Below are 112,211 nucleotides of genomic sequence, written 5' to 3'. Positions count from 1 at the left end.
TGGGACACGGCTGTCAAGGTCGGCAAGGCCGCATCGACCAAAGGCACGCCCGGCGAGCGCCTCGACGCGGCGCTCAAGGTCGGCCAGGAGCAGGCGGACGACGTCGGAGCCGCCGCCAAGACGACGTCACGTGCGGTGAAGGTGGCGGCGGAAGACGTTGCGGAAGACGTGAAGGACGCCGTCGACGAGGCCAAGAAGGCCCGCCGCAGCACCACCGACGGGAAGTGACATGAGCGAGCCGCGACGCTTTCGCGACCGCGCCGACGACAGCCTGCTGACGCTGCTGGGCGAGGTGCCCGAGCTCGTGCGCAACCTCGTCGTGGCCGAGGTCGACGCCGCGAAGAAGTGGGTCGCGAAGACCGCGAAGGACGGCGGGTGGGGCGCACTGTGGATGATCGCCGCGCTGTTTGTGCTGTTCTGGTCGATCCCCGCGTTCGGAGCCTTCCTCATCGCCGGGCTCTCGTCGTGGTGGCCGGTGTGGGCATCAGCCCTGTTCGTCTTCGGGCTCGCGCTCGTGATCGCGATCGTGCTGGCGCTGCTCGGCGTCCTCCGCTTCCGGCGGCTCGCGAAGCGCGAGACGCCCGTTCAATCGATCGCCCAGGACGTGAGAGAGGTGCGCGATGAGCTCTGACATCACCCGAACGTCCGCCGTGCCCCGGACGGCGGTCGACGTCGGCATCGACGACCCCGTGGAGCGCGCCCGCGCCGAGCTGAAGGCCGCGCTCGCCGCGATCGAGGAGAAGGCGAACGTTCCCCGGCGCGTCGGTCGGGCGGTCGATCGGACGATCGCGAAGGCGCGCGCGTTCCAGCGCAGCAACCCCGGAGTCGCGATGGCGGCGATCGTCGCCGGGGCGGCCGCAGTGGGGGCGATCGTGTGGGCCGGTGTGCGCGCGTACACCCGCTGACGCCCTTCGCGGCGGGGCTCCCACCCCGCGAGGCCACGCGCCGCGCGGGGTATGCTCGAAGGCAGGCAGTGCGATGGTGCGATGCTGCCGATGCGCGAATCCGCAGATCCGAGGCGGATTCGCACGCGCGTCGGCTGCTCGACGTTTGGGGCGGCTGACGGAGTTCCACGACAGCGCCCGGATGACGAGATATGAACGCAGCAATCCGACCGACGCCCGACAAGCCCCTCACCGGCTGGCGCGTCCTCGTGCCCCGCGGGGGCCCGTGGGGCGACGGCGTCGCTGCGACCCTGCGCCGGCAGGGAGCCATCCCCGTCATCGCGCCGCTCATCAACTTCGCACCGACCGATGACATCGAGACGCTCGAGAAGGCCCTCGCCGACCTCGCCGCCGGCGCCTTCGACTGGGTGACGATCACGAGCGCGACCACCGTCGACGTCCTCTACGCCTACCGCGCGACGGTCCCCGCCAAGACCAAGGTCGCGGCGGTGGGCGAGACGACGGCCGCGGCCCTCCAGTCGATGGGCTACCGCGTCGACCTCGTTCCCGAGCGGGACAACTCCGCCGCAGGCATGGCCGAGCAGATGATCGCGCTCGAGCCCGAGCCGCGCGACATCCTCACGCTGCGCAGCGAGATCGCCAAGCCTCTGCTGACGCGGATGCTGCAGCAGGCAGGCCACCGCGTGCGCAGCGTCGTCGCGTACCGCACCGTCGGCGTGCCCGTCACGGAGCGCATCGCGCAGGACGTGCGCAGCGGCCGCATCAACGCGATCCTCGTCACGAGCGGCTCCGTCGCCGAGCAGGTGCACGCCCAGTTCCCTGACGTCCCGAGCACGACGATCATCGCCGCGATCGGGCCCCGCACCGCGAAGGACGCCCGCAAGGCCGGTCTCTCGGTCGACGTCGTCGCCGAGACGCAGACCGTCGACGCACTCATCGAGGCCGTCGCGCAGTTCCCGCTGCCGCACGCCGCCGACGAGTTCGCCCCGCCGACCGGCATGATCCGGCCCATCGAGCAGTAGCCGCAAACGGCGGCCGTCGCGACCGCCGATAGCCTGTGGGGATGCATGACTCCCCCCGCGTCGTCGTGCTCGCCGGTGGTGTCGGCGGGTCGAAGTTCACTCTCGGCGCGAGGGGTGCGCTGCGCGATCGCGGCATCGACGACACCGCCCGCGTGCTCACGGTCGTCGTCAACACGGGCGATGACCTGTGGCTGTCGGGCGTGCGCCTCCAGCCCGACGTGGACTCCATCACGTACGCGCTCGCCGGCGTCAACGACACCCAGCGCGGGTGGGGCCGGGCGGGCGACACCGAGCGCGTCAACCACGAGCTTCGCGAGTGGGGAGCGGGCTGGCCGTGGTTCACGCTCGGCGACCTCGACCTCGGCACGCATCTCGCGCGCACGGGCTGGCTGCGCGAAGGGCTCACACCGACGCAGGTGGTCGAGCGGATGTCCCGCCGCTGGCCCCTCGGAGCACGCCTGCTGCCCATGACCGACGCCGAGGTCGACACGATCGTGACGGTGCGCGACGGCGGCGGCATCCGGTCCCTCCACTTCCAGGAGTGGTGGACGCGCCACCGCGCGACGCTCGAACCGGTCGACTTCGAGAACCCGGGAATCTCGTCTGCGGCACCTGCGCCCGGGGCCGTGGAGGCCATCGCGGATGCCGACGTCGTGCTCATCGCGCCGTCGAACCCCGTCGTGTCGATCGGGCCGATCCTGTCGGTGCCTGGCGTGCGCGATGCGCTGCGCTCGACGAGCGCTCCTGTCGTGGGTGTCTCACCGATCATCGGCGGGCGTGTCGTGCGCGGCATGGCCGACGTGTGCCTCACTGCGATCGGCGTCGAGACGTCGGCGGCCGCCGTCGCCGGGCACTACGGCGCCCGCGCCGACGGCGGTCTGCTCGACGCGTGGCTCATCGCCGAGGAGGACTCGGACCTCGCGGCGGACGTCGAGCGGAGCGGCATCCGGCCCGTCGTCCGGCCGTTGTGGATGACGGATGCCGCGGCCTCCACCGCGCTCGCCGCCGCCGCCCTCGACGCGGTGCACGGCTGACGTGCCCGACCTGTCGGCGCTGGCGTGGGTGCTGCTCGCGGTGACCGCGGCGACGATCGGAATCTCGAAGACCGCGATTCCGGGCACGAACACCGTCGCGGTCGCGGTCTTCGCGGCGGTACTGCCCGCGCGACAGTCGACCGGGACGATCCTGCTGCTGCTCATCCTCGCCGACGTCTTCGCGATGATCTCGTACCGGCGGCACGCGAACTGGAAGGCGCTCCTCGGTCTCGCGCCGGCCGTCGTGGTGGGCCTTCTCCTCGGGTTCGGATTCCTCGCGTTCGCCGACGACACGTGGGTGCGGCGCGTCATCGGGGTGCTGCTGCTCATCGTGATCGCGGTCACGCTGCTGCGCCGGCGGATGGGGCGGCAGATCGCCGAAGGCGGCACGCACCGCGTCGCGGCCGCCGTCTACGGCACGCTCGGCGGCTTCACGACGATGGTCGCGAACGCGGCCGGGCCCGTCATGTCGATGTACTTCCTCGCGTCGCGGTTCCCCGTCAAGGAGTTCCTCGGCACGATCGCGTGGTTCTTCGCGATCGTCAACGTCGCGAAGCTCCCGTTCTCGATCGGGCTCGGGCTCATCACGGTGCCAGGGCTGCTGCTCGACCTCGTGCTCGCACCTGCCGTCATCGCCGGGGCGCTGTTCGGCCGCTGGATCGCGGATCGGATCAACCAGAAGCTCTTCGAACAGCTCGTAATCGTGCTCACGATCGTGGGGGCGGTGTACCTCCTCGTGGCGTGAGGCGGCGCATCCGCTCACATCACGGTTCCACAACCGTTCCGGCATCCGTCTCCTGCCGTCGATACGATCCGAGCGGAGGTGGGCGATGTCGTGGTTCGTGGCGGTGACTGTGTCCCTCGCTCTCGCTGTCTCAGGCGCGACGGCCGCGGTGGACGTCCCCGACGATGTCGTCGAGATCATGGACTGCGCGGCCGCCGACGGCGGCACCATGCTCACCGAGGCGTGCGGCGACGGGAGCTTCAGCGAACCGCGCGCAGTGCACGGCTGGAGTACCGAGTTCCTCGCCGGCGAAGACGGACCCGTTGTCGGAGTGCCGAAGGAATGGATAGCCGTCCGGTTCGACGCCGACGGCGTGGTGCGCGGCACCGCCCTGGCGTGGCAGCCGACCGAGGCTGAGTACGAGCTTGCCGGGTATGACAACGGGGTCGAACTCGGCGAGCTCGTGCTCATGTTCATCGAAGGGGCACCACCGGATGCCCTGCTCGTCCACGATCCCCCGAGCGGCTCGTGGTACATGGTGTCGGGCGACACCGTGACCCCGCTCAACGACTGGGCCACGCAGATCGTGTCGGGCGCGACCCCGCTCGCCGAAGCGCGCTCGCTCATCGCCGCCGAGCACAACGCCTCGGTCGAGGCGTGCCGCGGCGTGGAGGCGTGTGCGGGCGGCGGTGGCGACACCGGTGTCGTGGAGCTCGCGTCCGAGGGGCCGCAGCTGCCGGTGGTCCTGTGGACCGTCGGCGCGATCGTGGGTGCCCTCGTCCTCGCGCTCGGCGTCACGGCCGTCGCGCTGCGCCGGCGGGCGGCTTAGCGCTCGCTCACGCGAACGAGCGCCGCCGTGCGCGGCCCGAGGCCGAGCGCGATCGCGGCGGCGAAATGCTCGGCCGTGTCGACGTCGTGGCGGAGGGTCGAGGCATCCGTCACGTCCAGTGGCACCGCACCCAGCGCGCGATGCTTCGCGAAGGAGTCTTCGCCGAACGCCGACTCCCACGCCACGCCCGGTGCCGCCGTCAGGAGGGTCGTGCCTGCCCCATCCGCGTCGGCGACGACGCCGCGCGCGATCCCGCGCGCCGAGCGCAGGGCTTGCGCGAGGTCATGAGGCCGCAGGGCGGGCAGGTCTCCGAGGAGGGCGGCGCGGGGCATCCGCTCGTTCACGGTCTCGATGCCCGCGGCGATCGCGGCGTTCAATCCGCCGGGTGCCGGCTCGGGCACGAACCGCAGGCCGCTGATCGCGCCGGCTTCGAGCGCCAGCCCGCCGTCGTCGCCCACCACGACGACCCGCTCCACGACGTCGCACGCCGCCACTGCGGCGATCGTGTCGAGCGCGATCGCGCGCGCGAGCGCCACCCGGTCGACGCCCGGCACGTCGAGGCGTGACTTGCCCCGGTCGGCGGGCTTGACCGGCACGACGACCGCCCAGCCCGGCACCGTGCCGTCGGTCACGCGAACCGCGCGCGCAGGCGCGGGAGGATCTCCGCGCCGTACATCCGCAGGAACTCCGCCTGGTCGGCGCCCGGGTCGTGGAACACGAGGTGCCGGAAGCCGAGGCCGATGTACCACGCGATGCGCTCGACGTGCTCGTCGGGGTCGTCCGACACGATGAAACGCGAAGCGGCGCGCTCGATCGGCAGCTCCTCGCCGAGCCGCTGCATCTCGAGCGGGTCGTCGACGCCCATCTTCTCTTCGGGGCTGAGCGCGAGCGGCGCCCAGAAGCGGGTCTTCTCCATCGCGGCGTCGCGCGAGGGGTGGAACGACACTTTGATCTCCATGAGCGTGTCGATCGAGTCCGGCGCGCGGCCGGCCTTGTCGAGCCCCTCGTGCAGGGCGGGCAGCAGCGTGTCGGTGTAGAGCTCGCGCTTCTTGCCGCTCGTCGTGATGAAGCCGTCGGCGATGCGACCCGCCAGACGCGTGGCGGCGGGGCCGGCCGCGCCGATGTAGATCGGCACGGGGTCGTCCATCTTGTCGTAGATGGTGATGTTCTTCGTCGTGTAGAACTCGCCTTCGAAGTTGACCCGGTCCTCCGACCACAGGCGACGGATGAGCCCGATCGCCTCCTTGAGCCTGCGGAACCGCTCGGGCGGGTCGGGCCACTCGATCCCGAGGTTCGCCTCGTTGAGCGCCTCACCGGTGCCGACACCGAGGATCACGCGCCCCGGATACAGCACGCCCAGCGTCGCGAAGTCCTGCGCGACGACCGTCGGGTTGTATCGGAACGTCGGTGTCAGCACCGACGTTCCGATGAGCACGCGACTGGTCTTCGCGCCGAGCGCGCCGAGCCAGGGGACGGATGCGGGGGCGTGACCGCCCTCGTGCAGCCAGGGCTGGAGGTGGTCCGACACGAACACCGAGTCGAAGCCCATCTCTTCGGCGAGGATCGCGTAGTCGAGCAGCTCGGTGGGCCCGAACTGCTCGGCCGACGCCTTGTACCCGAACCGCAGCGGAACGGTCATGTGACTCCCTTCACCGCGCGCGCAGCGCGGACATGCACGAACTCGGAACCGTCGGCGCGCGCGAGCCGCGCGCGGAAGGCGTCCACCGTACCGGGCCACAGCAGCGTGAGCCGGCCGGATCTCTCGTCGACGTACCAGTTGCGGCACCCGCCCGTGAGCCAGGGGGTGGAGGCCGCGGCATCCGCGATCTCGTCCGTATAGGCTGCCTCGGCGCCCGGATCGACCCGCAGCACCCCGCCCGCGCGGTCGCGCTCGACGAGGCCCCGCACCGTGTACGCGGCCTGTTCCTCGATCATGAGGATCGACGACGAGTGCCCGAGCGCCGCGTTCGGCCCGTCGAGGATGAAGAGATTCGGGAACCCCGACACGATGGTCGACCCGAACGAGGTCATGCCCTCGAACCAGTGCACCGCGAGTGACTCGCCGCCCTCGCCGTGCACGAGGTCGGCGTACGGCTGGCGCGTCGTCGCGAACCCGGTCGCGAGCACGAGAGCGTCGGTTTCGTGCCGTGATCCATCGGATGCCACGACCGTCGTGCCCTCGACGGCGGCGAGCGCCGACGGCACGAGCCGGATCGCGCCCGACGACACCGCCGGGTAGAAGTCGTCCGACAGCAGGACGCGCTTGCACCCGAACGCGTAGTCGGGTGTGAGCACCGCGCGCAGCGCGGGGTCGGGCACCTGGGTCTGGAGATGTGCGAGGGCGGTGGCTTTGGCGGTCGCCGATGCCTCGGCATCGCCCGACCTGGACGCGAAGCGCGCCTCGCCCTCGGCGTAGAGCTCCGCGCGCAGCCGTGCGAGCTCCTCGGGGTGGGTTGCGAGGCGGTCGCGATCGGCGTCCGTGTACGGGTGGGCGCCGCGGGGGACGATCCACGCGGGGGTGCGCTGGAAGAGCGTGACGTCGGCGATCTTGGCGAGCTCGGGCGAGAGCTGCACGGCGCTCGCGCCGCTTCCGACGACCGCGACGCGCCGGCCGGCGAGGTCGGCCGAGTGGTCCCACCGCGACGAATGGAACATCGGCCCGGGGAAGGTCTCGAGCCCTGGGATGTCAGGGATGCGCGGCTCGGTCAGCCGCCCGCACGCGAGCACGAGGGTGTTCGCGGTGACGGCTCCGGTGGGGGTCTCGACGCGCCAGAGGTCTTCGTCGTCGTCCCAGCGGGCGCCGGTCATGGGGGTGTTGAAACGGATGCGGTCGCCGAGCCCCTCGCGCTCGGCGACGCCTTCGAGATAACGCCAGATCTCGTCGCCCCGCGCGTAGAGGCCCGACCAGTACGGGTTCGGGTGGCTCGCGAGCCCGTACAGGTGCGCGGGGACGTCGCACGCGACCCCGGGGTATGTGTTGTCGCGCCAGGTTCCGCCGAGCGCGGACGCCCGCTCGAGGATCGTGAAGTGGTCGCGGCCCGCGCGCTGGAGCGCGACCGCCATCGCGATGCCCGCGAAGCCGGCGCCGACGATGACGACATCCACCCCGGTCGCCGAGCGAGCCGTGGGCGAGACGAAGCGCTCGGCCATCTCGGTCATCGCGCGCTCGCATTGCGGTAGTCGGTCGTGCGCCGGCGGAACGGGCGGAACAGGCGTGCGGCGATGGCCGCGGCATCCGCCACCGGCAGCTCGAGGCCGAACTCTATGCCCGCCTCCGGCTTGACCCGGCCGTCGAGGAGGGTTCCGCCGAGGTCGTCACCGCCGGACTGCAGCAGCACGCCGGCGGTGTCGCGGCCGACGCGCGTCCACGGGATCTGGACGTGCGGGATGCTGCCGCTCAGCATGAGCCGCGACACGGCGACCATCGCGCGGTGCTCGTCGAGGGGCATCCGGTCCGCGACGAGCGGAACCCCGCCCGCCGGACCCGGCAGCGGGATCGGAACGAACTCGGTGAACCCGCCGGTGGCGTCCTGGATTCCCCGCAGTGCCCGCAGGTGCGCGATGCGCTCGGTCGCGGTCTCGGCGTGCCCGTAGAAGATCACGGACGTCGAGCGGAAGCCGGCGCGGTGCGCGGCAGTGATCCCCTCGACCCAGCGGTCGATCTCGAGGTCGCCGGGTGCGATCAGCTCACGTACGCGCTCGTTCAGCACCTTCACGCCGGTGCCGGGGACCGTGTCGACACCCGCGTCCCGCATCGCCGCGAGAGCGCCGTCGAGGCCGAGGTTCCCGCGGTCGGCGAGGTCCCACACGTCCTGCGGGCGATACGCGTGCACGTGGATGTCGGGCGTCGCCGCCTTCACCGCGCGGACGATGTCGAGATACGCCTCGGGCGCTTCGGTGTCGGGCAGGCATCCCTGCACGCACAGCTCGCTCGCGCCGAGGTCCCACGCGTCGGCGGCGATCGCCGCGGCGTCGTCGAGGTCGAACTCGTCGGAAGCGCTCGCGCCGCCCGCACGGAAGCCGCTCGACGTGAGGTTGCGGTTCACCACGAGGCTCACGACCTCGCCGACCGTGTACCGCCGCACGTCGTCGGCCGTCGCCGCGAGCGCGTCGAGCCCGGCGCCGGTCGCCGTGAGCAGTGCGGCCCACTCCTCGTCGGCGAGGGCGAGGGGGTCGGATGCCGCGGCCTCCGCCAGACGTCGGATGTCGTCGTCACCGAGCAATGCCGCGGAGCGTGAAAGCGCCGGGCTCGATTGCCATGAACGGTCGTTCGGCGGGCTCACCGGCGGGATCGAGCCCGACGGTTTCACGCCGGCCACCGCCAAACCGGTCGCAGGATCGGCGAGCGCCGCCACGGGCGCGTGCATCGCGGCGTCGAGCCAGGTCGCGGACTCCGTCACATACTCCGGATGCGCCGTCAGGCGCTCCCGCAGCTCGAAGCCGAGGGCGGCGGTGCGCTCGGCGAGGTCGGAGAGGTGCGGCCACGGACGCTCGGGGTTCACGTGGTCTGCCGTGAGGGGCGAGACGCCGCCCCAGTCGTCGGCGCCCGCGCGCACCAGCAGCTCGAACTCGGCGGGGTCGGACAGGTTCGGCGGAACCTGGATGCGCATGCGCGACCCGAACACGAGCCGCGCGACGGCGACAGTCGCGACGTACTCCAGCACGTCGGCGTCGGGGGTCCCCTGTGCGGCGGTGCGGGGCTTCGCGCGGAAGTTCTGCACGATCACCTCCTGCACGTGCCCGTGTCTCTCGTGCGACTCGCGCAGCGCGACGAGCGACTCCGCGCGATCGCGCAGCGTCTCGCCGATGCCGACGAGGATCCCAGTCGTGAACGGGATGTGCTCGCGCCCGGCGTCGTCGATGACGGCGAGGCGCAGCGCCGGATCCTTGTCGGGCGACCCGTAGTGCACCTGCCCGGGTTCCTCGAACAGGCGGCGCGACGTCGTCTCGAGCATCATGCCCATCGAGGGGGCGGTGGGGCGCAGCATCCGCAGCTCATCCGCGCTCATGACGCCGGGGTTCACGTGCGCGAGCATGCCGGTCTCGGCCGTGATGAGCCGCGCGATGTGGGCGACGTAGTCGAGCGTCGACGCGAAGCCGTGCTCGTCGAGCCACGCGCGCGCTTCGGGCCAGCGATCCTCCGGACGGTCGCCGAGTGTCAGCAGCGCCTCTTTGCACCCGAGAGCCTGACCTTGCCGCACGACCGCGAGCACCTGCTCGGCGGACATGTACATCGGCTTGTGCTTCTTGAGCAGCTGGCCCGGTGTGTCGACGAAGATGCAGTAGTGGCAGCGGTCGCGGCACAGGGTCGTGAGCGGCACGAAGACCTTGCGCGAGTACGTGATCACGCCTGGTCGGCCCGCCTGCTCGAGACCGAGATCGCGCACGGATGCGGCCAGCCGCAGCATCCGGTGGAAGTCGTCCTCCTTCGCGGCGAGCAGAGCCAGAGCGTCGTCGACGTCGAGTCGATCGCCGCGCTCGGCGCGCTCGAGGGCGTCCGCGGTCGAGACGCGCGACGGCGCTGGCGCCGGATCGAGCAGGGTCACCGTCCCAGTCTTGCACCGTCGGACGGCAAGAGGATCGTTGCCGGTCTGTCATCAAATGGCCCGCGGACTCCGGCCGGCCGCTGGCAGACTAGTCGCATGGTGACGCTGCTGCTCGACTCGACGCGACTCGAGGTCGCGCTGTCGAAGGTCGAGCGGGCGCTGTCATTCCGCAAGGAGAATGTGCTCATCGAGCGGTCCGCCATCAAGAAGGTGCAGCTCACCGACGACGCGTGGATGTGGCTGCGGGGCGTTCCCGACCCCGGCACGCACCTGTGGGGGGTCGCCGCGATGGGCACGTGGAAGTCGGCGGGCGGCACGGACTTCGCGCTCATCCGCCGCCACCGCGCCGGCGTCGTGATCGACCTCGAGGGGCACGACGAGTTCGAGCGCGTGATCCTCACGACCCGTCACGGGCTCGCGCTCGTGCAGGCGCTGCAGCTGGACGGTGAGGCCGAGCTCGCCGAAGTCACCGAGATCGCTGCGACGGCTCCCGTGCCGGTGCAGCCCGAGCGTCCGGCGGGTTCGAAGCCGGGCGGCAAGAAGAAGCCGCGCACGTCGCCGAGTCCGGCACCGGCCACCTGAGTCGCCCCCGGTCCCTGAGCGAGGAGTGCAGCGACGAGACGAAGGGCGGGTTACGAGACGTCCCGCCGCCAGCTCACGAGGTACCCGAGCACGAGCAGCACCGCCGCGTAGCCGAGCAGCACGAGCCCGCCCACCCACCACTCGAGCGGTTCGGTCGTGTTCGCACCGGGTCCCGCCGCCATGTTGAAGATGCTCGCGCCGACCAACGCGTCGCTCGCCGCACCCGGCAGGTAGCGCACGATCGGCTCTATCTGCGTGACGAACGCCGCCGCCGCGCGCGCCACCGGCTCGAGGAACTGCGTGAACACGAGCACCCCGACGACGGCGCCGACCTGGTTGCGCACGAGCGCGCCCACGCCGATGCCGATAACGACCCACAGCACGTAGGCGATGAGCATGCGCCCGAGCAGGGCCCACGTGTCGCTCGACGCGAAGTCGGTGTCGAGGCCGTAACCCACGAGAAACGCCGCCGCCGGCCCGACCGAGGCGATGACGCCGATCACGCCGAAGAGCGCGCCGACGACGATGCCGACGAGGATCTTCGCCCAGAGCACGGTGCCGCGGCGCGGAGTCGCGAGGAATGTCGGCGTCAGCGTCTTGTGACGGAACTCCGTGGTCACCATGAGCGTGCCGATCAGCAGCGGAAACACGTACCCGACCGACGTGCCGACGCTGTACAGGAGCGGGCTGAGCTGGTCGGCAGGCAGCGAGGGTCCGTCACTGCCGAGCGCGCCCGTGGTCGACGCCGCCAGCGCGAAGGCGAGCACCGCGGCGGTGAACCCGACATACGCCACAAGGACGATCGCGAGGATCCACCACATCGACGTGGAGAACTGCTTCGTGAACTCGGAGCGGCTCGCGGCGACCACGCTCATCGAGGCTCACCTCCTTCGTGCTCGTCGTGGGTCTCTTCGGCGGGTGACGGCGGTTCCCCTTCTCCGCCGCCGGTGTCGTCCGGCGGTATGTCGCCCGTCTCCGAAGACTCTTCCGCGTCGGTCGGCTCGGTACTGCCGTCGAACGCCGCGAAGAATCGATCGGCCTCCAGGTCGGCATCCGTCTTGACGTACTCGCCCCATGGGCGCTGCTCTTCGTCTTCGATGTCGGCTGACGACACGGATGCCTCGCCCTCGGCCTCCTCGTCCTCGATCACGTCGGGCTCCGAGAGCTCTTCGTCGATCTCGCCGATCGCCTCGACGTCGACGTCGGAGTCCTCCGGAAGGTCCGCCTCGTCGGCACCCGCCGACGCGGGCATCGCGAATACGCGCGGCTCGTCCTCGCTCGAGAGCTCTTCGTCGATCTCGCCGACCGCCTCGACGTCGACGTCGGAGTCCTCGTCGGGGACTTCTGCGTCGCCATCGCCGGAGTCGTCGGCGGGCGGCGGGACCACGTCGATGATCCCCGTGCTCGCGACCGCGAACGAGGCGGTGACGGAAGCGGGGGAGTCGGCGGGCTCGGCGTGGGCAGCAGGCAGGTCTTCGCCCGGCGTCGGCTCGGCCTCGATCGTCGGCTCGGCCTCGATCGCGGGCTCGGCCTCGATCGCGGGCTCTGTGTCGCCGGGCGGCTCCTCGTCTGCCGCGGCTTCCTCGCCTGCAGGAGCTTCGTGCTCGATCGCGGCCGCCGCGTCCGCCGCCGGCTCTGCGCCGGCGGCAGGTGCAGCCTCGGATGCCGCGGCCTCCTCGCCGGCAGGCGCCTCGCCCGCCGCATCCGTGGTCTCGTCCGACGCTTCGGCCTGGGCGGGCTCGCTCGATGTCGGCTCGTCATCGCGGTACGCCGCAGCCGCCGCCGCGATCGCGCTGGAGACGTATGCCGCCTGGGGCGTTCCGCCCGTTTCGGTGTCGAAGGTCGCCGCGAGGGTGGACGTCTCGGCGGCCTCGGCGTCGGCCGCTTCCGCCTCGTCGTCGGGTCCGAGCTCGTCGGGCTCGTGAGCGACCGGCACCGGCTCGGCGGCCTCGGCGCCCGCCGGCGCCCCGGCTCCGGGCGCCTCGACCGCGGCCGTTTCATCGACGGCCGTCTCAGTGGTGGCGTCGGGAGTCGCGGCATCCGTCGCTTCTGCTTTCGCAATCCCGACGCCGGCCGCACTCGGGTGCACGCGCGTGCCGTTGACGAGGTCGAGGAAGACCTCTTCGAGGGCGGGGCCGCGCTGCTGCAGCGACGAGAGTGCGACGCCGGCCGCCGCGGCGACCGCTCCGACGCGCGCGGGCTCGAGGCCTCGGACGGTGACGCCCGAGCGGAGGAGCTCGTACGGCACATCGGCCGCGGTCAGCGCGGCGAGGAGCGCAGGACGGTCGAGGGAGTCGACGACTGTTGCGTGCTCGGTGGGGTCGGCGAGGTCATCGAGCGGTCCCTGGAAGACGAGCCGGCCCTGCGAGATGATCAGCAGCGAGTCGACCGTCTGCTGCACCTCGGCGAGCAGGTGCGACGACACGAACACGGTGCGGCCCTCGCGCGCGAGCTGGCGCAGGAGCACGCGCATCCACTTGATGCCCTCGGGATCGAGGCCGTTCGTGGGCTCGTCGAGCACGAGGACGCCGGGATCTCCGAGCAGCGCGTAGGCGAGTCCGAGGCGCTGGCGCATGCCGAGCGAGTAGCCGCCGGCGTTACGGCCCGCGGCATCCGCGAGTCCGACGAGACCGAGCACTTCGTCGACGCGAGATGTCGGAAGTGATGCGGCCTGCGCGTACGCCTTCAAGTGCGCGGCGCCCGAACGCCCGGGGTGGAAGCTCGACGCCTCGAGCACCGCGCCGACCGTCTGGAGGGGCTGCTTGAGCTTGGCGTACGGGAGTCCGCCGATCGACGCCGTCCCGGCGGTCGGCCGCACGAGGCCGAGCAGCACGCGCAGCGTGGTCGTCTTGCCGGCGCCGTTGGGCCCCAGGAATCCGGTCACCACGCCCGGTTCGACTCGAGCGGTGAGGTCCGTGACCGCGGTCAGCGCTCCGAACCGTTTGGTCAAGCCCGAGAATTCCAGCGCAAGTCCTTCGGGCATTCGCCACCCTCTCGCCTAGTGTGCTGTCCCCCTTATCTTGTCGGAAAGTCGGGACGGGCGAAGGGAAATCTCCCCAGGGCGCGGGTCGGCGAGTGCCCATGGCGGATGCGGCATCCGTCACACGCGGGATTCGTGCACGTACTCCTCGACCACGACGCCCGAGTCGAGCGCTTCCTCTGGTGAGCGAGCGGCGGATGCCCCGATGCGCCCCCGGTATCCCGGTAGCCTTTTCCCCGTGATGACCGAGGTCGCTGCATCCGTCGATTCCTCCGTGCTCGTGCGAGCCGAAGGGGGCCTCGGACGGCTCACGCTCAACCGGCCGCGCGCCATCAATGCGCTCGATCTCGGGATGATCCGCGAGCTCACCGCCGCGCTCGACGCGTGGGAGAGCGACCCCGAGGTGCGGGCCGTGCTTCTCGACGGCGAGGGCGAGCGCGGGTTCTGCGCGGGCGGCGACGTGCGCACGCTGTACCAGCAGATCGTGGGCGGCGACCCCGAGGCGACGGGGGAGTTCTTCCGCGCGGAGTATGCGCTCAACGCCCGCATCGCGGAGTACCCGAAGCCCGTCATCGCGCTCGCCGACGGCATCACGATGGGCGGCGGCATCGGGCTCGCGGGGCACGCACAGGCGCGCGTCGTGACGGAGCGCTCCCAGCTCGCGATGCCCGAGACCCGTATCGGGTTCACGCCCGACGTCGGCGGCACGTGGCTGCTGGGCCGCGCTCCGGGACGGCTGGGCGAGTACCTCGGGTTGACGGGTGCGACGATGGGCGGGGCGGATGCCGTGTACGCGGGCTTCGCGGATGCCATCGTGCCGTCGGAGCGACTGGGCGAGCTGCGGGAGGCGCTCGAAGGGGCGGTTCGTGAAGGCCAGGATCTCGATACGGCCCTTCGCGCCTACTCGACCGGCGGGAGACCGCAGTCGTCGCTCCAGAGCGCGCGCCCCTGGATCGACGACTCGTTCTCGGCCGACACCGTCGCCGAGGTCGTCGAGCGGCTGCGCACACGGCCCGAGCCCGAGGCATCCGCCACCGCCGACACCCTCGCCGAGCTCTCCCCCACCGCTCTCGCGGTCACCCTCGCGGCCGTGCGCCGGGCGCGTGAGCTGCCATCGCTGCGCGACGCGCTCGCGCAGGAGTACGGCCTCGTGATGTGGTTCGCCACGACCCAGCCCGACCTCGTGGAGGGCATCCGCGCACAGCTCATCGACAAGGACCGCGACCCGCACTGGCAGCCGGCGACGATCGCGGAGCTCGAACCGGATGCCGCGGCATCCGCCCTCTCGTATCGGCCGACCACTCCCCTGTGGGACGGACCGCCCGTGTGAGCCCGCGATGAGCCAGACCACGGCAACCGAGAAGCAGACCGCGCAGCGGCCTCGGCGGCGCTGGTCGCTCGGAATCGCGGTGGACTGGTTCTTCTTCGTGTTCGCGGGGGTCGCCGCGATCTGGCTCGCGTATCTGAGTCTGACCGAGACGTTCCAGCTCGGGTGGTGGGGGATCCTCGCGGGGATCGTGTTCTGGGCGCTGCTCGCGTACCTCGTGCTGCCGCGGCTGCATCGCATCCTCACGACCATCTATGTGCCGGACTACTTCATCGGCCGCACGCGCACGAGCGACGGCCTCCTCGGCGACCCGGTGAACCTCGCCTTCATGGGCACGGAGCAGGAGATCCAGCGGGCGCTGGAAGCGGCGGGATGGACGAGGGCGGACCCGGTGACGCTCCGCTCGTCGTGGCGCATCGTGATGTCGACGCTCAGGCGCCGCAGCTACGACGAGGCGCCGGTGAGCCCCCTGTTCCTCTTCGGCCGTCAGCAGGACTTCGCGTACCAGCAGGAGGTGGACGGCAGTCCCGGGAAGCGTCACCACGTGCGGTTCTGGCGCTGCCCAGAGGACTGGCTGCTGCCCGGCGGCCGCCGCGTGGACTGGCTCGCCGCCGGCACGTTCGACACCGCCGTCGGGCTCTCGCTGTTCACCCTCCAGATCACGCACCGCATCGACGACGACATCGACGTCGAGCGCGACCACATCGTTCGGACGCTGCTCGAGACTGATCCGAGCATCCAGGTCGACGTCATCGAGGACTTCTCGACGGGCTACCACGCGCGCAACGGCGGCGGCGACACGATCCACACCGACGGCGACCTGCCCATCGTCGATGTCGGCGGCGGTGCTCCGGATGCCGGCCACGCGAGCCATCACGTGTACGACCCGACGGCCAATCCGATCGTCGACCCGGGCAAGCGGCCGGCATTCGAGGGTGCCGAGCGCCTCCTGCAGCGCCCTCGGTTCGACCCCGAGATGCCGCGGCCGAAGTCGATCGTCGCGGGCGCGTGTCTCGTGTTCTTCCGCGTCATCGCGGGGCTCGTCATCCTCGGCGAGATCGCGCTGAACTGGTCGGAGCTCGCCGAGCCGCCCGATACCCAGGTGACCGGCCTCCCGATGGGGCTGGACGCCGTGCTCGGGTCCGTCGTCTTCTACACGATCGTGATGGTCGTGGTCGTCCTGGTCGACGCAGTGCTCGGTGTGCTCATCCTGCACGGCGTGAACTGGACCCGTGTGACCGTCATGGTCGTCAGCACGATCTCGATCACGAGCGCCTTCATCGGCTGGTGGGCGGATGCGCAGGACATCACGATCTCGACGACCTTCCTGCCCCTGGGGCTCGACATCCTCCTGCTGCTCGCCCTGTCGAGCCGCAGCGCGGCCGCGTACGCGCGCCGCAACGAGAGCACCTCCCGGCCCAGGGGTCGCGGAGCGCGTTAGCCTTTACCGCGTGTTCGACAGTCCGCTCTCGGCGTCGGCGTACGAAGTGCTCGGGGTCGACCCGACCGTCGACGAGGAGTCGCTGCGCCGCGCATACCGCCTGCGGCTGCGCCAGACCCACCCCGACACGGGCGGCGACGCCGCGGTGTTCGTGCAGGTGCAGCGCGCGTGGGAGCTCGTCGGCACGCCCGTCGCGCGTGCCGCCTACGACCGCGGTCACGGGTTCGGCGCGGCATCCGCCCCCGAATGGTCGGGCTTCCGCCCGCCGGTGCGGACCCAGACTCGCGACACCCGTCCCCGTGCGCGCTCGTTCGGGCACCCCGGCGGCTGGCGCCGCGAGCGCTACCTCGACCTCATCCGCGAGTGGGCGGGCCGCGGCGTGACGCTCGACGACCCGTACGACCCCGCGCTCGTGCGGTCGGCGCCGCACCACCTCAAGAGGCTCCTCGCGGACGCGCTCGCCGAAGAGGCGACCGCCCGCATCGTGTCGGATCTCGGCATGGGCTACACCGTCTGGCATGACGTCGTCGCAGACGAACGCGACCCCGACGCCAAGCTCGACCACATCGTGCTCGGCCCGAGCGGCCTCTACGGCGTGCTGTCGGAGGACTTCGGCGGGCCCGTGCGCCTGCGCCGTGGCGAGCTCATCGGCGAGGGAGTGAGCGGATCCCCGATCGCCGAGCTCGTGCGGAGCATGCGCGCGGTGGCCCGCGCCGCTCGCGTGCGCTTCGGAGGCGCGATCGTCGTGCTCCCCGACGAGGACCTCGAGCAGGCGATCACCGAGGTCGGGCGGGTCAAGGGGGTCCCGGTCGCCGTCGTCTCCCGCAGCGGGCTGGCGACGGTCATGCGACGCGGGATGACGGGCGCGCGCGAGATCGGCGGCAACGAGGTCTTCGACGTGCGCACTCGCCTGCAGCAGACCGTGCGCTTCGCCTGACCCCGCCCTAGGCTCGCGAAGGTGGATCCCATCATCGCGGTCTTCGTGATCCTCGCGCTGGCGATCGTCGCGTTCGTCTCGGGCAAGGTGCCGATCGGCACGGTGGCGGTCGGCGTCGCGCTCGCGCTGTGGGCGACCGGTGTGCTCACCCTCCCCGAGGCCCTGTCGGGATTCGGCGATCCGACGGTGATCTTCATCGCTTCGCTGTTCGTCGTGAGCGAGTCACTCGATGCGACCGGTGTCACGGTGTGGATCGCGCAGCGGGTCGTCGGTCGCGCCGGCACGGACCGGCTGCGCCTCACGATCGTGATCGGCGTCATCGTTGCCGTGCTCACGGCGTTCATCAGCATCAACGGCGCGGTTGCCGCACTGCTCCCCGTCGTCGTGGTGGTGGCGGTGCGCGCGGGCATCGTTCCGTCGCGCCTGCTCATCCCTCTCGCGTTCGCCGCGAGCGCGGGATCGCTGCTGACACTCACCGGAACCCCGGTCAACGTCCTCGTCTCGGATGCGGCGGCCCACGCCGGCGGCCGCCCGTTCGGGTTCTTCGAGTTCGCGCTCGTCGGGCTCCCCGTGCTGGTCTGCACGATCGCCGTCGTCGCGCTCGGCGGCCGGAGGCTGCTGCCGGACCGGGAGCCCGAGCACCTCGGCGGGGCCGCGGACGCGGGTGAGAAGGCGCGGATGTTGCGCGAGAGCTACGCCGTCGACCTCGACACGCATGCGCTCTTCAGCGCGCAGGAGGGCGTCATCGAGGTGCTCATCGCGCCGCGGTCCACGCTCATCGGCCGCGAGGTGTACCCGGGCATGACGACGCGGGAAGAGGACCTCGTGATCCTTGCCGTCAGGCGAGGGGGCGGGGCGCCGGATGCCGCATCCGCTCCGTCCCGCTCCCTCATACTCGAGGCCGGCGACGCCGTGCTCGTGCAGGGGCCGTGGGGCGCGCTCGAGCGCTACGCCCGCTCGCGCGACGTGATCGCCGTGACCCCGCCGCAGACCCTGCAACGGGCTGTGCCGCTCGGGCGAGGCGCGAGGCGCGCGCTGGTGGTCCTCGGTCTGATGGTCGCGCTCCTCGCGACCGGCATCGTGCCGCCCGCGGTCGCGGGGCTGCTCGCCGCGGGCGCGCTCGTGCTGACGCGGGTGCTCACCGTGCCGCAGGTCTACCGCGCGGTCTCGTGGACGACGATCGTGCTCATCGCCGGCATGATCCCGCTGTCGAGCGCGTTCGTCTCGACCGGGGCCGCGGCACTCGTCGCCGACGGTGTGCTCGCTCTCACCGGCCGCACCTCGCCGCTGCTCGCACTGCTGGTGGTGTGCGTCGTCACGATGGTCCTGGGTCAGTTCATCTCGAACGTCGCGACGGTCCTCGTTGTCATGCCGATCGCCGCGTCACTGGCCCAGACGACGGGAGTAAGCGTCCAGCCGTTCATGATGGCCCTCACCGTCGCGGGCGCCGCGGCGTTCCTCACGCCGATCGCGACGCCGGTGAACCTCATGGTCATGCAGCCCGGAGGGTACCGGTTCGGCGACTATTGGCGACTGGGGCTGCCGCTCATGATCGTCTTCCTGGCGTTCTCCGTGCTGTACGTGCCGCTCGTGTGGCCGTTCTGACGGGTGATCCGAGGCGCCCTTCGTCTCGTCGCTTCGCTCCTCGCTCAGGGTCCGGCTATCCGGTCGCTGAGCGCGCGGAGCGAGACGAAGCGGTCAGCCGCTGAGCCCGAACAGATCGAGCGGATGCGTGAGACGCCACCACGCGCTCGGCCCCTCGACCTCTTCGGCGAGCTCGAGCTCGACCTCGGTCGAGTCGAGTGGACCGGCGACCGACAGCGTTCCGACCTTGTCGCCCTTCTCGCGCGACTCGCCGAGCGAGAACGTCGACTCCACCGTCGCTGCACCGCCGTTCCAGAGGATGACGCTCGCGTCCCCTGCCGTCACGATGTCGACCTGCTCGCCCCACTTCGTCTCGACGATCCCCGCCGTCGTGCCGGCGGCCACCGACGGCCGCGGCTGGAGCTCCTGCTCGACCTGGGCGTACAGGGCGCGCGACGCCTGGAGGCGGGCCCCGTCGTCGGGCTGACCGAGCACCGACGCGGTGACGCGCACCACCGTGTCGCCGATCGTGAGGTTCTTCGCCGAGAGCAGGTTCCACATGTCGAGCGTCCCGGTCTTGATGCCGATCACGCCCGGATCGGCGAGGAGGCCGTTCGTGTTCTCGACGAGCCCGGCACCGGGCAGCTCGACGGACGGCTTGGCGACGATCTCGGCGATCACGGGGTTCGCGAGGGCCTTGTCGGCGAGCACGAGCAGCGAATCCGGACTCGCGGTGTTGCCCGGATCCATGCCGGTGGGCTCGACGACGGTGACGCCGTTGACACCGTGCGCCGTCAGCCACCTCATCGCCGCGTCGGCGAACACCGAGTCGGAGGGCCACAGGTTGCCCGCGAGCCGGTCAGCGTAGTTGTTCGCCGAGCCGATGAGCATGCCCTCGAGCAGCTGGTACTGCGTGAGCGAGCCGCCGACGGGCACGTCGAGCGCGGACTCGCCGTTCGCGCGGTAGTTCCAGTACCGGCTGCGGTCGCCCCATCCGAACCGGAACTCCGGGCCCTGCTCACCGGGGGAGAGAGGCATCTCCTCGAGCACGACGAGCGCCGTGACGACCTTGGTGATGCTGGCCATCGGGACCGCGTCCGCGCTCGACGCCACCGCGCCGACACCGCGCACCGAGACCGCGGCGCCGCCGACGCCGGGCCACGGCAGCGCGGTCGCGGCCGCGGGCACCGACTCGACCTGGATGCTCTCCACCGTCGGCGCGACCGCATGAAGCGGCCACAGGAGCGTCGTCGCGGCGTACGCGGCGAGGAACGCGGCGGTGGCTCCGGCGGGCGCGAGCACTCCGGGGCGGAACGGCGACCGGCGAGGCGGGTTCGCGAGGAGGTCGTTCTCGACCGGCACATACGGGCTGGTCGCGGTCGCAAGGTCGGGGCCGACACGCCAGCCGAGGGCGACGGATGCCTCGTCCACCCACGTGAGTGCGACGCGACTGCGCTCGGCCGGCTCCTCGTCGCCGGACGTCGCGAGGGTCTGCGTCGCCGTGACGGGCGCCACCTCGGCCTCTCGTGCGCGTGGCATTGTGAGCGTGGGCTCCGCCGCGGGCACGGACTCGACCGGCGAGGTGGGCGACACGGGCGCGGCCGAGGCGGTGAAGGCGAACACGGGCTCCGGGGCGCTCGTCCGGGCGTAGTTGGGGCGAGTCACCGTCGAGCGCGCCGGGCGCTCCTCGCCGTCGCCGAGCCCGAACAGGTCTTCCAGCTGCAGGGGACCCGAGTCGGTGCCGACCGGGGACGGCGCGCCGAACACGGACTCCGCGGATGCCGCGGCAGGGGCCGCCGACATGGGCGGTGCGACGAAGGGCTCCGCGGGCGCCGGGGGCGCGGCATCCGGAACGCTCTCGATCGGACCCTCACCGAGACCCGCCGCACCGGCCTCGACGATCGGCTCTTTCGGCGTCTTGTCAGGGCCTTCCGGGCCCGTCGCCGAGCCGGAGGCCTCCATCCGCGCGGCGCGCAGGGCGCGGCGCGAGGGGGGAGGCGTGTCGGCGAGGCTCACCTGATTAAGGTACCCGCTGCGCGGGCTATACTCGTCGCGTCAACCACGGGAGTCCGGTGTGCCGGGCTGAGAGGAAGCGAAAGACGCTTCGACCGTCGAACCTGATCTGGGTCATGCCAGCGCAGGGAGGGAGTAACGATGCACACGTCCACGTCAACGTCCGCGTCGCACGTCGCCCACCGTTTCCGGTGGCGCGTCGTCGACATCGTCGTCGCCAGCGTCATCGGTGTCGCGGCGGGAGTCCTGTTCTGGCTGTGGGGCCTCGCGTGGCCCGGCCTCGACAGCGTGCTCTCGTTCACGCCGGGGCTGTCCGGCCTGCTCGCCGGCGGCTGGCTGTTCGCCGGAGTGCTCGGCGGGCTCATCATCCGCAAGCCCGGCGCGGCCATCTACACCGAGGTCGTCGCGGCCGTGGTGTCGATGGCGCTGGGCACGCAGTGGGCCTTCCTCACACTCGTGTGGGGGCTCGTGCAGGGGGCGGCGGCCGAGCTCGGCTTCGCGATCCTGCTGTACGCCAACTGGCGGCTGCTCGGCGCGCTCACGTCGGGCGCGCTCGCCGGCATCGCGGTGGGCCTCCTCGACACGAGCTTCTCGTCGGTCGCGGCCCTGTCCTTCGAGGCCCGCGTCGCGTACTTCGTGTCGGCCGTCGTCTCGGGCATCGTCATCGCCGGCCTGCTGTCGTGGGTCATCGCGAAGGCGCTCGCGGCGACCGGAGCGCTCGATCGCTTCGCCGCCGGCCGGGAGGCGAGGGCGCGCGAGGCAGAGCCCTCCGACGCTGCGTGACGGGCGTCCACGTCGTCGCTCGGGGGTGGGGCTGGCGCCACGCCGGACGGCGGCGCTGGGCCGTCGCAGGCCTCGACCTCGACATCGCTCCCGGCGAGCGGGTGCTGCTGCTCGGGGCGAGCGGCTCGGGCAAGAGCACGCTCCTGCGGGGCCTGGCGGGCGTGCTCGGCGACGCCGAGGACGGCGAGGTCGCCGGTGAGCTGACGATCGACGGCGTGGCGCCCGCGCACGCGCGCGGCAAGGCGGGGCTCGTGCTGCAGGACCCCGACGCGCAGGTCATCCTCGCGCGGGTGGGCGACGACGTCGCGTTCGCGTGCGAGAACCTCGCCGTTTCCCCCGACGAGATCTGGCGCCGCGTCGACGACGCCCTCGACGCCGTCGGGCTCGATGTCGGGCGGGATCGCTCGACGTCCCAGCTCTCCGGCGGGCAGAAGCAGCGCCTGGCGCTCGCGGGCGTGCTCGCGATGCGTCCCGGCCTCGTGCTGCTCGACGAGCCGACCGCGAACCTCGACCCCGCGGGCACGGTCGAGGTGCGCGACGCCGTGCTCGCGGTCGCCGAGCGCACGGGCGCCACGCTCGTGGTGGTCGAGCACCGCGTCGAACTGTGGGCCGAGCACGTCGACCGGGTGATCGTGCTCGCCGAGCCGGGCAGTGGCGAAGGCGTGCTCGCCGACGGGCAGCCTGCGCAGGTCTTCCGATCGCATGAGCGAGAGCTGACGGATGCCGGGGTCTGGGTGCCGTGCGTGCCGCCGGCGTTCTCGCGGCGGCCGCTCACGGCAGCTCCCGGCGAGACGCTCCTCACCGCGGACGGGCTCGCGGTCGGCCGGAGGCCGTTCGGCGCGAAGGAGGCGCGGGTCGCGGCATCCGGCATCTCCCTCTCCGTCGAGGCCGCTCGCGCGCTCGCGATCACGGGGCCCAACGGCGCGGGGAAGTCCACGCTCGCCGCGACCCTCGCAGGACTGCTGCCGCCGGTCGGCGGGGACGTGCGCGCGACCGAGGTCCTGCGCGCGGGCGCGCGCGGCGCGGCGCCGCATGAGTGGCGCTCGCGCGAGCTGCTCACGCGGATCGGGACGGTGTTCCAGGACCCCGAGCACCAGCTGCTCACGACCCGCGTGCGCGATGAGCTCGCGGTCGGGCCGCGCGCGATGGGGCTCGGGGAGGCCGAGACAGCCGCACGCGTCGAGCCGCTGCTCGAGCGCCTGCGGCTCACGCGCCTCGCGGCGGTGAACCCCTTCACGTTGTCAGGCGGCGAGAAGCGTCGCCTCACGGTCGCCGCCGCGCTCGCGACGAGGCCCCGCGTGCTCGTGCTCGACGAGCCGACGTACGGTCAGGACGCACGCACGTGGCGCGAGCTCGCGGCGCTCGTCGACGAGGTGCGCGCCGAGGGGACCGCCGTCGTGTTCGTGTCGCATGACCGCGCGCTCGTCGACGCGCTCGCCGACGTGGAGCTCGCTCTCGGGGCGGGGGCGGCGCCGTGAGCGTCGTGGTTGCCGGGTTTGGGGCGCGATTCCGACTTTGGGGCGCGCGAAATGCGCCCCAAAGGCGCAAATCCGCCCCAAACCCCGGTCCGAGCGGGGTGGCGCCATGAGCCTCATCGCCGCCGACCTGCGCCACTCCCGCCTCGCGGACGTCAACCCGGTCGCGAAGCTCGCCGCCGCGCTCATCATGTCGGTGACGCTCCTCATGTCGATCGACCCCGTGTCGGCGGGGGTCACGCTCGCGGCGACCCTCGTGCTGCTGCCGTTCGCGGGGCTCACCGCGCGTCAGCTGTGGTACCGCCTGTGGCCGATCGTCGTCGGGGCGGGCATCGCCGCCATCGCGACGGTTCTCTACGGACGACCCTCGGGAACGATGTACGTCGAGTGGGGGATCCTGCGCATCAGCGACGGCTCGATCGATCTCGCGCTCTCGATCTTCCTGCGCGTGCTCGCCATCGCGGTGCCGAGCGTCGTCCTCTTCGCCACGACCGACCCGACCGACCTCGCCGACGGGCTCGCGCAGATCCTCAAGCTTCCGGCGCGGTTCGTGATCGGCGCGCTCGCGGGGCTGCGCCTCGTTGGGCTGCTCATCGAGGACTGGCGGGAACTCTCGCTCGCACGTCGAGCACGAGGGGTCGCGGATGCCGGGCGCCTCCGCCGACTCGCGGGTCAGTCGTTCGCGCTGCTCGTCCTCGCGATCCGCCGCGGCACGAAGCTCGCGACCGCCATGGAGGCGCGCGGGTTCGGGGGGAGCGGGCCCCGAACGTGGGCGCGGCCGTCGAGGCTGCGGTGGCGAGACGCCGGGATCGTCGCGATCGCGATCGCGATCGCCGCGGCATCCGTCATCGCCGCGATCGCCGCGGGCACGTGGCGATTCATCCTCGGACTCTGACGCCCGCGCACCGGGACGGCTCGACTCAGCCCGCCGCCACGAGCTTCTCGTAGTACGGCTGCAGCGCGGGGAAGTAGTCGTCGAACGCGATCGCGCCGACCTCGCTCCCCTCGAACGCGGCGACGAGCCGGTCGAGGTAGTACTCCCAGCCGGGGCCGATCGACCCGACGTCGTCCTCCGGCGCGAGCCGGTGCCCGAACGTCAGCATCGTCGCGGTGTCGCCCTCCCCGGAGTCGTCGAGCTCGAGCCACAGGTGCCACCCGCCGACGTCGCCCGAGGTCTCGAGGATGAGGCGCCGCGGCGGCTCGCACACGTGGATGACGGTGCGGGAGGGCGGGGCATCCGGGCTTTCCGCCGTCATGAAGAAGTCGACCGCACCGGCCGAGGGGTCGCCCTCCCACCGTCCGATCCAGCGCTCCAGTCGCCCGGAGTCGGTGCACATCGCCCATACCTGCGCGATCGGCGCGTCGAACGTGCGCGTCAGCACGAGGTTCGGCTTGCCGTCGATCGCGGTGACGGTGCCGCGTGGCCCAGAGGTCGTCATGTCGCGTTCCAGAGCTCCTTGTAATAGCGGAGGCGCTCGCGATCCGGCGCGATGCCGTACGCGGCGAGGAGCGTCTCCTCCCACCCGGGCCCATAGTTCCACCCGGTGCTCATGGCCGCCACCGCGATGTCGGCCCAGCGGTCCGCGACCCCGAGCGCTCCGAGGTCGACGTGCGCCGTCCACCGGCCGTCGTCGCCGATGAGCGTGTTCGGGCAGCATGCGTCTCCGTGGCAGACGACGAGCCGGTCGACGGGCGGCGCCTCGCGAAGCTCGTCGGGAACACGGATGCCCCGCCCCGCCGCGTTCTCGACGCGGGAGTCCACCATCCAATCGAACGGGCACTCGTCGACCGGCAGCGCCTCGTGCAGTGCGCGAAGCCCTTCCCCGATCGCCCGCACAGCCGTCTCGGGCTCCGCGATCCAGCGCGGATCGACCGCCGAGAGTCCGGGCATCGCCTCGGTCACGAGCCACTCGTGCGTGTCATCGCCGCCGAGCTCGAGCACGCGCGGCACGGGCGTGTACGCCGCGGCCCACGTGAGCCGCTCCGCCTCGCCGGCGAACGACGTCTCCGCGTTGTGCGGCCCGTGCTTGATGAACCGGCCGTCGCCGGTGCGGAACGCCAGCCCGCCGTAGTCGTTGATCCACACCGGCTCGACCGCGGCGCCGCGCGCGAGCTCGGTCACCCGCTCCGGGGTCGCGAGCGGCTCGGGCGGGATCGACATGAGTCCATCGTCGCGGATGTGGCCGCTCTCCGCCCCGGATCAGGACATCCGGCTCACGCAGGACGTTTCGGCGCGGATCGCCCTGTCTCGGCCGGATGTCCTGATCTCGGCGCGGGGTCGTGCGGCGCGGCGCGCGGGGCGGAGGTGCGAGGGTAGGAGATGGCTCGGGAGTAGGAGCATCCGCGCGGAATCGTCCTGAGCACGCACCATCTCCTACGCCCGCGACCGTTCGGGCGGGTGCGCCGCGCGCCTAGGAGCCCGAGGCCGCTTCGAGCTCCTCACGCAGCAGTGCCGCGTGGTTCTGCTCGGGGTCGTGCACGCTGTAGAGCAGGGTGGTGACCGGATGCCGCGCCGCTTCGATGCGCAGCTGGGCGAGCGCCTCGGCGGCGGGGCCGGCGAGCTCCGAGCGATACGCGCCGGCGAACGCGTCCCACGTCATGCCCTCGTTGTGGAACCGCTTGCGCAGCTCCGTCGACGGTGCGACGTCCTTCGCCCACAGGTCGACGGCGGCGCGCTCCTTCGAGACGCCGCGCGGCCACAGCCGGTCCACGAGCACGCGGAATCCGTCGTCGGGCGATGCGTCGTCATAGACGCGCTTGAGTCGGAGGTCCATGGGGTTCAGTCTGGTGCGAGAGGCCTCGGGATGCGAGGGGGAGGGCGCTCGGCAACCGTGACACCGAGTTCCGCGTATGGTGGGATGCGATGTCGTCGAGGCGGCGCCGGAGTCGAGTTCGAAGGAGAGCACATGGATCCGATCCTGTTCCGCGTCGACGACGGCCTCGCCCGCATCACGCTCAACCGACCGCAGCGGCTCAACGCGTTCGACCCCGACCTCGCACACGCGTGGGCCGAGGTCACCGCTGAGGCGACGTCCCGCGACGACGTGGGCGCGATCCTGCTCGAGGGCACGGGCGGCTCGTTCTGCGCCGGAGGCGACGTGCAGGCGATGGCGGCCGGCGGAGTGGCCGCCGGTGAGGACATCAGCCGGCTCGCGGAGGTGATCAGCCGGGGCATCCGTTCTCTCACCGAGTCCTCGGTCCCTATCGTTGCGGCGGCGCACGGCACGACCGCGGGCGGTGGCCTCGGCATCCTCATGACGAGCGACTACGCGATCGTGGGCGCTGACTCGCGGATCGGCAGCCTCTACGCGAACATCGGCCTCACCCCCGACCTGTCCGTCTCTGCGCAGCTCGCACGCGCCATCGGCGAGCGTCGCGCGCTCCAGCTCGTGCTGCAGGCGCGCCTGCTGAGCGCGACCGAGGCGCTCGAGTGGGGCCTCGTCGCCGAGGTCGTCTCGGCCGAAGACCCCGGAGACATCGCCGACCGCGTCAAGGCGCGCGCCGAAGAGGTCGCCCGGTTCTGGCTCGCGGGCGCCTACCGAGCGTACGGCGAGGCTAAGCGCCTCATCCGCTCGCAGCCGTCGAGGTCGTTCGCCGATCACCTCTCCGAAGAGGCGCGCACGATCGGCGCGATGTTCGACACCCCCGACGCTCAGACCCGCATCGCGGCGTTCGCCGCCGCATCCGGGTCTCGTCGCTCTTCCGCACCCGAGTCCCAGGAGAAGGCATGACCGACACGACCACGTCCGGCGCACCGCTCGCCGGCAAGACGATCCTCATGTCGGGCGGCAGCCGCGGCATCGGCCTCGCGATCGCGCTGCGCGCGGCCCGCGACGGCGCGAACATCGCGATCCTCGCGAAGACCGACACCCCGCACCCGAAGCTCGAGGGCACCGTGCACAGCGCCGCCGAGGCCATCCGCGAGGCCGGCGGAACCGCGCTGCCGATCGTGGGCGACGTGCGCAACGACGACGACGTGACCGAGGCCGTGCTTCAGACGCAGGGCGAGTTCGGCGGCATCGACATCGTCGTGAACAACGCGTCGGTCATCGACCTCTCGCGCTCGCTCGACCTGTCGACGAAGAAGTACGACCTCATGCAGGACATCAACGTGCGCGGGACCTTCATGCTCTCGCGCGCCGCGATCCCGATGCTCAAGGAGGCGGAGAACCCGCACATCCTGTCGCTGTCGCCGCCGCTGAATCTCTCGCCTCGCTGGATGGGAGCCCACACCGGGTACACGCTGGCGAAGTACGGCATGACGATGGCGACGCTCGGCTTCGCGGCGGAGTTCGCCGCCGACGGCATCGCCGCGAACACGCTGTGGCCGCGCACGACGATCGCGACCGCCGCCGTGCAGTTCGCGCTCGGCGGCGACCGGATGATGAAGGTCAGCCGCACGCCGGAGGTCTACGCGGATGCCGCGTACGAGGTGCTGACGAAGCCCTCCCGCGAGTTCACGGGGCAGACGCTCATCGTCGAGGACGTGCTGGAGGCCGCCGGTGTGACGGACTTCTCCGGGTACGCGGCCGTGCCTGGCACGCCAGATGAGGAGCTGTTCCCCGACATCTTCCTGGACTGACGTCGCCCGGCGGCGCGCTCGGTCACGAGATCAGGACGGTGTGCCGAGAACAGGACGGATGCCGCGCAACCGGCCTGTGCTCGAGGCATCCGCCTGTTCTCGTGACAAACGCGGTGACAGCGGATGCCGCGCCCTCAGTCCGCCCGCACGAGCAGGTCGCCGACCTCGCAGTCGAGGGCGCGGCAGATCGCCGCCAGCGTCGAGTAGCGGATGGCCCGCGCGCGGTCGTTCTTGAGGATCGAGAGGTTCACCACCGAGACTCCCACGAGCTCCGAGAGGCGCGTGAGGGTCATGCCGCGCTCCTCGAGCAGCTCGTCGAGTCGGCAGTGGATGCCGGACGGGCCGTCGTCGTCGGCGGGGGTCATACCAGCAGCTCCGTGTCGCGTTCGAGCCGAACGCCGTAGCGCAGGAAGACCGAGAATGCGCCGAGCCCGATGGCGACCCACAGTGGCCAGAAGTCCAGGGTGAGGCCGGTGTCGGCGACGAGCCCGGCGGGCGCCATGCCCCCGCGGATCAGCTCGCCCGTGGCCGCCGAACCCCCGAGCTGCACGAGCACCTGCGAGGCGAATCCGGCGACGAGGCACGTCGCCCCGGCGATCAGCGTGAGCCGCGCGAGCTCCGGTGCGAAGGGCCGCCCTCGCAGCAGCCGGAAGCAGGTGAACGCGACCAGGCCCGCGAGCACGACGGTCACGAGTCCCGCCAGCACGTCGCCGGATGCGAGCATCACGCGTGTCGGAAGCGACAGCCCCGACGCGGTCACGCTCGCGGTCGTGAAGCCGCCGGTCTGCAGGCCGAGCCCGTCGACGTCGACGCCGGAGGCGGCGTCCCACGCGGTCCGCGCAGGCCAGTACGGCTCGGACCGGAGGGTGAAGAACGGGTAGGCGTTCGGCGTGAACCAGAACACCGCGATCACGACCGTGCTGATCAGCGCGAGTCCGGCCCACGTCGCCGAGACGATCAGCGCGATGCGCACGATCGGCGTTGCGGTCTCGGTCTTGCGGGCGCGGAAGACCGCGATGATGAGGACCACGGGCAGCACGATCGCCGCGAGCATGATCGCGAGGCTCACATATCCGAACATCGGACACCCACTTATCGATAATCGTTGTTATCGAAAAACGATAAACCGACGGATGCCCCGCGTCAACCCTCCCGTCCACGGCGCGTCGCCGTGCGGCGGCGCCCCCGGGGTAGGAGATGGCCCGAGGGAAGGACCGTTTCCCGGCATCCGCGCCTTCGCCCGGACCATCTCCTACCCCCGGCCCGCGGCAGCAGGGGCCGCGCTATGCCCATGGCGAACAGCGGCGTGCGGCATCCGTGCTCTGGCTACCCTCGATACAAGGCCAGAGGAGTCGACCGACCCTCGCGCCCTCGGAGGAAAGACGATGTTCGAGAGATTCACGGATCGTGCCCGTCGTGTGGTCGTGCTCGCCCAGGAAGAGGCGAAGATGCTCAACCACAACTACATCGGCACGGAGCACATCCTGCTCGGTCTCATCCACGAGGGCGAAGGCGTCGCTGCGAAGGCGCTCGAGTCCCTCGGCATCTCGCTCGACGCCGTGCGCGAGCAGGTGCAGGACATCATCGGGCAGGGTCAGCAGCAGCCGACCGGTCACATCCCGTTCACCCCGCGTGCCAAGAAGGTGCTCGAGCTCTCGCTGCGTGAGGCTCTGCAGCTCGGCCACAACTACATCGGCACGGAGCACATCCTGCTCGGTCTCATCCGCGAGGGTGAGGGTGTTGCGGCCCAGGTGCTCGTCAAGCTCGGCGCAGACCTCAACAAGGTGCGCCAGCAGGTGATCCAGCTGCTCAGCGGCTACCAGGGCAAGGAGCCCGCCGCCGTCTCGGGCGCTGCCCACGACAACCCTGCGCAGGCCCAGGGAGGCTCGCAGGTGCTCGACCAGTTCGGGCGCAACCTCACTCAGGCCGCACGCGAGAACAAGCTCGACCCGGTCATCGGGCGCGAGAAGGAGATCGAGCGCGTCATGCAGATCCTGTCGCGCCGGTCGAAGAACAACCCCGTCCTCATCGGCGAGCCCGGCGTCGGCAAGACCGCCGTCGTGGAGGGTCTCGCCCAGGCGATCGTCAAGAACGACGTCCCCGAGACGTTGAAGGACAAGCAGCTCTACTCGCTCGACCTCGGCTCGCTCATCGCCGGATCCCGCTACCGCGGTGACTTCGAGGAGCGCCTGAAGAAGGTCACGAAGGAGATCCGCACGCGCGGCGACATCATCGTCTTCATCGACGAGATCCACACACTCGTGGGTGCGGGTGCCGCCGAGGGGGCGATCGACGCCGCGTCTATCCTCAAGCCGCTGCTCGCACGCGGCGAGCTGCAGACGATCGGCGCCACGACGCTCGACGAGTACCGCAAGCACTTCGAGAAGGACGCCGCGCTCGAGCGCCGCTTCCAGCCGATCCAGGTGGCCGAGCCGTCGCTCCCGCACGCGATCAACATCCTCAAGGGCCTGCGCGACCGCTACGAGGCGCACCACAAGGTGCAGATCACCGACGGCGCGATCGTCGCGGCGGCGAACCTCGCCGACCGCTACATCTCGGACCGGTTCCTGCCCGACAAGGCGATCGACCTGATCGACGAGGCCGGCGCACGCCTGCGCCTGTCGATCCTGTCGAGCCCGCCCGAGCTGCGCGAGTTCGACGACCGCATCGCGAAGGTGCGCGAGCAGAAGGAGCAGGCCTCCGAGGACCAGGACTTCGAGAAGGCCGCAGCCCTGCGCGACGAGGAGAAGTCGCTGCTCGCCGAGCGACTGCGCCTCGAGAAGCAGTGGCGCTCGGGTGACGTCACGTCGCATGCCGTCGTCGATGAGGGGCTGATCGCCGAGGTGCTCGCCCAGGCGACCGGCATCCCGGTGTTCAAGCTCACGGAGGAGGAGTCGAGCCGTCTGGTCTTCATGGAGAAGGCGCTGCACCAGCGCGTCATCGGCCAGGAAGAGGCGATCGCCGCTCTGTCGAAGACGATCCGCCGCCAGCGTGCGGGTCTGAAGGACCCGAAGCGCCCCTCGGGCTCGTTCATCTTCGCCGGCCCGACCGGCGTCGGAAAGACCGAGCTCGCCAAGGCGCTCGCGGAGTTCCTCTTCGACGACGAGGCCGCGCTCATCTCGCTCGACATGTCGGAGTTCGGTGAGAAGCACACCGTCTCGCGTCTGTTCGGCGCCCCTCCCGGGTTCGTCGGCTTCGAAGAGGGCGGTCAGCTGACCGAGAAGGTCCGCCGCAAGCCGTTCTCGGTCGTGCTGTTCGACGAGATCGAGAAGGCGCACCCCGACATCTTCAACTCGCTCCTGCAGATCCTCGAAGAGGGTCGCCTGACCGACGGTCAGGGGCGTGTGGTCGACTTCAAGAACACGGTCATCATCATGACCACCAACCTGGGTGCGCGTGACATCGCGGGCGGCCCGGTCGGGTTCCAGGTCGAGGGTGACAACTCCACCAGCTACGACCGCATGAAGGGCAAGGTCAACGAGGAGCTCAAGCGCCACTTCAAGCCCGAGTTCCTCAACCGCGTCGACGACATCATCGTCTTCCCGCAGCTGACCAAGCCCGAGCTCATCCAGATCGTGGACCTGTTCACGAAGCGCCTCGGCGAGCGCCTGCTCGACCGCGACATGACGCTCGAGCTGTCGATGCCCGCGAAAGAGAAGCTCATCGAGATCGGGTTCGACCCGGCTCTGGGTGCCCGCCCGCTGCGCCGTGCGATGCAGCGCGAGGTCGAGGACCGCCTGTCCGAGAAGATCCTCCACGGCGAGCTCAACTCGGGCGACCACGTGAAGGTCGACGTGCAGGACGGCGAGTTCGTCTTCGAGAGCGGCCCGCGCGGCGAGAAGGTCGCCGTCGGCGCCGGTGTCCGCGGCGAGATCGCGGCGACGCCCGACATCGCGGCGTCGGCCGGCTGAGCCGACTGACTGAAGAGCGGGGGCGGATGCTGCGGCATCCGCCCCCGCTCTGTGTGTGCCTGTTGCCCCGCGGGCGTGAAAGCGCCGGGATGGATCGGCCCCGGAGAGGCTCCGGGGGCTCGTGTGCTGCGTTTCGGCCCGACGGTTTGACGTGGAGACCGAGTGAGCGCGCCGGTCAGCCCCTCGGCGCGCGGGCTGTGTCGGCCTTCGGCGTGCGGATGATCGCGGGCAGCAGTGCCTTGGCCGACCGGCCCCGCAGCGCGCCCCACCACACACCGCCTCCGTAGGCGACGTCGTCGAGCCGCCGTGCGACGCCGAAGCGCACGGGGTCGAGCTTCGGCTTCAGGCGCAGGAACTCCCACACCACGTCCGCGACGGCCGCGATCGCCGCCGCCCGTCGCATGGTCTTCGAGAAGACGCCCAGCACGACCGTGACCGGCCACCAGTGCCGCAGCAGCAGGGCGAAGCCCTGCCCGAGGGCCGCGATCATCCCGTTGATCGTGAGGCGGGAGGCGATCGGCCACGGCCGTCGCACGTGTCCGAGGCGCTTCACGATGCCGCCGGCGACGATCACGCCGGTGAGCGCGATCGCGGGCAGCGACCACCTCTTCTGCACGAAGAGCAGTGCGAGCACGAGCGCACCCCACGGCGGCAGCACGACGGGGGCGACGTCCTGCGGGTGGCGTACCGCGAGCAGATGTGCGCCCGTGCCGTAGAAGAACTTGCGGCCGAGCCACGTGCGAAGACGCGTGCGGTGCTCGTGACGCACGGTCGCGGCCGGCTCGAACCGCACGCGGTGCCCTTCGTCGACGAGCCGCCACACGAGGTCGACGTCCTCGCCGACGCGCATCGATGCGTCGAAGCCCTCGCCGAGGTGCGCGACGCGCGCCACGAGGCAGGTGCTCGAGACCCACGTCACGGGGCTCCGGGGTCGCACGCTCGCGGACTGACCGCCCAGGTCGAGCGACGATCGCGCGTTCTCGTACCGCGTGATCCAGTTCGGCCGCTCGGTGTCGAGCCCGACGACGCGCGGCGCCGCCATCGCGAGCTCGGGGTCGGCGAAGTGCCGCAGGAGCACCTCGAAGCATCCGTCCTCGAGCACGACGTCGGAGTCGACGAACGCGACGAACGGCGTCTCGACCGCCGCGAGCCCGGCGTTGCGCGCGGCGGCAGCGCCGACGTTGCGGTCGAGAGGGATGAGGTGCGCGCCGTGAGCGGCCACGACGGATGCCACGGCCTCCGCCCGCGTCGACGCGTCGTCGACCACGATGACCCGCGCCACCTCGCGCGGCACGCTCGCGAGCAGGCGCGCGAGTTGCGCGGGACGGTCGTGCACCGGGATGACGACCGTGAGCTCGGAGAGGGGGATCGGCGGGAGAGATCCCGCCACGGGGTCGCCGATGCCCGTCGCGAGGAGATGCTCGGCGAGCGCGCGGGTCGCCGCGTCGCGGACGACGAGCTCTCGCCCCTCGAATGCGGTGATCGCGGCGGGCTTGAGCCGCGCGACGCGCGTGGGGGAGCCGCCGATGAGCACGCGCCCGCCGTCCTCGACGCGGGTGTGCCGGTTGAGGCGCACCGTGAAGCCGTCAGGCAGCGTCATCCGACGGGCCCGGGGGTGAGGCATCCGCTGTCTGCGATCGTTCCGGTCGACAGCCTGCGCCACGCTGCATCGGACAGCCCGGCGAACAGTCGTGCGCCGTGCTCGGCGGAGGCGCCGCTCGGGTCGCCGAGCACCCCGTTCGGCGCGACGCCCTTGACGCCTTCGGTGCGCAGCCGGGGGAGCAGCTCGGCGATAGGCGCCGTCGCGCCGGGCTCGGCGAGGTCGAGGCGGACGTGCGCGGGCCACAGGTGGAGCATGAGAGAAGTCTCGTCGAAACCCGCGTGCGCGTCGGCGCCGCGCTCGAGCGCGCACGGCAGCCATGCGGCGTCGCGGCCCTCCGATCGGAGGGTCGGCACGGCATCGCGGAGCGCCTCGAGGTTGCCTCCGTGCCCGTTGACGAACACGATCCGCTCGGCCCACTCCGACGAGGAGCGTCCGATCTCCAGCAGCGCGAAGGCGAGCGCGGCGGTGCCGAGGGAGACGGTTCCCGCGAAGCCCTGGTGCTCGCCGCTCGCGCCGAACACGAACGGCGGCGCGACGATCACCGCGCGGCCGCGCTCCCGCCAGCGGGTGGCGAGGTCGTCCGCGACGGCCGCCGCGATGAACGTGTCGGTCGAGAGGGGCAGGTGCGGGCCGTGCTGCTCGGTCGAGCCGAGCGGCACGAGGAGGAGGCCACGCGGCACCTCGGGCCACGTGCGCGAGGCGAGGTGCGGCGAGTCGGCCATCACGCGGCTCGTTCGGCAGGGTCGGTCACGCGCTGCCGCCGGCGACCTTCTCCTTCGGCTTCGAGGGATCCCGCGTGACCGCGGGCCGCGGCGAGCGGGGCTTCGGCGCCGTCGGGATCTTGCCCAGCTCGCGCGTGAATCCCTCGGGGACCCAAAGGTCCTCGGGGCGCAGCTCCTGCACCGACGAGCGTCCGAGACCGAGCACCGCGGAGTCGAGTCCGCCGCGCAGGATGTCGAGCACGTTCTCGACTCCGGCCTGGCCGTTCGCGGCGAGGCCCCACAGGTAGGCGCGGCCGATCATGACGGCCTTCGCGCCGAGCGCGAGGGCCTTCGCGACGTCGCCGCCGCGCCGGATGCCGCCGTCGAGCAGCACGTCGATCTGGCCTCCCACGGCGTCGGCGATGCCCGGCAGCATCCGGATCGCCGCCGGTGTCGAGTCGAGGTTGTTGCCGCCGTGGTTCGAGACCGAGATCGCGGTGACACCCGCGTCGACAGCTCGCTTCGCGTCGTCGAGGCGCGAGACGCCCTTGAGCATGAACGGGCCGTCCCACTGTTCGCGCAGCCACGCGACGTCCTCCCACGTGGGAAGCGGCGTCTGCATCCACTCGCCGTACGCGCCGAAGAAGGTCGGAGGCTGCTGGCCGGGAAGCGTGAGGTTCGGCGTCGTGAGGTCGGGCACCCGGCCGGTCTTGGCGAAGCTCCACAGCCACGAGGGCTTCACGATCGCCTGCGGCGCGAAGCGCATCGCGGCCATGAGCGTCAGGCGCTCGGGGATCCAGGGGCTGCCCCAGTCGCGACCGTTCGAGAAGGACCAGTCGAGGGTCGCGATGATGCCCTTCGCACCGGCGGCCTTCGCGCGCTCGAGGCGCTGGAGCATCACGTCGCGCGTGCCCATCCAGTACATCTGGTAGAACGTGTTCGGATTCGCCGCGACGACGTCCTCGACCGGCTTGCTCGCGAACGAGCTGAGGCCCATGATGATGCCCCGGTTGGCGGCGGCGCGTGCGACGGCGACCTCTCCTTCGGGATGCACCGCCTGGACGCCGGTCGGCGAGATCAGCACCGGGAACGAGATGTCGATGCCCATGACGGTCGTCGAGAGCGACCGCTCGCCGGAGAGACCGGCGACGTGCGGCGCGAACCCGAGCTCGGCGAACGCCTTGAGGTTGTCTTCGTACGTCACGCCGCGCTCTGAGCCCGCGAGCAGCGCGCTGTACACCGAGCCGGGCAAGCGCTTCTTCGCGCGTCGCTGCGCCTCGGCGACCGTTTCGAACCAGCCTGTGGCCATGTCGGGACCTCCTCGTCGACATCCGCAAGTCTAATGACACTCAGTGCCAAATCGTAGAGGAATTTCACTGTGTGGCAGAGAGCTTCGTCTCGCTGCGCTCGCTCAGCGTCCGCGAGCAGCGCAACGGCCAGGCCAAGCGCAGCCGTCACTCCGCGAACATCGCGCTGAGAGCCGGCGCGACATCGCGGTGGCTGCGGATGACCCGGCACAGTCCCCGCCCGCGCGCCGCGAGCTCGCGCCCGAGCTCCAGGTCGTTCTCGCCGGACACATCGAGCAGCACATCGAGCCGCGGGAGCCGCGCGGCGAACGGCCGCGGGTCTGGCCCGGCGTTGTGCACGCAGTCCGACAGGAGGATCGCGCGCGCGTCGCGCACGGGCGCGAGCCCGAGCTGCTTCGCGGCGAGCTCGAGCGGGAACGCGACGTTCGTGAGCCCGCGCGCGGGCAGCCGCAGCAACGCGTCGAGCACGCGGTCGGGTGAGATCTCGCTGCCTAGGCTCAGGAGGATCGCGGCATCCGACCAGAACGCGATCACGCCCAGCGCGTCGCGGTGCAGCTCACCCGCCAACGCGCCCACCGTCGCCGCGGCCGTGCGGATCCGCTCGCCGCGCATCGAGCCCGACACGTCGACGAGCAGCACGACCGACCGCTTCGTGCGCACGCGCTCGCGGACGATGATGTCCTCGTCCTCGGGGATCGGCCGCTCGGCGAGCACCTCGATCGTGCGGTCGAGGTCGATGTCGTCGGATGCCCCGCGGTAGGGCACGCTCGCGAGGTCGCCGACGCCGCGGCGCGATGTCACATCGCGTCGCGCGCGCGGCACGGCGAGGCGCGCCGCGATCTGCCGCGCCCGCGCGCGCACCTGCGGATCGACGTCGACAGATTCATCGGGCACCGGCACGATGCGTCCGTGCTCGACGGTCACGGCGCGGGCGCGCCCTCCCGGCAGCGCGCTCGCGGGACGTCGGGTGCCACCAGACCCGATCACCACCGCTCCCGCGGCGCCGCGCGAAAGGTCGAAGGCCTGCGGCGGCTCCTCGAGCTCCTTCGGCCGCCTCCGCAGCGGCGCGCCGCGCGCGGCGGTGCGCCTGCTGCTCCGCCGGCGGATCGGCGAATCCGCCGCGACCTCTCTTCACCCCGGCGCGGCCTGATGCGGATGCAGGATGAACCGGTCCTCCCACAGCTCGCGCAGCACGCGCTCGGGCGTCGTCTCGGCGGCCTCGTCGAGGTGGATGCGCCCCGACAGCGCGACGATCATCGCGTCGAACACCATCTCGGGGTAGTCCGCGTCCTCCGGGTCGTCGAGCCCGCGCAGCGCGGCGAGGCGCTGCGCGACGAGCACCGTGTCGATCGCACCGCGCACGCTCGAGCCCTGGCGGACGTCCTCGTGCTCGCGCGTCGCACGCGTCACGGCGACGGCGTCGCCGACGAGCCTGTCGCCGACGGGATCCGACGCTCCCGTGCGCAGCCTCACGATCTGCTCCTCCGCCTCGGCGCTCTGGTAGTCGACCGCGAGCCGGTTGAGCCGGTCGTGCACGCTCGTCGAGAGCCGGGTCGTGCCGACGTTGTCGTACGGGTTCATCGACGCGATCACGCGGAACGTGGGCAGGGCCCGGATGCGGCCGACCCGGGGCACCGCGATCGAGCGGTCCGCCATCGCGGTGAGCAGTGTGTTGAGCGTGTCCTCGGGGGCGCGGTTGAACTCCTCGATGTAGAGGAACCCGCCCTGCTGCATCGCCTCGACGAGCGGACCCGGCACGAAGTTGTCGGCAGAGTAGTCCTCGCGCAGCACGCGCGCGGGGTTGTGGTGCCCGACGAGCTTCGCGGGGGTGAGGTCGGCGTTGCCTTCGACGAAGAGCAGCGGGATGCCCCACTCCTCGGTGATCGCGGTCAGCATCGTCGTCTTGCTCGTGCCCGGTGGTCCTTCCAGCACGATGTCGCGGCCGGCCGCCACGGCGGCGAGGGTCAACTCGAGCTCGCGCTCGCGGCCCACGATGTGGCGCGCGATGCGCTCGCGGCTCTCGCGCAGCGACGCGGCGTCGCCGCCGGGAAGCGTGTGCTCCCCGGAAGCGACGGTTGCGGCATCCGTTTCGCTCACTTCTGCGTCGACCCTGCGTCGACCGGCAACTGGACGCCCGTGACGTACCGCGACTCGTCCGAGGCGAGCCACAGGACGGCGTTCGAGATGTCGACGGCCTCGACCCACGGCACCGGCAGGGCGTTCATCGTCGCCATCCGTCCGCGGAACTCGTCCTTCGTGCGCTGGTCCTCCGGCAGATCCGGCATGAACAGCGCGTAGAGCGCGTCGTTCTGGATCATGTCGGTGTCGACGCTCGTCGGATGCACCGTGTTGACGCGGATGCTGTCGGGTGCGAGCTCGAGCGCGAGCGTGCGCATGACCCCGACGACTCCGTGCTTCGACGCGACGTAGTGCACGAAGTTCGGGAATCCCTTGATCCCCGCCGTCGAGCTCGTGATGATGATCGACCCGCCCCCGTTCGCCCGAAGGTGCGGGATCGCGGCCTTCGCCGTGTGCCACACGCCCGTGAGGTTGACGGCGATCATGTCGTTCCACGCCTCGTCGGTCAGCTCCTCGGCCGTCGCGTTCGAGAAGATGCCCGCGTTCGCCGAGACGATGTCGAGCTTGCCGAGCTGGGCGACGCCCTCGTCGAGGGCTGCCTTGAGCCCCTCGTAGTCGCGCACGTCGGCCTCGCTCGCCACGATGCGGCGGTCGAGCGCCTCGACCTGGCGCACCGTCTCGGCGAGGTCATCCGGCGTCGCCATGCCGTACGGCACCGTGTCGATCTGCTTCGCGAGGTCGATCGCGATGATGTCGGCGCCCTCCTGCGCCATGCGGATGGCGTGCGAGCGACCCTGCCCGCGGGCCGCGCCCGTGATGAACGCGACCTTTCCGTCCAGTCGTCCCATCTGTCTTCCTCCTTCCGATCTTCCGATCAGGTCACTTCACCGCGGCGCCGGCGTCGACCGGCAGCGGCACGCCCGTGACGTAGCGGGCTTCGTCGGAGGCGAGCCACAGCACCGCGTTCGAGATGTCGACGGCCTCGACCCACGGGATCGGCAGTGCGTTGATGCCGGCCGCGGCCTCCTTGAAGTCCTCGGCCGTCGGGTTCTCGAGGTCGGGGCGGAACAGCCGGTAGGTCGCGTCGTTGTTGACCATCGGCGTGTCCACGACGGTCGGGTGCACGCTGTTGACGCGGATCATGTGCGGAGCGAGCTCCAGCGCCAGCGTGCGCATGAGACCGACGACGCCGTGCTTCGCCGACACGTAGTGGGCGATGTTCGGGAACGCGAACAGGCCCGCGTCCGAGCTCGTGATGATGATCGAGCCGCCGCCCGACGCCTTCAGGTGCGGGATCGCCGCCTTGCACGTGCGCCACACGCCGTTGAGGTTGACGTCGACCATGTCGACCCACATCTCCTCCGACAGCTCTTCGGCCGGAGCCATCGCCGTCGAGATGCCCGCGTTCGCGGCGACGATGTCGAGCCGCCCGAGCTGGGCGACGCCCTCGTCGACGGCGGCCTTGAGCGCGCCGAAGTCGCGCACGTCGGCCTTGGTCGCGACGATGCGGCGGTCGAGCGCCTCGACCTGGCGCACCGTCTCGGCGAGGTCTTCCTGCGTTGCCGGCCCGTACGGCGCCCCCGGCACCTCTTCGAGCACGTCGATCCCGATGATGTCGGCGCCCTCCTGGGCGAGCCGGATCGCGTGGGAGCGACCCTGCCCGCGCGCGACGCCCGTGATGAAGGCGACTTTGCCCTCGACTCTTCCTGCCATGGTGATTCCCTTCTCTCTGGCGAGGTGGGGCGCCGGATGCCGCGCACCGACGTCCGCGGCATCCGGACTTCTCAGTACTGCGTGTTGCCCGCGTCCACCGCCATCGCGAGGCTGGTGACGTAGCGCGCCTCGTCGGACGCGAGGAACAGCACCGCGTTGGAGATGTCGACCGGCTCCGTGATCTCTATAGGCAGCAGGTTCGACATCATCGGCAGCAGACGCGGGTGGGCGCCCATCATCTCCTGCAGCTTCGCGCCAGCCTCGGGGTCGCCGAGCTGCCCCATCGGGGTGTCGACGCCCGTGGGGTGCACGGAGTTGACGCGGATGCTGTGCTCCGAGAGCTCCGTCGCGAACGCCCGCATGAGGCCGACGACGCCGTGCTTGGACGCGACGTAGGCGGTCAGGAAGGGGAGTCCCTTCAATCCCGCGGCCGAGCTCGTCATGATGACGGACCCGCCGCCGGCCTCGACCAGGTGCGGTGCGGCGTGACGAACCGTGTTCCACACGCCCTTGAGGTTCGTGTCGATCGTCTGGTCCCAGACCTCCTCGGATGTCTCGTCCCACGGTGTCAGCACGCAGATGCCCGCGTTCGCCACGACGATGTCGAGCTTGCCGAGCTGTGCGACGCCCTCGTCGACCGCCTTCTTGACGGCCGCACCGTCCCGCACGTCGACCTGGGACGCAACGATGCGCCGGTCGAGCGCTTCGACCTGCCGCACCGTCTCGGCCAGATCCTCAGGCGTCGCGGACGGGTATGCGACGTTCGGGATCGTGTCGCACAGGTCGACCGCGATGATGTCGGCGCCCTCCTGCGCGAGCCGGATCGCGTGCGACCTGCCCTGTCCGCGAGCGGCTCCCGTGATGAAGGCGACCTTGCCTTCGACTCGTCCTGCCATGGTGATTCCTCCCCTTGTCGTGGCTTTCTGATATCGCGCGAGTCAGCGCTTGTTCGTGAACCCGGCGTCGACGGGCAGCGTGACGCCCGTGACGTACCTGCCCGCATCCGAGGCGAGGAACAGGATCGCGTTCGAGATGTCGACCGCCTCGATCATCGGGACCGGCAGCGCGTTGGCCATGCCCTGACCCATCTGCGGGTCCTGCTCGAGGAACTGCTGCATGACCTCGTTGACGATCATGGGCGTGTCGACGCCGGTCGGGTGCACGGTGTTCACGCGGATGCTGTGCGGCGCGAGCGTGTTGGCGTACGAGCGCATGAGGCCGACGACACCGTGCTTCGACGCGGTGTAGCCGAGCCCTCCGGGCGTGTCTCCGCCGATGCCGTTGATGCCCGCGGTCGAGCTCGTGATGACGATCGCGCCGCCGCGGCCGCCCTCGATCATGGACGGCTTCGCGACCTCGACCGTGTTGTAGACGCCTGTGAGGTTGACGTCGAGCACGTCGTACCACTCCTGGGGCGAGGGCTCGAGCGACAGTGGCGCGATGCCCGCGTTGGCGAGCACGATGTCGACCGGGCCGAGCTGCGCCGTGCCCTCGTCGAACGCCTTCTGCAACGTCTCGCGGTCGCGCACGTCTGCCTGCGCCGCGAAGATGCGCCGGTCGAGCGCCTCGACCGCGCTCACGGTCTCCTTCAGATCGTCGGGCGTCGACATCGGATACCCGACCGTCTCGATCTGCGAGCAGATGTCGACGGCGACGATGTCCGCGCCCTCCTGGGCGAGGCGGATCGCGTGCGACCTGCCCTGCCCGCGTGCCGCTCCCGTGATGAAGGCGACCTTGCCTTCGAGAATTCCTGCCATTTCGTTTCCCTTCCCCTTCGAACGGAACTGACGGACGCTGCGGCCGCGCCTACTTGACGGGATCCGGGTTGTAGCCGGGCTGCAGCAGGTGACCCGCATCGACCGGGACGGAGATGCCCGTCACGGCGGACGCGAGATCCGAGTTGAGCCACAGCGCAGCATCCGCGATGCGCTGCGGCGAAAGGAAGCCGGCGCCCTTGAGCGCGTGGAAGGAGTAGCCGGCCTCGAGCATGTCCTCTTCGGTGCCCTCGCCCGCCGGCTTGCCGGACATCATGTCCCACGCGCCCTGCCAGCTCGTCATCGGCGTGAGGATCGCGCCGGGGTGGACGGCGTTGACCCGGATGCCGTGGCGCGCGTACTCCAGTGCCAGTGTCTTCATGACGCCGACGACGCCGAACTTGGCCGCGCAGTAGTGCACGTAGTTAGCGCCCGGCTCGAGGCCGTTGATCGACGACGTCACGACGATCGATCCGCCGCCCTGCTCCATCATGTGCGGCAGCACCGCCTTCGCCGACTTCCAGACCCCGGTGAGGTTCACTGCGATCATGTCGTCCCACATCTCCTCGGTCATCTCGTGCGCGGGCGCGAGCGAGAAGATGCCGGCGTTGGCGATGAGCGCGTCGATCTTGCCGAGCTGCGCGATGCCTTCGGAGACCGCGCGGTCGAGATCGGCCTGGTTGCGAACGTCGCCCTCCACCGCGACGGCGCGCCGGTCCAGCGCCTCGACTTGCTTGACCGTCTCATCGAAGTCGGCCTGCTGCGCCATCGGGTACGCCACCGTCCCGATCTGCTGCAGCGTGTCGACGATGACGACGTCCGCGCCTTCACGTGCGCTCGTCACCGCGTGGGCGCGGCCCTGTCCGCGCGACCCTCCCGTGATGAGCACGACCTTGCCGTCGAGAAGTCCCATCTCGTTCTCCCTCTCTCGATCGAGGGCGAACCGAAGCGGCCCCGCGCGAGACCGCACCCCACCTCGGCGCCAGCCTCGTCGCGCGGCGCCTGCGGTGCTCGGGGTCTTACGCGTTGCTGGAGCGGCTGCCCTCCTGTTGGCGCCCAGCGGCGCCGGTGGTCTGCTTCGGGACGAATCCCGCGAGCGGGTTCTCCTCGCACGCGCTCACGGGCGGGCGGGAGAGGTCGTTCCTACGCTGGATGGTCACGCGCACGGGTCCCGTCCCGGAGCGGGGGCGCGGGGGCGACGTGCGATGCGAATGGTCGCCGGACGGCTTGGGGATGCCGCCGCCGGAGTCCTTCTGCTTCGCGAGGGCCTCCTCGCCGAAGCCTCGGACGCATTCCGGGTCGGGGCCGTCGAGGGGCAGCCCCGTGAAGAACTTCGCGGCCATGCAGCCGCCCTTGCACGTGTCGAAGAACTGGCACGACGAGCACGCGCCGCCCGACTGCGGCTGGCGCAGGCGCGTGAAGAGCTCGGACTCGCGCCACACCCGCTCGAACCCTCCCGGCTGGCGGATGTTGCCCGCGAGGAACTCGTCGTGGATCGCGAACGGGCAGGCGTAGACGTCGCCCACGGGGTCGATGAGGCACACGACGCGGCCCGCGCCGCACAGGTTCAGGCCCGGCAGCGCCTGCCCGTAGGCGGAGAGGTGGAAGAAGGAGTCGCCCGTCAGGACGTTCTCGCCGTTCGCGACGAGCCAGTCGTACAGCTCGCGCTGCTGCTGGGCCGTGGGGTGCAGCTCGTCCCACACATCGGCGCCGCGTCCCGAGGGGCGCAGGCGAGTGAGGCGCAGCTGCGCGCCGTAGCGGTCGGCGATCGCCTTGAACTCGTCGAGCTGGGGGATGTTCGTGCGCGTGCACACGACCGACAGCTTGAAGTTCTTCATGCCGGCATCCGCGAGATTCTGCATCGCCCGCATCGCGGTCTCGTAGGAGCGCGGGCCGCGGATGTAGTCGTTGACCTCGGCCGTGGCGCCGTCGAGCGAGATCTGCACGTCGACGTAGTCGTTCGCGGCGAGCATCGTCGCGACATCCGGCGTGATCTTGACGCCGTTGGTGGAGAACTTCACGCCCACGTGGTGGCTCGTGGCGTACTCGACGAGCTCCCAGAAGTCGGGTCGCACCGTCGGCTCGCCGCCGCCGATGTTGACGTAGAAGACCTGCATGCGCTCGAGCTCGTCGATGACCGCCTTGCACTCCTCGGTCGTCAGCTCGCGCGGATCGCGCCGCCCGGAGCTTGAGAGGCAGTGCACGCACGAGAGGTTGCACGCGTAGGTGAGCTCCCACGTGAGGCAGATGGGCGACTCGAGTCCGAACTCGAACAGGTCGACGAGCCGCGTGCCCGGGGTGGGTCGTGTGGCCGGTGCGTCGAGGGCGATCGTCATGCTGCAGCGCGCTCCAGGATCATGTCGGACTCGGCGAGCGTGTCGAGCGCGCGCAGGTATCGGCCCTGCTGGTCACCGGTCACGCCGGCGGCCTCGCATGCCGAGCGAACGTCGGGTGCGTCGGCGAGGCCCTCGACGATCGCCAGCAGCGTGCGGTCCTTGAGGAACGACAGCTTGCGGGTGCCGAAGTGGTACAGCAGGGCGCCGAACGGCTCAGGCCTCACCGAGACCTGAGGGTGCAGACGCCACGCCGAGTCGGGGTTCATAGGGATCGTGCGGTGGGTCAGTAGACGCCGCACATGCCGTCGATCGATACCTCTTCGACGAGCGTGTCGACCTCGATGACGTCCTGCGCGGTGGTGTCGGCTTCTGCCACAATCTGCTTCGAGTCCATGGGATGCTCCTTCGTTGGGGCTGATCATCTTCTTCGATGCCCCGATGCGGGCGATACTAATGACACCGAGTGCCGATTGGAAGAGTCCCTCGCCGATGGACCTCCCACCTAGCGGAAGCCGCAGCACCCGGCGGCTCCATGAGGAGGACGTATGACGCTCGAAGCGGATCGTCTCGAAGCGGATGCCCGGGCCGCCGCGCCCGACGCGCAACGTGCTCGCATGGGCCGGGCCCCCGTCACGACGCACGGTGAGCTGAGCCATCTCGCGCTGGCGCTCTTCCTCGAGCGCGGGTTCGACAAGACGACGGTCGACGACATCGTGCGGGCCGCGGGGATCGGGCGCCGCACGTTCTTCCGCTATTTCGCGTCGAAGAACGACCTGCCGTGGGGCGACTTCGAGCGGCTGCTCAACGAGATGCGCGAGCACCTCGCGGGGGTGCCCGACGACGTGCCGCTCATGGAGGCGCTGCGCGCGGCGGTCGTCGACTTCAACCGCTTCCCCGGCGAGGAGCTGAGGTTCCACCGCGAGCGCATGTGGCTGCTGCTGAACGTGCCCAGCCTCGTCGCGCACTCGACGCTGCGGTATGCGGCGTGGCGCCGCGTGATCGCCGAGTACGTGGCGGGACGCCTCGATGTCCAGGTCGACTCGCTCGCCCCGCAGGCGATCGCGTGGTCGTGCCTCGGACTCTGCCTCGCAGCGTACGAGCAATGGCTCGCGCACGACGACGTCGATCTGCTCGAGCTGCTCGACGCGTCGTTCCGGCGGCTGGCCGACGCGCACACGAGCGCCGCATGACGCGCGTCGTCGTCGTCGGCGGCGGGGCGGCCGGCGCACCCCTCGCCGCGCGCTTGAGCGAAGACTCCGATCGCGATGTCGTGCTCGTCGAGGCGGGCTCCGCGCCGGAGCGGTTCCCCGCCGATCTGCTGGACGGCACCACCGTCCAGGGGGCGATGCCGGGGCATCCGCACAGCTGGTCGTACCTCGGCCACCTCACTCCCGACCTGCCGTACACGATCGCGCGCGGCCGGGTGCTCGGCGGCTCGAGCGCGATCAACGGCGGGTACTTCGTGCGTGCGCGTCCGGGCGATTTCGAACGATGGGCGGATGCGGCCGGCCCCGCATGGTCGTACAGGCGGGCGCTCCCCGTGCTGAAGGCGCTCGAGAGCGATCGCGACTTCTCCTCGCGCGAGGGGCACGGCTCGTCGGGGCCGATGCCCGTGGCGCGTCCGCGACAGGACGGCGTCGTCACGAGTGCGTTCACGGCGGCGGCGCGCGAGCTGGGCTTCGCGGACGAGCCCGACAAGAACGCGCCGGGTGCACCGGGCGTCGGGCCGGTCCCGGCGAACGTCATCGAGGGCGTGCGCGTCAACACGGCGCTCGCGTACCTCGCTTCGGTGCGCGGGCGATCGAATCTGCGGATCGTCGCCGACACACGGGTGCTTCGCGTTCGTTTCGAGGGCACGCGCGCGGTGGGCGTCGAGACCACGGCGGGTGTGATCGAGGGCGACGAGATCGTGCTGTGCGCGGGCGCGATCGGAACCCCGCACCTGCTGCTCGCGTCGGGCGTCGGCCCGCGTGCCCACCTGGAGTCGGTCGGCGTGCGGGTGGTGAGCGACCTGCCGGTGGGCGAGTCGTTCAGCGACCACCCCGACATCGCGGTCGGATGGAAGGCGCGTCGCCCGGTGTTCGATCCGGGCGAGCGGTTCGCGTTCCCCACGGCGCTCAACTTCGACTCGGGGGTGGCGGGCGCGGAGGCGTCGGACGGCGACCTCGAGGTGCTCCTCTCGGTCAAGCCGCTCGGGTACCTGCTGACCGGGTCCACGCGGACGCTCGCCGGCGGCCTGCGGGCGGTGGCGCGGCATCCGATCCGCACTATTCGCGGAGTCTTGGGAGCTTCGGCCCGCCGCATGGCGGCCCAGCTCGCGCACGCGGACGACCTGCAGCTCATCGTGGGGCTGCAGCGGCCGGAGGGGCGCGGGTCGATCACGCTGCAGTCGGCCGACCCGACGGCGCCGCCGCGGATCGACTACCGGTACCTCCAGGAGGAGTCCGATCTCGCGCGCATGCGCGTCGGCATCCGCACGGCCGCAGCCCTGCTGCACTCCGACGCCTTCGACGGACTGCTCGACCGGCTCACCGAGCTCGACGACGCGACGCTCGACGACAACGCGCGGCTGGACGCGTGGATGCGCACGCACCTCGGCACGGCGATCCACCTGTGCGGGTCGGCACCGATGGGGCCCGTGCTCGACGGGGAGGGGCGCGTGCACGGGATCGAAGGACTGCGGGTCGCAGACACGTCGATGCTGCCGGACGTCCCGTCGCGCGGTCCGTTCGCGACGGCGGTGTTCATCGGCGAGCACGTCGCGCGGCTGATGCGCGGTCGCTGAGCGAGGGAGCGGAGCGACCGAGGCGAAGCGCGCTCTAGGCTGAACGCGTGAGCGACTTCACGGTCCGGCGGGCGCGCACCGCCGACATCCGGGGCATCCAGGCAATGCTCGAACCGTACGTGCAGCGGCGCATCCTCCTCGGCAAGGACCTCGTCGTGCTGTACGAGTCGACGCAGCAATTCGTCGTCGCCGAAGACGCGCACGGCCATCTGATCGGATGCGGCGCGCTGCACGTCATGTGGGAAGACCTCGGCGAGATCCGCACGCTCATCGTCCTCGACGAGTGGCTGCATCGCGGCGTCGGACGAGCCTTGGTCGAGCGGCTCGAAGCGGATGCCCGCGAGATGGGCCTCTCGCGCCTGTTCTGCCTGACGTTCGAGGTCGAGTTCTTCGAACGACGCGGGTTCTCGCCGATGGGCGAGGTCATCGTCGACCCGGACGTCTACTCGCAACTGGTCCGTAGCCCCGACGAGGGCGTCGCGGAGTTCCTCGACCTCGCGCACGTCAAGCCGAATACCCTCGGCAACACGCGGATGCTGAAGGTGCTCGACCCCGGTCGGTGAGCGAGCGCTTCGTCTCGATCGCTGAGCGAGCGCTTCGTCTCGATCGCTGAGCGAGCGCGGCGAGACGAAGCGTCACCGCCCGCGGAACACCGGCTTCCGCTTCTCCTGGAACGCCGCGAACCCCTCGCGGTAGTCGTCCGTGTCGCACAACGCGGCCTGGGCGGCGTTCTCGATCTCGACCGACTCCCACAGGCCGAGGCGCTCGTCGCGCAGTCGCCGCACGAGCTCCTTGCTCGCGAGGAAGGCGCCGGTCGCGCCATCCGCCGCCTTCTTCGCCGCCGTCTCGGTCGCGGCGGCGACCTCGTCCGCCGGGAAGACCTGCGAGAACAGCCCGGATGCCACAGCCTCCGTGCCAGACATGAGGCGTCCCGTATAGATGAGGTCGAGCGTCTTGTGCGCGCCGAGCCGCTCGAAGAACAGGGCGTGCCCGCCGGAGTCGAGCGTGGCGCCCAGCGCGGCGAACGGCGAGCCGACCTTCGCGCTGTCGGCGACGTAGACGACGTCCGTCGCGATGAGGAGTCCGAGTCCCACTCCGAGGCACGCGCCGTGTGCGGCGGCGAAGGTCGGCGCGGGGAACGCCGACATTCGGCGCAGCAGCGGGGTCACGAGTTCACCGAGGTATCCCATGACGTCGTCGTCGCGGGGGTCGACGCCCGAGATGTCGCGGCCCGCGCAGAACGCGCGCCCCTCGCCGCGCAGCACGAGGGCGCGGACACCGGATGCCTCGGCCTCGTCATACGCGGACCCGAGGTCCTTGAGCGCCTGCTCGTCGAGCGCGTTGAGCTTCTCGGGGCTGTTGAGCACGACCGTGGCGACGCCGTCGTCGATGGTGAGGTCGATCATGGGACTCCGTTCATCCGTCGTAGTCGACGACGACGCGCTCGGTCGTCGGGTGGGACTGGCACGTGAGCACGTACCCGCGCTCGAGCTCATCCGGCTCGAGAGCCCAGTTCTCGGTCATCCGCACCGAGCCCGACACGAGCCGCGCGCGGCAGGTGCCGCACACGCCGCCCGTGCACGCGAAGGGCGCGTCGGGCCGCACGCGCAGCGCGGCGTTGAGGATCGTCTCGTGCGCGTCGACGGGGCTCTCGACCGTCGATGAGACGCCGTCGAGCGTGAGCTCGACGGTCACGACGGGTTCGCCGCGGCGCACCTCGACGTTCCGAGGCGCGGCGGGTGCCGGCTGCCCGGGCTCACCCGTCGTGAAGAGCTCGTAGCGCACGTGCGCGCGGTCGACGCCGACATCCGCCAGCACGTCGCGGCACAGCTGCACGAGGTCCAGCGGCCCGCACAGGAACCACTCGTCGACCGTCGCGGGCGGCACGAGCACGTCGAGCATGCGCCGGAGCTTCGGCTCGTCGATGCGCCCCGACAGCAGCGGAGCCGTGCGCTGCTCGCGCGAGAGCACGTGGTGCAGCGCGAGCCGGGCGGGGTAGCGGTCCTTGAGCTCGCCGAGCTCCTCGAGGAACATCACGTCGCTCGTCGACCGGTTGGTGTAGATGAGCGTGAAGCGCGACGTGTCGGAGTGCGCGAGCACGGCCGCGGCCAGCGCCATGAGCGGCGTGATGCCCGAACCCGCGGCGATTCCCGCGACGTGGCGCCCGTCGAGGTCGGCCAGCGCCGAGGTGAACGACCCCTGCGGGCTCATGACGTCGAGGCGGTCGCCGGGCCGGAGATTGCCGTGCGCCCACGTCGAGAAGCGGCCGCCGATGTCGCGCTTGATGGCGATGCTGATCGAACCGGTTCCGGATGCCGCGCCCACCGACGGCGGACGGCACAGCGAGTACGACCGCCGCACCTCCTGCCCGTCGAGATGGGTGCGCAGCGCGACGTGCTGGCCGGCGAGGTAGTCGAACTCGCCGCGCAGCTCGTCGGGCACGGCGAACGTCACCTCGATCGCGTCCTCGGTGAGCGGCCGTACGTCGGCGACTTCGAGCTCGTGGAACCGCGCGCGCCCGCGGCGCGCGCCGCCGACGGCGCTCGCGAGGAACGCCTCCGCGACTTCGGGCGCGTTGTCGAGCGTCGAGTGCTCGTCGGTCGTGGGCGCGTGCGGCAGCCGTGCCTCCATCAGTGCACCTTGAACCAGTCGAACGGCTCGAGGCACGAGCGGCACTCGAAGAGCGCCTTGCACGAGGTGGACCCGAACCGCGAGACCTCGCGCGTGTCGAGCGATCCGCAGCGCGGGCACTTCACACCGAGCGCGACACGGATCGGCCCCCGCGCGGGGGCACGTCCGGTCGGTGGAGCGATGCCGAACTCGCGGAGCTTCTGCTTCGCGGCATCCGTCATCCAGTCCGTCGTCCACGCCGGCGACAGCACCGTGCGCACGTCGACGTGCGCGAAGCCTGCGTCGTTCAAGGCGAGCACGAGGTCGTCGCGGATCGCCTCCATCGCGGGGCAGCCCGAGTACGTCGGCGTGATCGTCACCTCGACTCGGGTGTGGTCATCGGGGTCGAGGCGAACGCCGCGCAGCACTCCGAGGTCGGCGATCGTCAGCACGGGGACCTCGGGGTCGCACACGGATGCCGCGGCCTCGCGCGCGACGGCGAGGCGCGATTCACGCGTGGCGGTCACCATGTCGCCCCCGGATGCTGCCTCGCGAGCACCTGCATCTCGGCCAGCAGGTGCCCGAGCGCCGAGAAGTGGCGCCCGTGGCGCCCGCCGCCCGCAGAGACGAATGCACCCTTCGCGTTCGGGTCGGGCACCTCGAGCCCCGCCTCGGCGAAGATCTCGGCGATCACGTCGTCGAACGCCGGTCGCAGGCTCGACGGCCGCACCGCGATGCCCTGCTCCGCGAGGCCGTCGATGAGGGGGTCGTCGCGGAACAGCTCGTCGACGTACGGCCACACGTCCTCGATCGCGCGGACCATGCGCCGCCGCGACTCATCGGTGCCGCCCGCGAGCCGCAGCGTCCACTGCACGGCGTGGTCGCGGTGGTAGTCGACCTCCTTGACCGCCTTCTCGGCGATCGCGGCGAGTGTCGGATCGGTGGACGCGCGCAGCGCCGAGTACAGCTCGAACCACCACGCGGATGCCGCGAGCTGCCGCACGATCGTGTGGGCGAAGTCCCCGTTGGGCTGCTGGAACAGCCACGCGCACCGGAACTCGCGCTCGTCGCGCCAGTACGCGAGGTCGTCCTCGGTGCGCCCGTCGAACGTGCCCGCGTAGTGCAGGAGCGATCGGGCGTGCCCGAGCAGGTCGAGCGCGATGTTCGCGAGGGCGACGTCCTCCTCGAGCTCGGGCGCACGGGCGATCCAGTACCCGAGCTGCTGCGACAGGATCAGCGCGTCGTCGCCGAGCCACAGGGCGTACTCGGCGACCTCGGCGGATGCCGCGCGCCCGTCCTCCCCCGCGAGCTCGGCTGCGAGGGCGATCTGGTCGACGGTGACCTCGCCGTGCACGTCATCGGTGGGCACAGCATTCGGGGTTTGGGGCGGATTTCCGCGCTTGGGGCGCGTCTCATCCACCCCAAAGTCGGTATTCCGCCCCAAACCGGGGTCAGTGGTGGGGTCAGTGGTGGTGAAGGGCTGCGTCACAGGTGCGGCACCCCCTCCGACGCCGTGTAGTACACGGCGTGCCGGTAGTTCTTTCCGGCCGGACTCTCGAAGAACGCGCCCTTCGCGTCGGGGTCGCTCGTGGTGATGGCATCCGCCGGCACGACCCAGATCGACGTGCCCTCGCCGCGGCGCGTGTAGAGGTCTCGCGCGTTGCGCAGCGCCATCTCGGCGTCGGGCGCGTGCAGCGAACCGGCGTGCACGTGGCTCAGGCCGCGGTTCGCGCGCACGAACACCTCCCACAGGGGCCAGGTCTCGCGGGCGTCGGATCCGGGGGTCGCCATCACGCCACCGCCTTCTGTGCGTTCTCGGACTGCTTGCGGGCGTACTCCGCCGCCGCTTCGCGCACCCACGCACCGTCTTCGTGCGCATCGCGGCGACGCTGAAGCCGCTCGGCGTTGCACGGACCGCGACCGGAGAGCACCTCGCGGAACTCGTCCCAGTCGATCTCGCTCGTGTCCCAGCGGCCGGTGTCCTCGTTCCAGCGCAGGTTCGGGTCGGGGAGCGTCACTCCGAGGATCTCGGCCTGCGGCACGAGCATCCCGATGAAGCGCTGACGCAGCTCGTCGTTCGAGAAGCGCTTGATCTTCCACGCCATGGACTGCGCCGAGTTCGGCGACTGGTCGTCGGGCGGGCCGAACATCATGAGCGACGGCCAGTACCAGCGGTTCACCGCGTCCTGCGCCATCTCGCGCTGTGCCGCGGTGCCTTGCATCAGGGTCAGGAGGATCTCGAAGCCCTGCCGCTGGTGGAAGGACTCCTCCTTGCAGATGCGGATCATCGCGCGCGCGTACGGTCCGTACGACGCGCGGCACAGGGGGACCTGGTTGCAGATCGCGGCGCCGTCCACGAGCCATCCGATCGCACCCATGTCGGCCCAGGTCGGAGTCGGGTAGTTGAAGATCGACGAGTACTTCGCGCGGCCATCGATGAGCTGCTGAGTCATCTCGTCGCGCGTGATGCCGAGCGTCTGCGCCGCGGAGTACAGGTACAGGCCGTGTCCGGCCTCGTCCTGCACCTTGGCCATGAGGATCGCCTTGCGCTTGAGGCTCGGCGCCCGCGTGATCCAGTTGCCCTCCGGCTGCATGCCGATGATCTCGGAGTGGCCGTGCTGCGAGATCTGCCGGATGAGCGTCTTGCGGTACGCGTCGGGCATCCAGTCGCGGGGCTCGACGCGCGAGTCGGCGTCGATGATGGCGTCGAATGCCGCCTCTTCGGGGGAGCGCTCGACCTCTTCGTCGAGGGTGGTGGTGGTCATCGTCGACTCCTGACGGATCCTCGATCCGAATTACAGACCGTTCGTTCAGTTATTATGCCACCACCCTGCCGACGCGTGTCACCCCGAGCCGCTTGCCCGACCGGATCAGCGGAACACGTCGACGCGGCAGCGGGCGCCCGCGGCCTGCGCGATGCGGGCGTCGCCCGTGATGAGCGGAGCGCCGAGATGCTCGGCGAGCGCGACGTACCCGGCGTCGTAGCTCGACAGGTTCGCCCGGAGCTCCCACGCTCTGTCGGTGAGCAGAGCCCACGGCCACAGCTCGATCGGCAGATCGTGGGCGGCGCGTCGTGCCGCCTCGCCCTGTTCGGGAGTGAGGCGTGCGCCGAGGATGAGCCCGCGTACGCCGCTGTCCACCTCGGTCGGAAGCAGGTGGGGTGCGTGCAGGGACGTCTCGGTCAGGCGCTCGGCGAGAGCGGATGCCGCAGCCGACCGCGACGTCACGAGCGCGATCACCGCCGACGCATCGATGACGACCGTCTCGGGCGCCGCGTCAGCGGCGCGCGCCATGCACGGCCTCGACGATCTCGTCCATCGACAGATCGGGGTACGACCTCGCGTTCAGGCGGGCTCGCGTGATCGCCTCAGCGGCGCTCGGGGTCTCGGCGAGGTGCCGCAGCTGGATGCTGAGGTACTCCTGCAGCGAGCGGCCCGACCGGGCGGCGCGCGCTGCGAGCTCGTCCCTCACCTCGTCGGGCACGTTCCGCACGGTGATCGTCACAGCCATGTCGACATTCTATCGGCTGTGCAGGCAATCTGCATGCACCGCCCTGAAGCCGCCCCGTCGCCCACGGCCGCATTAGGCTCGGTCTCAACTCGACCCGGAGACCCTCGATGACGACGGAACCGACCGATCCCGACCGCGCCGACGCGGCATCCGATCGCCTCACTCGCGCCATGATGGAGCGCGATCTCGCCTCGGCCGCCCTCGGCATGGTGGTCGAGCACGACGAGCCGGGGCACTCCGTCGTGAGCATGATCGTGCGCGACGACATGACGAACGGCTTCCGCATCACCCACGGCGGAATCGTGTTCGCGCTCGCTGACACCGCGTTCGCGATCGCGTGCAACGAGGACGAGCGCATCACCGTGGCGCAGGGCGCCGACATCACGTTCCTGAAGTCGACGCAGGCGGGCCAGAAGCTCACCGCGACGGCCCGTCGCCGCGTGCGCAACGGGCGCTCCGGCCTCTATGACGTGACCGTCGTCGACGACGCGGGCGACGTCGTGGCGGAGTTCCGCGGACGGTCGCTGACCACCGATCGCACGCTGCCGAAGTCGTAGCGAGGGATGCCGCGCCACCCCGCGCGCCCCGCCTGACTCGCCCACCGCGGGTATCACCCGCGCCGCCCGGCCCTCCCCTCTTGCAAGAACGCAGCGCCGCCCGTGGCATCCGAGGCTCCGGATCCGGCCTGCCGGTTGTGAGGAGAAGGATCATGACGGTCTGGGGGAACGGGCTGGTCCAACGACCGCTCGTCTCGAACGGGGGACAGTTCGGCGCACCGCGGCCGGGCGGCCGTACCCACGCAGGGGCGGACTTCATCGGATACAACGAGCTGCGGGCGATCGAGCCGGGACGCGTGACGTTCGCCGGCGTGCTCACCCCCGCGGCCGGCGTGTCGGTCGCGATCGACCTGCCGAACAAGATCGACGGGCACACCGTGACGATCGTGCGCATGCACATCAAGGAGAACACGCTCAAGGTCGGCGCGGGCTCTCAGGTCGTCGCGGGCCAGCTCATCGGCATGATGGGCGCGTCCGGCAACGCGCAGGGGGCGTGCGACCACGTCGAGATCCGGTTCTTCCGCAACGGCCAGCTGATCAGGACGGTGGACCCGGTCACGTGGATCGGGAACCGCATCGGCGGTGGTCCGCAGCCGGCGATGCTGGGCTCGCAGCAGCGCGTGTCGAAGGCGTTCGTCAACGGACGCGCGGCTCCGACGCGTCAGGCGGCGATCCGCGGCTCGCTCGCGGCGGGCGTGACGGGCACGTTCAACGCCTTCACGCACGGCGAGAGCGTCGAGGGGAACAACGTCTGGTTCCGCGGCCATTTCACCGGCCTGTGGTTCTGGTCGGGTGCCTTCACGAGCACCTCGACGCAGGGTCTGATCCGGATCTAGCGACGATTCAGGCGGTCGCGACCGCGGCGTGCTCCTTCGCGACGAGGGTGAGCACGTCGTAGGTCGCGACCGTCTCGTCGCGCTGGTTGCGGATGACCGCGTCCCAGCGCACCTCGCCGTAGTCCTCGGTCTCGCGCGGCGTGATCTGCTTCGCCGTCAGCACGACGCGGATCTCGTCGCCCGGCGACACAGGCGTCATGAACCGCAGGTTCTCGAGCCCGTAGTTCGCGAGCACGGGGCCCGGATCGGGGTCGACGAACAGGCCCGCCGCCCACGAGACGAGCAGGTAGCCGTGCGCGACCCGTCCGGGGAAGAACGGGTTGGCGGAGGCCGCGGCCTCGTCCATGTGCGCGTAGAACGTGTCGCCCGTGAAGTGCGCGAAGGTCTCGATGTCGTCGAGGGTGACGGACCGTGGCTCCGACGCGAACTGATCGCCCAGGCGCAGCTCGGCGAGCGACTTGCGGAACGGATGCACGTCGTGGCGCGCGGGCGCGCCCTCATGCCACACGCCGGTGAGCGCGGTCAGCATCTCGGGGGAACCCTGCACCGCCGTGCGCTGCATGTGGTGCAGCACCGCGCGGATGCCACCGAGCTCCTCGCCCCCGCCCGCGCGCCCCGGACCGCCGTGCACGAGGTGCGGCACGGGCGAGCCGTGGCCCGTCGAGGTCCGCGCGTTGTCGCGGTTGAGGAAGAGCACGCGTCCGTTGTAGGCGCCGATGTGCGAGAGCAGCTGGACCGCGACCGCCGGATCGTTCGTCGCGACGCTCGTGACGAGCGAGCCGCCGCCCCGGTCGACGAGGCGCGCCGCCTCGTCGAGCGTCGAGTAGGGGAGCAGGCTCGCGACCGGTCCGAACGCCTCGACCTCGTGCACGGCGTCGGGCGCGTCGTGGCCGAAGCCGACGAGGATCGGGGCCACGAAGGCGCCCTCGGGCGCCGGGGCGACGGTGCCGTCGGCGTGGACGACGGGTGGGGCATCCGTCGACCCCACGAGGACGAGGCCGCCCGCCGACTCGAGCGCGGCGACCTGCCGCAGCACGTCGTCGCGCTGCTCGGTCGACACGAGCGGGCCCATCGTGACGGACTCGTGGTGCGGGTCGCCGATCACGACGCGGCTCTCGATCGCGGAGCGGAGGGCCTCGACGACGGCGTCGACGGATGCCTCGGGCACGATCGCCCGCCGGATCGCGGTGCACTTCTGCCCGGTCTTGCTCGTGAGCTCGACCATCAGCTGCTTCACGTAGGCCTCGAACTCGGGCGTCCCGGGCTCGGCATCGGGGCCGAGCACCGACGCGTTGATCGAGTCCGTCTCGACGGTGAAGCGCACACCCCCCGTCTGGACGCTCGGGTGCGCGCGGAGGCGCTCCGCGGTCGACGCGCTCCCCGTGAACCCGATGAGATCGCCGAGTCGCAGGTGGTCGAGCAGGTCGTGTGCCGAGCCGCTCAGAAGCTGGAGCGATCCGGCCGGGAGCAGCCCCGACTCGACGAGGATGCGCACCCACGCCTCGGCGAGGTACGCCGTCGGCGTCGCGGGCTTCACGAGCGTGGGCACACCCGCGAGGAAGGCCGGTGCGAACTTCTCGAGCGCGCCCCACACGGGGAAGTTGAACGCGTTGATCTGCACCGCGACACCCGGCAGGCGCGTGTAGATATGCCGTCCGAGGAATGAGCCGTCCTTCGAGAGCACCTCGACGGGGCCGTCGACGATCACCGACGCGTTCGGCAGCTCGCGGCGCCCCTTCGACGAGTAGGTGAACAGCACGCCGATGCCGCCGTCGACGTCGATCATCGCGTCGCGCTGCGTCGCTCCGGCGTGCTTCGACAGCTCGTACAGCTCCGCCTTGCGCTCGGTCAGCGCCTGCGCGAACTGCTTGAGCAGGAGGGCCCGCTGATGGAATGTCATCGTGCTGAGGCTGCGCTGCCCGACCGTGCGCGCATGCTCGAGCGCGCCCGCGATGTCGGCGCCCGCCGCGCTGATGCGCGCGACCTCCTCGCCCGTCGACGCGTCTCGCACGACGGCGGCGTCGGTCGCGGCATCCGGTCGCCACCATTCGTCGCTCAGGTAGCTCGCCACGATCTGTGTCATCTGTCATTCCATTCGTAGAAGCCCCGGCCGGACTTGCGGCCGAGGTGCCCGTCGGCGACCATGCGGCGCAGCAGCTCGGGAGGTGTGTAGCGCTCGCCGAGCGTGCGCTCGAGCTCTTCGGCGATCGCGAGGCGCACGTCGAGTCCGACGACATCGGTCGTGCGCAGCGGCCCGATCGGATGCCGGTACCCGAGCTCCATCGCCGCGTCGATGTCCTCCGCGCTCGCGACGCCCTCCTCGAGCATGCGGATCGCCTCGAGCCCGAGCATCACGCCGAGCCTGCTCGACGCGAACCCGGGACTGTCGCGCACGATGATGGGGCGCTTGCCGAGGGCGGACACCCACCCGAACGCGTCGTCGACCACCGCGGAATCGGTGGACGAGCCCACGATGATCTCGACGAGCTGCGACGACGGCACGGGGTTGAAGAAGTGCAGTCCGAGGAAGCGCTCCGGACGCGCGAGGCTCTCGGCGAGGGCCTCGATCGGGATCGACGACGTGTTCGTCGCGAGCACCGCACCGGGCGCGATCGCCGCCTCCGCCCGCGCGAGCTCGGCGGCCTTGAGGGTGCGATCCTCGGGAACCGCCTCGACCACGAGGCCGCACGACGCGAAGAGCGACACGTCGGTCGTGATCGTGAACGCCGACGAGAGCGCGTCGAGCGGTGAGAGCGGCTCGCCCGCGGTGGCAGAGCGCTCGGCCGTGCGACGGAGGGAATCGCGGATGCGGCGCCCCGATGCATCCGCCGACTCGCGGTCCCGCTCGACCACGACCACGCGTGCACCGGCAACGGCGAACGCGTGCGCGATGCCGGAGCCCATGCGGCCGCCGCCGAGCACGCCGACGCGCTCGGGCACGCGCGAGGTCAAGCCGGCGGCGGAGTCCTCGGTCGCCGCGCGGGCGTTGCCGTGGGTCGACGGGCTCACCCCGGGCGAGCGCGCGGCGCCCCACCCCTCGGGCCCGGAGCGAGCGAAGCGAGACGACGGGTCAACGGAGCTCATCGCTTCTTCCTCTCGAGGAAGTCGGTCATGCGGCGGAACTTCTCGGGACTCTCGAACAACTCTGCCTGCAACTCGAGCTCGATGTCAGGGTGTGCCTCTTCCGGTGCGAGGAGCGCGCGCTTCGTGTGCATCGTGGCGAGACGATCGTTCGCGGTGATCCGATCAGCGAGCGCGTGTGCGGCGGGCAGCAGGTCGTCGGGCTCGTGCAGTGACGACACGAGCCCCCAGGCGAGGGCGGCCTCGGCGTCGAGCACCCGACCCGTGAGGAGCAGCTCGCTCGCTCGGGCGTCGCCGACGAGCCGCGGCAGCAGCCAGGTCGCACCGGCGGCCGCGATGATGCCGAGGCCCGTCTCCGGGTTGCCGATGCGCATGCGCGGCGTGCCGATCCGCAGGTCGGCGGCATAGGCGAGCTCGGCGCCGCCGCCCAGCGCCCAGCCGTCGATCGCGGCGATCACGGGCATCGGGAGCGCGCGGATGCGGCGGAAGGCGTGCGCGTTGATGCCGCGGCGCGCGTTCTCGGCGCGCCGGTCGCGCAACTGGGCGATGTCGGCTCCGGATGCGAACACGCCGTCGGCGCCCGTGAGGATGAGCACCGCCGGCGACGCCTCGAGCTCTGCGCACAGGGCATGGAGGGCGTCGATCATCGCCTGGTCGATCGCGTTCCGGGCCTCGGGACGATCGAGGGTCGCGACCACCCGATCAGCCAGGCGCTCGACGCGCAAGCAGGCGCGCGTCGCGGGCTCGGGCATCGTCGTCCTCTCGATCGCCATTACTTACCGATCGTTCAGGAATTATGGCAGAGACGACCCGCATCCGCCACCGGCGGTGACAGACTGGAGCCCGTGACGACCGCCGCCGAGCCTCCCGTCGCCTCGCGCCGAGGCCGCCCGGGCTACGACCAGGACGCGGTGCTCGACGTCGCCGTCGCCGTCTTCAACGAGCACGGCTTCGATGCGACGCCGATCTCGGCCCTCGCCGACCGGCTCGGGCTGTCGAAGTCGGCGCTCTACCACCACTTCGACTCGAAGGAGCAGTTGCTCGGCGTCGCGCTCGAGGAGGCGCTCGGCGCCCTCGAGGGAGTCCTCGTCGAGCCCGGCGCGACCGAGGGCACCGCGACCGAGCGGCTGGCGTTCGTGCTCCGCGGGGCGGTGCGCGTCCTTGTGGCGCGACTTCCGTACGTGACGTTGCTGCTGCGCGTGCGGGGCAACAGCGCGGTGGAGCGCTCGGCGCTCGAACGCCGTCGGGCGTTCGACCACGCGATCACCGCGCTCGTGCGCGAGGCGCAGGCCGAGGGGTCCGTGCGCGCCGACATCGAGGCATCCGTCGCCACCCGTCTCGTGTTCGGCATGGTCAACTCGATCGTCGAGTGGTACCGGCCGACCGGTCCCGAGGGCGCCGACGAGCTCGCGGGCGACGTGCTCGCCGTCGCGCTCGACGGCTTGCGCACGCGCTGATCCCGGGCGTGCCGTCGGGGCGCGGCGAGGGGCGAGACCTACCCTGGACGCATGAGCGGCACGACACGGCGACGGCGGCATCCGCCCGCGGTGTATCGGCGGCGCCGGCTGACGGTGCTGCTGGGGCTCTTGATCGTGATCGCTGCGATCTGGCTCCTCATCGCGCAGCCGTGGCGCAGCTGGGCCGACGCGTTCGCGGCCGGCCCTGCGGCCACTCCGTCGAGCACCGAGACGACGGATGCCACGACCGCCATCCCTGCGCCCGAGATCGGCGGTTCGCAGACCCCTGCCGCGGAGGAGGCGGGCACCGAGGCGCCGCCGGGGACGTCGACGCCACCCGAAGAGGGATCCGCCCCGCCGTCCACGACGCCCGCGATCGATCCCTGCCGCGCGCGGGATGTGACGGTCGAGGCGGTCACCGACCAGGACACGTACGCGTCGGGCCAGAACCCGCAGCTGTCGATCAGGCTCACGAACGTCTCGGCGCAGGACTGCACGATCAACGTCGGCACCGCGACGCAGTCGTTCGTCATCAGCAGCGGCAGCGACACGTGGTGGCGTTCGACGGACTGCCAGTCGGCTCCCAGCGACGTCGTCGTCACGCTCAAGGCCGGCCAGGCCGTCGCCAGCGCGACGCCCATCGTGTGGGATCGCACGCGCTCTTCCATCTCGACGTGCGGTGACGACGAGCGGCCGCGAGCCGGCGCGGGGGGCGCCTCGTATCACCTCAGCGTCGAGATCGGCGGCTTCACTTCGACGCAGTCGAAGCAGTTCCTTCTATACTGATCCGTCGTCGAGTACTGTGAGCCCATTCACTGGGCCTCTCTGCAGGGCCCGATCCCGTTAAATGAGAGTTCTCTCATCGTCTGTCCCCCGAAGAGGGGACAGACGAATGTTTCGAGCTCACCTAGCCTTGAATCAGCTCCCGAGCGGAGATGGCTCGCGCTGACCCCAGACAGCGATACTCGACCCCAGCGAGTTGCGAGCACCGCGGTGAGCAGTCGGCCCTCTCGGGTCGCCCATCCCAAGGCGATCTGAGAGGGCCACGCTCGTCGCTGCCCACCGCCACTACGCTGGACGGATGGCATCGGGCAAGCAGAGTCGTGCGAAGCGCAAGGGCTTACCGCCGCTCGAGTTTCGCAACGCACAGCTCGCCGATGCGCTCCAGACGCAGGACATGGCGGCCGTCGCATTCGCGCTGCGGCACGGCCCGACCGTCGTCCCGTTGCTGCGCGTCGGCGAGCGCGACAATCCGCTCGACGCGGGCGAGGTCTGGACCTATCGCGACCCCCGCACGGGCGACGTCGCGCTGTTGCTGTTCAGCGACGCCGCGAACAAGCCCGAGTCACTGCCGCCGGGGGTCGCCCTGCAGTCGCCGGCTTGGCTCCGGGCCTTCCTCGAGGTGCACGAGGACGAGATCACGACGGTGTTCTTCGACATCGCGGGCCCGCACGCGATGCAGGCCTCTCCGGCCGACCTGATCGCCGCGCTCGACGCGTGACCACCCGGCGGCGCCTCACTCAGTGAGAGTCCGACCTGCGCAACACTCCCACACGGATCTCGACATCACGGTACCCGTTTGGCAGACTCCCGCGAATGGAGTTCGTGATGGTCGCCTTCGTGTGCGCCGCGGGTCTCATCATCCCCGTGGCGCTCGGGTTCGCTCCGAGCCAGCGCCGGCGCGCGCGCGGCCGCTGAGGATCTCACCATGACCGCCCGCGCTCGCCCTTCTCCTCCGGGGCGGCGGTGGGCCGGGGCATCCGTGCTCGTCGTCGCGCTTGCGCTGTCTGCCTGCGCCGGATCGTCGGGCGGAGACGTTCCGTCATCGGGTCCGCTGGCGGTGTATCCGAGACCGGATGCCGGCATGGACGCGCTCCTCGAGGGAACCCTCGTGCTCGACCCTGCGTGCGTGCAGGTCGCGTCACCGGAGGGGCACATCGCGGTGCCGGTCTTCCCCGCGGGCGACGCGACGCTCGAAGCGGATGGCACCGTCCTCGTGTGGGACGGTGAGGAGTACCGCCACGGCGATCGCATCGCCCTCGGCGGCGGGTTCTCCCCCGTGAGCGGCGGCTATGTGCCGGCGGCCTGCGAAGGGCTGGAGCTCTTCGCAGTTGCGCCGGCCTGACGGGCCGGATCGAGTGCTGAGCGGATGTCAGTGTGCGCGAAGTCGCCGCCGACATACAGCAGCGGCTCGCGCCGCTCGGTCGCGAGGGCGTAACTGAAGCAGTCGCCGAAGTTGAGCCGAGCCGGATGCCCCGACCCGCGTCCGTAGTCGCGGTACGCCTCCCGTGCGATGCGCGCCTGCTCGGCGGTAGCGGGAACGATCTCGATGTCGTCGAACAGCTCGTCGAAGAGGCGGCTTGCGACGGGGTTCTGCCGAGCGTCGATCACGACGGATGCCTCAACGTACGTCGCCGCCGACATGAGGCGCCGATTGGCGCTCGCCATGGCATCCGCCAGTTCTTCTGATCCCGGTTCTGCGAGCGCGATCGCGATGAGCGCCGACGTGTCGATGATCACCGGGGAAGTCCCGTGTCGCGGTCGTACAGGCCGTCGGCGTAGGCCCACAGATCGATGGCCGCACCGTCGTCCGCGACGGCAGCCTGCAGCTCCGCCACCGCTTGACGGATCCGCCGCTCGCGCTCGGCGCGGCGCCGCTCAGTGCGCAGCGCGTCGAGCTTGTCGCGGACTGCGGCCTCGACGGCGGACGTCTGACTGACGCCGAGAGCGTCAGCGAGTTCACGCACGGCGGCGTGAACATCCTCATTCTTGATGTTGAGACTCACGGTAGAAGTCTACCTGAATTGTCTACCCTGTCTACCTAGAACGCAGGAACGTCGTCGCCCACCCGCGGCTGCACGTCGACTCGCAGCCGATCGAGCGCCGCCCGCAGCGACGTGCTCGACGAGTCGACGATCGTGCGGTAGCCGAGCCGCTCGGCCTCGGTGCGCCGCTGCGCGGCTTGCGTCACCGGACGGATCTCGCCCGACAACGACAGCTCGCCGATCGCGGCGGTGCTGCGGGGGAGCGAGCGATCGCGCAGGGCGTTCGCGACGGCGACCGCGATCGCGAGGTCGGCCGCGGGCTCGACGAGCCGCACGCCGCCGACCGTCGAGACGTAGACGTCCTGGTCGGACACCCGGATGCCGGCTCGCCTCTCGAGCACCGCGAGCACCATCGCGACGCGCGCCGCATCGACGCCGTTCACGACGCGACGCGGGTTCGGGCCCTTGTTCTCGACGGTGAGGGCCTGTACCTCGACAGGGAGCGCCCGCCGACCCTCGAGCGCGATCGTGACGCACGTGCCTGCGACGGGCGCGCCGTGTCCGAGGAACAGCGCGCTCGGGTCGGGAACCTCGGCGATGCCCGAGCCGGTCATGTCGAAGCATCCGACCTCGTCCGTCGGCCCGAACCGGTTCTTGAGCGCGCGCACGAACCGCAGCGACGTCTGCCGGTCGCCCTCGAAGTGGCACACGACGTCGACGAGGTGCTCGAGCACGCGCGGGCCGGCGATCGACCCGTCCTTCGTGACGTGCCCGACGATCACGACGGGCAGGTCGCGCTGTTTCGCGACGCGGATGAGTGTCGAGGCGACTTCGCGCACTTGAGACGGATGCCCCGCCATCCCCTCGGACAGCGCCGACGACACCGTCTGCACCGAGTCCACGATGAGCAGCTCGGGCTGCACCTCGTCGACGTGCCCGAGGATCGTCGCGAGATCCGTCTCGCTCGCGAGGAACAGCTCGTCGTGGAGCGCGCCGGTGCGTTCGGCGCGCAGGCGCACCTGTGCGGTCGACTCCTCGGCGCTCGCGTAGAGCACACGCTGCCCGTTGCGCGCGGCCTGCACCGCGACGTCGAGCAGCAGCGTCGACTTTCCGACGCCCGGCTCGCCCGACAGCAGGATCGCGGCCCCCGGTACGAGGCCTCCGCCGAGCACCCTGTCGAACTCGCCGACGCCGGTCGTTCGGCGGGGCGAGTCGCGCGTGTCGATCGCCGTGATCGGCCGCGCGGCGCGATCGGCAGCGGGCGCCACGGGCGCGATCGTACGGGTGATGCCGGTCTGCTCGGATGCCTCGACCACCGTTCCCCATTGCTGGCACTCGCCGCAGCGCCCGACCCACTTGATCGTCGTCCACCCGCACTCGGTGCACCGGTAGGGAGCGGTGGCGGTCGGGCGTCGGGAGGCCATGCGGCCAGGCTATTCGCCGCGTGCGACATTGCCGGATCGGGGGCTCGGCGTGGCCCGGTGTCGCGATGTGAGGCGGTGCTCGGGCGGCATCCGTTGCGGCTGTCGCCGCGTCAGCGGAGGGAGTCTGCGACCTTGAGCAAGGCGTCGGCCGAGTGGCGGAACAGCTCCAGTTCCTTGGGTGAGAACGACGTCTCGCGGATGGGCGCCGCGCCCGTCGCGCTCACGATGGACGGCACCGACAGGGCGACGCCGTCGACGCCGTGGAAGTCGTGCAGCACCGTCGAGACGGGCATGACGGCGTGCTCGTCGTTGAGGATCGCCTCGACGATGCGTGCGGACGACAGTCCGATCGCGTAGTTCGTGGCACCCTTGCCCTGGATGACCTTGTAGGCGGCGTCGCGCACGTCGACGGCGATCTCGTCGAGCTCGCCGGGTGTGAAGGGGGCGGAGCCGTCGGCCGGTCGCCAGTCCAGGATCGGCACGGTGCCGATCGTGGCCGCCGACCACAGGGCGAACTCGGTGTCGCCGTGCTCGCCCACGATGTACGCGTGCACGCTCGACGTCGAGACCCCGGCGCGCTGCGCGAGCAGCCACCGCAGGCGTGACGTGTCGAGGACGGTGCCCGAGGCGAAGATGCGCTCGAGCGGCAGGTCGGTCGCCTCCTGCGCGAGCACCGTCAGCACATCGCACGGGTTCGTCACGAGGACGTAGATCGCGTTCGGCGCGACCTCGAGCAGCTGCGGCATCATCGAGCGGATGATCCCGGCGTTGACCTCCGCGAGCTCGATGCGCGTCTGCCCCGGGTTCTGCTTCGCCCCCGCGGTGATGACGACGACGTGCGAGCCCTCGGCGACCGAGACGTCGCTGCCGCCGACGATGTCGCTCGACCCCGTGAACTGCGTGCCGTGCGCGAGGTCGAGCACCTCGGCCTCGACCTTCTCGGTCGCGATGTCGTACAGCGCGACGTGGCGCGCCGACCCCCGGATGAGGCACGCGTACGCAGCGCTCGAGCCGACGCTCCCCGCGCCGACGACGGTGACTTTCGAGTTCTCGATGACGGCCATGGGGTCAGTCTGGCAGGGGGCGAGTGGAGTGGGCCAGGGTGGCGCGGCGGATGCTCGGCGAGGGGCCAGGCGGTGGATGCGGCGCCGATTCGCGGCATCCGTCCGTCTGTCGTAAACTGGACGGCGGTGACGTGTCCGAGCGGCCGAAGGTGCAACTCTCGAAAAGTTGTGTAGGGTAACCCCCTACCGTGGGTTCAAATCCCACCGTCACCGCCAGCCTGAAGGCCCCGAGATCCGCGGAATTCCGCGGGAGTCGGGGCCTTCGCCATTCGCCGCGGACGCGTTTCACCCACATTTCACCCACAAGCGAATCCAGGTGAATCCGGTAGAGCCCTCTGATTGTGGCGGCGGACGAGGCACCCCGGTCGGTATCGAGGCGTGTCGTGGCCCCGTACTCACAGCCAGCGTTCCTCCTGATCCATTCGTACATTCGTCCACGGCTGTTGCGGAGTCAGGCCCAGCGCTACGGCTTCATGGCGGCCACGTGATCGCTGATCGAGGGATTACGCCGCAACCACACGGGAGGGGGGCGTAAGCAGCGCATCCTGGTTGAATACTTGTCGTGGCTTCGAAGTATGCCGGGACGATTGAGTTCAGTGACCTTCTGTTCGACCGGCACGCCCAGATGAGCATGATCTTTCTGCGTGGCCACCTTCTACTCGAACAGGCGCTGACGACGATTATCGAGCTCCGAGGAGAGCGGGCGAAGGTCGTTCTCGATCGCGCCTCCTTCAACGCGAAGTTGAACATCTGTGACGGTTTCGGGCTTGTGGACGAGGATCTTGCAACCGCGGTTCAGCTGGTGAATCGGGAGCGCAATCACCTGGCCCATCGCCTGGACGCGCTTGTAACGTTCGACCGGGTGTCTGCGTTGGTGGCCAAGATGCCCGAGCGGATTCGGACTGCGGTGGACGACGTCGTCTCTCTCACGCCTGACGAACTCACCGCGGAGGTGCAGCGGAGGGTCGCGAAGGCGAGGAAGCGCGGCGCGAACGATGAGCACATTCGTGCTCTCGAGATGGGATTCACGCAGGGGGCGCAGACGACGGAGTTGCTGAAAGGCCTCTTCTTGGTCCTAGCGATGGGGTTAGGCGGAGTCATCCAGCGGTTGCGCTACGAGGCGAACTACGGGGAGAAGCTCGATTCGTTCAAGTGGGCTTGCGCGATCGCAGAGATAGAGGAGACTGGCGCGACGCCTGAAAGCATCCGCGCGCGTCTGGCGCTACCGGATCCGCCTGACCCGCGCGATGCGCTCGGCGAGCTCTTCCGCTCGGCGTAGCTAGAGGCGGCTGGACGCAATCCGGCCGAGTTCGGTTCTGCTCCGAGCTGGGTCTAGAGCCAGCCCCCACCGCGTCCTGGTCGGGGAGCCTGCCGCGCGCTGGCACACTCGGACCGTCTCGCCAATGTCAGGTATAGATTCGAGTGATGTAGCGGCACACGCTCTCCTATGTAGTATAAATGTTCTAGCAATTGGAGCGCCCCGTGGAGGCTGCAACTCGAGAAATCGTCAATGTGTGGATGACGAACGGTGTACCGGCGGCGATGCTGTGGGGCGGACGGCGGTGGCGGGTGATCGACACGCCGACGCGGTTGCATGAAGAGCCTGACTATGTACCGCCTATGGTCACGCAACCGCCGGTGTGGCCGCAGGGCTGGCGGTTCACCGCGTCGACGGCACCGGGGAACTCTCGCGTCTTCGATGTCCGGCTGATCGCGGAGGCGTGGACGATCGTTGTGGTCTACGAATGAGCTCTGCGAGCGCGTTCGGAGCGGTGCTGGACCTGCCCGACTTCGATGCTGCGGGTCGCGATCGGTGGGAGCGCTGCGCGGGCGGCGAGTTGCTCGCGGTGATCGAGGCGCATCAGCTGGGCCGTGCCCGCACGACCTTCTACACCGCGTACGTGCTGGTCGACGGCAAGTGGTGGGATGTCGGCGCGCACCGCGACGCGCACGACGCGGTTGCGCGCGCGGAGGCGACGCTCACAGTTCCAGCGACCGAGAGGACGTGGGCGTTGTCCCCGACAGCGGTGCAGCAGCGTCGCGTTCACCGCCGGGGCCGCTGAACAGCGAGCCACGGCGCTTCGTCCTAGCCTCCACCGCCCGCGCCCTCGGCCGCCGGATGCCGCTGATGCCGGCGTGGGCGCGGTCGAGCGCTTCGGCGACGGCATCGAGGTCGTCGTCGAACAGGTCGCTATAGGTGTCTAAGGTCATGGCAGCACTGGCGTGCCCGAGCATGTGCTGGACCGCCTTAACGTTCGCGCCGGCGCTGATCGCGAGGCTTGCCGCGGTGTGCCGCAGATCGTGCGCGGTGACGTTCTTGAACGACGGGTCGATCTTCCGGGCGCGTTTGACGGCGGCGACGAACCATCCGTCCTGTGACGACGGCTGCCGCACGTGCTCCTCGCCGTCGCCGAATAGCAGACCCTCGTCGCCCTTGTCCGCCACGCAGTCGCGGATGCCCCGTTCGAGGAATCGGGGGAACGGGACGGATCGCTTCTCGTGGTCTTTCGGGGTGCCGACGATTATCTTCCCGCCGACGTCGACGGCGTTCTCTTCGATCCGTACACGCCGCCGGGTGAAGTCGACGTATTTCACTCGTATCCCGGTCGCCTCGCCCCACCGCAGTCCGGTGTAGGCGAGGAAGTAGACCAGTGTCGGGTACAGGGACGTCGCAGCGAGGATGTCGACCTGGGTGTGGGTGAGGTAGGCGTGCGGCTTCTTCTTCTTGCGGGGCATCTTGATCCCGCGCACCGGGTTGGAGGAGAGCCGTCGGTCTTTCACCGCGGTGTCCAGGATGCCGGCGAGGATGCCATACGCGCGGGCGACGGTCGTCGCCGACCGGCGTGTGCTCAGCTCGGAGACCCAGTCCTGTGCCTCGGAGTGCAGAATCGTCGCGATCCGCCGTGCTCCCCACTTCGGCTGGACATGCACCTCCCACGCGGACTGCAACGTCCGTGCATAGGAGGGCTTGACCACGCGCGTGCGGTTGAGCAGCCACGCCGGGCCGAGCTCCTCGATAGTGGCGCGGGCATCCTTCGGGTCGATGTACTCGTTGCGGGACTTGGCGACTTCGACGCGAGCGAGGAACTGCTCTGCGGCCTTGTGGGTTGTGAAGCCGCGCTTGTCGGTCTGGCTGTTGTCGGGCTTGCGATACCGGACCAGGTAGCGGCGGCCCTTCTTCGTCTTGTAGGGCTTGATGCTACCCATCGGCCTTTCGGCCGACGGGGAACGTGATGCCGTCGAGCAGGCCCGCGGCGCGAGCTCTGGTGGTCCAGTACACGGCAGTGCGGTTGGTGATTCCGAGTTCGTCCTGGACTGCCTTGATGGGCATGACGCCGGCGAGGGCGGCGACGCTGTAGATCAGCTGCACGAGTTCGAGGGTGTCGGGCTTGGGTCCGGCCTTGCGGGCTTGTGCGGCGAAGTCTTCGGGGATGAGCCGGCCTTCGGCGGTGGTGAGCTGGTCCACCGTGGCTCGGTGCGCGAAGAACTCGTGCTCGACCGTGATGCAGCGCGGCACCGCGGCGGTGAGCACTTCGCCGACGCGGACGGTGCGCAGCACGTTCGAGGTGACGTTGCCATCGGGGTTCACTGCGCGGGCAGTGACCGCGCTGACCAGATACCGCCCCGCCTCGGGACGGTAGTGGGCCTCGACGGTGGCGTCCACCTCGATGTCCTGCTCGGTGGCGGTCGCGACGAATGCCGGGACGATCTGCAGCGCGGCCCCGATCGGCACGGTGGCATGCCGCCACGTCACTGGCTTGCCGTCGAGGGTTCTCACGTCGACCTTCACCTCCTCAGTATGCCTTTCCGCGTCGCAGATCCGCTATTGCGTACCCTTGACGCGAATATACAGACCATGGTTCACTCTTGTCAATCCACGACGCGAGTAAGCAAGGAGAGTGAGTCATGGCGACACCGACGACATCGCGGGCCAACGAGTTGAGCCACACCTACCTGAGTCCGGAGCAGGTGGCGCGGATGCTTCCGGGCATCACGACCGCCCGGTTGGCGATGTGGCGGTACGAGGGCAAGGGTCCGAAGTTCCGCAAGGCCGGCCGGTCGGTGCTGTATGCGCTGGACGAGGTGGAGGCGTGGATCGAGTCCACCGTCCGGCAGAGTACCAGCGACGACGACTGGTGAGCGGGCCGGCCTCATGGTGGCGCGCAGACGCCGCGGCGAGGGATGGGAACAGCCAGAGCTCGACCTGTGGGGCGACCTCGACGGCACAGACGAAGGAGACGGCGATGGCGGCGCAGCGGATGCCGACGGTGGTGGGGATGATCCTCGTCGCGGCGGCGGTTCTGATCAGACAGGCACGGAGGATGAGGGCGATGAACCAGCACGGACGGCACGTGGAGCGGCACTGGCGGGCGCACCGCCCGGCATCGACCGCGCACCTTCAGGATCGGGAGGCGTTCTTCACCGCGGCCGGGGAGGAGATCCAGAACCGGATCGCGCAGCTGACCCCGCAGCTGGCGGGCCCGGACCTGCCGGGGGAGGACTCGCTGGCGAAGGTGGCGAGGCTGAGCAACGCGCGGGCGCGGGCGACGGAGATGGCGCTGTCCGACTCCGGTCTGTTCACGACGTCGGAGCTGACCCGGGACGAGTGGGAGTGGACGACCCAGGAGCACTCCGAGGGCCTGATCTCCTGGGCGTACCGGATGCAGGAACAAGCGGACGGGTGGGTCGACCACGGCCTGACGGTCGAGGACGCCGCGGACAGGTATCTGCTGCCGGAGACCTTCCTGCGGGAGATGGTCTCCTCGAGTTCCCCGAGACGGTTCCTGGAGACGCACCCGCAGGAGTGGGAGGAGAGCGTGGAGGCCCGCTGGGCTCGCGACTCTCAGACCGGGTAGCTGCCCCGTCGTTCCGGCCTGATCCGGACCGGCCGCTGGTCCCGTCCGGGGCGAAGGCGAGGTTCGCGGCGAACATCGCCGCCATCGACCTTCTGCGCACCCTCGACCGGGAGCACCGCCCCGCCACGGCGCAGGAGCAGGTCGTGCTGGCGGGGTGGTCGAGCTGGGGTGCCATCCCCGATGTGTTTGACGACCACAACACCGACTGGGCCACCGAGCGGGAGCAGTTGCGCACGCTGCTGGACGAGCAGGCGATTGCCGCGGCGCGGCGGACGACGCTCAATGCGCACTTCACGGATCCCGCGCTGGTCGCCGTCATCTGGGACACCGTCACCGCGCTGGGGTTCGACGAGGGGCGGGTGCTGGAGCCGGGGTGCGGGTCGGGCAGTTTCCTGGGCCTCGCCCCCGCGGTCGCGCGCATGGTGGGGGTGGAGTTGGACCCGACGAGCGCGGCGATCGCGCGGGCGCTGTACCCGGGTGCGACGGTGCGGGCGGAGTCGTTCGTGGACACGAAGTTCCCGGGCGGCTGGTTCGACGCCGTGGTGGGGAATGTGCCGTTCGGGAAGGTCGCGTTGCACGACCCCGTCGATAACACGAACCGGCACAGCATTCACAACCATTTCGTCTTGAAGTCGCTCAGGCTGACCCGCCCCGGCGGCATCGTCGCCGTGCTGACCAGCCACTACACCCTGGATGCGGTCAATCCCGGTGTCCGCCGCGAGATTGCGCAGTACGCGGACCTGGTCGTGGCGGTGCGGCTTCCCACCGGGGCGCATCGGCGCACCGCGGGTACCGAGGCGGTCACCGACCTGCTCATCCTGCGCCGCCGAGACCCAGACACCGCACCCGCGGGCCCGAGCTGGGAACAGGTGGTCACGCGAGAGGTCGACGGCGTTCCGATCGGGATCAACACCTACTTCGACGAGCACCCCGACCATGTCCTCGGCGACCTTGCGGTGGATCACGGTCTGCACAACGGCACCCTCGTCGTCCGCTCCGGCGACCTCGACACGGTCCCCGCCTGGCTGCGGGAGGTGCTCGCGCCGCTGCCGGATTACGCGCACCGGCACGGCCTCGACTACCAGCCTCGCCCCGAGCCGAACCCGGATGAGCCCGCCGTTGAGGAGGAGTCGGTGGTGCCGGCGGGGTCGGAGTGGGACGGCACCCTGCACGCCCGTGATGACGGCGGTTTCGAGGTCACCGCCGACAGCATGCGGGTCCCATTCGCAGTCCCCAAGACGGCGCGAGGGGAGTTGCGGCTGCTGCTGCGGCTACGGGACGCGGCGATCACGCAGCTGCACCTCGAGCGCGGCACGCTGGACGATACCGAGGAGATCACCACCGCCCGCAACCGGCTCCAGCTGTTGTGGCGGCAGTACGTGAACCGGTACGGGCCGATCAACCGATACACCACCGCGGGCACCGGCCGGGTGGACGACAACGGCGACCCGATACTGTCCCGCCGCACGCCGACGGCGCCGCGGTTGCTGCGTGAGGACCCGTACGGGCCGCTGGTGTTCGCCCTGGAGGTGTTCGATGACGACACCCAGGAGGCGCAGCCGGCGGCGCTGCTCACCCACCGGGTCATCACCCCGCGCCCGCAACGCCTGGGCGCCGACACCCCCGCCGAGGCGCTGCAGATCACCCTCGACATCCTCGGTCGCCCCGATATCGACCATATCGCCCGCCTCCTCGGCGACACCCCCGACCACGCACGCGAACGGCTCGGGGAGCTCGTGTTCGACGACCCGACCACCGGCGCCCTAGTGCCGGCGCCAGAGTACCTGTCTGGGAACCTCGCACCCAAGATCGCAGCTGCTCGTGCAGCGGCGGACACCGACTCCCGGTTCCAGGTGAACATGGCGGCGCTGGAAGCGGTGCTACCGGACCCGCTGACCCCGGGGGAGATCAGCGCTCGCATCGGAGCGGTGTGGATCAGCGAGGAGGTGCATGAGCAATTTCTGCGGGAGCTGCTCAACGATCCGAGGCTGACGGTGCGGTGCCCGCTGCCGGCGGAGTGGCGGGTGCGCAAGGCGATGCGCTCCACCGTGCGCGCCACCCAGGAGTGGGGCACCGAACGCCGCCCCGCGCCGGATCTGTTCACGGCCCTGGCGAACCAGACCCCGATCCGTGTCGACGACACCATCAAGGATGCCGACGGCACGGAGCGGCTGGTGTTCAACCCGACCGAGACAGCCGCCGCCCAAGACAAGGCCCAAGCCCTGCAAGAACGGTTCGAGGAATGGGTCTGGGAAGACCCCGCCCGCGCGACGGAGCTTTCCGCCGAGTACAACAGGAGGTTCAACTCCCTCGTGCTGCGCGACTACGCCACCGAGGCGGAGTACCTCACCTTCCCGGGCATGTCGGCGACGTTCACGCTGCGCGCGCATCAGAAGGCGGCGGTGGCGCGGATGATCTCCGAACCCGCCGTCGGCCTGTTCCACGAGGTCGGGGCCGGCAAGACCGCGGAGATGGTGGCCGGTGCGATGGAGCTGAAGCGTCTCGGGATGGTGAACAAGCCGGCCATCGTGGTGCCGAATCACATGCTTGAACAGTTCTCCCGAGAATTCATGCAGGTGTACCCGCAGGCGCGGATCCTGGCCGCCGGCACCGACGCCCTCACCGGCGACAAGCGGCGGCTGTTCGTGGCCCGGGTCGCGGCGAACGACTGGGACGCCGTCATCCTCACCCGCACTGCCTTCCAGCGCCTCGGCCTGGACCCGGAAGCGCAGACCGCGTTCGTCAACGACACCCTCGCCGTGCTCCGACGGGCGCTGACGGAGGTGGAGAAGGAGGACCGATTGACGGTGAAGGGGATCGAGAAGCGCATCCAGGCGGAGGAGGAGCGGCAGAAGCGGCTGCTGGACCAGCCCCGCGACCCCGGGATCAGCTTCGAGGCCACCGGGATCGACTACCTCATCGTCGACGAGGCCCACGACTACAAGAACCTGCACACCGCCTCTCATATCCCGGACGCGAACATCGACGGGTCCGCCCGCGCCCTGGACCTCGCCCTCAAGCTCGACTACCTCCGCCGGGTGCACGGGAACCGGGTGGTCACCGTCGCCACCGCCACCCCGATCGCCAACAGCATCACCGAAGCGCACGTCATGTCCCGCTACCTGCGCCCCGACCTGCTGCGCGCGGCGGGCGTGGAGGCGTTCGACAGCTGGGCGGCCACGTTCGGTCAGACGGTCACCGAGGTGGAGATGGCCCCCACCGGCGGCGGCAAGTTCCGGGTCAAGACAAGGTTCGCGCGCTTCCAGAACGTGCCGGAGATGCTGCGGATGTGGCACACCTTCGCCGACGTGAAGTCCGCCGAAGACCTCGACCTCCCCACCCCGCTGCTCACCGAACGGGCCGACGGACGCCGACTGCCCGAGACGGTTGTTATCCCTGCGACCGACGAGGTCCTCGACTACGTGCGGCTGCTCGGGGAACGGGCCGAGGCGGTCGCCGCGCACGCGGTGCCACCCACCGAGGACAACATGCTGAAGATCTCCACCGACGGCCGCAAAGCCGCCCTCGACATCCGCCTCGTCCACCCCACCGCCACCCCGCTCGACGTGCCATTGGATGTGGTCGCGGACCGGATCGCCCGCATCCACCACGACCACGCCGACGACAACTTCCTCGACACCCGCACTGGGGAGCCGTCGCCGCTGCGGGGCGCACTGCAGCTGGTGTTCTGCGACCTGTCCACCCCCACCGAGGACCGGTGGAACGCGTACCAGGACCTCCGGAACCGACTCACCGCCCGCGGTGTCCCGGTGGAGCGGGTGCGGTTCGTGCACGAGGCCCGAAACGACGCCGACAAAGCCCGCCTGTTCGCCGCCGCCCGGGAAGGGCGCATCAGCGTGCTGATCGGGTCCACCCAACGGATGGGGGTCGGCACCAACGTGCAAGCGAGGGCGGTCGCGCTGCACGACGTGGACTGCCCGTGGCGGCCCGCCGACGTCGCCCAACGCCACGGCCGCATCCTCCGCCAAGGCAACCAGAACGCGGAGGTGCGGATCTACCAGTACGTGGTCGAGCACACCTTCGCCGCCTACATGTGGCAGACCATCGAACGCAAAGCCCGGTTCATCGCGCAGATCATGCGCGGGAGGCTCGACGTCCGCGAGATCGACGACATCACCGGCGACACCCTCACCGCCGCCGAAGCCAAAGCCCTCGCCTCCGGCAACCCCCTCCTGCTCGAACGCTCCGTTGCTCTCAACGAGACCGCCCGTCTGGAACGCCTGGAACGCGCCTGGCACCGCGGACAGTCCACGCTGCGCGCCGCCGTCACCCAGGCGGAACGGTCCCTGGACGCTGCTACCGCCGATCTCGCCGCGCTCACCGCGGCGGTCCCGCGGGTGCAAGACCTGTCCGGGGAGAAGTTCCGGATCACGATCGGGGACCGCATCTACACGTCCCGCACAGACGCGGCCACCGCCCTAGCCCGGTGGGCGACCACCGCCGGCATCGCCTATGCCCGCCCCGTCATCGACGACCGGCCCCGCGGCCCCGTCGGACAGATCAGCGGATTCCCCATCCTCGCGCGCACCCGCACCGACCTCGGCCACATCCACCTGGTCCTCGAGCTGGACGGGATCCCCGGCGGCACCATCCGCATCCCCGTGGACAAGGCCCTGGACGCGCAGGACTGGGGCACCATCCGCATGCTGGAGAACCGACTCACCGGCATCGACCAGCTCATCAGCACTGTCCGCACCCGCATCGCCGACGCCACCACGACGCGCGACGACGCCGAGCGGTCTCTGACCGCGCCGTTCAAACACGCCGCGGCCCTCGACACCGCCCGCGCCGAGCTTGCCCGTATCGACGCCGCCCTGCAGAACGACGCGACCACCACCGACCCTGCCGCCGACCCCGTTCCGCAGCGTGACGTCGGTCGCATGGCGGGCGTGGACGCGGCGGCGCCGCACACGGTGCCGGGAATGGTGGCAGCGCCGGGGGGTGCGGGATGGTCACGGTGACCGTGTACTCCACCGGACCGGGCTGCGTGCGCTGCCGGCTCACGCTCCGCAAGCTCGACGAAACCGGCATCCCCTACAGGGTCGTCGACCTCTCCGAGGACTCGAACGCTCCCGCCCACGAGTACCTCACGGTCGATCTCGGGTACTCCGAGGCGCCCGTCGTGATCGTTGACGGGGAACCTGACCACCACTGGTGCGGGTTCCGCCCCGACCTCATCGACCGCCTCCACAAGTGGGCAACTTTGTCATCCGGTGCATCATGACGGTCTTCGCGCAGCACCATCCCAGCCCCGTCGGCCGCTCCTCCCGGCAGGCAGCCGCGGATGCCTTCTTCGCCCGTCCCGCCACCCCCGAGCTCTTGTCGCGGGTGCTGGCGGAGGCTGGCACCCCGGCCGTCCTGCTCGAGGCGTGGCAGCGGGACTGCGACCGCGCCCGCGCAGCCTCGGCTGCGGTCACCGAAGCCCTCGCGGCCAGGCTCGGCGCGGATGCGAGGGCCCGGACGGCGGAACGCGCCGCGGCGGAAGCGGAGGTGCGGGAGCGGAAGGAGGCATACCGGCAGCGGGAGCGGGAACGCAAGGCGCGGTGGATCGCGGCGAACCCGGAAAAGATGCAGAAGCAGCGGCGCCGGTGGCGGGAGGGCCACCGCGACCAGGTGCGCGCGTCCGGCCGCGCCTACTACCACCGCAACCGCGACGAGCTGCTCGCCGCCACGAAACGGCGAAACCAGGACGACCCGGCCACCCGCGCTGCCCAGCAGCGCCGGTACTACGAGAAGAACCAGGAGCACCTCACGCAGCGGCAGCGCGAGTACCGCGCCGACCCCGAGGTCAAGGAGCGCTACAACGCGTACAACAAGGAATGGCGACGACGCGAGCGCGCCCGCATCGCCGCAGGCCTCCCGCCGCGACGGCTGCACCGCGTCACCGCCACCGAGCGGCGGGCCAACCACGACGCGGCTGAAGCGTTCTTCACCCGCCCCCGCACCCCCGCCCAACGAAACCGGACCCGCCAGGAGGAAGAGCCCACCCCGCTCGAGCTGATCGCGGCATGGGAACGTGACAGCGCCCGCGCCCGAGAAGCCTTCGCCTACCCGCAGCGACGCGCCGAGCTCGCACAGCGCCGCGCCCGGGAGCAGGCGCGACAGGAGGCCCATTTGTCCGCGATCCAGGCGGCGCGGGAGGCCGAAGCGTCGCGGATGGATGAGATCGCCCGGGCCATCAACGCCCGACTGCGACTGCCCGCCCGGCGCCGCGACCCGCACCACAACGACCCCGCCGCCCCACACACCCCAGGCGTCTCCCCGCGATCCCGCGGCGGACCATCCCTGTAACCCGCCCGAAGTGCCGTCATACTCAGAACCGGAAGGACACCCACTCATGCTCGACCGTTCCGAAGCCGAATCCCTCCTCTACCGCGTCGCGTCCGCGGCGCTCAGCTACTACCGCGACAAGCCCACACAGGAGCCCGGCTACCACATCGACGAAGACATCGACTGGTGCCTTCGGCCCCTCGGCCACCTCCCCGACCGCCACCTGCAGGCCCTACGGGCTGTGGGGAACCGGCGACCGCACCGTCCTGACCCGGCGGCACCGCACCACGGTGGAAGGATCCCGCGCCGCCACCTCCTACGGCGAACACGTCGCCACCGAACTGACCACGGCACTCGTCGAGCGCGGGCACGCGATCATCACCGGCGCTGCCTACGGCATCGAAGCGGCCGCGACCCGCGCGACCCTGACCGCGCTCGGCACCCCGATCGCCGTGCTCGCCGGAGGCATCGACCGCCCCTACCCCGCCGGGCACACATCCCTGCTGGAACGGGTCGCCGCGACCGGCGCGGTGATCAGCGAAGTGCCCCCGCGACACACGCCGACGAAGTGGCGCTTCCTGGCCCGTGGCCGGATACTCGCCGCGCTTGCCCAACAGATCGTGATCGTCGAAGCCGGATGGCGATCCGGAGCGCTGAACACCGCCACCCACGCCATCGCCCTCGACCGGTTCCTCGGCGCCGTTCCCGGCCCGATCACCAGCGCCGCGTCCGCCGGGTGCCACCGCGTCATCCGCGAACTCGACGCCCACCTCGTCACCAGCGCCGACGACATCCCCACCGTCGACAACACGTAGCAGCCCCGGGGTGGGCGGCGACCCGCACCAGAGCCGCCCACCCCTCAACCTCACGGAGAACTCATGGACGACCTCAGCAGCGCGATCGACGCGCTGATCCACGACGCAGACCTCGACACAGCCGGCCCCTGGTCCGGCGCCGCCCCACTGCGGTTCACCAGCGGCTACCAGAGCCCCGACGACCTCGACACCGCCAACGCCCGCTACCAGTTCGAGCACGGCCGCTTCGCATGTAGCCCCGGCTCGCACATGTGGCACCGCGCCATCTGTGGCGGCACCCTCCGCCTCGACGACCACACCCTCGACACCTTCACCGCCGATCTCCGCTGCCCGCCCGACGCCCACCCGCGCGGCACCGACCGGTGTGCATGCGTAGGCGACCTCATCGAGATGACCGTCTGCGCAACGTGCGCATGGCACGCCATCGGCACCGAGAACGACACCGTCGAAGCCTGGCACGACCACGCCTTCCCCGGCTGGCGCAACCTGCCGATCCTGCCCGCCAAGCTCCGTGGCTCAATGGGCACCCAGAAGATGACCGGCAAGCTCGAAGACTGGCTGGCGGCCCACTACCCGGGCCGGTACCGCGCTCCGGGTGCGCCGATCCGCACCGATCGATCCGGCCTCGGCACCGTCACGTCCCCGCATACAGCCCCTACGGCGGCTACGACCTCGCCGTCGTCTCCACAACCACGCAGTCGTGACCCCGCTGTGCTCGGGGACGCCGGTACGATCAGGGCGAGGAAACCCGATGAACACTCAGATACCGCGGTGGCGAGTCAACGACACCGTCGCATACGACGTGATGCGCGAGACCGCGACCGCCCTGCAGGCCCGCATCCTTCAATCGGCCCGCACCGTCGGTCCCGCCGTGGAGAAGGCACACGCCGAGATCGCCGCCGTGCGCGAGGAGGTGTTCGCCGTCGACGGGTACGACCGCGCCGCCGTCGATGCACAAACGAAACGCCTCGCTGCACGTCTGGCCGAATTGACCGCGGACACCACGTGACCGCACCGCAGCCGGAACCCACCCCCGAGGAGCTCGCCCGGATCTTCGTCGACGAGATCCGCTCCATCCTTTTCCCCGATGATGCCGCCAGCGACTCCCCGGCCCTGATCCTGCTCGGCGGGCAGCCCGGCGCCGGCAAATCGCGCGCCACCCACAGCCTGCTGCGCGAGTACGACTTCGAACCAGTACCGCTCAGCGGCGACGACCTGCGCGCCTTCCACCCCCGCTACCGCGAGCTCATCACCCGAGACCCGATCCACGCGCCGGACGCCTTCGCGCCCGTCACCGCGGCATGGGTCCGCGCTGCCATCGACCACGCCCGCAACACCCAACGATCGCTACTGCTCGAAGGCACCTTCCACACACCTGAGCTCACTCTCGCCACCGCGCGCGCGTTCAGCGACGCAGGCTTCCAAGTACACGTCGTCGCGACCGGAGCGTCCCGCGCCGACAGCCTCCTCTCCGCCACCTCCCGCTACTTCCGATCCCGTCGCGAGAACCTCCCCGCCCGATTCACCTCCCGTACCGCCCACGACCGCGGTTACGACGGGACCACGGCGCTCGTCGCCCAGCTCGAGACCTCACCCCACATCGACCGCGTCACCATCCTCGACCGGGACGGCAAGGCAGGATTCGATGTACGCCGCGCAACCCCGCATCTGCCCGATGGGGAGTTCACCACTGCGACGGCTGCTCTCGAACGGGCACGCACACGACGGGTGGGGACCAGAACCGCGGTCGCGTGGCTCAGCGAACTTCGACGCATGACTCAGTACGCGGAAGCAACCAGACAAGTCACCACGCAGACCGCCGAACTACTGATTCCTCTCCACGAAATCGCCGTCCGCGACATTGTCCCCACCATCCCCCTGCCAGCAGGAAGCGAGCCCGGACGCAAGCTCGAAACACGCGTCGCTCAAGATCTCGCCGCTCTGCGACGCGCCGTCGTCGCACTCGACCCCGACGCCGCCGCGCCACATCGGACACCCGCCCCGGGCACGCCGAGCCCAGACCTCGCGCGCTGAGAGTGTCGGCGGCAGAGCGCCACGCAGCCGACAGCGAGTCGGGTCGCGGAGGTCCGACCCCACCGCTACGGTGGTAAACATGGCGGACCGGAACCCAGCAATTTACCAGTCGACTGATGGACTGGAGCGAGTCGTCGTTGACTTGGTTCGAGTGGGCGCCCGCGGCCATGCAGCGGGTGTGCGTCAGCTTGCCGGCCGTCTTGTTCGTGCGGTGCCGCCGACCGTCGGCGACCCAGGGGCGTTTCGGGTCGCCGTGCACGAGGCGCTCTCGGCGTCGAAGCCGTCCGCGGGGCTGCGGTTCGATAGCGGAGCGATCCCAGCCGACGGTGACGGAACGCACCCGCTCGTCGATGTGAATGCGCTCCCGATCGCGGATGAGCTCGTTGTCGATCAGCGGGTCGCGATCGAACTGAATGAGATCGTGGAGGAACGCAACCGCGCGGATGAGCTCGCAAGAGCCGGTGTTTCGCTGAGTCGAACGGTGCTGTTTTCTGGTCCGCCCGGAGTAGGCAAAACGCTCGCCACCCGCTGGCTGGCGCAGCGGCTGGGTGTACCACTGGTCGCTTTGGACCTTGCCTCAGTGGTCTCCAGCTATCTGGGCAGCTCCGGTCGAAACATCAAGTCGGTCCTGGAATACGCGAAGTCCGGCCCGTGCGTGCTACTCCTGGACGAGTTCGACGCGGTTGCCAAGCGTCGCGACGACGACTCGGACATCGGCGAGCTCAAGCGGGTCGTGAACGTGATCCTCGTCGAGCTTGACAGATGGCCCGACAGCAGCCTCTTAGTGGCTGCCACCAATCACCCCCAACTGTTGGATGAGGCGATCGACCGGCGGTTCGATCGGATCGTCGAGTTCCCTCTCCCCGACCAGACGCAGAGGCGGATGCTGTTGAGCAACGCGAACCATGGAGAGGCGTCTGCACAGCTCGTCGAGCTGACCGCGGCGCTCTGGGCGGGTGCCAGCCACTCCGTCCTGATGCGCTTCTGGGAGATTTGCCGGCGGAAGGCGATCCTGCACCAGCTAGCTCTTGAGGAGGCGCTCGTCTCTGAGCTGATCGCGCGCTTCCCGACGAGCGAGCTACGGGACCAGCTGTGGCGCCACGCGCACCAGACCCTCGAAATGTCCAACCGGCGCATCGCCGCCCTCGCGGGCGTGAGCCACCCCACAGTCGCCAGCGGGATCAGACGGGCAGGAGGCCAGAAGTGACCGACGTCAGTGCCACTGCCGGCACCACCCGGCGCCTGATGGTCAACGGCGAGGCATTGCGCATGGACGTCGAGTTCGCGCCCACCGGCGGCGGACCGAAATTCGAGCCGTACACCCCGGACGAGGCACGAGAGTGGCTGCTGCCACAGATCCGATCCACCCGATCGGCGGTCGCCGCGCTCCCGGACACGCTGCGAGCGGCCGACCGCGTCTACGTCGAAGCGAAGCTGCTTCCCAACTACATCGCCCCCACCTACTTCCCCGACGTCCTGCTCGCCTTCGTCGGCGCAGTTCCCGTCGGCTCACGCGCCGATACAGGCGAACTGCGCACCGCCACGAAGACGCAACACACCGGTACGCGCCGTCTCATCCTCGCCGTCGACGAATCCGCCCTCGAAGACCTCGAGGACCTGATCGACACGCACGGTGCCGGCCGCAGCGCCCAGCAGGCCTTCGCACAGATCCGTCGACTTGAGGAACTCGCACCACCCAAGGTCGGCACGGTGCTGCGAGTGCCCGAGGTCGCGGAAGCCTTGGATGGTGCGGAAGACACCCTCTGGGAGGCCGTCCTGCACCCGCAGACTGTCCGGTCCGGAGAACCGGTGGCGATCGACGATGACGCGCTAAGCCGCTGGACGGCGCTGGTGGCCGCGAATGGTGGGGCTGTCCATCACGAGTACCTTCGCCGCGTCGGCGGCCTCACTTTCGTGCCGGTGCGTGTCGCACCTGATCGTGCCCCCGAACTCGCCCGGTTCAATCCGCTCCGCGTGCTTCGACCGATGCCGGCCATCCGACCCCGACCCAGGTTCGGGCTGCGCAGCGCCAGCCGGGTTCTCCCTCCCGCCACCGCGCGACCGATCGCTGATGTCACCACGGTCGCCGTCTTTGACGGTGGTGTACACGACCCGAGCCACCCTGGTCTGTTCCCAAGCGCTGCCATCGATCTCACCCCTGAACCGGCCGAGTCCGACGAACTCGATCACGGCACCGGCGTCACCGGGGCCACCATGTATGGGCTGCTCGCAGCGGGACATCAGGCGACGCAACCGCCGCTGCCGGTGGAAAGCTTCCGTGTCATGCCGCCTCCGTTCGATCCGGGCGACTTGGACGGCTACTGGGTCCTCGACCAGATCAAGGACACCCTCGCCGACGACCGTCACAAGCTGGTCAATCTGAGCCTTGGGCCCGCGCTCGCCGTCGAGGACGACATGGAACCCAACCGGTGGACGGCCGAACTGGACCAGCTCGCCTGGGAACGAGACGTCGTCTTCGTGGTTGCCGCCGGAAACCACGGCGACCAAGACCGCCAGACCGGGCTCCACCGAGTAGAGGTTCCCGCCGACATGGCCAATGCCGTGTCGGTCGGATCGTGCGACATCCCCGCGCCGCATCGACCGTGGAGCCGCGCCCCCTACTCCTCGATGGGTCCCGGGCGCGCCGGGCGCCGCACGCAACCCCTGGGCGTCCAGTTCGGCGGTGTCGACCAGCGCATGTTCGACGTACTACGCGCCGACGGCACATTCTTGGAAGCCTCAGGCACCAGCTTCTCTGCACCCCTGGTCACCCATGCCCTCGCCGACCTGACCACACGGCTGCCGCGGGTGAACAGCAGTGTGCTGCGCGCGTTCGCTGTGCACTTCGCAGAGCGACACCGTGCGTTTATCGCAAAGCGAGACGAACTCGGCTTCGGTCGTCTTCCGTTGACCTTCGCCGACGCCATGGAATGCACGCCCGACCTGCTGCACGTACTGTACGTGGACCAGATCAGCCGCGGCGACATCCTCGGCTACCAACTGCCATGGCCGCGAACATTCGGCGGCTCGGCCAAGATGTCCGTGACCCTCGCCTACGCCTCACCTGTCGAGCCGACACAGCCCACCGAGTACACCTCGGCGTCCCTGGAGCTCACGCTGCGCCCCAACCGCAACATGTTTCGGTTCTCCCCGCCGAAAGGCTCATCCGAGCCGGCGCGGATCGCAGACCTGACCTCGGTGGAAGCACGCAACCTCCTCACGTCCGGGTGGACCAGCGGTCAAGAACCCGTGACGAAGACGCTGTCCGGCTCCGCAAGCCTGAACGAGGCCGATCTCCGCGACTCCGGGAAGTGGGAGACCCTACGGCATCACCGGGTGAGCTTCGCCGCAGGCGAGGTCAACGACCCCAGACTGGAGATCCGTTACGTCGCCCGTCGTGCCGGAGCCCTGGACGGCTCACCCACCGAGGTGCCGTTCGCGCTGCTGGTCACGATCACCGACCCCGCTAACGGTGGGGTGCTCTACGACGAGGTCGCCGCACAGTTCGCCGCGCTCCGGCCGGTGCAACGCGTCGCCGGCCGCGTGCGGCTGCGCGGCGGTCGCGAGAACAGTTGGTATTAGTGCACGCAGCTACCACGCACATCAAAGACGAGGCACTGTCCCGGGGCAGCCTGGGGCCGGCCGCGCTCGACATGATGACCGATGTCTTCGCTTACGAGCTTCCACGGTTCCCGGGTCTCGCCGCAACAGACGAGGTCGCAGATCTCGTCAACGAGTTCTTTCTCGACAAAGGCTCCGGCTACGCCAACGCGGTCATCGAGGTGCCCGATGACGACGCCGCCCGCCGTCTCACACGAAAGTGGGCAGTGCACTGGCTTGTCGACCGGGCACGGACCCTCCCGTTCGGGGCGCTCCGAAACCGCTTGGAGAAGCGCCTCGAGCGCTCGCCGCTGTTCGAACGCTCCGCCATCGACCACTATTGGCGACTGGCGGATGGTGGCGATGCCGATCGAGGCGTCACAGAGTCGCGGCTACGGCAGCTCGCGTCGAGCACTTTCGTGGAAACGATCCCCACGGCCGACGGGATCCAGCTCGGGCGGCGCGGTGAGCTGGAGGAACTCCTGCGGCGACTTCTGGATGAGGCCGGCCGGCTGCACATCAGCGACATCACCAGGATCTGCGCGGAGCGCTTCCCCTCGACGCTGGAGCCAGGCGACGCGGCATCGGCGACCGTGGATGCGGACTGGGAATACATCGAGGACGTTACACCCGCAGCTGACACGACCGGCACGACGGCGGACAAGCGACGCCAGGAGCGCACAGCCGAGAGCCTGATGCCGCTGCTCAGCGAGCGGGAGCTCGTTGTCATCCGGCACGCCGATGATGCGGTTGCACTGGCGGGGGCGCTGGGTGTCGGGCGCAGCAGCGCGTACACCATGATCGGCCGGCTCCGGGCACGCCTGGTCGAGCTCGCCGGTGACGATAAACAGGGACGAGAGGTGATGGTCGCTCTGGTCAGCTTGGTCTTGGACGATCCTTCGCCTGTCCCGTCTCTACGTGAAGAGGACAGAGAGGACTCCCGTGCCATCTGACGCCGCCGAGCGCTGGCTCGCCATCTCCGCACAATTCCCCATCGGACCCAAGCGCCCCGGCGCGACACTTCGCAGCACCCCACCCGCCGACAAGGTCAGCGCCGGACAACTGCGGCAAGCATCCTGGCAAGACGCCGACGCGGTCGTCCTCATCGAGTCCGTCGACGAGGATGCGGCCAGGGCCCGCATCTTCCCTGTGAGCCTCGAGCCGGGCGTGGGCGATGCCCGCGCCGTCATCATCGAGCCGGAAGCGAGCCCCCTCCACGGCGGCCTGGCCGTCTGGCCCGGACAGGCCGAATGGATCCCCTACGCCGCCCTCGATCAGGTCATCGCGGTGGCGGCCCCCGCCGTGCTCCGCGCCGTCCGCGACGCACCAACCACACCACCGCGTCTTTCCGGCGTGCATACCCGTGAGTCCGACCCGCCCCCCGGCTCCGGCGCCACCCTGGCTATCGACGAAATGTTTGACGCCATCGAGTTTCTCCAGCATGCCCCGACCGTTACCGCCTCAAGCGCAAGCCCACGTCCCCGCCCGCTGGAGATCCCCCTGCAGCAGATCATCGACACCCTTCGCGTACCGCAGCCGCGTGCGATGGCGATACGGCTCGGCAAAGAACCTCTCTCAATCGAGGAAGCCGAACAGTTGGCGTCGGCGGCAAATGTCCCCGCCGAAATGATCTTGGCCGCGCTGTCTCCTTTGCCCTGGGACCTCCTCCGGGAGCTGCACGAGCCACGCTGGCGTGCGATCATCCGGGAACGTGCGACGGACAACGACGAGACGCACGCCCGCACCCGCCTCGGATACGAGGCGTATCAGCTCGCCGCACGCGAGTCGGGCACCGGGCGGGATCTTTGGCGGCAGCGGATCGCCGCTGTTCTTGCCCGCGAGGGCAAACAGTAGCGTGCCGCAGATCTTCGACGCGACACCTGCCCAGGTCGACGACATGATCGCCGCCTGGGCGGGACGCGGCGGCGCGATCGAAGACCTCACCCTCGACGCGTTCACGGCGCTGCAGGATCGCGACGACATCTCGGTCTTGCGGGTGCCCGAGTTCGTCCCCCATGACTCGGATCTCGGCTGCTCCGTCACGGGCGGCTACCGGTGGGACCCACCCACGCTTGTGGTCACCGAATCCATGTCGCCGCGCCGACAGCAGTTCACCGTGCTTCACGAGCTCGGCCACCACCTGCAGAAGACCGACATCGCGTTGGGAACCCGGGTCGTGGACCACCGGCAACCCGAACTGTTTGAGGACGCCTGCTGTGACGCGTTCGCGGCGCGAGTATTGCTCCCTGACGACCTTGTCGACGCACACACCGCCGCCCGCGGCCCGACCGCGCAAGGCGCCATCGATCTGTTCGACGCATCGAACGCCTCCCGCGCAGCGATCAGCGTGCGCCTTGCCGGGCGGCTGCAGTCACCGGGTGTCATTGCCGTGCTTGATCCGGCCGGCGTCGTGACATTCGCCGCAGCGCGAGGCGGTATCTTCCCGCCTGCTCGTGGAAGTGACCAGAGCTCCAACCCGCTCGTGCACGCCGCCCTCGAGCAGACAGACCCCACCAGAATCATCACCCGCGACGACGCGCGAGTCTGGTACCGGACCGGGCACTCCTCCGACCAGCTCTACGGGCAAGTCGGATGGGCAGGCGACCGGCTCTTCGTGGTGATGGTGGAGTACGGCGCCTCCTGGCTGTCGTTCTCCCCGCCGCGCGACGGCACCGCGCACCACACGACGGATCGTTTCGAAGAGTGCGAAACGTGCGCACGCAGCTTCATCGTCGGCTGGATCTGCCCCCGATGCCGTCAGCCTCGATGCCCCGCCGGGCACTGCGGATGCACCGCGACCGCTCAGATCACCTGCGCCGTCTGCTTCCTCGAGAAGCACCGCAGCCAATTCGCACCCGGCGCGGACACCTGTGATGACTGCGCGGGCTGACCCGTCTGGACGATTCGGAAGTTGTCCCGTCTCTAGCCTCCGAGTGGGAAACAGCACCCACCGCGCCAAGAGACAGAGAGGAGCCCACAGTGGCACCCCGAGACAGCATCACCATCTACATCGACAGCGAACCGGTCACCGTCGCGCAGCGGCGCCTCACCGGCAGGCAGCTGCGCGACCTGGTCCAGCCCCCGGCCGAGAACCTGTGGATCGACGTTCCCGACGCGCAGGACCACCCCATCCCGGTCACCGAGACCGTTGCGATCGAGGAAGGTCAGCGCTTCTTCACGGACCGGCCCCGGACGATCTTCATCGACAAGACGCCCTATGTGGTGCGCAGCGCGGTGCTCTCCGAGACGCAGCTGCGGCAGCTTCCCACCCCGCCCGTGCCCGAGGACCACGGCATCTGGAAGGACATCGTCGACGAGCTCGATGACCCCATCGGCATCGGCGAGCTCGTTCCCATCTCCGACGGCGACCGGTTCTTCACCAAGCCGCTGCCGCAGCACGAGATCACCGTCACCGTGAACCGCCGCCAGGTCACCCTCCACGGCGTCCGCCAGACCGGCCGGTCGATCAAGGACGCCGCGATCGCGCAGGGCGTGCCGATCAAGCCCGACTTCCTGCTCTCCCGCAAGGACGGCAAGACCTTTACCCCCGTCGATGACGATGAACACATCCGTGTTCGTCCGCACGACGAGTTCCGCGCCCTCGACGGAGACGACAACTCGTGAGTACCACCACGATCACCGCGGCGATCAGCGACGCGATCGACGAGCTGCGCGAAACGTTCCCCGAGGCGACCGTCACCTTCGAAAGCGACGGCGACGGCGGGGGGTGGGTCCTGATCGATCCCGTCCCCCTCGGACCGGCGTACACGCAGTCGACGTCGTGGATCGCGTTCCAGATCACCTTTCCCTACCCCGAAGCCGATGTGTATCCGCTGTTCGTGCGCCCCGACCTCGACCGCAAGGACGGCGCCGGCCACGGTGAAGGGTTCGCATCGGTCACGTGGGGCCCGCACGCGCAAGCCGGCACCCAGCTGTCGCGGCGCAGCAACCGGCTGGACCCCACCATTGACACCGCCGCCACCAAGGTGCTCAAGGTGCTGCGATGGCTCGCCGAGCAGTGACCGAGCCGTGGTCGGTTGTGATGACCGGGGAACAGTGGGCGACGCTGCGTGCCCATCTGTTCCCCGGCGACCAGGATGAGCACGGCGCCGTTCTGCGCTGCGGTATCGCACGCAGCCCACGGGGCACGCGTCTGCTGGTCCGCGACGTCGTTCTCGCCGAAGATGGCGTCGACTACATTCCCGGGGATCGCGGGTACCGCAAGCTCACCGCCCCATTCGTCGCCGAGAACATCGACGTCTGCGCGGAGCAGGGGCTGGCCTACCTTGCGATCCACAATCACGGCGGCTCCACCAGCGTCGACTTCTCCGACACCGACATCGCCTCGCACGAACGCGGGTACCCCGCCCTGCTCGATATCAACGCCGGCGTCCCCGTGGGCGCCCTGGTCTTCGCCGCGAACGCCGTCGCCGGCGACATCTGGTCCGACACCGGTGAACGTCACCGCATCGCCCACCTCCGCGTCGTCGGGCGACCTCAGCGCACCCTCACCCCGCAGCCCGTCGCCGCGGCGCTTGCGGACCCGAGCTACGACCGGCAGACCCGCATCTTCGGCGACCGTGGACAGCAGATCCTCGCTCGTTCCCGCGTCGCCGTGGTCGGGCTGGGCGGCATCGGCTCGCTCATCGTCGAGTACCTGGCCCGGCTCGGCGTCGGCGAACTCATCCTCATCGACCCGGATCGGCTCGACCCCACTAACTTGCCCAGAGTGGTCGGGTCCCGTCGCCTCGACGCGATGGGATGGTTGCGCCGCGGCAGTGCTCCCCGGTGGATGCGGAAGCTCGGCGAACGCCTCGCCACACCGAAGGTGAAGATCGCCGCACGAGTCGCGCACCAGGCATCCACGACCACCCGCGTCACTAGCATCCCCCAGTCTGTCGTCGACGCGGATGTCGCCGCTCTGCTGACCGACTGCGATCACATCTTCCTCGCGGCGGACTCCGCGCTCGCACGTCGTCTCGTCAATTCGATCACGCACCAGTACTTGGTGCCGCACACGCAGGTCGGATCGAAGGTGTCCATCGTGGACGGCACGCTCGCCGACATCTTCTCCGTGTCGCGAATGAGCAGCCCCGGCAGCGGATGTCTCCAATGCAACGGGCTCATCCCCGCGAGCCGCCTGACGGAGGAGGCGACCAGCGAGAAGCAGCGTCGTCGTCAACGCTACGTGGACGACGACGATGTGCATGCCCCTAGCGTCATTTCCCTCAACGCGGTCGCCGCCGCCCGAGCGGTCGATGACTGGCTCATGACCGTTGGTGAGCTCGTTGACGAGGACGTCCCCCACGACCACTGGGCGTCCTACTTCCCACGAACCGATGAGGTGGTCGAGCACACACCGAAGAGGCGACCCGGATGCCTCCACTGCGGTCCCGGTCGCTTCGCTGCGGGCGACAACGTTCCGCTGCTGGCAAAGCCGGTCTGAACAGACATCGACGCTGGCGCTGATCGGCAAGAGTGACGTTCCGCCGCCACCCGCAACACTGATCCGGGTCGCATTCGACGATGAGCGGGGAGCCCGGAACGACCGACGCGCGTGTCATCAGCTGGGGGAATGCAGCGCCAACAGTCGAGGGAACCACGACCGGTCGGAACGCGACCGCCGTCGCAGGGCTCAACGAACAGCGGTCACTGGTCTTCGACTTGCTCCGATTGGCCTAGACCCAGGAGGAGACCGAAGAGCAAGGTTGTGCCGCTCTGGAATGTCACTTCGTCAAGGTCGCGGTTGTCGAAGTCGGGGTTGGCGCCGATGTGGATCGGACCCCAGAACCGGTCGAGTGCGAGCATGATCTCGTACAGCTGCACGAGCAGATCAGCACGAACATCGTATTGAGGGTCGATCAGGAACCGCGCAAGCTCGTGTGCGATCTCATTTCGGTGGATGCGCACGCTCTCAAACACCTCGACCTGAGAAGTCGACAACGCACCTTCTTGCTGGAGCCAGGTCAGCGAAGCGACCAATGCGTTCGGCTTGCCGTTGTGGCGTTTCGTGTCGAGCCCCAGCACTTCCGATTCATAACGATCTTGAAGATGCCCAGTGTCGAAGCCGACCGTGAAGAAGGCGCGCACATCATCGACGATGGATGTCTTGACCAGCTCGTAGCCTGTCAGCAGTGCGCCAGCGCGGGTGAGGGCGTTGCGCATCGTGGAGCTGCTGAGCTTGGCGCGAATCTGGTTCGCGAAGTCGTCGGTCATTGGCGGGCTCGCTTCCTCGTCGAGCCGATGAACCCGAGGAGAGTGTCGACGGGCCACTCGGAGAAGTCCAGGAACTCTGCCTCGGTTGGGAATGGGCGGGGTCGACGGGGTGGAGTCGGAGGCAACATGCTTGCGAGATCGTCGTCTGGATGAGCGAAGAGAACTTCATCCGCGTTCCACAGCGTGGCCAGGTTGATCGCGTTCGCGTACGCGCGCTCACCGTCGAACTGCCCGTCTCCGGGAGCCAGCGGAAGGACAAGCGCAGCGTGTCGATCGACCGCGACTGTGACATAGGCAGTGTCGCTGAGGCCGAGCGGCAGCCAGGATGGCGAGAAGTACTCGTCGGCCATCCCGATGGGATTGTCCGAGGTGCACAGGGACTGATGGTCGAACTGCACGAGCACCCAGCCACGCGCAAGGAGTGTGGGGACGACCCCGGCCATACTGGCCCTGATGATGTCCAGATGCATCCCGGTCGACACCCGACCCTCGGTGGCGTCGTAGGACTCGACTTCTTCTCGCAGGAGTTCACGCTCGGCGTCGCTGAACTCCCAGCCCAAAGCGGCAAGCTTTGCTTCGAGCCGGCCGAGAGCGCCTTCCTGCTGGAACTGCGCGATGAGCACCGCGGCGATCTTGGCGGAGTACGCGCGCCTCGTCGGAGTTCGCACGTTCTGAAGCGCGATCCACTCCGCCAGCGCCCGACGGGTCTCAGAGGTCGGGGGCCACACGCCGTCGTCAACGATCGACCTGACGGCGTCGGCCGCAGCACCCTCGAACTTGGACGCCCACCCCTCAAACGCGAAGTCACGGTTGCCATCCGGATCTTGCGGAACATAGAAGAACTTGCGCACGGCAGCATCATTCACGGACACCGGAATCGGCTTGCCTTCGCCATCGATCGGCACCCGGTGGAGCAAGGAACCTCGCGCGAAGCGGGCGAGATGAGCCTTGTTGACAGTGTGATTACGGATAGGCAGATTCTGGTTTCCGGGATCGGAAGATGCCGCTTGGTCACCTGGCCGATCCTGGCCGAGCTCGCGTTCCCCGCCCACTGCGCGACCGCGAGCCGCCATCGAACGCCCCCTACTACCTCGTGATCGAGCTGAATAGCCGAAGATTACCGCGGCCGGAACCGACACCTCCGATTCACACAGGCGGCCAGTAGCCGGCTTGAGCAACCACGACGACCCTGGTGGGATGCACGCAGGCACTTTCTGTGCGCTCCGCGCGTTCGGGCGACTTCGGTAGCGTCCGTGCGCGCTCGTTCCGAGTGACTTGCGTATCCACGACGCAGGTCGGCAAAGTTGCTTATGCTTCGCATATGCGTGGCGGACTGGAGCGGTGGAAGCGCGGTCAGGGGTCGCAGGGTGTGCGGCAAGCGGTCGCTTATGCGTTCGATGGCGCGTGTGACGCGCCGCACCCGCGGGCAGCTGGCGTCAGCGCTCTGACCGGCTATGCAGAAGGGTCCCTCGACCGGTTCGTCGTGGTCGATGGTGTGATCGCTCGTGACCGGTTGAACCCGTCTCAGCTGACCCGATGGGTGGACGGGCCGGAACCGACGACCGGGGCCCGGCGGGGACGCGACCTGCGCTCGCCGGAGACGGATCTGGTGCTGGACGGGACGATCAACGCGCCGAAGTCGTTCAGTATCGCGGCGATGCTGCACCCCGAGTTGGCGGTCGAGTTCGAGGCGTTGCAGGATCGGCTGCGGGATTGGATCCTGCTGCTCTGGCAGCGCGAGTTGAATGCGCGCCGCGGGGCTGGCGGGCGGGTTCGGGAGTCGCTGTCGCGGATCGAGGTCGTCGAGCTCCGGCACCGCCGGTCTCGGGCGCTGGACCCGCACGTTCACCGGCACTTGTGGTTGAGCGTGAAGGTGCAGGGCGCGGATGGCCGGTGGTCGAATGTGGACTCCCGGGTGGCGATGAGGCTGCATACGCTCGTCAACGCGGAGGGTGAGCTGCTGGCCCGCACCGATCCGAGGTGGCGGGCGGCCCTGGCCCGATTCGGCTACACGATCGATGCGAACGGCGAGATCGGTGGGCTGGCGCACATGGTGCGTCCGCTGTCGCGCCGGTCGAACCAGATCGAGGCGAATCGGGCTATCAAGCTGGCGCAGTGGCGTGCCGAGCATCGGGGCCAGGAACCGGGGCCGGTCGCGTTGCGGGCGATCGACCGGTGGGCGTGGGCGCATGCGCGGCCGGACAAGCCCGTCGCGTTCGCGGAGGAGGACTGGGCGGCGATGATCCGCGGCGAGCTGGCGACGCTCGGTCCACCGAGGCCGATGGCACCGTCGCCGCCGCCTCGAGTGGGGAGGCTGGATCGGAACCTGCTGGCGGGCATCGCGGTCAACGAGGCCGACCAGCGCGCCGCGTCCACCGGCGGACGGTTCAGCGTCATCGATGTCCGGGCCGGTGCCACCCGCGCGGTCGCTGCGACCGGTGTGATCGCGGACCGTGCCGTTCTGGCGGAGGTGATCGACGATGTCACCGCCCGCGGCCTCGCCCTGACGCTCGACCTGCTGCCCGGCGAGTCCCGCGTGCCTGCCCATCTCAAGCACCGCATGTCGGTCCCCACCGCCACCGTCAAGCGGGAACTGTCGGAACGGTTCCGCACGCTGAGCACGCCGGGAACGCCCCTCGCCAGTGACGATCTCGCTCCGGCGGCGGCACGCATGATGGCGGACCATGCGCTGGACGTCGGCCAGCGGGATGCCGCGGCGGCGATCGCCGGGACGGACCGGCTGGTCACGATCGTTGGGCCTGCAGGTACGGGCAAGACCACGATCCTGCGCGCGGCCGGTAGCGCGTTGGCGGCGCAGGGAAGACAGATGGTCGTCGTCGCTCCGACGAAGAAGGCGGCCGCCGTCGCCGCCCGCGAGGTCGGCACTCAGGCTGGATCTTTGCATGCCCTGCTGGTCGACCATGGCTGGCGGTACGCACCCGACCCCACGGGGCGCACCGCGTGGAGACAACTGCAGGGAGGTGAGCGGGATCCGGTCACTGACGCCACCTTCGGCGGCCCACGCCGATACATGCTGCGGGCGGGAGACCGAATAGTGGTCGATGAGGCTGGGATGGTCGACCTGGACACGGCGCGGGCGCTGGCGATCGTCGCGGAGCAGACCGGTGCGGGGATCGCGATGGTGGGCGACCCGCTGCAGGCCCGCCCCGTCGGTCACTCCGGAGCGATGAGCATCATGCACCGCCACAGCGACCGCACCGTGGAACTCATCGACGTGCACCGCTTCCGCGACCCCGGCTACGCCGCACTCACCCTCCGACTCCGTGATCCTCGCAGCATGAGCGACTCGATCGCAGCGGCCGCCGAACTCGCCGACCGTGGCCTGGTCCACCGCGCCGGTCACACGGATGAGGCGCGCGCGTACATCGTGGACCGGTACTTCCACTTCGCAGCCCGGCGGCAGCGGGTCGCGGTGGTCGTGGGCAGCAACGCCGAGGCGCAACTGATCAACGAGACCATTCAGCAGCGACGGATAGACCACGGCGACCTCGATCCCCGCCGGGTCGTGCTGGGCCGCGACGGGCAGCACCTGCTGGTCGGGGACATCGTGCAGACCCGACGCAACGACCGTCACACCGGCGTCGACAACCGCGCGACCTGGACGATCACCGACATCACCGCCACCGGAGTCCACCTGGCCAGCGTCACCGACCCTCTCGACACCCGCACCGTGTCAGGGGCGTACTGCGCCGAGGATGTGCACCTCTCGTACGCGTCGACGGTGCACGGCATCCAGGGGGACACCACGCATGCCTCGATCGTCGGCCCTGACGTGGACGCGGCGGGCCTGTATGTCGGGATGACACGAGGGCGCGTGCACAACGAGGTCGTCACGATCGCCCGCGACGACGCCGAGTCGACCGCACAGGTCGCGGCGATGATGACCCGCGGCGTTCTGGAACTCACTTTCGGCGACGGCGTCCGCGCCGCCTCGTCCGAGCTCGGCCGCGCCGCCCGCGAACCCGAGGGTAACGAGCGCTCCCACCTGGCAGAGACGGACCCTGGCACGAAGGAACCTTGGCTGGCCCGCGCGGCGTCCACAGCGCTGACCCTGGCTGCGCGGCTCGCTGACCTGGACGCCCGCACTCACGCCCCCCGCCGCACCCTCGAGCAGTGGGACGAGCTCACGGCGCTACGACGCGACGGACAGCGACTGCGCGACGCGCTCGCCGACGCGACAGCAGGCCATCAGAACGCCGGGGACAGGGTTCCGCGAGATCGAGGGCACGCGCGCGGCGTGGATCGTGCTGCGCCGGAGTCTGTGGGGAGCCGTCAACGCTCGGCGACGGGTCCTTCCCTGCAGTGACTGAGGTGGGTACAGAGGTGCGGGCGGGAGTACACTGACTCCCGCCCGCACCCTTCGATGGGGTTCAGCGTGCGATCCCGACACCGGTGGCTGCCGGTTCGGCTACTGGCCCCGTAGCGTAACGCGACGCTTCGGGGCCGTTAGCTTTTGGGACGTGCTGGATCGCGACGGACGCGAACTTCAGCGACGCTCCGACGGTGTCGGCGACGACGTCGCGGGACTCGCGGGTCTTGCCGGTGTCCTGGTCCTCGAACGTGGAGAACCGCAGCTCCCCGTTCACGATCGCCTGGTCGCCCTTCCGTAGCGACGCGACGACGTTGCGGGCTTGCTGGTTGAACACCACGACACGGTGGTAGATCGTGCCGGCGTCCTCCCACTGTCCGGTGGTTTCGTTTCGTCGGCGGTCGTTTACGGCGACGGTGAACCGGGCGTACTCGGTGCCGGCGTCGCTGGTGCCGTGCTCGGGGTCACCGGTGAGGTTTCCCTCGATGGTGAGCGGGATCCTGGTCGACATGATTGCTACCTTCCCTTTCTCTCGTTGACATCCCCGGGCGGGGGTGTCAGGTGCCGTGGGCCTGGCTGGTCCACGCGTCCCATTCGTCCCCATCGGCGGCTCCGGCCCAGGAACGAGGCTTGATCGGCTGGTGACCGCTGCTGCAAGAGCCGCTGTACGCGGCACGCAACCTCGCTGGAGCGAGCGCCCAGCGTTCGTGCCAGCCGACCGGCCCGAATCCAGCATCGGTGCGGTCGAACGACGCGTTCCACGCGGTGTGCAGCGCGGACAGCTCCTCGACGAGCGCGGCGTGCCGCCACCAGCACGGCGGGACGAGCGCGACCGGGACGTCGTAGCGGACGGTCACCCACTGCACCCAGTCCCGCAACGCGATCCAGTGCTCGCGTGCCTGCTCGTCGGGCAGGTCCCGCCACTTGACCGGGGTGGCGCCCAACGGGGCGGAGTCCCCGCCCCGGTCGCCCGGGTCGCCGGTGGCGGCGCCCAGCTCGAGGGCGGCGACGATCTCGTCGACCGACATCTCCTCGTCCTCGTCATCCATGCTCCGCCTCCCCTCCCGGGGTGCGCAGCGCGAGGCGGAGGTGGGTGAGGGCGAGGAGAGTGGCGCTGCGGCGGTCACGGTGCTCGGCGAGCACCCGGTCTCGGTCGATGAGCCGGTGCAGCAGTTCGTGGCAGTACGGGTGCATCGCGACGAGGTCGTCATGCCGCTCCCCGGCCCGCCAGACGCGGCCGGTGCGGGTCACGCGGGTGTAGTCGACGTGGTGCAGCTCCAGCTGTCGGCGGGTGGCGGGGTTTCCGCAGGCGGCGCAGCCGAGACTGCCGCGGCGGCGCTGCTCGCACCCGAACCAGCGGTCGCGGCGACGGAACCACACCACCGACCGCAGATACCCGTCGGTGTACGCGCTGGTCCGGTGTCGGCGGTTTGTCACTCGCCTTCCTCCTCCGGTGGGGCCGGGGGTGGGGCGTAGCGGGCGGCGAACACCGCCTGCTGCTCCCGCTCGGTAGCCGCCTTCCCGCCCCGGATCATTCGGGCATCGCGGCGCTGATCCCACCCGTCCAGGTCGAGGAGCACGCTGCGCCGGTTCCTATAGGCGAGAAGCCCCAGGGTGGGCGGCATCCTCCGCAGCTCGTCGATGCTCAGCAGCGGCACCCGATCCTCCTGCACGGTGGTCGAGGAGCCGCCGTCGCGAGAGGACCAGGACCGTTGCGTGCGGGCGCGGGTACGGGAGCCGAGGAGGGACTCGATGTCCCGCAGGTGCGACACGTTTGACGCGCCGCCGAGGAGGACCTTCGCAGTCGCGGCCGCCCAGATGGTGTCCGCCTCCGCCTTCGACCAGGCCGTCTCTGCCTGAGACAGGGCCTGCAGCACGACGAAGGTGCAGATGCCGCGGCCACCGCCGTCGGCCATCACCCGGGGAAGCGCCGCCCACCGGAACAGGTTCGCGATCTCATCCAGGATCAACCCCAACGGCAGTCCCAGCCGCGCACCCGGTGAGGCGAGCGCGGTGCGCCGGGCGACCTCGACGACGTCGTCCAGCAGCGCGCCGAGGAACCCTCCCATCGCCCCGGCGCCGGCCCCGGATCCGAGCAGGTAGAGCGTGTTCTGGCCGGTGAGGAACTCGGCCGGGTCGAACCGGTCGCCGGGGCCGGGTTGGAGGGCGTCGCGAATCTGGGGGATCGCGAGCGGAGCGACGGCGGCTTGCACCCCGAACCAGGTGGAGGACAGCAGCTTCTCGTCGCCGGCGAGGATCGCGTCCAGTCCGTCGCCCCACCCCGCGGCGCCGTCCGTGCGGAGAATCCCGACGGCAGAGCGAGCCAGGGCGGGGTTCGAGCCCCACTGGTAGAGGTCGCTGACCGTGCGGCCGGAGACGGCGGCGGCGTGCAGCAGCCGGGCCAGGACGGTTGAGGCAACCTGCGCCCATTCCTGGTTGTGGCTGCTGGTGCCCAGCGCCGTCCCGGTCACGATCGCCGTCCCACGCTGGGTGGCCACCAGCGGGTCCTCGCACCCGGCGATCGGGTCGATGCGCAGCGTGTCCCGGATCCCCGAGATCCCTTGCGGGTCGAACACCAGCACATCACCGCGCTGCTGCCGCATCCGCAACGTGGCGGTGAGGTTGTCGTTCGTGGTCGATGTCGTCACCAGGGGGCCGGCCCAGTCGAGGATGGCGGAGATCAGCACCCGGTAGCCCTTGCCGGAGCGGGGCGGGCCGACCACGGCGACGGAGTCCTCGATCGACACGAGCACATTGACGCCTCGCGACCGGCCCACCCGCCACCCCACGTCGGTCGGCTGCGGCCGCTGCAAACCGGGTCGCAACTGCGGGCCGCGGCGCAGCACCGCCTTTCGCGACAAGTGCGCGGTGACCTCTCCGGCGGACGCGAATCCCGCCCTTCGGTGCAGGTCGCGCACGAATGCCCGATCAGATCTCCGGTAGCGGCCCCACCACACGACACCCACCGTCACGCCCCCGATGAGAACCACAAGCAGGACGATCCCGAGCACGCGGAGCGCGGCCACCGGGATCCCGCAGCCCGGTGCCGGGTCGTAGCCGCTGGCGTCACCGGTCAGGATCAACCAGACCCCCGAGAACAGCGAGTCCAAGCTCGGAGGTGCGCCACACGCGACCCGTGTGGCCAACTGGACGAGCACGTTCGTCCCCGCGAGCACGAGCAGCACCGCTGCGGCTGCGGCGAGCCCGACCCGGGGGAGGATGCGGTCGGGGTCCATCAGTCCAGCTGCTTCGTGGTCGCGGCCGCGGCGGCGATCCACGCCCGCTTCGTGTCCTTGCGCAGCGCCGCGAACCGCAGCGGCCCGGACTTCAGGGCCGGGTCGAACGGGATGGTCTCCACCCGCACCCCCAGCTCCCGGAACCCGGCCACCACCCGCTGGATCTGCGCGATCGCGCCCTGCTCGGGGTGGGAGACGATGACGACGGCCTCCTCGGCAAGCTTCGCGGAGTGCGCGTCCCTGCCCTGCAGCTCTTCCAGCAACAGGACGGCGGATTCGGCGGCGTCCGGCGCCGCCGAGGTGGGGATCACCAGCTGGTGGGCGTGGTCGACCATCCGCAGCCAGCGGTCGGCGGACTCGTCGTTGCCCGAGTCGAAGATGACCATCCGGTAGTAGCGGACGGCGACCTGCATCAGCCGGTCGAACTCGGCCGCGCCGATGCGCTGATCCACGGCCAGCAGGTGCGGGTTGGAGCGGAGCACGTCGTACTTGTCATCCCGCTGATGGTGCACGTACTCGGCGATCTGCCCCGCCCCCGCGTCCGGCGCCAGCAGATGGTCGGCGGAGGGCAGCAGGTCTTGCACGGTGCCCTGGTGGGCGCCTTGCTCGGTGCGCCAGCCGAGGGTGCCGCGGGTGTCGTTGTTGTCCCAGGCCAGCACCCCGGCGCCGCCGTGCCGGGCGAACACGGCCGCGAGCATCGCGGTGGTCATCGTCTTGCCCGCGCCGCCCTTCCCGTTGCCTACGGCGACCACCCGGCACCCCGCCCAATGGGAAGACACCGCCTGCACGCTTTCCCAGTGCTCCCGCTCCTGCCGGGACGCGGTCACGGGCAGCCCGGCGGCAGCGAGAAGGCCCCGGATGCCACGGTGCGGGCGCGGCGGTGCCGGTTCGGTGGTCACGAAGGACACTCGACGGCGCAGCGCCGGCGGGGACGGCACATGCTCCGCGGGGACCGCGGCGAACGTCGGTGTCGGCAACGCGAGTACCGGGGTGGGGTTGGTGGGAGGGTCGGGATCGGGAACCTGGCGGACTTGTCCGTCGGGTGTCACGGCGACGCGGTGTTCGCCGCGATCGCCGGAGATGATCACGTCGAGCTCCACCCCGGCGCCGACCGCGTCACTGAGGGCGCGGTCCAGGATCGCCGCGCGGATATCCTGCGTCTCGGTGGGGGTGATGAACTTCATCTGCCCGGACGGTCCCCAGTAGGTCGCCGTGTCGCCGGTGACGGTCACTCGGACGGTATCTCTGGTCATGTCCATTCCTGCTGTTCGGGCCAGACCGCCTCCAGCACCGCCGGGTCGAACACGGGCGGTGCGGGGGCGGCGGTGGGGTCGGTGATGGCGTCGTCGGTGTCGAACAGGGTCCGCTCCCATCCGGTGGAGGTGCAGAACCCGTCCACCAGGTAGGAGAACTGGCCCACGTAGGCGAGGAACCGTCCGGATTGCAGGCCGCGGGCCATCTCGGTGTGATGCGGTGGCAGGTTCAGCCGGGCGGTCAGCGACTGCTGCTCCTGGTGGTTGACGCGGAAGATGAACTTGTTCTCGATGTCCCCGGCGATCGAGTACGCGAGGTGGCGTTCCTGGGATTGGGCGTCGCCGACCGCGTCCAGGTCGGTGAACTTGTGCAGGATGACGATGTTGCTGATCCCGTAGTGGCGGGACAGCTTCAGCCACTGCTGATACATCTGCAGATTTTGAAGCGACCCCATGTCCCGCCAGCCTTCTTCCCGGACCACGTAGCGGGTGCGTTTGGCGGCGCGGTCGGAGATCACCGCCTGCACCCATGCGGTTGTGCACACCTGCGTCAGCTGGGCGACGAACTCGCCGCGCGCGAACAACTCCGATGTGTCGACGACCACCATCGGCGCGTCGGCGTCGAACTCGACCGTGGACTCGTCCTCGAACAGCCCGGACAGGTCGCCGTGCACGAACCGTTGCAGCACGAACCGGGGCCGGCTGGTCGCGACCCGCACCTCGGCATCGGCTGGGTCGGTCGACGCGGCGAGCTCGGCGAGGTGTGCGAGCACCGCCCGCAACGTCGGGTGATCGCCGGTCGTGGTGACCGCGCGGTCCAGGGCGGTGTGCAGGCAGACGTGCTCGACCGGGGTGAGCCGGGCATCGCGGGGCAGGGTCATCTCGACGAGACTGCCGAGCGTGGCCATCCGCCGGTCGCGGACCATTTTCTCGTGCTCGTCGTCACTGGCGCCGGTGCGGCGCGGTCCCCGGTTGAGGGGATTGAGGGTGGCGCGGTGGGTGCCGCCGAGCCGGATCACCTTCCCGCCGACCGCTTCGGCGACCGGTCCCCATTCGCCCTTCGAGTCCGACGGCACCACGGTCTGGTGCCCGAACGCCAGCGAGCGGGTGGTGAGCATCTTCACCACCGCGCTCTTCCCGGACCGGTACGCGCCGAGCACGAGCACGTTGGTGGAGAGAGTGCCGCGGCCGGTGGTGTCGGTGTATGCGTCCCACGGGGAGAAGTGCCACAGGCTGTCGGCGTTCAGGTCCACGCCGAGCACGGGCCCGCGGTGACCGATGCCGGTGTCGGCGACGAACGGATACATGCCGGCGATGTGCTGACTCGTGGCCCGGTGCGCCGGCACACGCACCCGTGCCGGATTCCAGTACCCGCCCCGGGTCAGCCCCACCCCGAGCCGGCTCCCCGGCGGCGCCGGCGGCAGCACCAAGCCGGACGCGCTGGACGTGCCAGGCTCCTGTGCGTGCAGCAGCGCGATGGCCCGTGCCTCGGCGCGCCGCTGCTTGCGGGTGCGGTCGGGCGCGGTGATGGTGATCACGTTGCGGGGCATCTACTTCATCCCCCAGCCCAGCGGGAGGGCGTTGACCAGGAGGGCTTCGGCTTGTTGGCAGTACAGCACCTGCGCCTCCATTCCGACCTGTCCCATGGCGTTGCGGGCACCGGCGACGGACTGCTCCAGCGTGTCTTCGTCGCGGGCAGTGATCGTGAGGTATCCGCCGTAGGTGTATTCGCCGTGACCGGACACCAGCTCCTCTTCCTGTTGGCGCAGGGCGGCGTAGTCGGCGTCGTCGGCCGCGGACCCTTCCCGGCCGCGCTTGGCACGCATTCGCTGATTGGAGCGCCAGACCCGCTTGTCGTCTTGGATGCGTTTGAGCGCCTTCGCGATGGGGCCGGGGGTGAGCACGATGGTGAGGATGTGCGCGACGGCCTGGTTGCTGATCGGCAGCCGGGCGAACACCAGCGGCTCGAGGAACCCGACCGGCGCGTCGGTACGCGGCCATTCGTGGATCCACATCGTGGTGTGTACGCCACTGTCCGTTCTCACGATCCCGTTCCGCCCGCGTGGTTCTTCCAACGCCATCGGCCCGATCGCCGCCAGATCCAACCCGGACAGGTCTCCGGTGCGGTCGTCGAGGGCGGTCAGGAACTCCGGGTCGAATACCGCCCTTGCCAGCCCCGCCCAATCCCGTGGCGACACCCACTTCCGCACTGTCTTGCCCGCCGTGCGCAGTGCTGCGGTCACGTTTCCCGCTTCCATCGCGGCGAGGGCGATCACCGCGTCCTTCCCACCGCCGAGCGCACGCACCTGGGCGGTCAGGTCGATGAGGTCGAAGGTGAGCGTGAGGTAGTTGCGGTGCGACACGGCGAACCGCTCGCCCAGGTCGAGCACCTCCTGGTAGTTGCGAACGACAGCCGAGCCCGGGTCGACCCGGCGGCGCCGCGTGGTGTCGTTGAACGCGTCCCGGGCGGCACGGATCGTGGTGTGATGCGTGCGCTCCTGCAATGCGACCCGCTTCACGCCCGGGCGCTGCGTGAACGGGCCCAGCACGTTGGACCACTGCCGGGCGAGCTCGAGCCGGTCCTGCGCGTCCCGCATCAAGAACCCCTGCACCTCGAGCTCGGCGGTGATCGACACGGTTCGTTCGTGCGGGTGGTACGCGACCGCCATCCCGTCCGCTGACCAAATCTGCACGAACCCGGCCCGCCCCGGCAGGTTCACCGTCCCTTCCAGCCGCTTCGCCTCCGGCCTATAGGTCGCCTTCGTGGTGCCGGTCGCGTGCCGCACGTGCAGCAGAACCCACAGGGTGATCATGGTGGGGCAGGGCAGCCCGTGGATCGTGATCACCCCCGCCACCGCGAGCGGGATCGAGACGGGCGCGGCGATCAGCACCCCGGCCAGGCCGAACCGGTTCACGGCCAGGAACAGGAAGCCGATCGCCGCGCCGATGCACATCAGCTGCCCGCCGTCCAACCCGAGCAGGACGCCCTGCCGGGACCGGCGCGCCAACCGCACCGGGCGCGCTACGGACTCCGGAACGCTCATGACGTCCTCCTCGCTGGACTCGCTGGCGCCGCAGCAGGTGCGGGCGCCGGCAGTGGGGCGGTGGACCCGCCGCTCAAACTCCGCGCTGGGGATGCCGTCGTGGCCGGTGCCGACGCGGTCGCACCGGCGGGCTGGCGCGGGGAGGATGCCCCACCGGCGCTTCCGCCTGCGGGTGCGGGGCCGCGGGAGACGGACTGTCCGGCGGGGCTGGAGGCGAGGCGGGTGGGCATGCGGATGATGGTGTGCGCGGCAGTGGACCCCGCTCGGGCGGTGGTCGCGCCCATGCGGGAGCCGATGGAGTCCACCGCGACACCGCCGAGGAAGCTGAACAGCCCGAAGATCGCGAACGGAGCGACCGCGACCGCGGCAAGCCCCACGACGAGCGGCCACGCTGCTGGGTCCCAGATCGTCTTCACCCCGGCCAGCCCGTGCACGATCAACGACACGAACCCGATGGTCAATGGCCCTGTCAGCAGGAGAGTCAGAAGTGCGGAGATGTAGCGGATGACCCAGTCGGGGCCGATCCGCCGCAGCGGGAACAGCATCCACGCGACCGGTCCGATCGCGACCAGCGCGGCAAGGCCCAGGTTGCGGAACATGAACACGAAGATGAGCAGCACCATGGCTACCAGCAGGAGCCCGTGCATCAGGTACGCGAAGAACCATGCGGCCTGTCCGCCGGCCCACATGACCGACTGCATGGTGCGGAACAGCCCGGTGATCCCGTCGCGGGACAGGATGTACCAAGTCATGTCATCGACCGCGTTCACCAGGTGCCCGGTCACCCACAGCGTGAACGGCACCATCGGGAGTGCCAGGGCGCAGCGCAGCAGAGCCCCGACCAGCTCTTCCCGGTCCTTGTTCACCGCAGCGGCGGTGATCGTCCAGATCATCGCCAGCAGCACGACGAACAGCACCGCCCACCGCCAGAACGCCCACTCCCCGACGGCGGCATCCCACAGCACCGACTCCGTGTTGAACGACACGTTGGTGGCCATCACGTACATCGCCGCGGTCGCCGAGATCGCCATGCCGCGACCGGCTCCCTCGAACGCGGCACACGCGAGGTCCCCGAAGCTGCACCCGTAGTCCACCAGAGTCGGCTTCCCTCCGCGGGCCTCGATCAGGGGCCGGTGATCCTCGAACGTCGTGCACACCAGCGCCGTTCCCGCCGCCGTGACCACGCCGAGGTAGCACTGCTGCGCCACAACGAACGACGGATCGACCGGTGTGCAGGACACCAGATCGCCCTCACGTTTGCACTCCACCGGATACCCCGGCGCCGACCACGGCTCACCAGACACGGGCGCCTCGACCGCCACAACCGCCGCGCGCGGCGACTGACCGACCCCCGTCATCGTCGCATCGGCGTGCGCCGAGGCCGGGAGAGCGACGAGAGCGAGGGCGAGCGCTGTGGTGGTGAGCGCGGGGAGGCGGCGCATGGGTCAGAAACCGAAGTCGTAGTTGAAGAAGAACGCGAAGAGCCCGTTCAGGGACCCGAGCACGAGCAAAGCGATGATGATCCGGAAGAACCAGTTCTCCGCGATCGACCGCATCCGGTCCGGGGTCGACTTCACCCCGAGCGCGATCGCGGCCAGCACCGCGCAGATCAGCAAGACAACCAGCCCGCCTGCGAGCGCCCAGGACGCGAACCGGTGCAGCCCGGTAATGAAGGGCGCGGAGAAGTCCGGCTCTACGGGTGGGATGTCCACCGTCAAGAGGGCGGTGATGAGTCTGCTGATCATGTGTTCGTTTCCTTCCGTTGTGTCACGCTCAGTGGCGTCACTGCAGCGGCAGTCCCCGAGCTGCCATGAACCTCTCTGGCGGCACCGCTGTGCCGTCCACTCGCACCTCAAAATGCAGGTGGCATCCGAACGAGTTGCCGGTGTTGCCCTCGGCCCCCAGGACCGTCCCCGTCTCGACCCGTTGCCCGATATGAACACGGATCGAATCCCACTGCATGTGGCCGTAGAGCGTCTCGATCCCCCTACCGTGGTCGATGATGACGGTGTTGCCCCACCCGTAATGCGCTCCGGCGATCGTGACCCTCCCTGGCCCCGTGGCGAAGATCCGCGCCCCGCAGCCCTGGGCCATGTCGTAGCCCTTGTGATCGCTCGAGCAGAACGAGCAGCCGTGGACCGGGTGATACCCGAACCCCCGCCCCTTCGTATAGCCGCCGGCGAGCGGGTAGCCCCAGTCGCCGGACACCTCGGGCAACCCGGAGCCTTCCCCTGATCCGACGGCGTTCGCGCTGGTTCCGGTCGCCAGGACCGCGATCGGGAGTGCCATTGCGGAGGCTGTGCCGACCAGGAGGGCCATCCCGACGATGGCGAGAAACAAGGCCAGCTTGCGGACCAGGCGGGAGCGTGAGGCGACCACAGCCGCCCCCTTCACGATCACCGGAGCCGGCATCGGCTATCCCACCGGCTCCGTGAAGAACCGCACGACCTTGCAGTCTCCGCTGCGCTGCGCACTGCCCGGTGTCGTGTCGGTCGGCGCCCCGCACATGACCTGCACACTGACTCGTACCCGCTCGTCGTAGGAGACACGATCCGTGCCCTCCGCGTCGGCGTCACGGTTGAACGTCAGGACGACATCCGCCGTGGCGGTGTGGATCCCGAGAGCTTCGAACTCCGCATCATCAAGGAACGTCATGTCCTCGTCGGTGTTCGCGACCACGGTGCCGTTCTCCCGTGCCAGGGCGTCCCACGCCTCCGCGGGGACTACCACGTGCGAGCGCAGCTCGGCGAGGAACCCGCGCTTGGCGTCGTCCTGCTCGGTCGGGTCGGTGTACTGAGTCGGCGTGGTGAACCATGTCGACAGCCACTCCACCCACTCCGCCCGCGTCGATTCCCGGGTGTCGAACGTCGACGCGGCCTCCAACGCCGCACGGGCATACACCTCCGGGTCCTGTGTGATCGGCTCGACCCGCCATCCCCTCTCAGACACCGACTCGTCGACAACCGGACCCTCAGCATCGCCAGACGTGGAAGGCGTCGAGGATGACGACGCCGAAGGATCTGGTGTCCCGGTGGGAGAGGGGTCAGCGGGTCCGGCCAGCCAGACCGAGAGCACGATCGCGAGAATGGCAAAGGCGAGCACGGCGGCGCCGACCAGCGCCCACACCAGACCGCGCCGCCTGCCGATGTTGGATTTCGCCATCTCGAGGTCCTTTCTGAAGGGAACCGTCGACCCGTTGACACCTCACACTATATAGGTACACTCATAAAAGGTGAACCCTTAAGTTTGGCGAATCTGCTCGCCGACCGCACGAAGGGACGGCAAGATAGCGACATGCCACGAATTGTGCGACCAGCCCGCAGCGAGACCGGGGAGGACCCCATCAAAGCTCTCGGCAACATGGTGCGCGCCGGCATCATCGGATACCTCCGCGAAAACGGACCAGCCACCCGCTCCGAAATCGCCCGCGGCATCGACCTGCTCCCCAACACTGTCTCCAACGCGCTCGTGGCCCTCACCGCCAGCGAACTCCTCACCCCCGACCCACCACCCGAACTCGCCCGCCGTGGCGAACACATCCGATACCGCGTCAACGACGAAGCCGTCAGCGAGATGTACCTCCAACTTGGGCAAGCCATCGGCGAGGTTTGAGGGCGACTCGTTGCAGCCCTCACGAACCAGCGCGAACCTATCGGCATGGCCAAGGAGTGCTTCCACCTCTTCCGGACCTCGACCCTGTACGCCGACTCGAGCACAGGGCGACGACGTTCTGGTCAGTCGTTCGCACGTTCGAATGCGCGCGATAGCTCCAGTGCGCGGCACTAGCCATGGGAAGGCTCTTCCGAGAGATTGGCGTGTCCGAGCGGCGATGCAAGATTCCGCAGCGGGCGACCTTCGTGGTGTCGGCGAAGATTGTCTATGAACAGGTCGACAATCCGATCCACTGAGCCGGGGATCAGCGCTGAACTATGCGGACTGATGACCAGATTCGGAGCATCCCACAGGGGGCTGGATGGGCCGAGTGGTTCCTCTTCGTACGCGTCGAGAGCAGCGCCGCCGAGCACGCCGGACGCGAGGGCTCGGCACAGCGCGAGTTCGTCGACTGTGGATCCGCGGCCGATATTGACGAAGTAGGCGCCCGTCCGAAATCGGGAGAACCGTTCCGAATCAAAGATCCACCGTGTATCCGGTGAGGCTGGGAGAACGTCAACAACCCAATCCGCATCACCAAGCAGTCCGTCGAGCTCATCGAGCGAGTGAGTGGACTCCACCTCGTCGCATGCGCGGGGGCGCCGCTGTACGCCGCGCACAACTATGCCAAAGGCAGTTGCGCGGCGCGCGATCGCCTTGCCGATGCTTCCAAGGCCCACGACCAGCATTGTTGTTCCTCGGAGGCGACGACCCTCGGACTCGACCCAAGACCGACGCCGCTTGTTCTGCTCGAGCTCGCCTAGTCGTTTGGCATGGGCAAGGATCGCTGCCAATGTGAAGTCTGCGAGCCCGTCGTCGTGAACGCCGCGAGCCGTGCAGATCGGTATCCCAGCGCGATGGACGCGCTCGTCATGTAGGAGCTCTCCGGCCCCCGCCGCGAGGGATTGAATGAACGCGATTCGCCCATCGGCGGGAAGAAGGTCCACCGCGGATGGATGGAGGTCGAAGAGAACGTCAGTGTCGGGAAGCAGTCGTCGCCAAGCCAACTCGCTGAGTTCAGGGTCGCTGTCCAGCTCCCAAGCACGGTCGCTACTCGCGTACAGCAGGCCAACTCGGCCAGTCGGTGGCAACATTGCGTTAGGTTCGGCGATGATGTCCGCCCACGGACACGAGTTCGTGATGCGCGTGATGAGGCGATCGGGCAGGTAGCGCGATAGGACAACTCTGGGCCGTCGGTCCATGAAACCTCCTAGACGCAACGGACTATCGTTTGTCGCTGGGTACCAAGGCCGTCGACTCCCAACTCGACGACGTCTCCCTCTTGGAGCCAAACTGCTGGCGTGTGCCCCATTCCGACACCTGGAGGTGTACCCGTATTGATGAGGTCACCAGGCTCAAGCACCATGAATTGACTGATGTAGTAGACGATGAAGTAGGGGTCAAAGATCATCGTCGAGGTCGACCCGTTCTGGCGTCTGACACCGTTGACGTCTAGCCACAGGCCTAGATTGCCGACATCCTCAACCTCGTCCGGAGTCACGAGAACGGGGCCCGCGGGGTTGAAGGTCTCGGACGACTTGCCTTTCATCCACTGACCGCCGCGATCCAACTGGAAGGAGCGTTCGCTGACGTCATTCACGACCAACCAGCCCGCGATAGATGCGCCAGCCTCGTTCGGTGCCGATAGGTAACGGGTTCGGCGACCAACTACGATGCCGAGCTCGACCTCCCAGTCGAGCTTGCTGGAGTCTCTCGGGATGCGAACGTCGTCGTAAGGGCCAACGAGAGTATTGGGTGACTTCGTAAAGAGGATCGGTTCGTGCGGCACTGGTTGACCGGTCTCTGCAGCGTGATCTCGATAGTTCAGGCCAACACAGATGATCTGATGCGGCCGGGCAATGGGTGCCCCGACGCGCACCTCCTCCAGACGGCGACGTTCTCCGGATTCGATTCGATCTTCCACTATTGGCTTGATCCGCTGGATCCCGCCTGACGCGAAGAATGACTCGTCGAAATCGTCGACGATATCGGCGAGGTCCACATACTCGTCAGGGGTAGCCAGGGCGGCAGGGCGCTCCGCCCCCGCCGGACCGACACGCAACAGCTTCACTGATAGTCCTCACATTCCTGTCGGGCGGCCCGTGATGCGAGCCTTTGAGTTTCCTTCACCTGGAGCGCGTCATCGTCGGCAACTTGGCGGACGCTAGGCCGGCGGCGAGTCATCGTGTCAGGAGCCGACCTGCCCGAGCACCGGTATGGACTCGTTGGTCGACGGTCAGCACGCCATTGACCAGCACGTATGGAACGACGTCGACATAGGTTCCCTTGTGAGAAGTCGTGTCGAGCGAGCGAAGACCTCGAAGATCAATGACCGCAAGGTCAGCGAAGAGTCCAGTTGCGATGTAGCCGCGATCCTGGATTGCAAAGTGATCAGCGACCCTACCGGACATCTTGTGAATCGCGTCTTCAATGCTCAGGGTTCTGTTGGAGAGGGCGTGATACGCGAGGTAGTGGACGTGCCCGGCGTAGAAGAGGGGGTGCGTTCGCGTGCGTTCTCCCAGAACGCCTTCCGTGACGGTGCTGTATCCATCGACTCCGAGCAAGAAGTGGTCGTGCGAGATGGCCTCCCGCATGTGCTCCGGCGTGAACAAGTCGCCAATGAGTTGCAAGGCGCCGAGGTCGGCACCGGCCGCAGCAACTGCATCGAAGAACACATCCCAAGGGTCAAGGGTCAGATCAGCTGCGAGCTCGTCAATCTGCCGCCCTTCGTACCAAGGCCGACCCGGCGCGACGCTGAACGACACCCGACCCCACTCTCCTCGTTGCAGGAACCTCCAGTAGCGATCTGTATCGTCCTTCAATCGAGCACGTCCCTCGGGGCTACTCAGCAGGTCGCTTCGTTCAGACGCGCTCATGGTGAGGAACCATCCGGGCATGAGTCCCTCTGCGAGCCCAATGCCGTTCGAGAAGGGCGTGAAGTCGGCCAGGACCCTCAACCCTCGTTGTCGCTCATCAACCACCCGCTGAGCAGCGCGCTCCCAAGCTCCATCGGCTGCTCCGGTGCCGGCTCTCACATTCAGATGTGAGAGTTGCACGAGATGGTCGGCGGCATGAGCAATAGAGAAGAACTCATCTACGGCCGCGTCAATACTCGCGTCCCGATTGCGAATGTGGCTAGCGTAGCCAGCGCCCTTCGTATGCAGCGTTTGAGCCAGGGCAAGGAGCTCCTCAGTGCTGGCATCTCGTCCAGATCCATACTCGAGCCCGGTCGACATGCCCAGTGCCCCGGCGTCGAGAGACTCGGCCAACAGGCGCTGCATTCGTCTTGTCTGGGTCGCATCCACGCGAGGGCCGCGAACACCGGCGGCATCGCGTATTGCTGAATGACCGACGAACCAGGCCAGGTTCTGACTCGTTCCTTCGCCGGCGATCTCATCGAACAGATCAGCAAGACTCAGCCATCCGATCGTGCCGGTGTAGCCGAACGACTTGAGTAGCGCCGAGATACTTGTGCTCGACGAGGGGGACACAGGAGCCAAAGTCACGCCACAGTTGCCAACGATCTCAGTCGTGACGCCCTGACGAATGGTGCTTTGCGCGGCGGGGTTGATGAGAACGGTCCAGTCCGTATGGCTGTGAGGATCAATGAATCCCGGCGAGACTAGAAGGTCGCGCGCATCGATCCTTCGATCAGCTGTTGCCCCTGCGAGTGAAGACCGTACGGCGCCGATACGTCCATCCTTGACGCCTACGTCAGCTCGCTCAATTGTTGGAGGGGAACCAATGACGACCTCGCCTCCCTCGATCAAGATGTCGAAGTCCGTCATCGATCTGGTCCAGATGGTGCTGGCCGATCCTGAGGTCCAACGGCTCTCATGGTCAGATCGAATGCTGGATTGTATGGGTCCGTCCGGGGACTACCAACGTCCCGCGTGCTGACGAGGTGCATCCTCGTGATCGAGACAGCTCTGGGTCGGCGCATAGATGGACCCATGACACTCCCTCCTGTCGGATACGCTGAGCCTAGCAGCAGTACACCGTATACTAAACGTGACTTCTAGCCGATTCGGCTCGGTGGAAGCGAATGACAGTAGACGTCTGGAGTGTTTGTAGGCATGAGTGACCTAGAGGGGATGGTTGCCGTCGTCACTGGCGGCTCTAGTGGGATTGGTGCCGCAGTCGTAAGGCAGATGCGTACGAGAGGCGCCCTGGTGGCGATCATCGACCGCGAGGTTGGTGCGCCCGACGATCTCCTGCTTGAGGCGGACGTTACGGACGGTGACTCCGTCAAGGCTGCGATCGACTTCGTCGGTGAGCGATATGGGCGCATTGATGTCGTCGTCAACAATGCGGGGATCGGCGCTTCCGGGGACGTGGAGGCAAACACGATCGAAGAGTGGAATCACGTCTTCGATGTGAACGTGGTTGGGATCGTCCGCGTGACGCGAGCGGCGCTCCCTTGGTTGCGCAACTCGGCGTCTGGCTCAGTGGTCAATACGGCTTCAGTTGCGGGGCTTACTGGGCTCCGAGACCGCGTCCTCTACTCAGCTACTAAAGGAGCTGTTGTTGCGATGACATACGCGATGGCGGCAGATCTCGTCGCAGAGGGTATTCGAGTCAACGCAGTTGCTCCGGGAACAACGGACACTCCTTGGGTAGAGAGGCTGCTCAGCGCCGCCCCAACACCAGAAGCAGCGGCCAAGGCTCTGCGCACTCGTCAGCCGATCGGTCGTCTCGTGACGCCTGACGAGGTTGCATTTGCGATCACGAACCTCAGCTCGCCTCGAGCCGCGTCCACCACGGGAACGGTACAACTCGTGGATGGCGGACTACTAAACCTGCTGGCGTGAGCTGAGGGAGTCGCCCGCCAGGGTGAGTCGACGTTCACATTGTCCTGGCGCGGTAGGGCGCGTCACGAACTATCCTTCCCACCGACGATGAGAGGAACCTTCATGACAGATGGTGACGGGATCCCGTCCTTCTGGCAAACGCGTCTCGGACACATCCCCACCGGGGAACCGATGGCGGTGTTTCCAGTCGACAACGCCTGGGCATTCTCGAGGGCGTTCCGCCCCACGCCGATCATCGTGTTCGTTGGGCGGTGGGAACGCACAGTGCCGGGCCCCTTCCCGAGTTTCCGCTCTTCTGGTGAGTTCGACTCCTTCGAACTCGTCTTTGGCGGTTCGGTTATCCGCTGGTTCGGCAGCCGTGGTCCAGCCCATGGTCGGGCTGAAGTCTACGTCGACGGTGAGTTGCGTGCGGTAGTGGATGCCCATGCCGATGTAGCCGAAGACGAAGTCCTGCTGTACGAGCGAGCGGACCTCGACCCGGGCGTCCCCCACAAGATCCGGGTAGTAGCGCGACGTGCTTCCCAAGGAGAGGGGACGCGCCAGGTAGTGCAGAGGCTCGAGGCCGTCGTTCCGCTCAGCTACCCAGTTGAGATCGCGGATGCTCGGTCGCTCGAGTACTCGACAATTCGTGCTGGCGAGAAGCCAGTTCCAGATCCTCGATCGTGGATCCCCGTGGTGCCGCAGGCGATCGTTCCCAGAACGGGAGTCTTGCTTAGCAGAGGGGTTCTCCGGGACGCGTTCGACCGCAACCTTCGCTATCTCCGTGACTGCCTGGCCAGCCCAACCTGGGCCAATGGCATCGGCTGGACCGAATGGCTGCCTGCATCTAACGAAGGTCGAATGCTTGCTGGTATCGCCAATAGTCTGCGCTGGGAGTCTCATTCCGACTTGAGGGAATCGATGCATTCTATTGTCTCGCACGCGCGCAAGCGCAAGCGGGTGGACGGCTACTACGACTTCTATCCCGAGGATGAGTTCGCACTTGAGTGGGGGCGGTTCAGCGAGAGAAAGAACTACGATCGTGTCTTCTGGACGCGGGGGATGCTAGCGGCGGCTGAAGTAGGTGCGCCTGGCGCGGATGAACTCGTTCGAGAGCTGTATGACTGGTTCAATTCGATCGATTCGCTGCCTTCGATGCTCTTCGGGAGCAACGCGACCAATGGGTTGCCTGGAGGCCCACTCGTCTATCTCTCCAGTGTCGGCCGATCGGAGGATCTGGTGACGACGGTCCGCTTCTACGACCAGGACTACTGGATCGAGGAGTTGGGACGATCGGAGCCGCTTGCCTTCGCCTTCTACCCGGGGGAACGACCGCACTGCTACTTGCTTCTCGGTCTGGAGGCATTCGGGCTGGAGTACCTTGCGACAGGGGACCCCAGGTATCTGGATGCTCTCCTCGGCGGTTGGAAAGCGTATCGCGAGAATTTCCTCCACGTAGGTGGCGTCACCACCCTGATGGAGCGCGATCAGGTCTGTCTTCCAAAGTCGTACGAGATTGGGGGATACCCGCTTGGCGAGCTTTGCGGCGCGGTGTTCTGGGTGTGGGTGAATCAATTGCTTCAAAGCCTGGATCCAACACAGGAGGCGTATGCCAGGGAGATCGAGGAAACGATCCTGGGTGCGGTCCTCGCGGCGCAGGACCGCGAAGGACGCTTGCGCTACTGGGCATCGTTGAGCGGTCACAAGCATCCGACCAACTGTCAGTCGACGTGCTGTGAGGTGTCTGGGTCGCAGCTCATTGCCCGCCTGCCAGAGTTGCTGTTCTCGCTAAGTGGCGACGACATCTTCGTACATCAGTATTTCGCGGGAGTCCTGGAGACAGGGGGCCCGGCTGAAGCCACGCGGCGTATCGCACTCGACTCGACCTTCCCCTACTCCGGCAAGATTCGGCTCACCATTCAAGGCGCGATATCGGCATTCGTGCTCCACATAAGGGTGCCCGCTTGGAGTCCCCATCCGGTCGAGTTCTGGCTCGGTGAAGAGTTGATCGGTGTAGGCATCCCAGGGGAGTACTTCCGAGTCGAGCGAGATTGGCAGGACGGTGACAGCCTTGTATTCGACCTCGCGCCACGTCTTCGTATTGCGCCGTACGAGGGCATCGATCAGGCTCCAGGTTGCGATCGCGCCGCCTTCTTCTTCGGCCCGCTCCTGCTTGCGTTGACTGGTTTCGCCGACGAATCTTCGGCGCTACCTATAAGTATCGACAACGCGATCGAGTCGATTGAGGCGACAAAGGAGCGCGACCTGATTAGCTTCCCGATTCCGGGAATGCCCGGTTTGCGTCTTGTCCCCTACTTCGAGATCGAGGATCATCCGCTGGAAGTGTACCCAATGCTCAGTAGGCACGATCCCGCCTGAAGGGACACACTCGAAGTGAGTAAGTCGGCGACGAGCTGAAGTTGGGTCGCGACAGCACGCTAGAGCTCGACCACGGGGCCGAGGTCCGCGACTGCTGATGTTCTATTCGATCTATCGCATTGGAGAGCAGGCAAGCAAGCGCACTCCCCGGGCAGTCACGATCGCCCCGTCTCGCGCGACTTCCACTGTCGCGGGACGGTGCCAGTCTCCGTTCAGGGCTAGACGGCATGGGGCGCGCACGCTTAGGCCCCGCTCAACGCTTCAACGACGTTCAGCGCGGCCATTCGACGCAGCTCTGGGAGCGCCGTGACCGAGGACCATGCCGCATGCGGAGAGATGAGAGTGTTGGGCGTCCGGCGAACTGGGTGATCGGCAGGAAGCGGCTCGGACTCGAAGACATCCAGCCCGAGCCCGGAAAGTACGCCGTCATTGACGGCTACTGCTGCGGCCAAAGTGTCCACAAGCGCTCCCCTGCTCACATTGACAAGAACAGGTCGCTTCACCGTAGTGCTCAGGAAGGCAGCGTCGACGATGTGGTGGGTCTCCGGGACTAACGGAGCGTGGATCGAAATCAGGTCAGCCTCAGCTGCGATCGTCGAGAGTGCGACGCGTTCATACGCATCGTCTCCGACCAACGGGTCCGCCACGATCACGCGAGCGCCCCAGGCTGCGTACGCGTCCGCCACCAATCTTCCGATTCTCCCCATTCCGATCAATCCGACCGTTGATTCTGATAAGCGCCTAATGTCGTCCGCTGCTCCAACGGCGTTCCAAGTGCCCATACGCAACTCGTGGTCAAGTCTGGGAAGTTGGCGCCAGAGCGCGAGGCCCATCGCGACTGCGTGGGTCGCCACCTCTTCGGTGCAGTAGTGGGGGACGTTCTTCACCAGCACGCCGCGTCGCGCGGCTGCCTCGAGATCGACCATGTCGAGGCCGATCCCGATCCGACTGACGATCCGGCAGCCGGGTGCCTCGGCTAGTACGGCGTCTGTGATCGGCGCCCACTGGACGATGATGCCGTCCGGCCGCACCTCCCGCACTGCTTCCAGAACGTCGTTCTCCGTCCGGCAGTCGCGAGCGACCAGTTCGGCGTCGAGATGCCGGCTTATCAGATCTCTCTCCAGCTCGGGCGTCCCGAGGTCGAGATCAGTGAGCAGAATCCTGTGAGTCATGTCCCCACTCTAGCTAGATATCAGACCTGTAGCAGCACTCCTGCGATGATTTGGCAATTCTTGGGGCCTTCTGCCGAACACTTATCTGATAAGCTGTCCATCGTGATGTATCGAGTCCAGTCTCTACGCATGGGTATAGGTGAGGTTCCCGGCCCCGAGGTCTTCTGGATGGCCAGGTGGGATGAGTGGCTTCCGCTCCACTTCCAGGTTGTGCTAATCCGTGGTGGTGGAGTCACGGCGCTGGTGAATACGGGACCCGCGCGAGATCTTCGCCCGATGAACGAACGTTGGGCTTCCTTCCTTGGGCCTAGAGCTCAGTTCACACGCGGCGAAGGCGAGTTCGTTACAGACCAACTTGAGCGGCTCCACGTTGCACCACAAGACATCACTCACGTCTTCCTGACACCCCTACAGCTCTATACCGTGAGCAACGTCCTGAGTTTCCCAAACGCCCAGATCCTTATCTCCCGAAAGGGCTGGGAGCATTTCCAGACATCTCATGTGCACCCGCATGATGATCGCGACACCAGCATCCCGCCAGACATACTTCGCGAGCTTGTCGGCAGCGCGTGGCCGCGAGTTGTGCTCCTTGAGGAGGAGGAGGAAATCGCCCCAGGGCTGCGCACCTGGTGGGCCGGAAGCCACCATCGCGCCAGCTACGCCGTCGAAGTCGACACGGTGAACGGGTCGGTAGTCATAAGCGATGCCTTCTTCTGGCTCGCGAATGTGGAGCGGGATCACCCGATCGGTATCTGCGAGAACATCTATGAAGCACTAGCGGCGCATGCCAGAGCTCGGAAGTCAGACATAGTGTTGCCGCTCTATGACGGCCGCAACTTCGAGCGATTCCCCGACGGAGTGGTTGCATGAGTCGAACAATGAGCGTTCTCACCATGGTGGCGCCAGGTGTCATGGCGCTGGAGCGGAGGTCGGTCCGGGAGCCGACAAGTAGGGAAGTTCTCATCAAGATTGTCGCGACGGGGATTTGCGGGACCGACCTACACGGCGTTGCAGGCGAGAATGGCCGCCGCACGCCGGGCCAAGTCATGGGGCACGAGACAGCCGGCTACGTCGATCGCGTAGGTGATGGTGTTGATCCCGCGATCGTCGGACGCCCTGTAACGATCGACCCTCTGGTCTCGTGCGGTGACTGCGATGCGTGTCGAAACGGTGCGGCCCAACAGTGTCCTGATCGCTGGGTAATCGGAGTGAGGGCCGACTTCGACGCGGCGTTTGCCGAGTACATCACTGTTCCAATCGACTCTGTCGTGTTGCTACCAGTCGCGA

At 69.3% G+C, this 112,211-nt stretch carries 111 protein-coding genes, 1 tRNA gene, 1 pseudogene and 1 riboswitch (2 of these 114 cut by a window edge); of the genes and pseudogenes, 54 read left to right on the top strand and 59 right to left on the bottom strand.

The annotated features are described in order from the left end of the window. From BJ991_RS01040 to BJ991_RS01010, 7 genes are all read left to right on the top strand, one after another. Positions 1 to 228 carry the 3' portion of a hypothetical protein gene (locus tag BJ991_RS01040; protein WP_179486689.1) on the top strand. It extends 192 nt beyond the left edge of the window, so 228 of the gene's 420 nt are visible here — the last part of the coding sequence; the start codon falls outside the window, past its left edge; its stop codon occupies positions 226 to 228. Position 229: 1 nt separating this feature from the next. Continuing rightward, positions 230 to 631: a phage holin family protein gene (locus tag BJ991_RS01035; protein ID WP_179486687.1), complete on the top strand. Its 402-nt coding sequence runs from the start codon at positions 230 to 232 to the stop codon at positions 629 to 631. Further along, on the top strand, positions 621 to 905 hold the full coding sequence (locus BJ991_RS01030; RefSeq protein ID WP_179486685.1) for a DUF3618 domain-containing protein: 285 nt from the start codon (positions 621 to 623) through the stop codon (positions 903 to 905). Before BJ991_RS01035 ends, BJ991_RS01030 begins: the two co-directional genes overlap by 11 nt. 191 nt (positions 906 to 1,096) lie before the next feature. Further along, the gene (locus BJ991_RS01025) at positions 1,097 to 1,927 is read left to right on the top strand and encodes a uroporphyrinogen-III synthase (protein ID WP_179486683.1); all 831 of its coding nucleotides are present in this window, start codon (positions 1,097 to 1,099) and stop codon (positions 1,925 to 1,927) included. Positions 1,928 to 1,968: 41 nt separating this feature from the next. Further along, positions 1,969 to 2,961 (top strand): 2-phospho-L-lactate transferase, encoded by a 993-nt coding sequence (gene cofD, locus BJ991_RS01020; RefSeq protein WP_179486681.1) that lies wholly within the window; start codon positions 1,969 to 1,971, stop codon positions 2,959 to 2,961. Between the two features lies 1 nt (position 2,962). After that, complete coding sequence (locus BJ991_RS01015) at positions 2,963 to 3,706, top strand: sulfite exporter TauE/SafE family protein (RefSeq protein WP_343048582.1); 744 nt, start codon at positions 2,963 to 2,965, stop codon at positions 3,704 to 3,706. An 85-nt stretch (positions 3,707 to 3,791) separates the two neighbouring features. Next, positions 3,792 to 4,514, top strand: a complete 723-nt coding sequence (locus BJ991_RS01010) for a hypothetical protein (protein WP_179486677.1) — start codon at positions 3,792 to 3,794, stop codon at positions 4,512 to 4,514. On the opposite strand, the gene cofC is transcribed toward BJ991_RS01010, so the two are convergent. From cofC to cofG, 4 genes are read right to left on the bottom strand one after another with little or no spacing between them, the layout of a single operon-like run. Next, entirely contained in the window at positions 4,511 to 5,146 is a 636-nt protein-coding gene (cofC, locus tag BJ991_RS01005) for a 2-phospho-L-lactate guanylyltransferase (RefSeq protein WP_179486675.1), read from the bottom strand. The genes BJ991_RS01010 and cofC overlap by 4 nt on opposite strands. Then, positions 5,143 to 6,153, bottom strand: a complete 1,011-nt coding sequence (gene fgd / locus BJ991_RS01000; protein ID WP_179486673.1) for a glucose-6-phosphate dehydrogenase (coenzyme-F420) — start codon at positions 6,151 to 6,153, stop codon at positions 5,143 to 5,145. Before fgd ends, cofC begins: the two co-directional genes overlap by 4 nt. Further along, entirely contained in the window at positions 6,150 to 7,673 is a 1,524-nt protein-coding gene (locus BJ991_RS00995) for a flavin-containing monooxygenase (protein ID WP_246300995.1), read from the bottom strand. Before BJ991_RS00995 ends, fgd begins: the two co-directional genes overlap by 4 nt. Then, positions 7,670 to 10,060 carry a 7,8-didemethyl-8-hydroxy-5-deazariboflavin synthase CofG gene (gene cofG, locus BJ991_RS00990; RefSeq protein WP_343048581.1) on the bottom strand — a complete coding sequence of 797 codons (2,391 nt, stop codon included), beginning with the start codon at positions 10,058 to 10,060 and terminating at the stop codon, positions 7,670 to 7,672. The genes BJ991_RS00995 and cofG overlap by 4 nt, the downstream gene beginning before the upstream one ends. A gap of 96 nt (positions 10,061 to 10,156) precedes the next feature. Between cofG and BJ991_RS00985 the strand changes: the two genes are divergently transcribed. After that, a complete protein-coding gene (locus BJ991_RS00985; protein ID WP_246300994.1) occupies positions 10,157 to 10,642 on the top strand; it encodes a hypothetical protein in 486 nt (161 codons plus the stop codon). A gap of 50 nt (positions 10,643 to 10,692) precedes the next feature. Here BJ991_RS00985 and BJ991_RS00980 read toward each other — a convergent pair whose 3' ends face one another. Both BJ991_RS00980 and BJ991_RS00975 read right to left on the bottom strand, forming a co-directional pair. Further along, positions 10,693 to 11,517 carry an ABC-2 transporter permease gene (locus BJ991_RS00980; protein WP_179486671.1) on the bottom strand — a complete coding sequence of 275 codons (825 nt, stop codon included), beginning with the start codon at positions 11,515 to 11,517 and terminating at the stop codon, positions 10,693 to 10,695. Further along, complete coding sequence (locus BJ991_RS00975; RefSeq protein ID WP_179486669.1) at positions 11,514 to 13,625, bottom strand: ATP-binding cassette domain-containing protein; 2,112 nt, start codon at positions 13,623 to 13,625, stop codon at positions 11,514 to 11,516. The genes BJ991_RS00980 and BJ991_RS00975 overlap by 4 nt, the downstream gene beginning before the upstream one ends. A 238-nt stretch (positions 13,626 to 13,863) precedes the next feature. Here BJ991_RS00975 and BJ991_RS00970 point away from each other — a divergent pair, with 238 nt between their 5' ends. Genes BJ991_RS00970 through BJ991_RS00955 form a run of 4 tightly spaced genes read left to right on the top strand, consistent with a single transcriptional unit; the run spans position 13,864 to position 18,932 of the window. Beyond that, the gene (locus tag BJ991_RS00970) at positions 13,864 to 14,952 is read left to right on the top strand and encodes an enoyl-CoA hydratase/isomerase family protein (RefSeq protein ID WP_179486667.1); all 1,089 of its coding nucleotides are present in this window, start codon (positions 13,864 to 13,866) and stop codon (positions 14,950 to 14,952) included. A 7-nt stretch (positions 14,953 to 14,959) separates the two neighbouring features. Then, a complete protein-coding gene (locus BJ991_RS00965) occupies positions 14,960 to 16,390 on the top strand; it encodes an LssY C-terminal domain-containing protein (RefSeq protein ID WP_179486665.1) in 1,431 nt (476 codons plus the stop codon). A gap of 10 nt (positions 16,391 to 16,400) precedes the next feature. Then, entirely contained in the window at positions 16,401 to 17,327 is a 927-nt protein-coding gene (locus BJ991_RS00960; RefSeq protein ID WP_179486663.1) for a DnaJ domain-containing protein, read from the top strand. 21 nt (positions 17,328 to 17,348) lie between these two features. Beyond that, entirely contained in the window at positions 17,349 to 18,932 is a 1,584-nt protein-coding gene (locus tag BJ991_RS00955) for an SLC13 family permease (protein ID WP_179486661.1), read from the top strand. A gap of 93 nt (positions 18,933 to 19,025) precedes the next feature. Here BJ991_RS00955 and BJ991_RS00950 read toward each other — a convergent pair whose 3' ends face one another. Beyond that, positions 19,026 to 20,927 carry a D-alanyl-D-alanine carboxypeptidase gene (locus tag BJ991_RS00950; RefSeq protein WP_343048579.1) on the bottom strand — a complete coding sequence of 634 codons (1,902 nt, stop codon included), beginning with the start codon at positions 20,925 to 20,927 and terminating at the stop codon, positions 19,026 to 19,028. A 35-nt stretch (positions 20,928 to 20,962) separates the two neighbouring features. Beyond that, a riboswitch (TPP riboswitch) is annotated at positions 20,963 to 21,072 on the top strand. Between BJ991_RS00950 and BJ991_RS00945 the strand changes: the two genes are divergently transcribed. The 3 genes from BJ991_RS00945 to BJ991_RS00935 all read left to right on the top strand — a co-directional run bounded on the left by BJ991_RS00945 (position 21,066) and on the right by BJ991_RS00935 (position 24,077). Then, positions 21,066 to 21,707 (top strand): ECF transporter S component, encoded by a 642-nt coding sequence (locus tag BJ991_RS00945; protein WP_179486659.1) that lies wholly within the window; start codon positions 21,066 to 21,068, stop codon positions 21,705 to 21,707. It overlaps the preceding riboswitch by 7 nt. Next, positions 21,704 to 23,185 carry an ATP-binding cassette domain-containing protein gene (locus BJ991_RS00940; RefSeq protein ID WP_179486657.1) on the top strand — a complete coding sequence of 494 codons (1,482 nt, stop codon included), beginning with the start codon at positions 21,704 to 21,706 and terminating at the stop codon, positions 23,183 to 23,185. Before BJ991_RS00945 ends, BJ991_RS00940 begins: the two co-directional genes overlap by 4 nt. Positions 23,186 to 23,291: 106 nt before the next feature. Beyond that, positions 23,292 to 24,077, top strand: coding sequence for an energy-coupling factor transporter transmembrane component T family protein (locus BJ991_RS00935; protein WP_179486655.1), 786 nt, complete (start codon positions 23,292 to 23,294; stop codon positions 24,075 to 24,077). 25 nt (positions 24,078 to 24,102) lie between these two features. On the opposite strand, the gene BJ991_RS00930 is transcribed toward BJ991_RS00935, so the two are convergent. From BJ991_RS00930 to BJ991_RS00920, 3 genes are all read right to left on the bottom strand, one after another. Then, a complete protein-coding gene (locus tag BJ991_RS00930; protein WP_179486653.1) occupies positions 24,103 to 24,621 on the bottom strand; it encodes an SRPBCC family protein in 519 nt (172 codons plus the stop codon). Next, complete coding sequence (locus tag BJ991_RS00925; protein ID WP_179486651.1) at positions 24,618 to 25,343, bottom strand: aminoglycoside 3'-phosphotransferase; 726 nt, start codon at positions 25,341 to 25,343, stop codon at positions 24,618 to 24,620. The genes BJ991_RS00930 and BJ991_RS00925 overlap by 4 nt, the downstream gene beginning before the upstream one ends. A gap of 250 nt (positions 25,344 to 25,593) precedes the next feature. Then, on the bottom strand, positions 25,594 to 25,956 hold the full coding sequence (locus BJ991_RS00920) for a DUF488 domain-containing protein (protein ID WP_179486649.1): 363 nt from the start codon (positions 25,954 to 25,956) through the stop codon (positions 25,594 to 25,596). A 132-nt stretch (positions 25,957 to 26,088) separates the two neighbouring features. Here BJ991_RS00920 and BJ991_RS00915 point away from each other — a divergent pair, with 132 nt between their 5' ends. Both BJ991_RS00915 and BJ991_RS00910 read left to right on the top strand, forming a co-directional pair. Continuing rightward, positions 26,089 to 26,913, top strand: coding sequence for an enoyl-CoA hydratase/isomerase family protein (locus BJ991_RS00915; RefSeq protein WP_179486647.1), 825 nt, complete (start codon positions 26,089 to 26,091; stop codon positions 26,911 to 26,913). Then, positions 26,910 to 27,764: an SDR family oxidoreductase gene (locus BJ991_RS00910; RefSeq protein WP_179486645.1), complete on the top strand. Its 855-nt coding sequence runs from the start codon at positions 26,910 to 26,912 to the stop codon at positions 27,762 to 27,764. Before BJ991_RS00915 ends, BJ991_RS00910 begins: the two co-directional genes overlap by 4 nt. Before the next feature lie 134 nt (positions 27,765 to 27,898). Here the strand turns inward: BJ991_RS00910 and BJ991_RS00905 are convergent, their stop codons facing one another. Further along, positions 27,899 to 28,129, bottom strand: coding sequence for a helix-turn-helix domain-containing protein (locus BJ991_RS00905; RefSeq protein ID WP_179486643.1), 231 nt, complete (start codon positions 28,127 to 28,129; stop codon positions 27,899 to 27,901). After that, on the bottom strand, positions 28,126 to 28,833 hold the full coding sequence (locus BJ991_RS00900; RefSeq protein ID WP_179486641.1) for a hypothetical protein: 708 nt from the start codon (positions 28,831 to 28,833) through the stop codon (positions 28,126 to 28,128). The genes BJ991_RS00905 and BJ991_RS00900 overlap by 4 nt, the downstream gene beginning before the upstream one ends. 316 nt (positions 28,834 to 29,149) lie before the next feature. On the opposite strand from BJ991_RS00900, the gene BJ991_RS00895 reads away from it, so the two are divergent. Beyond that, positions 29,150 to 31,675 (top strand): ATP-dependent Clp protease ATP-binding subunit, encoded by a 2,526-nt coding sequence (locus BJ991_RS00895; RefSeq protein ID WP_179486639.1) that lies wholly within the window; start codon positions 29,150 to 29,152, stop codon positions 31,673 to 31,675. Positions 31,676 to 31,850: 175 nt separating this feature from the next. Here BJ991_RS00895 and mftF read toward each other — a convergent pair whose 3' ends face one another. From mftF to mftA, 13 genes are all read right to left on the bottom strand, one after another. Beyond that, positions 31,851 to 33,275 (bottom strand): mycofactocin biosynthesis glycosyltransferase MftF, encoded by a 1,425-nt coding sequence (gene mftF, locus BJ991_RS00890; protein ID WP_179486637.1) that lies wholly within the window; start codon positions 33,273 to 33,275, stop codon positions 31,851 to 31,853. After that, positions 33,272 to 34,000 (bottom strand): mycofactocin biosynthesis peptidyl-dipeptidase MftE, encoded by a 729-nt coding sequence (gene mftE, locus BJ991_RS00885; RefSeq protein ID WP_179486635.1) that lies wholly within the window; start codon positions 33,998 to 34,000, stop codon positions 33,272 to 33,274. Before mftE ends, mftF begins: the two co-directional genes overlap by 4 nt. A gap of 25 nt (positions 34,001 to 34,025) precedes the next feature. Continuing rightward, entirely contained in the window at positions 34,026 to 35,288 is a 1,263-nt protein-coding gene (gene mftD, locus BJ991_RS00880) for a pre-mycofactocin synthase MftD (RefSeq protein WP_179486633.1), read from the bottom strand. A gap of 145 nt (positions 35,289 to 35,433) precedes the next feature. Continuing rightward, positions 35,434 to 36,210 carry a VWA domain-containing protein gene (locus BJ991_RS18740; protein ID WP_218852833.1) on the bottom strand — a complete coding sequence of 259 codons (777 nt, stop codon included), beginning with the start codon at positions 36,208 to 36,210 and terminating at the stop codon, positions 35,434 to 35,436. 207 nt (positions 36,211 to 36,417) lie between these two features. Continuing rightward, entirely contained in the window at positions 36,418 to 37,383 is a 966-nt protein-coding gene (locus BJ991_RS00870; RefSeq protein ID WP_218852832.1) for an AAA family ATPase, read from the bottom strand. Beyond that, complete coding sequence (locus BJ991_RS00865) at positions 37,380 to 38,213, bottom strand: mycofactocin-coupled SDR family oxidoreductase (protein ID WP_179486631.1); 834 nt, start codon at positions 38,211 to 38,213, stop codon at positions 37,380 to 37,382. The genes BJ991_RS00870 and BJ991_RS00865 overlap by 4 nt, the downstream gene beginning before the upstream one ends. A 31-nt stretch (positions 38,214 to 38,244) precedes the next feature. Next, the gene (locus BJ991_RS00860) at positions 38,245 to 39,078 is read right to left on the bottom strand and encodes a mycofactocin-coupled SDR family oxidoreductase (RefSeq protein WP_179486629.1); all 834 of its coding nucleotides are present in this window, start codon (positions 39,076 to 39,078) and stop codon (positions 38,245 to 38,247) included. A 71-nt stretch (positions 39,079 to 39,149) separates the two neighbouring features. After that, complete coding sequence (locus BJ991_RS00855) at positions 39,150 to 39,974, bottom strand: mycofactocin-coupled SDR family oxidoreductase (RefSeq protein WP_179486627.1); 825 nt, start codon at positions 39,972 to 39,974, stop codon at positions 39,150 to 39,152. Positions 39,975 to 40,016: 42 nt separating this feature from the next. Beyond that, a complete protein-coding gene (locus BJ991_RS00850) occupies positions 40,017 to 40,835 on the bottom strand; it encodes a mycofactocin-coupled SDR family oxidoreductase (protein WP_179486625.1) in 819 nt (272 codons plus the stop codon). Between the two features lie 49 nt (positions 40,836 to 40,884). Next, complete coding sequence (locus BJ991_RS00845) at positions 40,885 to 41,745, bottom strand: mycofactocin-coupled SDR family oxidoreductase (protein ID WP_179486623.1); 861 nt, start codon at positions 41,743 to 41,745, stop codon at positions 40,885 to 40,887. A 106-nt stretch (positions 41,746 to 41,851) separates the two neighbouring features. Continuing rightward, the gene (mftC, locus tag BJ991_RS00840) at positions 41,852 to 43,168 is read right to left on the bottom strand and encodes a mycofactocin radical SAM maturase (RefSeq protein ID WP_179486621.1); all 1,317 of its coding nucleotides are present in this window, start codon (positions 43,166 to 43,168) and stop codon (positions 41,852 to 41,854) included. After that, on the bottom strand, positions 43,165 to 43,434 hold the full coding sequence (gene mftB / locus BJ991_RS00835; protein ID WP_179486619.1) for a mycofactocin biosynthesis chaperone MftB: 270 nt from the start codon (positions 43,432 to 43,434) through the stop codon (positions 43,165 to 43,167). The genes mftC and mftB overlap by 4 nt, the downstream gene beginning before the upstream one ends. A 17-nt stretch (positions 43,435 to 43,451) precedes the next feature. Then, the gene (gene mftA / locus BJ991_RS00830; RefSeq protein ID WP_179486617.1) at positions 43,452 to 43,562 is read right to left on the bottom strand and encodes a mycofactocin precursor MftA; all 111 of its coding nucleotides are present in this window, start codon (positions 43,560 to 43,562) and stop codon (positions 43,452 to 43,454) included. 151 nt (positions 43,563 to 43,713) lie between these two features. Here mftA and mftR point away from each other — a divergent pair, with 151 nt between their 5' ends. From mftR to BJ991_RS00815, 3 genes are read left to right on the top strand one after another with little or no spacing between them, the layout of a single operon-like run. After that, a complete protein-coding gene (gene mftR / locus BJ991_RS00825; protein WP_179486615.1) occupies positions 43,714 to 44,358 on the top strand; it encodes a mycofactocin system transcriptional regulator in 645 nt (214 codons plus the stop codon). Continuing rightward, entirely contained in the window at positions 44,355 to 45,953 is a 1,599-nt protein-coding gene (locus BJ991_RS00820) for a GMC family oxidoreductase N-terminal domain-containing protein (protein WP_179486613.1), read from the top strand. Before mftR ends, BJ991_RS00820 begins: the two co-directional genes overlap by 4 nt. Positions 45,954 to 46,000: 47 nt before the next feature. Continuing rightward, complete coding sequence (locus tag BJ991_RS00815; RefSeq protein WP_179486611.1) at positions 46,001 to 46,516, top strand: amino-acid N-acetyltransferase; 516 nt, start codon at positions 46,001 to 46,003, stop codon at positions 46,514 to 46,516. 72 nt (positions 46,517 to 46,588) lie between these two features. On the opposite strand, the gene BJ991_RS00810 is transcribed toward BJ991_RS00815, so the two are convergent. The 8 genes from BJ991_RS00810 to BJ991_RS00775 form a co-directional block, all read right to left on the bottom strand. Further along, complete coding sequence (locus BJ991_RS00810; protein WP_179486609.1) at positions 46,589 to 47,359, bottom strand: enoyl-CoA hydratase/isomerase family protein; 771 nt, start codon at positions 47,357 to 47,359, stop codon at positions 46,589 to 46,591. Positions 47,360 to 47,369: 10 nt separating this feature from the next. Then, positions 47,370 to 48,584, bottom strand: coding sequence for a 1,2-phenylacetyl-CoA epoxidase subunit PaaE (gene paaE / locus BJ991_RS00805; RefSeq protein ID WP_179486607.1), 1,215 nt, complete (start codon positions 48,582 to 48,584; stop codon positions 47,370 to 47,372). Beyond that, a complete protein-coding gene (paaD, locus tag BJ991_RS00800) occupies positions 48,584 to 49,093 on the bottom strand; it encodes a 1,2-phenylacetyl-CoA epoxidase subunit PaaD (protein WP_179486605.1) in 510 nt (169 codons plus the stop codon). Before paaD ends, paaE begins: the two co-directional genes overlap by 1 nt. After that, complete coding sequence (gene paaC / locus BJ991_RS00795; RefSeq protein ID WP_179486603.1) at positions 49,087 to 49,932, bottom strand: 1,2-phenylacetyl-CoA epoxidase subunit PaaC; 846 nt, start codon at positions 49,930 to 49,932, stop codon at positions 49,087 to 49,089. The genes paaD and paaC overlap by 7 nt, the downstream gene beginning before the upstream one ends. 116 nt (positions 49,933 to 50,048) lie before the next feature. Then, positions 50,049 to 50,354 (bottom strand): 1,2-phenylacetyl-CoA epoxidase subunit PaaB, encoded by a 306-nt coding sequence (gene paaB / locus BJ991_RS00790; RefSeq protein WP_179486601.1) that lies wholly within the window; start codon positions 50,352 to 50,354, stop codon positions 50,049 to 50,051. Beyond that, positions 50,354 to 51,328 carry a 1,2-phenylacetyl-CoA epoxidase subunit PaaA gene (paaA, locus tag BJ991_RS00785; RefSeq protein ID WP_179486599.1) on the bottom strand — a complete coding sequence of 325 codons (975 nt, stop codon included), beginning with the start codon at positions 51,326 to 51,328 and terminating at the stop codon, positions 50,354 to 50,356. The genes paaB and paaA overlap by 1 nt, the downstream gene beginning before the upstream one ends. Before the next feature lie 105 nt (positions 51,329 to 51,433). Next, positions 51,434 to 51,856, bottom strand: coding sequence for a type II toxin-antitoxin system VapC family toxin (locus BJ991_RS00780; RefSeq protein WP_179486597.1), 423 nt, complete (start codon positions 51,854 to 51,856; stop codon positions 51,434 to 51,436). Continuing rightward, the gene (locus tag BJ991_RS00775) at positions 51,840 to 52,073 is read right to left on the bottom strand and encodes a FitA-like ribbon-helix-helix domain-containing protein (protein ID WP_179486595.1); all 234 of its coding nucleotides are present in this window, start codon (positions 52,071 to 52,073) and stop codon (positions 51,840 to 51,842) included. The genes BJ991_RS00780 and BJ991_RS00775 overlap by 17 nt, the downstream gene beginning before the upstream one ends. 107 nt (positions 52,074 to 52,180) lie before the next feature. Here BJ991_RS00775 and paaI point away from each other — a divergent pair, with 107 nt between their 5' ends. Together paaI and BJ991_RS00765 are read left to right on the top strand one after the other, a co-directional pair. Next, on the top strand, positions 52,181 to 52,630 hold the full coding sequence (gene paaI, locus BJ991_RS00770; protein ID WP_179486593.1) for a hydroxyphenylacetyl-CoA thioesterase PaaI: 450 nt from the start codon (positions 52,181 to 52,183) through the stop codon (positions 52,628 to 52,630). A 152-nt stretch (positions 52,631 to 52,782) separates the two neighbouring features. Next, positions 52,783 to 53,466 (top strand): peptidoglycan DD-metalloendopeptidase family protein, encoded by a 684-nt coding sequence (locus BJ991_RS00765; protein WP_179486591.1) that lies wholly within the window; start codon positions 52,783 to 52,785, stop codon positions 53,464 to 53,466. A gap of 7 nt (positions 53,467 to 53,473) precedes the next feature. Here BJ991_RS00765 and paaZ read toward each other — a convergent pair whose 3' ends face one another. The 3 genes from paaZ to BJ991_RS00750 are packed head-to-tail and all read right to left on the bottom strand — an operon-like array spanning position 53,474 to position 57,320. Beyond that, on the bottom strand, positions 53,474 to 55,549 hold the full coding sequence (paaZ, locus tag BJ991_RS00760) for a phenylacetic acid degradation bifunctional protein PaaZ (RefSeq protein WP_179486589.1): 2,076 nt from the start codon (positions 55,547 to 55,549) through the stop codon (positions 53,474 to 53,476). Next, a complete protein-coding gene (locus tag BJ991_RS00755; protein ID WP_179486587.1) occupies positions 55,546 to 56,550 on the bottom strand; it encodes a 3-hydroxyacyl-CoA dehydrogenase family protein in 1,005 nt (334 codons plus the stop codon). Before BJ991_RS00755 ends, paaZ begins: the two co-directional genes overlap by 4 nt. Beyond that, entirely contained in the window at positions 56,547 to 57,320 is a 774-nt protein-coding gene (locus BJ991_RS00750) for an enoyl-CoA hydratase/isomerase family protein (RefSeq protein WP_425487515.1), read from the bottom strand. The genes BJ991_RS00755 and BJ991_RS00750 overlap by 4 nt, the downstream gene beginning before the upstream one ends. Before the next feature lie 72 nt (positions 57,321 to 57,392). On the opposite strand from BJ991_RS00750, the gene BJ991_RS00745 reads away from it, so the two are divergent. From BJ991_RS00745 to BJ991_RS00730, 4 genes are all read left to right on the top strand, one after another. Next, positions 57,393 to 58,004: a TetR/AcrR family transcriptional regulator gene (locus BJ991_RS00745; RefSeq protein ID WP_343048574.1), complete on the top strand. Its 612-nt coding sequence runs from the start codon at positions 57,393 to 57,395 to the stop codon at positions 58,002 to 58,004. A gap of 51 nt (positions 58,005 to 58,055) precedes the next feature. After that, positions 58,056 to 58,790 (top strand): hypothetical protein, encoded by a 735-nt coding sequence (locus BJ991_RS00740; protein WP_179486583.1) that lies wholly within the window; start codon positions 58,056 to 58,058, stop codon positions 58,788 to 58,790. A gap of 295 nt (positions 58,791 to 59,085) precedes the next feature. Next, positions 59,086 to 59,505: a dehydrogenase gene (locus tag BJ991_RS00735; RefSeq protein WP_179486581.1), complete on the top strand. Its 420-nt coding sequence runs from the start codon at positions 59,086 to 59,088 to the stop codon at positions 59,503 to 59,505. A gap of 207 nt (positions 59,506 to 59,712) precedes the next feature. Beyond that, entirely contained in the window at positions 59,713 to 60,129 is a 417-nt protein-coding gene (locus tag BJ991_RS00730) for a hypothetical protein (protein ID WP_179486579.1), read from the top strand. On the opposite strand, the gene BJ991_RS00725 is transcribed toward BJ991_RS00730, so the two are convergent. The 4 genes from BJ991_RS00725 to BJ991_RS00710 form a co-directional block, all read right to left on the bottom strand. Beyond that, positions 60,075 to 60,524, bottom strand: coding sequence for a PIN domain-containing protein (locus BJ991_RS00725; RefSeq protein WP_179486577.1), 450 nt, complete (start codon positions 60,522 to 60,524; stop codon positions 60,075 to 60,077). The genes BJ991_RS00730 and BJ991_RS00725 overlap by 55 nt on opposite strands. Continuing rightward, positions 60,521 to 60,790 (bottom strand): type II toxin-antitoxin system VapB family antitoxin, encoded by a 270-nt coding sequence (locus BJ991_RS00720; RefSeq protein ID WP_179486575.1) that lies wholly within the window; start codon positions 60,788 to 60,790, stop codon positions 60,521 to 60,523. The genes BJ991_RS00725 and BJ991_RS00720 overlap by 4 nt, the downstream gene beginning before the upstream one ends. 35 nt (positions 60,791 to 60,825) lie before the next feature. Then, positions 60,826 to 62,193 carry a DNA repair protein RadA gene (gene radA, locus BJ991_RS00715; protein WP_179486573.1) on the bottom strand — a complete coding sequence of 456 codons (1,368 nt, stop codon included), beginning with the start codon at positions 62,191 to 62,193 and terminating at the stop codon, positions 60,826 to 60,828. A 110-nt stretch (positions 62,194 to 62,303) separates the two neighbouring features. After that, entirely contained in the window at positions 62,304 to 63,257 is a 954-nt protein-coding gene (locus tag BJ991_RS00710) for an L-lactate dehydrogenase (RefSeq protein WP_179486571.1), read from the bottom strand. Between the two features lie 125 nt (positions 63,258 to 63,382). Here BJ991_RS00710 and BJ991_RS00705 point away from each other — a divergent pair. The 4 genes from BJ991_RS00705 to BJ991_RS00690 all read left to right on the top strand — a co-directional run bounded on the left by BJ991_RS00705 (position 63,383) and on the right by BJ991_RS00690 (position 65,320). After that, a tRNA-Ser gene (locus BJ991_RS00705) sits at positions 63,383 to 63,473 on the top strand. A gap of 346 nt (positions 63,474 to 63,819) precedes the next feature. Continuing rightward, on the top strand, positions 63,820 to 64,536 hold the full coding sequence (locus BJ991_RS00700; protein ID WP_179486569.1) for a hypothetical protein: 717 nt from the start codon (positions 63,820 to 63,822) through the stop codon (positions 64,534 to 64,536). A 191-nt stretch (positions 64,537 to 64,727) separates the two neighbouring features. Further along, on the top strand, positions 64,728 to 65,006 hold the full coding sequence (locus BJ991_RS00695; protein ID WP_179486567.1) for a hypothetical protein: 279 nt from the start codon (positions 64,728 to 64,730) through the stop codon (positions 65,004 to 65,006). Further along, entirely contained in the window at positions 65,003 to 65,320 is a 318-nt protein-coding gene (locus BJ991_RS00690; protein WP_179486565.1) for a hypothetical protein, read from the top strand. Before BJ991_RS00695 ends, BJ991_RS00690 begins: the two co-directional genes overlap by 4 nt. Here BJ991_RS00690 and BJ991_RS00685 read toward each other — a convergent pair. Both BJ991_RS00685 and BJ991_RS00680 read right to left on the bottom strand, forming a co-directional pair. Beyond that, positions 65,238 to 66,464 (bottom strand): tyrosine-type recombinase/integrase, encoded by a 1,227-nt coding sequence (locus BJ991_RS00685; RefSeq protein WP_179486563.1) that lies wholly within the window; start codon positions 66,462 to 66,464, stop codon positions 65,238 to 65,240. The two genes, BJ991_RS00690 and BJ991_RS00685, sit on opposite strands and share 83 nt — an antisense overlap. Beyond that, complete coding sequence (locus BJ991_RS00680; RefSeq protein WP_218852831.1) at positions 66,457 to 67,035, bottom strand: hypothetical protein; 579 nt, start codon at positions 67,033 to 67,035, stop codon at positions 66,457 to 66,459. The genes BJ991_RS00685 and BJ991_RS00680 overlap by 8 nt, the downstream gene beginning before the upstream one ends. Positions 67,036 to 67,163: 128 nt before the next feature. Here BJ991_RS00680 and BJ991_RS00675 point away from each other — a divergent pair, with 128 nt between their 5' ends. The 17 genes and pseudogenes from BJ991_RS00675 (at position 67,164) to BJ991_RS00595 (ending at position 86,299) form a co-directional block, all read left to right on the top strand. Further along, positions 67,164 to 67,397: a helix-turn-helix transcriptional regulator gene (locus tag BJ991_RS00675; protein WP_179486559.1), complete on the top strand. Its 234-nt coding sequence runs from the start codon at positions 67,164 to 67,166 to the stop codon at positions 67,395 to 67,397. Between the two features lie 191 nt (positions 67,398 to 67,588). Beyond that, on the top strand, positions 67,589 to 68,113 hold the full coding sequence (locus tag BJ991_RS00670) for a hypothetical protein (RefSeq protein ID WP_179486557.1): 525 nt from the start codon (positions 67,589 to 67,591) through the stop codon (positions 68,111 to 68,113). A gap of 143 nt (positions 68,114 to 68,256) precedes the next feature. Next, the gene (locus BJ991_RS00665; protein WP_179486555.1) at positions 68,257 to 73,095 is read left to right on the top strand and encodes a DEAD/DEAH box helicase family protein; all 4,839 of its coding nucleotides are present in this window, start codon (positions 68,257 to 68,259) and stop codon (positions 73,093 to 73,095) included. Beyond that, positions 73,083 to 73,358 carry a glutaredoxin family protein gene (locus BJ991_RS00660; RefSeq protein WP_179486553.1) on the top strand — a complete coding sequence of 92 codons (276 nt, stop codon included), beginning with the start codon at positions 73,083 to 73,085 and terminating at the stop codon, positions 73,356 to 73,358. The genes BJ991_RS00665 and BJ991_RS00660 overlap by 13 nt, the downstream gene beginning before the upstream one ends. Further along, positions 73,355 to 74,425 (top strand): hypothetical protein, encoded by a 1,071-nt coding sequence (locus BJ991_RS00655; RefSeq protein ID WP_179486551.1) that lies wholly within the window; start codon positions 73,355 to 73,357, stop codon positions 74,423 to 74,425. Before BJ991_RS00660 ends, BJ991_RS00655 begins: the two co-directional genes overlap by 4 nt. Continuing rightward, entirely contained in the window at positions 74,401 to 75,219 is an 819-nt protein-coding gene (locus tag BJ991_RS00650; RefSeq protein WP_179492346.1) for a DNA-processing protein DprA, read from the top strand. Before BJ991_RS00655 ends, BJ991_RS00650 begins: the two co-directional genes overlap by 25 nt. A 63-nt stretch (positions 75,220 to 75,282) precedes the next feature. Beyond that, positions 75,283 to 75,867 (top strand): annotated as a pseudogene (locus BJ991_RS18890) (DUF6349 family protein); the annotation flags it as partial. A gap of 157 nt (positions 75,868 to 76,024) precedes the next feature. Further along, positions 76,025 to 76,228, top strand: coding sequence for a hypothetical protein (locus BJ991_RS00645; protein ID WP_179486549.1), 204 nt, complete (start codon positions 76,025 to 76,027; stop codon positions 76,226 to 76,228). Beyond that, positions 76,225 to 77,253: a zeta toxin family protein gene (locus BJ991_RS00640; protein WP_179486547.1), complete on the top strand. Its 1,029-nt coding sequence runs from the start codon at positions 76,225 to 76,227 to the stop codon at positions 77,251 to 77,253. The genes BJ991_RS00645 and BJ991_RS00640 overlap by 4 nt, the downstream gene beginning before the upstream one ends. Before the next feature lie 79 nt (positions 77,254 to 77,332). Then, complete coding sequence (locus BJ991_RS00635) at positions 77,333 to 78,460, top strand: AAA family ATPase (RefSeq protein ID WP_179486546.1); 1,128 nt, start codon at positions 77,333 to 77,335, stop codon at positions 78,458 to 78,460. Then, a complete protein-coding gene (locus tag BJ991_RS00630; RefSeq protein WP_179486545.1) occupies positions 78,457 to 80,835 on the top strand; it encodes a S8 family serine peptidase in 2,379 nt (792 codons plus the stop codon). Before BJ991_RS00635 ends, BJ991_RS00630 begins: the two co-directional genes overlap by 4 nt. Next, the gene (locus BJ991_RS00625; RefSeq protein ID WP_179486426.1) at positions 80,835 to 81,806 is read left to right on the top strand and encodes a hypothetical protein; all 972 of its coding nucleotides are present in this window, start codon (positions 80,835 to 80,837) and stop codon (positions 81,804 to 81,806) included. Before BJ991_RS00630 ends, BJ991_RS00625 begins: the two co-directional genes overlap by 1 nt. Then, complete coding sequence (locus BJ991_RS00620) at positions 81,796 to 82,707, top strand: hypothetical protein (protein WP_179486544.1); 912 nt, start codon at positions 81,796 to 81,798, stop codon at positions 82,705 to 82,707. The genes BJ991_RS00625 and BJ991_RS00620 overlap by 11 nt, the downstream gene beginning before the upstream one ends. A gap of 1 nt (position 82,708) precedes the next feature. Beyond that, a complete protein-coding gene (locus BJ991_RS18155; protein WP_218852830.1) occupies positions 82,709 to 83,743 on the top strand; it encodes an ImmA/IrrE family metallo-endopeptidase in 1,035 nt (344 codons plus the stop codon). Between the two features lie 89 nt (positions 83,744 to 83,832). Continuing rightward, positions 83,833 to 84,477, top strand: coding sequence for a multiubiquitin domain-containing protein (locus BJ991_RS00605; protein ID WP_179486543.1), 645 nt, complete (start codon positions 83,833 to 83,835; stop codon positions 84,475 to 84,477). Next, positions 84,474 to 84,875 (top strand): hypothetical protein, encoded by a 402-nt coding sequence (locus BJ991_RS00600; RefSeq protein WP_179486542.1) that lies wholly within the window; start codon positions 84,474 to 84,476, stop codon positions 84,873 to 84,875. Before BJ991_RS00605 ends, BJ991_RS00600 begins: the two co-directional genes overlap by 4 nt. Beyond that, positions 84,857 to 86,299, top strand: a complete 1,443-nt coding sequence (locus BJ991_RS00595; RefSeq protein WP_179486541.1) for a ThiF family adenylyltransferase — start codon at positions 84,857 to 84,859, stop codon at positions 86,297 to 86,299. The genes BJ991_RS00600 and BJ991_RS00595 overlap by 19 nt, the downstream gene beginning before the upstream one ends. Before the next feature lie 203 nt (positions 86,300 to 86,502). Here the strand turns inward: BJ991_RS00595 and BJ991_RS00590 are convergent, their stop codons facing one another. Both BJ991_RS00590 and BJ991_RS00585 read right to left on the bottom strand, forming a co-directional pair. Then, positions 86,503 to 87,069, bottom strand: coding sequence for a hypothetical protein (locus BJ991_RS00590; protein WP_179486540.1), 567 nt, complete (start codon positions 87,067 to 87,069; stop codon positions 86,503 to 86,505). Next, entirely contained in the window at positions 87,066 to 88,142 is a 1,077-nt protein-coding gene (locus BJ991_RS00585) for a DUF4238 domain-containing protein (RefSeq protein ID WP_179486539.1), read from the bottom strand. The genes BJ991_RS00590 and BJ991_RS00585 overlap by 4 nt, the downstream gene beginning before the upstream one ends. Positions 88,143 to 88,390: 248 nt before the next feature. Between BJ991_RS00585 and BJ991_RS00580 the strand changes: the two genes are divergently transcribed. Continuing rightward, positions 88,391 to 91,396, top strand: a complete 3,006-nt coding sequence (locus tag BJ991_RS00580) for an AAA family ATPase (protein ID WP_218852829.1) — start codon at positions 88,391 to 88,393, stop codon at positions 91,394 to 91,396. A 64-nt stretch (positions 91,397 to 91,460) separates the two neighbouring features. Here the strand turns inward: BJ991_RS00580 and BJ991_RS00575 are convergent, their stop codons facing one another. The 11 genes from BJ991_RS00575 to BJ991_RS00525 are packed head-to-tail and all read right to left on the bottom strand — an operon-like array spanning position 91,461 to position 102,058. Then, the gene (locus tag BJ991_RS00575; RefSeq protein WP_179486538.1) at positions 91,461 to 91,910 is read right to left on the bottom strand and encodes a single-stranded DNA-binding protein; all 450 of its coding nucleotides are present in this window, start codon (positions 91,908 to 91,910) and stop codon (positions 91,461 to 91,463) included. 46 nt (positions 91,911 to 91,956) lie between these two features. After that, complete coding sequence (locus tag BJ991_RS00570; protein ID WP_179486537.1) at positions 91,957 to 92,448, bottom strand: hypothetical protein; 492 nt, start codon at positions 92,446 to 92,448, stop codon at positions 91,957 to 91,959. After that, positions 92,441 to 92,836 carry a hypothetical protein gene (locus BJ991_RS00565; RefSeq protein WP_179486535.1) on the bottom strand — a complete coding sequence of 132 codons (396 nt, stop codon included), beginning with the start codon at positions 92,834 to 92,836 and terminating at the stop codon, positions 92,441 to 92,443. Before BJ991_RS00565 ends, BJ991_RS00570 begins: the two co-directional genes overlap by 8 nt. Further along, positions 92,833 to 94,584 (bottom strand): type IV secretory system conjugative DNA transfer family protein, encoded by a 1,752-nt coding sequence (locus BJ991_RS00560; RefSeq protein WP_343048573.1) that lies wholly within the window; start codon positions 94,582 to 94,584, stop codon positions 92,833 to 92,835. Before BJ991_RS00560 ends, BJ991_RS00565 begins: the two co-directional genes overlap by 4 nt. 50 nt (positions 94,585 to 94,634) lie before the next feature. After that, positions 94,635 to 95,867 carry an AAA family ATPase gene (locus BJ991_RS18545; RefSeq protein ID WP_179486531.1) on the bottom strand — a complete coding sequence of 411 codons (1,233 nt, stop codon included), beginning with the start codon at positions 95,865 to 95,867 and terminating at the stop codon, positions 94,635 to 94,637. Between the two features lie 17 nt (positions 95,868 to 95,884). After that, positions 95,885 to 97,438: a hypothetical protein gene (locus tag BJ991_RS00550; RefSeq protein ID WP_179486529.1), complete on the bottom strand. Its 1,554-nt coding sequence runs from the start codon at positions 97,436 to 97,438 to the stop codon at positions 95,885 to 95,887. Further along, complete coding sequence (locus BJ991_RS00545) at positions 97,439 to 98,932, bottom strand: PrgI family protein (protein WP_179486527.1); 1,494 nt, start codon at positions 98,930 to 98,932, stop codon at positions 97,439 to 97,441. Then, positions 98,929 to 100,374: a hypothetical protein gene (locus BJ991_RS00540; RefSeq protein WP_179486525.1), complete on the bottom strand. Its 1,446-nt coding sequence runs from the start codon at positions 100,372 to 100,374 to the stop codon at positions 98,929 to 98,931. Before BJ991_RS00540 ends, BJ991_RS00545 begins: the two co-directional genes overlap by 4 nt. A 3-nt stretch (positions 100,375 to 100,377) precedes the next feature. Continuing rightward, complete coding sequence (locus tag BJ991_RS00535; protein ID WP_179486523.1) at positions 100,378 to 100,677, bottom strand: hypothetical protein; 300 nt, start codon at positions 100,675 to 100,677, stop codon at positions 100,378 to 100,380. A 37-nt stretch (positions 100,678 to 100,714) separates the two neighbouring features. Next, positions 100,715 to 101,344: a M23 family metallopeptidase gene (locus BJ991_RS00530; RefSeq protein ID WP_179486522.1), complete on the bottom strand. Its 630-nt coding sequence runs from the start codon at positions 101,342 to 101,344 to the stop codon at positions 100,715 to 100,717. Between the two features lie 3 nt (positions 101,345 to 101,347). Then, entirely contained in the window at positions 101,348 to 102,058 is a 711-nt protein-coding gene (locus BJ991_RS00525) for a hypothetical protein (protein ID WP_179486521.1), read from the bottom strand. Positions 102,059 to 102,178: 120 nt separating this feature from the next. Between BJ991_RS00525 and BJ991_RS00520 the strand changes: the two genes are divergently transcribed. Beyond that, positions 102,179 to 102,544: a winged helix-turn-helix domain-containing protein gene (locus tag BJ991_RS00520; protein WP_179486520.1), complete on the top strand. Its 366-nt coding sequence runs from the start codon at positions 102,179 to 102,181 to the stop codon at positions 102,542 to 102,544. A 170-nt stretch (positions 102,545 to 102,714) separates the two neighbouring features. Here BJ991_RS00520 and BJ991_RS00515 read toward each other — a convergent pair whose 3' ends face one another. From BJ991_RS00515 to BJ991_RS00505, 3 genes are all read right to left on the bottom strand, one after another. Beyond that, positions 102,715 to 103,785 carry a D-2-hydroxyacid dehydrogenase gene (locus BJ991_RS00515; RefSeq protein WP_179486519.1) on the bottom strand — a complete coding sequence of 357 codons (1,071 nt, stop codon included), beginning with the start codon at positions 103,783 to 103,785 and terminating at the stop codon, positions 102,715 to 102,717. An 8-nt stretch (positions 103,786 to 103,793) separates the two neighbouring features. Next, positions 103,794 to 104,654 (bottom strand): fumarylacetoacetate hydrolase family protein, encoded by an 861-nt coding sequence (locus BJ991_RS00510; protein WP_179486518.1) that lies wholly within the window; start codon positions 104,652 to 104,654, stop codon positions 103,794 to 103,796. A gap of 109 nt (positions 104,655 to 104,763) precedes the next feature. Beyond that, entirely contained in the window at positions 104,764 to 106,371 is a 1,608-nt protein-coding gene (locus tag BJ991_RS00505) for an N-acyl-D-amino-acid deacylase family protein (protein ID WP_179486517.1), read from the bottom strand. Positions 106,372 to 106,659: 288 nt separating this feature from the next. Here BJ991_RS00505 and BJ991_RS00500 point away from each other — a divergent pair, with 288 nt between their 5' ends. Further along, positions 106,660 to 107,394, top strand: coding sequence for an SDR family NAD(P)-dependent oxidoreductase (locus BJ991_RS00500; protein ID WP_179486516.1), 735 nt, complete (start codon positions 106,660 to 106,662; stop codon positions 107,392 to 107,394). Positions 107,395 to 107,496: 102 nt separating this feature from the next. After that, entirely contained in the window at positions 107,497 to 109,752 is a 2,256-nt protein-coding gene (locus BJ991_RS00495; RefSeq protein ID WP_179486515.1) for a glycoside hydrolase family 127 protein, read from the top strand. A gap of 242 nt (positions 109,753 to 109,994) precedes the next feature. Here BJ991_RS00495 and BJ991_RS00490 read toward each other — a convergent pair whose 3' ends face one another. Then, positions 109,995 to 110,924 (bottom strand): C-terminal binding protein, encoded by a 930-nt coding sequence (locus BJ991_RS00490; protein WP_179486514.1) that lies wholly within the window; start codon positions 110,922 to 110,924, stop codon positions 109,995 to 109,997. A gap of 129 nt (positions 110,925 to 111,053) precedes the next feature. Here BJ991_RS00490 and BJ991_RS00485 point away from each other — a divergent pair, with 129 nt between their 5' ends. Further along, a complete protein-coding gene (locus BJ991_RS00485; RefSeq protein WP_218852828.1) occupies positions 111,054 to 111,794 on the top strand; it encodes an MBL fold metallo-hydrolase in 741 nt (246 codons plus the stop codon). Positions 111,795 to 111,802: 8 nt separating this feature from the next. Further along, positions 111,803 to 112,211: the beginning of a zinc-dependent alcohol dehydrogenase gene (locus tag BJ991_RS00480; protein ID WP_179486513.1), read on the top strand. The gene runs 614 nt beyond the window's last position; only the first 409 of its 1,023 coding nucleotides appear in the window; its start codon is at positions 111,803 to 111,805; its stop codon lies beyond the right edge, outside the window.

Origin of the sequence: Microbacterium immunditiarum, from assembly GCF_013409785.1 — a bacterium.
GTDB lineage: Bacteria > Actinomycetota > Actinomycetes > Actinomycetales > Microbacteriaceae > Microbacterium > Microbacterium immunditiarum.
Note: the sequence above shows the minus strand (reverse complement) of the source record. Positions and strands in the feature narration are given on the sequence as shown.

Bases quoted from the DNA above. Each gene is read 5' to 3' on its own strand.
- BJ991_RS00675 (WP_179486559.1), top strand. From the start codon at position 67,164: ATGGCGACACCGACGACATCGCGGGCCAACGAGTTGAGCCACACCTAC.
- BJ991_RS00820 (WP_179486613.1), top strand. From the start codon at position 44,355: ATGACGCGCGTCGTCGTCGTCGGCGGCGGGGCGGCCGGCGCACCCCTC.
- BJ991_RS00965 (WP_179486665.1), top strand. From the start codon at position 14,960: ATGAGCCAGACCACGGCAACCGAGAAGCAGACCGCGCAGCGGCCTCGG.
- mftR (WP_179486615.1), top strand. From the start codon at position 43,714: ATGACGCTCGAAGCGGATCGTCTCGAAGCGGATGCCCGGGCCGCCGCG.
- BJ991_RS00905 (WP_179486643.1), bottom strand. From the start codon at position 28,129: ATGACCCCCGCCGACGACGACGGCCCGTCCGGCATCCACTGCCGACTC.
- BJ991_RS00530 (WP_179486522.1), bottom strand. From the start codon at position 101,344: ATGCCGGCTCCGGTGATCGTGAAGGGGGCGGCTGTGGTCGCCTCACGC.
- BJ991_RS00735 (WP_179486581.1), top strand. From the start codon at position 59,086: ATGGCATCGGGCAAGCAGAGTCGTGCGAAGCGCAAGGGCTTACCGCCG.
- BJ991_RS00765 (WP_179486591.1), top strand. From the start codon at position 52,783: ATGACGGTCTGGGGGAACGGGCTGGTCCAACGACCGCTCGTCTCGAAC.
- BJ991_RS00500 (WP_179486516.1), top strand. From the start codon at position 106,660: ATGAGTGACCTAGAGGGGATGGTTGCCGTCGTCACTGGCGGCTCTAGT.
- BJ991_RS00970 (WP_179486667.1), top strand. From the start codon at position 13,864: ATGACCGAGGTCGCTGCATCCGTCGATTCCTCCGTGCTCGTGCGAGCC.
- BJ991_RS00845 (WP_179486623.1), bottom strand. From the start codon at position 41,745: ATGGGACTTCTCGACGGCAAGGTCGTGCTCATCACGGGAGGGTCGCGC.
- BJ991_RS00655 (WP_179486551.1), top strand. From the start codon at position 73,355: ATGACGGTCTTCGCGCAGCACCATCCCAGCCCCGTCGGCCGCTCCTCC.
- paaI (WP_179486593.1), top strand. From the start codon at position 52,181: ATGACGACGGAACCGACCGATCCCGACCGCGCCGACGCGGCATCCGAT.
- paaZ (WP_179486589.1), bottom strand. From the start codon at position 55,549: ATGACACAGATCGTGGCGAGCTACCTGAGCGACGAATGGTGGCGACCG.
- paaE (WP_179486607.1), bottom strand. From the start codon at position 48,584: ATGGAGGCACGGCTGCCGCACGCGCCCACGACCGACGAGCACTCGACG.
- BJ991_RS00550 (WP_179486529.1), bottom strand. From the start codon at position 97,438: ATGCCCCGCAACGTGATCACCATCACCGCGCCCGACCGCACCCGCAAG.
- BJ991_RS01030 (WP_179486685.1), top strand. From the start codon at position 621: ATGAGCTCTGACATCACCCGAACGTCCGCCGTGCCCCGGACGGCGGTC.
- BJ991_RS00505 (WP_179486517.1), bottom strand. From the start codon at position 106,371: ATGACGGACTTCGACATCTTGATCGAGGGAGGCGAGGTCGTCATTGGT.
- BJ991_RS00575 (WP_179486538.1), bottom strand. From the start codon at position 91,910: ATGTCGACCAGGATCCCGCTCACCATCGAGGGAAACCTCACCGGTGAC.
- BJ991_RS00810 (WP_179486609.1), bottom strand. From the start codon at position 47,359: ATGATCGACCTCACCATCGACGACGGCGTCGCCACGGTCGTGCTCAAC.
- BJ991_RS00945 (WP_179486659.1), top strand. From the start codon at position 21,066: ATGCACACGTCCACGTCAACGTCCGCGTCGCACGTCGCCCACCGTTTC.
- BJ991_RS00855 (WP_179486627.1), bottom strand. From the start codon at position 39,974: ATGGCAGGACGAGTCGAAGGCAAGGTCGCCTTCATCACGGGAGCCGCT.
- BJ991_RS00660 (WP_179486553.1), top strand. From the start codon at position 73,083: ATGGTCACGGTGACCGTGTACTCCACCGGACCGGGCTGCGTGCGCTGC.
- mftE (WP_179486635.1), bottom strand. From the start codon at position 34,000: ATGGCCGACTCGCCGCACCTCGCCTCGCGCACGTGGCCCGAGGTGCCG.
- BJ991_RS00585 (WP_179486539.1), bottom strand. From the start codon at position 88,142: ATGGCGGCTCGCGGTCGCGCAGTGGGCGGGGAACGCGAGCTCGGCCAG.
- paaD (WP_179486605.1), bottom strand. From the start codon at position 49,093: ATGGTGACCGCCACGCGTGAATCGCGCCTCGCCGTCGCGCGCGAGGCC.
- BJ991_RS00775 (WP_179486595.1), bottom strand. From the start codon at position 52,073: ATGGCTGTGACGATCACCGTGCGGAACGTGCCCGACGAGGTGAGGGAC.
- BJ991_RS00930 (WP_179486653.1), bottom strand. From the start codon at position 24,621: ATGACGACCTCTGGGCCACGCGGCACCGTCACCGCGATCGACGGCAAG.
- BJ991_RS00635 (WP_179486546.1), top strand. From the start codon at position 77,333: ATGGCGGACCGGAACCCAGCAATTTACCAGTCGACTGATGGACTGGAG.
- BJ991_RS00485 (WP_218852828.1), top strand. From the start codon at position 111,054: ATGGGTATAGGTGAGGTTCCCGGCCCCGAGGTCTTCTGGATGGCCAGG.
- BJ991_RS00910 (WP_179486645.1), top strand. From the start codon at position 26,910: ATGACCGACACGACCACGTCCGGCGCACCGCTCGCCGGCAAGACGATC.
- mftB (WP_179486619.1), bottom strand. From the start codon at position 43,434: ATGAACCCCGACTCGGCGTGGCGTCTGCACCCTCAGGTCTCGGTGAGG.
- BJ991_RS00540 (WP_179486525.1), bottom strand. From the start codon at position 100,374: ATGCGCCGCCTCCCCGCGCTCACCACCACAGCGCTCGCCCTCGCTCTC.
- BJ991_RS00995 (WP_246300995.1), bottom strand. From the start codon at position 7,673: ATGACCGAGATGGCCGAGCGCTTCGTCTCGCCCACGGCTCGCTCGGCG.
- BJ991_RS00780 (WP_179486597.1), bottom strand. From the start codon at position 51,856: ATGGCGCGCGCCGCTGACGCGGCGCCCGAGACGGTCGTCATCGATGCG.
- BJ991_RS00690 (WP_179486565.1), top strand. From the start codon at position 65,003: ATGAGCTCTGCGAGCGCGTTCGGAGCGGTGCTGGACCTGCCCGACTTC.
- mftF (WP_179486637.1), bottom strand. From the start codon at position 33,275: ATGACGCTGCCTGACGGCTTCACGGTGCGCCTCAACCGGCACACCCGC.
- BJ991_RS00570 (WP_179486537.1), bottom strand. From the start codon at position 92,448: ATGGATGACGAGGACGAGGAGATGTCGGTCGACGAGATCGTCGCCGCC.
- BJ991_RS00710 (WP_179486571.1), bottom strand. From the start codon at position 63,257: ATGGCCGTCATCGAGAACTCGAAAGTCACCGTCGTCGGCGCGGGGAGC.
- BJ991_RS00985 (WP_246300994.1), top strand. From the start codon at position 10,157: ATGGTGACGCTGCTGCTCGACTCGACGCGACTCGAGGTCGCGCTGTCG.
- fgd (WP_179486673.1), bottom strand. From the start codon at position 6,153: ATGACCGTTCCGCTGCGGTTCGGGTACAAGGCGTCGGCCGAGCAGTTC.
- BJ991_RS01025 (WP_179486683.1), top strand. From the start codon at position 1,097: ATGAACGCAGCAATCCGACCGACGCCCGACAAGCCCCTCACCGGCTGG.
- BJ991_RS00535 (WP_179486523.1), bottom strand. From the start codon at position 100,677: ATGATCAGCAGACTCATCACCGCCCTCTTGACGGTGGACATCCCACCC.
- paaB (WP_179486601.1), bottom strand. From the start codon at position 50,354: ATGGCGACCCCCGGATCCGACGCCCGCGAGACCTGGCCCCTGTGGGAG.
- mftA (WP_179486617.1), bottom strand. From the start codon at position 43,562: ATGGACTCGAAGCAGATTGTGGCAGAAGCCGACACCACCGCGCAGGAC.
- BJ991_RS00590 (WP_179486540.1), bottom strand. From the start codon at position 87,069: ATGACCGACGACTTCGCGAACCAGATTCGCGCCAAGCTCAGCAGCTCC.
- BJ991_RS00935 (WP_179486655.1), top strand. From the start codon at position 23,292: ATGAGCCTCATCGCCGCCGACCTGCGCCACTCCCGCCTCGCGGACGTC.
- BJ991_RS00750 (WP_425487515.1), bottom strand. From the start codon at position 57,320: ATGGCGATCGAGAGGACGACGATGCCCGAGCCCGCGACGCGCGCCTGC.
- mftC (WP_179486621.1), bottom strand. From the start codon at position 43,168: ATGACGATCGCCCTCGACGCACCGGCCACACGACCCACCCCGGGCACG.
- BJ991_RS00730 (WP_179486579.1), top strand. From the start codon at position 59,713: ATGACCGCCCGCGCTCGCCCTTCTCCTCCGGGGCGGCGGTGGGCCGGG.
- BJ991_RS00895 (WP_179486639.1), top strand. From the start codon at position 29,150: ATGTTCGAGAGATTCACGGATCGTGCCCGTCGTGTGGTCGTGCTCGCC.
- BJ991_RS01035 (WP_179486687.1), top strand. From the start codon at position 230: ATGAGCGAGCCGCGACGCTTTCGCGACCGCGCCGACGACAGCCTGCTG.
- BJ991_RS00545 (WP_179486527.1), bottom strand. From the start codon at position 98,932: ATGAGCGTTCCGGAGTCCGTAGCGCGCCCGGTGCGGTTGGCGCGCCGG.
- BJ991_RS00850 (WP_179486625.1), bottom strand. From the start codon at position 40,835: ATGGCAGGAATTCTCGAAGGCAAGGTCGCCTTCATCACGGGAGCGGCA.
- BJ991_RS00740 (WP_179486583.1), top strand. From the start codon at position 58,056: ATGAGCGGCACGACACGGCGACGGCGGCATCCGCCCGCGGTGTATCGG.
- BJ991_RS00645 (WP_179486549.1), top strand. From the start codon at position 76,025: ATGCGCGAGACCGCGACCGCCCTGCAGGCCCGCATCCTTCAATCGGCC.
- BJ991_RS00865 (WP_179486631.1), bottom strand. From the start codon at position 38,213: ATGGGACGACTGGACGGAAAGGTCGCGTTCATCACGGGCGCGGCCCGC.
- mftD (WP_179486633.1), bottom strand. From the start codon at position 35,288: ATGGCCACAGGCTGGTTCGAAACGGTCGCCGAGGCGCAGCGACGCGCG.
- BJ991_RS00495 (WP_179486515.1), top strand. From the start codon at position 107,497: ATGACAGATGGTGACGGGATCCCGTCCTTCTGGCAAACGCGTCTCGGA.
- BJ991_RS00595 (WP_179486541.1), top strand. From the start codon at position 84,857: ATGGCTCGCCGAGCAGTGACCGAGCCGTGGTCGGTTGTGATGACCGGG.
- BJ991_RS00860 (WP_179486629.1), bottom strand. From the start codon at position 39,078: ATGGCAGGAAGAGTCGAGGGCAAAGTCGCCTTCATCACGGGCGTCGCG.
- BJ991_RS00755 (WP_179486587.1), bottom strand. From the start codon at position 56,550: ATGAGCTCCGTTGACCCGTCGTCTCGCTTCGCTCGCTCCGGGCCCGAG.
- cofD (WP_179486681.1), top strand. From the start codon at position 1,969: ATGCATGACTCCCCCCGCGTCGTCGTGCTCGCCGGTGGTGTCGGCGGG.
- BJ991_RS00515 (WP_179486519.1), bottom strand. From the start codon at position 103,785: ATGGACCGACGGCCCAGAGTTGTCCTATCGCGCTACCTGCCCGATCGC.
- BJ991_RS01010 (WP_179486677.1), top strand. From the start codon at position 3,792: ATGTCGTGGTTCGTGGCGGTGACTGTGTCCCTCGCTCTCGCTGTCTCA.
- BJ991_RS00925 (WP_179486651.1), bottom strand. From the start codon at position 25,343: ATGTCGATCCCGCCCGAGCCGCTCGCGACCCCGGAGCGGGTGACCGAG.
- paaA (WP_179486599.1), bottom strand. From the start codon at position 51,328: ATGACCACCACCACCCTCGACGAAGAGGTCGAGCGCTCCCCCGAAGAG.
- BJ991_RS00980 (WP_179486671.1), bottom strand. From the start codon at position 11,517: ATGAGCGTGGTCGCCGCGAGCCGCTCCGAGTTCACGAAGCAGTTCTCC.
- BJ991_RS00580 (WP_218852829.1), top strand. From the start codon at position 88,391: ATGCGTGGCGGACTGGAGCGGTGGAAGCGCGGTCAGGGGTCGCAGGGT.
- radA (WP_179486573.1), bottom strand. From the start codon at position 62,193: ATGGCCTCCCGACGCCCGACCGCCACCGCTCCCTACCGGTGCACCGAG.
- BJ991_RS00920 (WP_179486649.1), bottom strand. From the start codon at position 25,956: ATGGACCTCCGACTCAAGCGCGTCTATGACGACGCATCGCCCGACGAC.
- BJ991_RS00490 (WP_179486514.1), bottom strand. From the start codon at position 110,924: ATGACTCACAGGATTCTGCTCACTGATCTCGACCTCGGGACGCCCGAG.
- BJ991_RS00975 (WP_179486669.1), bottom strand. From the start codon at position 13,625: ATGCCCGAAGGACTTGCGCTGGAATTCTCGGGCTTGACCAAACGGTTC.
- BJ991_RS00915 (WP_179486647.1), top strand. From the start codon at position 26,089: ATGGATCCGATCCTGTTCCGCGTCGACGACGGCCTCGCCCGCATCACG.
- BJ991_RS00670 (WP_179486557.1), top strand. From the start codon at position 67,589: ATGAACCAGCACGGACGGCACGTGGAGCGGCACTGGCGGGCGCACCGC.
- BJ991_RS00685 (WP_179486563.1), bottom strand. From the start codon at position 66,464: ATGGGTAGCATCAAGCCCTACAAGACGAAGAAGGGCCGCCGCTACCTG.